The sequence below is a fragment of the Nonomuraea sp. SBT364 genome, assembly GCF_001083785.1.
Lineage (GTDB): Bacteria > Actinomycetota > Actinomycetes > Streptosporangiales > Streptosporangiaceae > Nonomuraea.
This window is the reverse complement of sequence record NZ_LAVL01000003.1, coordinates 1-112,461: the sequence shown is the minus strand read 5'-3', so window position 1 is coordinate 112,461 and position 112,461 is coordinate 1. Positions and strand designations below refer to the sequence as shown.

Sequence of the window (112,461 nt, the reverse complement as noted above, 5' to 3'; positions counted from 1 at the left end):
ATGGCCTCGGCTTCGAGTACGTCGAGCTGCGACGTCGTGTAGTCGCGCTGGAGCATGTGCGCTCTCCTCGGGGCGTTTTTAGCGGTGCAGGTCCCGAATCCCGGCGAGCAGGGTAGACGCCAAGTCCGGTAGGGAAACCAGAATATCCGGTAGGGAGGGGTCGCCTTGGTTGTAGGTCAGGGTTGAGCCGTCGACCCGGCTGGCGTGGGCCCCCGCGGCCAGGGCCACGGCGACCGGCGCGGCGGAATCCCACTCGTACTGGCCGCCGGCGTGCACGTATGCCTCGACCTCACCGGTGAGCACCGCGGAGATCTTGGCCCCGGCCGAACCGATCGGCACCAGATCGGCGCCGGCGAGGTAGGCGAGCTTCTGCACGAACTCCGGCGGCCGGGTGCGGCTCACCGCGATGCGGAAGCGGCCGCCGTCGTAGGCGGGCAGCTTGGGCGGCTCGGCGGTGTTCAGCGTGCGGCCCTGGGCGGGCAGCGCCACGGCGCCGGCGCTCAGCGTGCCGCGCTCCCACAGCGCGACGTGCACGGCCCAGTCGGCGCGCCCCTCCTCGGAGAACTCGCGGGTGCCGTCGAGCGGGTCGACGATCCACACCCGGTCGGCGGCCAGCCGGCGCGGGTCGAGCCGCTCCTCGCGGGTGGCCTCCTCCGACAGCACGCTGTCGCTGGGCCGCAGCCTGGCCAGCGCCTCCATCAGGAACACGTGGGCGGCCCGGTCACCGGCGGCCTTCAGCGCGGCCTGGTCGCCGAACCCCACGCGCTCGCGGACCTCCAGCAGATGCTCCCCCGCCTCGGTCGCCAGGTCGGCGGCGAGGGCGTGGTCGTCGCGAATCGTCATCAGTAAGCTCCTTGCCCGCGTGCGACGGCCGACCAAGTCTTCCACAGGATCTGCAGGTCCAGCATGAGGGACCAGTTCTCCACGTAACGCAGGTCGAGGCGGACCGATTCCTCCCACGACAGATCCGACCGGCCGCTCACCTGCCACAGCCCCGTCAGCCCGGGCCGCACGAGCAGCCGCCGGCGCACGTCGTCACCGTAACCGGCGACCTCCTCCGGCAGCGGCGGACGCGGCCCGACCAGCGACATGTGACCGCGCAGCACGTTGAGCAACTGGGGCAGCTCGTCCAGCGAGTGGCGGCGCAGAATCACGCCGAGCGGTGTCACCCGGGGATCGTTGCGGATCTTGAACAGCGGGCCGTCGCCCTCGCTGACCAGGGTGATCTTCTGATGTTCGGAGCCGCGCCGCATCGTGCGGAACTTCACGATCGTGAACGGCTTGCCGTCCCTGCCGATCCTGACCTGCCGGAACAGCGCCGGGCCCGGGCTGGTGGCGCGGACGGCGATCGCCAGCCCGGCCAGCAGCGGCGCGAGGAGCACGAGCAGGGCGGCGGCCATCAGCCGGTCGAAGACGTTCTTGACGAGCTGCCGGGCGCCGGTCAGCTCGGGATGCTCGACATGCAGCAGCGGCAGCCCGGCGGCCGGCCTGATCATGGTGCGCGGCCCGGCGACCTCCATGAGCGCAGGGGCCACCACGAGCTCGGTCTGGGTGGCCTCCAGCCGCCAGGCCAGCCGGCGCAGCGCCAGGCCGTCCATCTCGGGGCAGGCGAGCACGGCCACGGTGTCGGCGCCGGCCTGCTCGACGACCAGCGGCACGTCGCTGAAGTGGCCGGCGACGGGCACCTCGGCCACGCTGTCGGGCGCGGCGTCGTCGGGCAGGCAGGCGGCCACGACCTCCATGCCGTGGTAGCGCTCCTTGCGGAACAGGCGGACCAGCTCGTCGACGGAGGCGGCGTGGCCCACGGCCACCACCCGGCGCAGGCACGCCCCGCGCTCGCGCCGCCGGTGCAGGGAACGCCGCAGACCATGGCGCAGCGCCAGCGTGAGCAGCGTGACCAGCGGCAGCGCGAGCACCACGTAGCCGCGGGCCACGTCGGCCTTGGTCAGGTAGGAGCCGATGGCGAGCAGGGCGGTCAGCGCGGCCCCGCACCGCACGATCCGGCGGAACTCCTCCGAGCCCTCACCGATGAGCCGCGGCTCGTAGGCCCGGTTGAGCGCGACGGCGCACAGCCACACGACCGGCAGCGCGACGCTGACCATCAGGTAGGGCAGGGCGTGGGCGCTGAGCTGGCCGAACCGGAAGCAGAACGCGGCGGCGGAGCCGATGCCGGCGGCGAGCAGGTCGGCGCCCATCGCCCGGAGCTGGTAGGCGCGCACCCAGCCGGGCACGCGCGGCCCGGCCCGCCAGGCGGCGCTGGGCCCGGATCCGGCGACGGTCAGCAACCCGTCCTGCACGCAGCCTCCAGGTGACGTTCGTCAACGGAAAGTCACTAGAGCGTAGCCCTACGTGCAGCCAGGCAAAGCGTGAACGACGCTATGAGGGGATCAGCGTGGAGGGCCGGAAATGTTCAGATCGGCGCGGTGGAACTCGTTCTGCGTGACGTCGAGACCGCGTTCCATGAGCGACTCGACCACGTCGGCCGCCCGGTCGACCAGGAAGGGCAGGTCCTTGCGCTCGGCGGTGGCGAAGCCCTTCAGCACGAACGAGGCCGGGTCCATCCGGCCCGGCGGCCTGCCGATGCCGAACCGTACGCGAAGGTAGTCGCGGGTGCCGAGGACCTTGGTGATCGACTTGAGCCCGTTGTGGCCGTTGTCGCCGCCGCCCAGCTTGGCGCGCAGCGCCCCATACGGGACGTCGAGCTCGTCGTGGATCACGATGAGCCGGTCGGGGCCGATCTTGTAGAAGTCGGCGAGCGCCTTGGTCGGCCCGCCGGACAGGTTCATGTACGTCAGCGGCTTGGCGAGCACGGCGGCCCGCGTCTCCAGCACCTCGGCGCGGCTGCGGTGCGCCTTGAACCGCCCGCCGGCCCTGGCGGCCAGTTCGTCGAGCGTCATGAAGCCCGCGTTGTGCCTGTTGCCCGCGTATTCGGGACCGGGGTTGCCGAGCCCGACGATCAGCCAGCGGTCCATGTGCTTCCCCTCAAGCGGAAAAGGGGCAGCCGGCACGCCGGCTGCCCCGTGACCGGGATCGTTACTCGGCGGCGGAAGCCTCGGCGGGCTCGCCCTCGGCCTCCTCGCCCTCGGCCTCCTCGGCCGGGGCCTCGGCCTGCTTGGCGATGACCTGGACGACCAGGGTGTCCGGGTCGGCGATCAGCGTGGCGCCCTCGGGCAGGTCGAGCTGACCGGCGGTGATGGAGGCGCCGACCTCCAGGCCCTCGACGTCGACCTCGACACCGGTCGGGATGTGGGTGGCCTCGGCCTCGACGGCGATGCTCATGAGCTGCTGGTCGAACAGGCCGTCGGGGTTGACGTCGCCGACCGCGATGACCGGGAGCTCGACGGTGACCTTCTCGCCGCGCTTGACCAGGAGCAGGTCGACGTGCTCGACGAAGCCCTTGATCGGGTCGCGCTGGACGCCCTTGGGCAGCGCGAGCTCGTCCACGCCCTCACCCTGGAGGCGGATCAGCACGTTGGGCGTGCGGAGCGCGAGGAGCACCTCGTGGCCCGGCAGGGTCAGGTGCTTGGGGTCGATGCCGTGGCCGTAGAGAACGGCGGGCACCTTGTCGGCGCGGCGGATCTTGCGCGCTGCGCCCTTGCCGAACTCGGTGCGCTGCTCGGCGGCGATACGAACTTCAGACACGACATCTCCTAGGGATGCAGAGATCGATGGGGTTTTGCGCTCCCCCTCACCCGCCCTAGCGGAAGGCGTTACGAGCGCAACCCTCACAGCCTACCGGCTCAGGTGTCTCCCTCGAACAGGCTCGTGACGGAGCCGTCGGTGAACACCTCGGTGATGGCGCGGGCGATGAGCGGCGCGATGGACAGCACGGTGAGCTTGTCGAAGCGGTTGGCCTGCGCCAGCGGCAGCGTGTTGGTGACGATGACCTCGGAGATGCGCGAGTTCTTCAGCCGGTCGACGGCCGGGTCGGAGAACACCGCGTGCGTGGCGGCCGTGATCACGTTGGTGGCGCCCTGCTCGTAGAGGGCGTCGGCCGCCTTGCAGATGGTGCCGGCGGTGTCGATCATGTCGTCGATGAGGACGCAGGTCCGGCCGCGTACCTTGCCGACGACCTCGCTGACCTTCACCGAGTTGGCGACGTCGAGGTCGCGCCGCTTGTGGATGAAGGCCAGCGGGGTGCCGAGCGTGTCGGCCCAGCGCTCCGACAGCCGCACGCGGCCGGTGTCGGGCGAGACGATCGTGGTGTTGGCCAGGTCGAGCTTGTTCTTCAGGTAGCTCTCCAGCACCGGCATGGCGAACAGGTGGTCCACCGGGCCGTCGAAGAAGCCCTGGATCTGCGAGGTGTGCAGGTCGATCGACATGAGGCGGTCGGCGCCGGCGGTCTTGAAGATGTCGGCGATCAGCCGGGCGGTGATGGGCTCGCGGCCTCGGCCCTTCTTGTCCTGCCTGGCGTAGCCGAAGAACGGCATGACCACGGTGATGCGCTTGGCGGAGGCCCGCTTGAGCGCGTCGACCATGATGAGCTGTTCCATGATCCACTGGTTGATGGGCCCGGTGTGGCTCTGGATCACGAAGGCGTCGCAGCCCCGGACGGATTCGAGGTAGCGGGCGTAGATCTCGCCGTTGGCGAAGTCGATCAACTTGGTGGGGGTAAGGGAGACGCCGACGTGCTCGGCGACCTCCTCGGCCAGCTCCGGATAGGCCCGGCCGGAGAAGAGCATGAGGTTCTTCTCGCCCGGCTGTTTAATGCTGGTCACTGCTGCTCTCCTGCTGTCGCTGCTCGGCCAGCGCCCGCTCGGCCGCCGCTGCCGACTTCGTGCCCGCGCGCCTGCGCAAGACCCATTTCTCGATGTTGCGCTGACGCGCTCTCGCCACCCCGATCGCGCCGGGCGGCACATCGCCGTCGATGACGGAGCCGGCGGCCGTGTAGGCGCCGTCGCCGATCGTCACCGGGGCGATGAGCATGGTGTCGCAGCCGACGAACGCGCCGTCGCCCACGATGGTGCGGCTCTTGGTGACGCCGTCGTAGTTGACGAAGACCACGGCGGCGCCGATGTTGACGTCGTCGCCGATCGTGGCGTCGCCCGCGTAGGTCAGGTGGGGGACCTTGGAGCCCTCGCCGACCTGGGAGTTCTTCATCTCGACGAAGGTGCCGGCCTTGGACTTGCGGCCCAGGACGGTGCCGGGGCGCAGGTAGCAGTAGGGGCCGACGCTGGCCTCCGGGCCGATCTCGGCGCTGTCGGCGACGGCGTTGCGCACGACGGCGCCGGCGCCGACCCGGGTGTCGGTGAGCGTGGTGGCCGGGCCGACCTCGGCGCCGGCCTCGATGACCGTGCTGCCGTGGAGCTGGGTGCCGGGGTGGATGACGGCGTCGGGCTCGATGGTGACGCCCACGTCGATCCAGGTGCTGGCCGGGTCGACGATCGTGGCGCCGGCGCGCATGTGCCCCTCCAGCAGGCGCTGGTTGAGCACCTTGCGGGCGAGGGCCAGCTGGACCCGGTCGTTGACGCCCTCGACCTCGGCGTGGTCGCCCGCGACGTGCGCGCCGACCCGGTGGCCGTCGCCGCGCAGGATCGACAGCACGTCGGTGAGGTATTCCTCGCCCTGGGCGTTGTCGGTGGACACCCGCTTGACGGCGTCGGCCAGGAGCTCGCCGTCGAAGGCGTAGATGCCGGAGTTCATCTCCTTGATGGCGCGCTGCTCGGGGCTGGCGTCCTTCTCCTCGACGATCTCCAGCACGGCGCCGCCGGAGTCGCGGACGATGCGGCCGTAACCGGTGGGGTCGGGCACCTCGGCGGTGAGCACGGTGACGGCGTTGCCGTCGGCCTCGTGCCGCTGGAGCAGCTCGGCCATGGTCTCGGTGCGCAGCAGCGGCACGTCGCCGTAGGTGACCAGGACGGTGCCGGTGATGGCGCCGACCTCCTCCAGCACGGTGCGGACCGCGTGGCCGGTGCCGCGCTGCTCACGCTGGACGACGGCGCGGGCGTCCGGGCTGGTCTCGGCCAGGTGGGCGCCGACACGTTCGAGCGCGTGGCCGATGACGACGATGAGCCGCTCGGGACCGAGGTCGCGGGCGGCGGCGAGCATGTGGTCGACCAGGGCTCGGCCGCACAGCTCGTGCAGGACTTTCGGGGTCTGGCTCTTCATCCGGGTTCCCTCGCCGGCGGCGAGGACGACGACGGCTGCCGGGCGCGGCACACTCACGGACTGAGGCTCCCTGTGGCTGGACGGTTCAGGGCTGCGGCTACCGCACCGCTACCCTCCCGACACCGTGAGGATACCTGCCCGCCCTGGGCTCTCTCGCGAGGGGGGACACCCGAAAGGCTCCCGGAAGAGGACTCGAACCCCTACAAAGTGGACCAAAACCACTTGTCCTGCCGATTAGACGATCCGGGATTAATCGGACACCGTGGCGTCCGACGCACCCCCTACGATACCGATTCCGCGCCCATATTCGTCCCCGATCGGACTGCGAGCGCGATCCCTGGGCAGTGAAGCGGCATAACAGACCGTCCCAAAAGCCGCAAGCCATGGAACCCACGCATGTCGTTGGGCAGCCCGTTGCGAAACACACATCGCTCCTTAGGGCTTCCTTACTTACGATGGCGTAGGTTACGTTTGCGTAGCCAGGACAATCTCCGCAAACAGCTCGTGAGAGGCAGCCCATGACCGTTCTCGCCGAACGCTCCACCCCTGGACCGAAGCCCGACTTCGAACCCGAACCGCGCACCAAGGCGGAACTGCTGACGTTCGCGCTGGTCGTCGGTCTCCCGTTGATCGCGATCGCCGTCGCCGTGCCGGTCGCGTGGGGATGGGGGCTCATCGGCTGGAGCGACGTGGTGATCGCGGCCGTCTTCTACGTCGTCTCCGGCCTCGGCGTCACGGTCGGACTGCACCGCTACTTCACCCACGGCTCGTTCAAGGCCAAGCGCCCGCTCAAGATCGCCATGGGCATCGCGGGCAGTCTCTCGCTGGAGATGTCGGTGCTCGACTGGGTCGCCACCCACCGCAAGCACCACAAGTTCTCCGACAAGGAGGGCGACCCGCACTCGCCGTGGCGCTTCGGCCCCGGCTTCAAGGCCATGTCCAAGGGCCTGCTCTACGCGCACATGGGCTGGCTGTTCGACGCCGAGCGGGTCAACCGTGAGAAGTACGCCCCGGACCTCGTCAGGGACCCGGACGTGATGAAGCTGCACCGGTGGTTCGGCGCGCTCGCCCTCACCTCGATCCTGCTGCCGGGCGTCATCGGCGGGCTCGTCACCTGGTCCTGGCAGGGCGCGCTGACCGCGCTGTTCTGGGGCTCGCTGGTGCGCATCGGCCTGCTGCACCACGTCACCTGGTCGATCAACTCGATCTGCCACGTGTTCGGCGAGGAGGACTTCCAGGTGCGCGACAAGTCGCGCAACGTGTGGTGGCTGGCCATCCCGTCGTTCGGCGAGTCCTGGCACAACCTGCACCACTCCGACCCGACCTGCGCCAGGCACGGCGCGCTCAAGGGCCAGATCGACCTGAGCGCCGGCCTCATCCGGATCTTCGAACGGCTCGGCTGGGCGCACGACGTCCGCTGGCCCACTGCCGAGCGCCTGGCGGCGAAGAGAATCTCCTGACAGCACGCCATTATGGAGAGTGTGACCGAATCCCGATCTCGCAGGCGCATGACCGGAAGAGAACGAAGGGAGCAACTGATACTGATCAGTCGCACCCTGTTCGCGGAGAAGGGGTTCGACGGGACCTCCATCGAGGAGATCGCCGCCACGGCACAGGTCTCCAAGCCGGTGGTCTACGAGCACTTCGGCGGCAAGGAGGGCGTCTACGCGGTGGTCGTCGACCGCGAGATGCAGAAGCTCCTGGTCATGATCACCGAGGCGCTCTCGGCCACCCACTCGCTGGTCAAGCTGGAGCGTGCCGCGCTGGCCCTGCTCCAGTACATCGAGGAGAGCAGCGAGGGCTTCCGCATCCTGGTCCGCGACTCGCACGCCGCGTCGGGCACCGGCACGTTCGCCAGCCTGATCAGCGAGATCGCGAGCCAGGTGGAGGACGTGCTGGCCGACGAGTTCGTGGGCCGGGGCTACGACCCCAAGCTCGCCCCGATGTACGCCCAGATGCTGGTCGGCATGGTGGCGCTGACCGGCCAGTGGTGGCTGGACGTACGCAAGCCGGGCCGCGAGGAGGTCGCGGCGCACCTGGTCAACCTGGCCTGGAACGGCCTGACCGGGCTCAACCCGCAGCCCACGATCACCCTGGCCACCCGGACCCAGGCCGCCGTCGTGCCGCGCACCAGCGAGAAGGAGCTGCGTGAGCTGGAGAAGGCGCGTGAGCGCGAGCTCAAGGAGGCCGAGAAGGTCCGCCAGCGCGAGCTGCGCGAGGCGGAGAAGGCCAGGGCGCGTGAGCTGAAGGAGCGCGAGCGGCTGCTCAAGGAGGCCGAGAAGGAGCGCGAGCGGCTGCTGAAGGAGTCCGAGAAGGCTCGCGAGCGCGAGGACAAGCTGCGCCAGCGCGAGGCCAGGCTGGCCGAGCTGGCGGCCCGGCTGGGCCAGGGCGAGCAGAGCGAATAAGTCGTTGCGGGGAAGTTAACGTTCTGTTCAACCGGACCGGGCATATTCCACGTATGTCCGCTGAACTGCTGCATTCCGGTAACGATCTACCCCTGCCACAGGAGAGGTTCCTCAATCGCGAGGAGAGCTGGCTGCAGTTCAACGAACGGGTCCTGGAGCTGGCCGAGGACGCGTCGCTGCCCCTGCTGGAGCGGGTCCGCTTCCTGGCGATCTTCGCCAGCAACCTGGACGAGTTCTTCCGTGTCCGGGTGGCCGGCCTCAAGCGGCGCATGGCGACCGGCCTGCTGCTGCGCACCAAGAGCGGGCTGAAGCCGAGCGAGGAGCTGGCCCGGATCGCGACCATCGCCGACGATCTGGCCAGACGGCACGCGGCGAGCTTCCACCAGCACATCCGCCCGCAGCTCGCGACCGAGGGCATCGAGATCGTCCGCTGGGACGAGCTGGGCCGCGAGGAGCGCACCGAGCTGCGCAAACTCTTCCGTGAGCGGATCCGGCCGGTCCTGACGCCCCTGGCCGTCGACCCCGCCCACCCGTTTCCGTACATTTCAGGGTTGAGCCTGAATTTGGCCGTGGTGGTGCGCAACCCGGCCAGCGATCACACCGTGTTCGCCCGGGTCAAGGTGCCCTCGCAGCTGCCCCGGTTCGTGACGGCGTCGAAGGACCGGTTCGTACCGCTGGAAGACGTCATCGCGGCGCACCTGGGGCAGCTCTTCAAGGGCATGGAGATCGTCCAGCACCACGTCTTCCGGGTGACCAGGAACGAGGACCTCGAAGTCGACGAGGACGTCACCGAGAACCTCATGCAGGCCCTGGAGAAGGAGCTGCGGCGGCGCAGGTTCGGGCCGCCGGTGCGGCTGGAGGTCGAGGACACCATCACCCAGGAGGTGCTCGACCTGCTGGTGGAGGAGCTGGAGCTGGCCCCGCACGAGATCTACCGGATCGCCGGGCCGCTCGACCTGACCGGACTGCACGCGATCGCCGACCTGGACCGCGGCGAGCTCGGCTACCGGCCGTTCGTGCCGGCCGAGGCGATCAGCTCCGCCGACGACCTGTTCGCGGTGCTGCGCGAGCGCGACGTGCTGCTGCACCACCCGTACGACTCGTTCGCGACCAGCGTGCAGCGGTTCATCGAGGTGGCCTCCGCCGACCCGAGGGTGCTGGCGATCAAGCAGACGCTCTACCGTACCAGCGGCGACTCCCCCATCGTGGACGCGCTCATCGACGCGGCCGAGGCGGGCAAGCAGGTCGTGGTCGTGGTGGAGATCAAGGCCAGGTTCGACGAGCACGCGAACATCTCCTGGGCGCGCAAGCTGGAGCGGGCCGGCTGCCACGTGGTCTACGGCGTGGTCGGGCTCAAGACGCACTGCAAGCTCGCGCTCGTCGTCCGGCAGGAGGCGTCCGGCGAGCTGCGCCGCTACTGCCACATCGGCACCGGCAACTACAACCCCAAGACCGCCCGGCATTACGAGGACTTCGGCCTGCTCACCGCGGACCCGCTGGTCGGCGAGGACGTCACGGACCTGTTCATCCACCTGACCGGCTACTCCAACCACTCCGCCTACCGCAGGCTGCTGGTCGCGCCGCACTCGCTGCGCGGCGGGCTGCTGGCCAGGATCGAGCGGGAGATCGCCCACCAGCAGGCCGGCCGCCCGGCGCGGATCAGGATCAAGACGAACTCGCTGGTGGACGAGCCGATCATCGACGCCCTCTACCGCGCGTCGCGGGCCGGCGTGCCGGTGGACCTGTGGGTGCGCGGCGTGTGCACCCTGCGGCCCGGCATCCCGGGCCTGTCGGAGACGATCCGCGTCCGCTCGGTGCTGGGACGCTTCCTGGAGCACTCCCGGGTGTACGAGTTCGGCCTGGGCAGGCGGCCCGAGGTGTGGATCGGCAGCGCGGACCTGATGCGGCGCAACCTGGACCGCCGGGTGGAGGCCCTGGTCAAGGTCACCTCGCCGCAGCACAAGGCGTACCTGATCGAGCTGATGGACCAGGCCATGGCCGAGACCACGAGCACCTGGTGGCTCGGGTCCGACGGCGCCTGGGTCCGCCACCAGGGCGACGACCTGCAGAGCCGCCTGATCGCCACGCGCCGCTGGAGGACCATTGACGACTGACCCGCTCCGGGCGGCCGGAGCCGTCGTGTGGCGCGGTGACGAGCGCTCCCCCGAGGTGGCCGTCGTCCGCCGCCCGCGCTACGACGACTGGACCTTCCCCAAGGGCAAGCTCAAGTCCGGCGAGCACGTGATCGCCGCCGCGCTGCGCGAGGTGCGCGAGGAGACCGGGCTGACCGTGACGCTCGACCGCGCCCTGCCTCCGGTCCACTACCTGCACGGGGCCCGGCACAAGCGGGTCGACTACTGGGCCGGCCGGGTGGCGGCCGAGGCCCCGTTCACGCCCGGCGAGGAGGTGGACGAGCTGCGCTGGCTGCCGCTGGATCGGGCACGTGACCTGCTGACCTACGCACGGGACGCGGACCTGCTGCGCGCGCTCCGCGCCGCGCCGCTGGCCACGGTCCCGCTCGTCCTGGTGCGGCACGGCTCGGCGGGCTCCCGCCAGGCGTGGGAGGGCGACGACGCCCGGCGGCCGCTCGACCCCGACGGCCTGGCCCAGGCCGCGACGCTGGCCACCGTCCTGCCCGCCTACCGGCCGGCGATCCTGCTGAGCTCTCCCAGCCTGCGCTGTGTCCAGACGCTGGAACCGTACGGCATGGACATCGCCCGCGACGCGCTCCTCAGCGAGGAGAGCCAGGACCCGCGCAAGACCCCCGCGCTGGCCGGCGAGCTGACCGCGCCCGCCGTCGTGTGCAGTCACGGCAAGGTGCTGCCGCACCTGATCGCCTCGCTCAGCGGCGCGGACGTGCACCTGCGCAAGGGCGCGTTCGCCGTGCTGCACCGGCTGGGCGAGCGGGTGGTCAGCTTGGAGCGCTACGTGACGTGAGCTTCCCGGCGGCCTCCGTCGTCTCCGCCCACACCCGGGGGAACTCCGCGTGCGCCCGCTCGGCGGCCGCCCGTTCCAGGCCGGCGAGCAGCCCGTACGTGAACGTGTCCTCGCCGGCTTCCCTGGCCGCCCGCGCCTCCCGGGCGAGCGTCTCCTGCGCGACGACGCCGTCCTGGTGCGTGCCCAGCACCTCCTGTACGGCCTCCGCCAGCTTGGCGAGCTTGGCCATCGACTTGCCGAGCGGGCCCCGCAGCGCCTCGGCGGTGTAGCGGGCACGCTTGGCGGCCTTGCGCACGTCGTGCATGGCCAGCTCGCGCGCCTGCGGGTCCGCGATGGCCCGCGCGGTCTCGTACGCCCCGGTAACCCGGCCCCAACCGGTCTCGGCCACGTCCCTGAGCCGGTCCGCTGGCTCGGCGGCGGCCTTGGTCAGGCGGGGCGCGGCCACGAGCTCGTCGAGCGCGTTCAGCAGCAGGTAGTAGCGCTCGCCGCTGAGCTCTTCGCGGATGCGCCCGTACGCCTCCGCCTCGCGTTCGAGCAGGTCGTCGCCGAGGCGGACGCGGATGGGGCCGGTGACCAGCTCGGGGGGCAGCCGGTCCAGCGCGGCGGCGAACCTGGCCCTGGTCACCTCCAGGTCGCGAGCCTCGCCGAGCACCTCGCCGAGCCGGCGCAGCTCCTCCCGCAGCTCGGCCGTGCCCCGGACGACCGGTTTGAACGCCTTGAGCGCGCTGCGCAGTCTGCGCGCGGCGACGCGCATCCGGTGCACGGCGTCGTCCTCGGCCCGTCGCACGCGGGGGTCCTGGGAGAGCAGCGCCGCCACGTGGCCTGCCAGATAGCCGGCGACGGCGTGACCGGCGGTGCCCGGCTCCAGGTTCGCGCGCGGCACCGGCGGCGGGCTGAGGAGCTTGGCCAGCTTGCTGGAGGCCGCCGACGGCGTGGCGCCCGCCTTCGTCAGCCGTTTGCCGACCTTGGCCAGCAGTTTCGCGTCGCCCTCCAGCAGCTCGGCCTCGACCTCGCGCCAGCGGGTGACGGTGTCGCCGTCGCCGCCGAACACGGTGCCCTTGACCCGGTCGTCGGCGATCTCGACGAGCTTGGTCCCGCCGTCGTGCAGGACCGTGATGCTCCGGCGCGTGTCGAGCTCGGCGACGATCCGGAGCTCGGCGCCCCTCGTGTAGGCGCGGACCAGCTCCGCCAGCTCCTGGGGGACGGTCTTGGTGCTGCGGGTCAGCGGGTGGGTGATCTCCTGGCGCACCCCCTTGGCCTTGGGCAGCTTCAGGTGCCAGCCGGGGTCGGCGCCGCCCCGCCTGCGCCGGAGCGTGACGCCCCTGGACGCCAGCCGCAGATCGGACGTGTCGTAGTAGAGAGCGACGAGCTGGAAGGATTTCGGGCCGACGACCTCCGCCAGACCGGTCAGGTCCGGCACCTCGAAGCCGGGGGGAACGTCGAACTTGTCCTCGATCTCGATGCTCACGACACCTCGCAAAAATCCGATTTTCCGGACCATGATGTCACCCCGAAATGAACATCACCGGGCCTGGAGCAGCTCGATCCTGTTGCCCACCGGGTCCGGGACGTAGATGCGCCGATAGCCGGGGAACAGTTCGTCAGGCACCGCGCCGGGCAGCCTGGCCGCCAGCGCGTCCAGGTCTGACACCAGGAACGCCGGGTGCGCCTTGCGGGCCGGCCTGAAGTCCTCCTCGATGCCGAGATGCACCTCCACGCCCTCGCCGCGGAACCAGACGCCGCCGCGCTTGGCCAGTTCCGGCGGCTTGGGCACCTCCCGCAGGCCGAGCACCCCCTCGTAGAACGCCCTCAGCTCGGGCTCGCTGCCCGCCGGCGCGGCGAGCTGGACGTGGTGCAGCGCTGTGATCATTTCTGGGCCACCACGAAGATCCGGCGGAACGGGAAGGGCGTGCCGTACTCCCTCGCGGGGTAGGCGGCGGCCAGCAACTCGGCGAGCTCGGCGCTGAAGCGCCTGGCCTCGTCCGGGCGCAGCCTGTCGAGGATCGGGCGCAGCGCGGTGCCGGACACCCAGTCGAGCACCGGGGTCTCGCCCTGGAGGATGTGCACGTACGTCGTCTCCCAGGCGTCCACCCGGCAGCCGCTCAGCAGGTCGGCGTAGTCGACGGCGGTGCCGACCGGGTCGCCCCTGTCGTAGTCGCCGAGCCGGTCCGCCCATGTCTTCGAGGCGCACAGCTCACGGATGACCGCGTGGCTGGGGGCGTGGTAGTTGCCGGGGACCTGGAAGGCCAGCCAGCCGCCGGGGCTCAGCGCCTCGACCCAGCGTTCGACGAGGTCGCGGTGCTCCGGGACCCACTGCAGGACGGCGTTGGAGACCAGCACGTCCACGGGGCGGTCGGGATGCCAGGTGGTCACGTCGGCGACGGTGAAGCGGGGCGTGGCGTCGCCGAGGGCGCGAGCTCTGGCGATCATGTTCGGTGAGGAGTCGAAGCCGTCCACCTCCGCCTCCGGCCAGCGCCGGGCGAGCTCGATGGTCAGTTCGCCGGTGCCGCAGCCGGCGTCCACGACATAATCGGGGCTGTCGGCCCGTACTCTGGCGAGCAGCTCGAAGAACGGCCGCGACCGCTCGTCGGCGTACCTGTCGTACGTCGCCGGGTCCCACATATCTCTTGACATGAAGATAATTGGTATCGAGATATGTATCTCGATGTCAAGACAGTACACTCGTGTCATGACGCACGATGCGCAGGACGAGGTCGACCGTCTCGTCGCGGCGTGGCGAGCCGAGCGCCCCGACCTCGACGTCGAGCCGCTGCAGGTGCTCTCGCGGGTGTCCAGGCTGGCCAAACATCTCGACCGGGCGCGACGGGCCGCCTTCGGCGAACATGACCTGGAGTCCTGGGAGTTCGACGTGCTGACCGCCCTGCGGCGGGCCGGCAAGCCGTACGAGCTCAGCCCCGGCGCCCTGCTGCGCGCCACGCTCGTCACCTCCGGCACCATGACCAACCGCATCGACCGCCTCGCCCAGGCCGGCCTCGTCCGCCGCCGGCCCGACCCCGAGGACCGGCGCGGCGTCCTCGTCTCCCTCACGGACCCCGGCCTCGCCCGCGTCGACGCGGCCTTCTCCGACCTGCTGCGCCGCGAGCGCGACCTGCTGTGCTCCCTCGCCCCGGCCGACCAGCAAACCCTCGCCGCCCTCCTGCGCACCCTCCTCGCCCCGTTCGACTCCTGACCGCTCCCCGGTTCGTGGCCGGTGATGCGCCCGGCGCGCGAACGTCCTCGGCCTGCCCGGGCTGACCGCAGCTGGGTTACCGCTTCCGGCCCCCTCCGAGCGCGACCCCTGTGGCGGCCCGGCGCCCGTTCGCCGCCTCCGGGCCTTTCCCGCGACCGCGCGCTCCACCGCTCGACCGGTCAGGCGACGTTGACCACGGCATCCTCCCCCCGTTCCATCCCCAGACCCCACGACTCACCCCCAGAGGGAACCCTGCCGCGAAAGACGTCCGCACCCCGGCTGAACGCCGGCGCGGACACCTCCGCGAAGAACGCCCGCGCCCACACGGCTACGGGGACGCCCGCCCCCACGGAGGGACCGCCCACGAGTGCCCCGCCCACGAATGGTCCACCCGCGGGTGAACCGCCCACGGATGGTCCACCTGCGGGTGGATTGCCCACGCACCGCCCACGGATGGACCACCCACGGATGCACCGCCCGCGAGTGGACCGCCCGCTGATGGACCGCCCGCTGATGGACCGCCCGCTGATGGACCGCCCGCCGATGGACGGCCGTGAAGCCGCCACCACCAGCCCGTCACGGTTACCACCGTGCCCGCGACCAGCAGAGGAACCCTGCAGAGGCGGCGCCTCAAGGTGGACGCCCGCAGAGGCGACACCCCGAGGCGGCCGCCCGAGCCGAAGGCCCGAACCGGACGCCCGAACCGGACGCCCGAACCGGACGCCCGAGCTGAACGCCCGAGCCGGACGCCCGCAGGAGCGACCGCCGTGGGAGGGCCTGGGGTGGGCCGGCGCCCGGGGGTGTCCCGGGGCCCGGGGGACTGCGCTCGTGGTCGATACAGCTAGTCGCCGAGGCGGTCGGCGAGGTCGAGCCACTCGGCTTCGACGGTGTCCTTCTGGGTGTGGATGTCACGGAGCTGGGCGTCGAGGGAGCCGAGCTTGGCGTAGTCGCTGGCCGCCTCCGCCATGGCGGCGTGCAGCTTGGCCTCCTGGCCGCTGAGCTTGTCGAGCTGGCGTTCCAGGCGGTTGAGCTCCTTGCGCAGCTCGCGTTCCTCCTTGGCCGACAGGCCCGTGGCGGTGTCGGAGGAGGAGGACGCCGTTTGGGGCGCCGGCTGGGCGGTCTGGTTGGCGGACTGGACGGCCGGCTGGCCGGTGGTGCCTGCGACGCGGGCCGTCACGGCGGTCCCCGCGGCCCGGCGTTCGAGGTATTCGTCCACGCCGCCCGGCAGGAACGACAGCCGCCCGTCGCCCAGCAGCGCCACGCACCGGTCGGTGACCCGCTCCAGGAAGTAGCGGTCGTGGGTGACCAGGATCAGCGTGCCGGGCCAGGCGTCGAGCAGGTCTTCGAGCTCGTTCAGCGTCTCGATGTCGAGGTCGTTGGTTGGCTCGTCGAGCAGCAGCACGTTGGGGTCGTCCATGAGCAGGCGCAGCAGCTGCAGCCGCCTGCGCTCGCCGCCGGACAGGTCGCCGACCACCTTCCACTGCGCCTCGCCCTTGAAGCCGAGGCGTTCGAGCAGTTGGGAGGCCGTCCACTCCTTCTTGCCGACCTGGATGTACTTGCGCACGGACTCGACGGTTTCCAGCACCCGGCGCGTCGGGTCGAGCTCGGCGAGCTCCTGGGACAGGTGCGCGAGCCGTACGGTCTTGCCGCGCACGACCCGGCCCGCATCGGGCTTGATCGTGTCGGCGAGCAGGCGCAGCACCGACGACTTGCCGGAGCCGTTGACGCCGATCAGGCCGATCCGGTCGCCGGGGCCGAACTGCCAGGTGCAGTGATCGAGCACCTGCGGCCCGGCGTCGGGACCGCCGGCGTGCAGCGTGACGTCTTCCAGGTCGTAGACGGTCTTGCCGAGGCGCGCGGCGGCGAACCGCATGAGCTCGACGCTCTCACGAGGCGGCGGCTCGTTGGCGATCAGCGCCTGCGCCGCATCGATCCGGAACTTGGGCTTGGACGTGCGCGCGGGCGGGCCGCGGCGCAGCCAGGCGATCTCCTTGCGCATGAGGTTCTGGCGGCGTTCCTCGGCGGCCTGGGCGATGCGCGCCCGCTCGGCCTTGGCCAGCACGTACGCGGCGTATCCGCCCTCGTAGCGCTCGACCTTGCCGTCGACGACCTCCCACGTGCGGGTGGAGACCGCGTCGAGGAACCACCGGTCGTGCGTCACCACCACCAGCGCGCTCTTGCGGCCAGCCAGATGGGCGGCCAGCCAGGCGATGGCCTCGATGTCGAGGTGGTTGGTGGGCTCGTCCAGCATGATCAGGTCGTGCTCGCCGATCAGCAGCCGGGCCAGCGCCGTGCGCCTGCGCTCGCCGCCGGACAGGTCGCCGGCCTTGGCGTCGAGGTCGAGGTCGCCGATCAGGTTGCCGAGGATCTCGCGGACCCGCTGGTCGCCGGCCCACTCGTGCTCGGCCAGCTCGCCCAGCACGGTCTCACGCACGCTGTGTGAGGGGTCGAGCAGGTCCTGTTGCGACAGGAAGCCGACCCTCAGGCCCCGGGTGTGCGTCACGCGCCCGCTGTCGGGCCGGACGTCTCCGGCGATCACGCTGAGCAGCGTGGTCTTGCCGCCGCCGTTGCGGCCCACGACGCCGATGCGTTCGCCTGCCTCGACCCCGAGGGAGACCTCGCTGAGCAGCGGTTTGGGCCCGTAGGCGTGGGAGACTGACTCGAGATTGACCAGGTTCATCGTCCTCCAAGCGTATCGGCTCACCGGGAGCGCGAGACTCCGCCCGCCGGCCCCGTGCGTACGCCCGATCCGGCACCGGGTCGGCCAAGGCGACGGCCAAGGCGACAGGCAGGGCGCCGGGCAGGGCGACGACACCAGACGGACTCACCCGCCCGACCACTACCGATGTCCGGCCGGCGCAGCCGTCAGACGGCGCAGCCGTCAGATGAGTCTGGCGCCTGGGGCGGGGCCGGAGGTGGGGATGGCGGCGTGGATGCCCTTGGTCTGGGAGAGGGCCTGGGCCAGGCGGGTCGCGTGGGCGGCGTCGGCGGCCAGGAAGGCGCAGGTGGGCCCGGAGCCGGAGACCAGCGCGGCGAGGGCGCCCGCGGCATGGCCCGCGGCGAGGGTGGTGGCCAGGGAGGGCCGCAGGGTCAGGGCGGCGGGCTGGAGGTCGTTGGTGAGGTGCAGGGCGAGGCCGTGCGGGTCACCGGTGCGCAGCGCCTCCATGAGGTCGGGGTCGACCTCCGGCCAGGGGATCTCCGACGACTCGGCGGCGCGGAGCCGGTCGCACTCGGCGTAGACGGTGGGGGTCGACAGGCCGCCGTCGGCGATCGCGAAGGTCCAGTGGAAGGCGCCGCGGGTGGTGAGCGGGGCGAGGCGCTCGCCCCGGCCGGTGCCGACCGCGGTGCCGCCCATGAGGGCGAACGGCACGTCGCTGCCCAGGTCGGCGCCGATCTCCATGAGGTCTTCGCGTGGCAGGCCCAGGCCCCACAGCTCGTTGCAGGCCAGCAACGCCCCTGCCGCGTCGGCGCTGCCGCCGGCCATGCCGCCCGCCACCGGGATGGACTTGTGGATGACGAGGTCGACGCCGTAGGTGCGGCCGCCGTGCTTGGCGAGGGCGCGGGCCGCGCGGACGGCGAGGTTGTCCTCGTCCACCGGGACCCGGTCGGCCCACTCGCCGGTCACCGAGACGCTCACGGTCTCCGACTCGCTCGCCACCACCTCATCGAAGATCGAGACGGCGTGGAAGACGTTGACCAGGTCGTGGTAGCCGTCCTCGCGGAGCGGGCCGACGGAAAGCTGCACGTTGACCTTCGCGGGCACCCGTACGGTCACCGAACTCATGGATTCTGCTGCCACTTTCACTACCGTCGGGGCGAGGACACTCGATGTTAGCGGGGTCGGGGACGCCCCACGGCGCCGTCCGGGATTCGCCGGCGCGGGAGCGGCATACCCGGAGGTCAGACACCCGCGACGCAGGGAGGCATGATGGTGCCGTCCGCAGGTGAGTTGCGAGGAGTGTGCGCTATGAGTGGTGTGACCGTTGTCGAGGTGCCGCAATGGCGGGGGTCCGGGGCGCCGACGGCGGAGCGGCTGCGTGAGGGCGCGCGGCTGCTGGCCGAAATGGTCGCGGCCGACGCGCGGGTGCGGGTGGACGTGGTGGACGACGACCTGGTCGAGACGGCCGCCCGGGTGCGCGCGGCACTCCCGCCGGCGGGCGGCCCGGGTGAGGCGGGCCTGGTGGTGGTCGCCGGAGGTGACTGCGGGGTCGAGCTCGCCCCGGTCGAGGCGGCACGGCGCGCGCACGGCGATCGGCTCGTGGTGGTGTGGTTCGACGCGCATGGCGACCTGAACACCCCTGAGTCGTCGCCGTCGGGGGCGTTTCACGGGATGGTGCTGCGCGCCCTCGCCGGGGAGGGGCCGGCGGGCCTCGTGGCCGCGCAGCCGCTGGACCCGGGGCAGATCGTGCTCGCCGGGGTGCGCGAGCTGGACGCGGGAGAGACGGAGTGGGTCAGGGCGACGGGTGTGCGGCATGTGCGGGGAGCCGACGTGCGGGCGCTGATGGACGCCGTCGGCGAGGACAAGGTGGTGTACGTGCATGTCGACCTCGATGTGCTGGATCCGGCGGTATTCGGGAGTGTGGGATCGCCGGTGCCGGACGGGTTGCTGCCCGGGGAACTGCTGAGCATGGTGCGGGCGGTCGCGGAGCGGCATCCGGTGGCCGGGCTGGGGATCACCGAGTACGAGCCCGCGCGGGCGGAGGACCGGGATGTGCTGGCGCCCCTGGTCGGGGCGCTGGTCGAGGCTTGCGCGGGGCGGCCGGCGGATCGTCAGCCCGGGCGGACGGCTCCCCGGTAGGTGGCGCGGAAGTAGGGGTTGTCGAGGAAGCGGGTGGTCTTGACCACGTCGCCGGTCTTCGGGGCGTGGACCATGACGCCGCCCCGGACGTAGAGGCCGACGTGGGTGGGGTCGCCGGTGCCGCCGCCGAAGAAGAGGAGGTCACCCTCGCGCAGGGCCGTCAGCGGGACGCGGCGGCCCTGGCGGAACTGGCTGCCGGTGTAGTGGCCGAGGCGGACGCCCGCGCGGGCCCACGCGTACAGGGTCAGGCCGCTGCAGTCGAAGCCGACCGTCGACGCGCCCCTGCCGATGCCTCTGGTGGGGCCGGACGGGGAGCCGCCGCCCCAGGAGAAGGGGGTGCCGAGCCGGCCCAGGGCAGCGGCCGCGGCGATGGCGCCCTTGGTGGTGGGCGCGCCGGGTTTCAGGCGGATGACCGCGCAGGCGACGGCGGTCGGGCACGTATCGCCCGGCACGGACGCCGAGGCCGGCGCGGGCAGAACGGCCATCGCGGCCAACGCCGCCAGCGCCGCCAGAGCAGCCGGCCCCGCCAGCGCCGCCAGAGCAGCCGGCCCCGCACTGGCGACACCGGTCGGCGCGGTCGGTGCGGTCGGTGCGGTCGGTGCGGTTGGGACTGGGGTGGTGGCGGGGGTGCCGCCGGTCTTGGGCCGCGTCGGAACGCTCATGGTCAGCCTCCTGTCGTCGAACGAGGAGGCCCCAGGATCGTCCGGCGGCCCGGGGCGCCATCGAGCCGAACCCGGTTCTGTGGACAAGCCGCCGCGGAGGCGCGAAAGCTGTGGACAGCGTCCTAAGGGCGGTGCTCCGCGATGCGGGCGAACGCCTCGACGTCGAGCTGCTCGCCCCGCGCCGAGGGGTCGACGCCGGCCGCCCGCAGCGCCGTCTCCGCCAGCGGGGGGCTGCCCGCCCAGCCGGCCAGGGCCGCGCGGAGCGTCTTGCGGCGCTGCGCGAAGGCGGCGTCGATCACCGCGAACACCTCTTCCCGCGACGCCGTGGTGGCCGGCGGCTCGCGGCGCGCGAGTGAGACCAGCCCGGAATCCACGTTCGGCACCGGCCAGAACACCGTGCGCCCCACCGGCCCCGCCCTGCGCACGTCGGCGTACCAGGCCGCCTTGACCGACGGCACCCCGTACACCTTGGAGCCCGGTGCGGCGGCGAGCCGGTCGGCGACCTCCAGCTGCACCATGATGAGCCCCTTGCGCAGCGAGGGCAGCACCTCCAGCAGGTGCAGCACCACCGGGACGGCCACGTTGTAGGGCAGGTTGGCGACCAGGGCGGTGGGCGCGAAGCCGGCGAGATCGGCTTCGGTGATCTTCATCGCGTCGGCGCCCACGACGGTGAGCCTGTCCGAAAGGCCGCGTTCGGCGACGGTGAGCGGAAGCTGCCCGGCCAGGACCGGGTCGATCTCGACGGCCACCACGTGGCGGGCCTCGGGCAGCAGCGCGAGCGTGAGGGAGCCGAGGCCGGGGCCCACCTCGATGACCACGTCGTCGGCCGTGACCTCGGCCACGCGGACGATCCGCCGGACGGTCCCGGCGTCGATCACGAAGTTCTGGCCTAGCTTTTTGGTGGGCCGCAGATCTAGCTTGTTCGCCAAAATACGTATTTCTGCGGGGCCCAGCAGCCTCATCATCCATACAGTCTCCCGCATCGAAGAACCTGTGATGGCGAACGGGGGCCGGTGAGGGGAGGATGGGTGGAACAGGAAGGGACGTCCCTCATGGAGCCAACGGGCGCCGCCCCGCTTCGCCCCACGGACCTGCGGGAGATCGGGCCGTACCGGCTGCTCGGACGGCTGGGCGAGGGCGGCATGGGGACCGTTTTCCTGGCCCGGGCGCCCTCGGGGCGGTTCGTGGCGGTCAAGGTGGTGAAGGCGGAGTTCGCCAATCAGGAGGGGTTCGCGGCCCGCTTCCACGCCGAGGTCGACAACGCGCGCCGCGTCGCGTCGTTCTGCACGGCCCAGGTGCTGGACAACGGCAACACCGGCGACGGCAGGCCGTACATGGTGACCGAATACATCGCCGGAACTCCCCTCTCCGACCAGATCACCACGTACGGGGCCCTGGACCCCGGGCCGCTGCACGGCGTGGCGCTGGGCGTGGCGGCGGCGCTGGCCGCGATCCACGTCGCCGAGCTGGTGCATCGCGATCTCAAGCCGGCCAACGTCATCCTGTCCCTGTCGGGGCCGAGGGTGATCGACTTCGGCATCGCGCGGGCGCTCGACCGGGAGACCGGGTTCACGCTCTCCGGCGAGCTGCTGGGCAGTCCGGGCTGGTGGGCGCCGGAGCAGGTGCGCGGGCAGAGCGTCACCCCGGCGGCCGACATCTTCGCGTGGGGCTGCCTGGTGGCATACGCGGGCAACGGGCGGCATCCGTTCGGGCGGGGTGACCCGATCACGCTCGCCACCCGGGTCCTGCACCTGCAGCCCGACCTCGGTACGCTGCCCGCGCCGCTGGACGAGCTGGTGCGGCTGGCTACCGACATGGAGCCGGCCCGGCGGCCCACGGCGCAGGATCTGGTGCTCGCCCTGGTGGGAGGCGCCGCGCCCACGCCGGCCAATCCGCCCACGCTGGTGGCGACCGAGATGCTCACCGAGTGGCGGCCGCCGCAGAACGTGGTGGACGAGCCGGACATCACCGCAACTTTCGCGACACCGCCCCCCAGCGACACAACCGCCGTCCGCCCCGACCCGCCCACCGCCGCGCAACCGGCCGATCCGGGCCAGGCCCTGCGGCAGGAGGCCGCGCGTCAGGAGGAGATCGTCCGCCTGGAGGAGGCGGCCAGGGCCGCGGAGGTGGCACGGCTCAAGGACGTGCGGCCGGCGGGGCCCCCAGGTGGCGGAGTTGCGAAGGTGGGGGCCGTAGTGCCTGCGGGGCAGACGCTTCCGCCGAGCGACACGGCCACCGATCCCGGCTACCAGCGCCCTCGGGGCACCCGGTGGCTGATCGCCGCCGCGGCCGCCCTGCTGGCCATAGCCGTCACCGGCGGCGTGCTGATCGCGACGTCCGGCCGCGGCGGCGGCGCGCCGGCCACGAGCGCGTCGCCGGTCGCCGCCGGGCAGCCTGCCGGGGACGTGGGCCGCCGGTTCACGCTGGGTGCGGAGTTCGACGACCCGATGGTGATCGTGCCGAGCGCGCCGGAGTGCGGGCTCAAGGAGTACGACGGCAGGACGCAGACCCAGGGCCAGCTCTGCGTGCTGCGCTGGACCATGCTGAACCCGGGCGGCCGACTGCGGGAGATCGGCGACCCGGTGGTCACGCTCCGCGACGACCAGGGCGGCCGCCACGACCCGCTCGACGGCAAGCTGCCGGTCGCCGCCATCGCGCCGGGTGACCGGATCGACGGCGTTTTCGTGTTCGACCTGCCGCTCTACCGCAAGCCGGTGGCCCTGTCGGCGACGATGCTCAAGGACGGCGACCAGATCGAGGTCAGGCTGTGAAGATCCTGCTGGCCCTGTTGCTCGCGGTCGCCCCGCTGTCCGGTCAGACGACCGTGTCGGCCTGCGGCGGGGCCGCCGACTTCGACGGCGACGGGGTGGACGACGTGGCGGTGGGCGACCCGTTCGCGGCGGACCGGCGGGGAGCCGCCTACGTGCTCTCCGCCGGCAGGCTCGTGCCCGTGGAGGTGCCGGGACTGACCGAGGGCGACGGTTTCGGCTGGTCGGTGGCGCTCGCCAAGGTCGACGCCGACGCCTGTGCCGACCTGGTCGTGGGCGCCCCGTACACGGACGTGGCGGGCAACGTCGACGCGGGCGCGGCGTACGTGGTCTACGGCGGGCGCGCGGCCGCCCCGCAACGGCTGGTGGCACCGGGGCCGCAGCGTGGCGCGCGGCTGGGCTGGTCGCTGGCGGCCAGGGACGACCTGGTGGCGATCGGCGCGCCGTACGAGGACGACGGGCCGCTCGCCGACGCGGGCTCCGTCTACGTCCGCAAGGGCGCCGGAGGGCTGCGCCGGATCAGCCAGCAGTCGGTGGACGTGCGGGGCAACAGCGAGGTGGGCGACCAGTTCGGCTGGTCGCTGGCCATGGCGCCGGGCGACGGCCTGGTCGTCGGCGTGCCGTACGAGAACGACGACGGCGCGGGTCTGCAGGTGGACGAGGGCAAGGTCGACTCGGGCTCGGTCGTGGTCGTCGAGGACGTGCTGGCCGCGCGGCTCGGCACGGTCAAGCTCGACTCCCCCACCGACGCCACGAACGACCGCTTCGGCTACGCGGTGGCCTGGGTCGAGGGCGTGGGGCCGGCCGTGGGCGTGCCCGGGCCCGGGTACGTGCAGCTCTACGACGAGAAGCTGGCCCCCAAGGCCCGGGTGCGGCAGGGCGGCGACGAGGCGTTCGGGTTCGCGCTGGCCGCCTCCGATGACGGCAGGCTGGCCATCGGCGCGCCGTACGGCGGGGGCGTGCGCGTGGTCGACGCCGCCAGCGGCACCGACGACCGGCGGTTCGCGCCGGCCGGCGGGCTGTCCGGCTGGGCGCTGGCCTTCAGCGGCAACAAGCTGTACGCCGGCCAGCCGGACGCCGCCCCGTACGGTTCGGTCGCGGTCGCCGCACGCAACGCCGACGGCCTGCAGACGGTCCGGCCGCCGCGGGGCACCGACTTCGGCGTGTCACTGGCCGGCTGACGAGCCGAACAGGTGCGCCCCGCAGTTCGGCCACTGGCCTTCCCACTTGCCGGCGACCTTCTGGTAGAGGAGCTGCGCCCGGTACGTCTGCTCCTCGGCGGGCCAGGCGTGCGGCATGCCGGTGCCGCCCACGAGCTGCCACATCGGCAGGCTGAACTGGTAAAGCCCGTAGTACGGCCCGTGCAGGTTGACCGCCTTGGGGTTGCCGCGTGACTCGCAGTGGGCCAGCGCCGCCCAGTTCAGCCGCATGACCTCCAGCCCGACGGGCACGGTGCGCGGCGGCAGGACCGTGATGACCGTTCCTTCCGCCGGGAACGTGTGGGCGGGCGGCCGTACCTGGTAGCCGGGCTGCAGCGGGATGCCGCTCTGCTTGAGCACCTCGCGCACGGTCCGGGCGGTGGTGCGGGCCTGGCGGGTGCTGCCGCCGGCGAACACGTACACGGTGCGCTTGGTGTAGACGGTCAGCTCCATCCCCGACAGCGGCACGTGCCGGTGTCGGGGGGCCGACAGCCGGCCGGCCGGGATCTTCAGCTCGGCCAGCGCGCCGCGCACGGTGGTGGCGGTGACGACGCGTTGCGTGGTGCGGCCGTCGACGGTGAGCGTGATCGGCCGGGCGCGCCGGACCTCGATGCGCGCGCCGTCGATGACCTCCGCGTGGGCGGCGGGCCGTACGACGTCGCCCCGCCCGATCTTGACCCCGTGATCGCCGAGCAGTTCGAGGACCGAGGAGGCGAAGCTCCGCACGGCCCTCGGCTCGCCGTCGACCACCAGCACCACGTCCTTGGCCATGTTGCCGATCACCACGATGGCGCCGGCGGACAGCAGGCCCGCCAGGCAGACCACGGGCGTCCACGGCGAGCGCCAGGGGATCTTGGGACGCGGGGCACGCCGCTTTCCTCGCACGGGCGACCTCCGGTTGAGCTTGAGGCGCCCGACGGTAGTGACGGCGGAACCGCCGCCGCCGCGGCTCTACCGAAACATGGTCACCACTCGCCGAAGACCGTGACTCCGTTGGCGCTGATGGTCTCGCACAGCGCGTCCGGATGGACGCCCTTGACCTCCGCCAGGCAGCGCAGGGTGAGCGGGATGAGGTAGGGGGCGTTGGGCCTGCCCCGGTGCGGCACCGGCGGCAGGTAGGGGGCGTCGGTCTCGACCAGCATCAGCTCGGCGGGGGCCACCTGCGCGGCCTCCCGCAGGTAGCCGGCGTTCTTGTACGTGACCGGCCCGGAGAACGACATGAAATATCCGGCCTCGGCACACTTTTTGGCCATTTCGGCATCGCCGGAGAAGCTGTGGAACACCACCACCGGCGGCGGGCCCGCCTCGGCCAGCACCTTGAGCACGTCGTCGTGCGCGTCGCGGTCGTGGATCACCAGCGCCTTGCCCGTGCGCCTGGCGATCTCGACGTGCGCGCGGAAGCTGGCGTGCTGGTCCGCCTTCGAGGCCCAGTCACGGAAGTAGTCGAGGCCGGTCTCCCCCACCGCCCGCACCTCCGGCCGCCCGGCCAGCGCCTCGATCTCCGCCAGCACCTCGGGGGTGGCGTCGTGGGCCTCGTTGGGGTGCACCGCCACCCCGGCGTAGACGCCCTCGTGCGCGGCGGCCACCTCGGCGTTCCACCGCGACGACGGCAGGTCGTAGCCGATCGTCACCAGCCTCGTCACGCCCACGGCCCTGGCGTCGTCCAGGATGCTCCGCACGCTCGCCTCGGCCGCCTGCGCGGCCAGCGCCACCGGGTCGCCGGACGACGCCTGCCGGTCGCCCACCATGATGTCGAGATGGCAGTGACTGTCGAACACCTGGGCGGACAGCGGCTCCGGGGCGGCGGGAATCTTGCTCACGCCTCCTAAGGTAGCCGTCCGCACGCGGGAGCCGTCCGCAGGCGATTCAGTGGCCGTCCGCCAGCGCCCGGCGGATGGCGGCCAGGCCGTACTCGAAGGCCTCGTCGACGTCGCCCCCGAGCCGGAAGGCGCCGTTGAGTTCCATCCCGATGAAGCCGGTGGCCCAGGCCGTCACCAGGCGGGCCGCATCGAGCGCCCGCCGTTCGCCGACGAGTCTTCTCGACTCCTCCAGCAGCGGGGCGGCCGCACGGGCCAGGATCTCGGGCGGCACGTCGGCGGAGAGCATCAGCCGGAACCCCTCCGGCCACGCCTGGGCGAACCGCCGGTAGCCGCGCGCCACTCCCTCGACAGAACCGCCGGCCGACTCCAGCCGGGCGATCAGGTCGTCGATCGTGGCCTCGGCGACGGCGGTCAGCAGGGCCGCGCGGTTGCCGACGTGCTTGTACAGGGACGGGGCGCGCACCCCCACCCGCGCGGCGACGCTCTGCATCGTCAGCGCCTGCTGACCGCCCGCCTCCAGCAGCTCGCGCCCCGCGGCGACGATCTCGGCGAACGAGGTCTTCTCAGGGGTCGGCATCGTATGTCTCCACAACGATAGCTATTGACGTTAGCCATCATAGCTAATTATCTTAGCTATCGGCGATCCCGTACGGCCCTGAAAGAAGCAGCATGAAACTCGCTCCTCACCTGCACCGCCTCGGTAATGATCTCGTGGCGTGCTACCTCGTCGACACCCCCGACGGCATCACGCTCATCGACGCGGGGCTGCCCGGCCACTGGCGGGATCTGCAGGACGAACTCCGCTCCCTGGGCAAGTCCGCCGACGACATCCGCGGCCTCGTCCTGACCCACGGCGACTCCGACCACATCGGCTTCGCCGAACGCCTGCGCGCCGACCACGGCGTGCCGGTGTTCGTGCACGCCGGCGACGCCGTCCGCACCCGCACGGGAGAAAAGCCCAAGGTCGCTTTCGGACCCATGCGCCTCGGCCCGACACTCGGCTTCTTCGGCTACTCCATCCGCAAGAACGGCCTGCGCACCCGCTACGTCAGCGAGGTCACCGAGATCAGCGACGGTGACGTCCTGGACCTGCCCGGGAACCCCGTCATCGTGGGCATGCCTGGACACTCGCCGGGAAGCGTGGCGGTGCACGTCCCGATCGCCGACGCGGTCTTCGTCGGCGACGCCCTGACCACCCGGCACGTCCTCACCGGGCGTGAAGGCCCGCAGCCCGCGCCCTTCACCGACCACCCGGACGAAGCGCTCTCCTCCCTCGACCGGATCGCCGGGCTGTCGGCGTCCTGGGTCCTCCCGGGCCACGGCGCCCCCTGGCGCACCTCGCCGGCCCAGGTGGGCGAGGCGGTCAGGAAGGGCTGAGACGGCCCGCCACGGGCGGGACCCGGCTCACGCCTCCTAAGGTGGTCCCATGCGTTTCGGCATCCTCGGCAGCACCCGCGCCTGGCGCGCGGACGGCTCCGAGGTCCCGCTCGGCGGGCCCGCCCGGCGCGCGTTGCTGACCTGCCTGCTGCTCACCCCGGGCCAGGTCGTGAGGCGGGAACGGCTGATCGACATCCTGTACGGCGAGCGCCCGCCCGGGAATATCCGGCACGCCCTGCAGTCCCAGGTGTCCAGGCTGCGGGGCCACGGCGTCACCGTGGAGCTGTCGGCCTCCGGTTACCGGCTGGCGGCCGGCCCTGACGACGTCGACGCGCACCGCTTCCTCCGCCTGGCCGCCGAGGGCCGGCAGGCGCTCCTCACTGATCCCGGGCTCGCTGGGGGGCTGCTGCGGGAGGGGCTGTCCCTCTGGCGCGGGCCCGCCGTCGCCGACCTCGACCCCGCGTACGGCACCGCCCTGGAGGAGCGCCGGCTGGAGGCGCTTGAGGACCGGATCGAGGCCGACCTCCTGCGCGGCGCCGCGCAGGAGGTGATCCCGGAGCTGGGTGAGCTGATCGAGCGCCACCCGTTGCGCGAGCGGCTGCGCGGGCAGCTCATGCGCGCGCTGCACGCCGAGGGCAGGCAGGCCGAGGCGCTGGTGGCGTTCGAGCGCGCCCGCCGCCTGCTGGCCGAAGAGCTCGGCGCCGACCCGTCCCCCGGCCTGGCCCGCCTGCACCGATCCCTCCTGGACGGCGACCCTCCACCGCCCGTCTCCGCCCTGTCCGGTGGGCCGGTTGTCCGGCAAGCGCTTCCTGCGCCTTTGACCAGCTTCGTCGGGCGGGATCGCGATGTGGCGGCGGTGCGATCGCTGCTCGGGGAGACGCGGCTGGTGACGCTGCTCGGGCCGGGCGGCGCGGGCAAGACCCGGCTGGCGGTGGAGGTGGCCCGGTCGTACGAGGACGTGTGCCTGGCCTCGCTGGCCCCGCTCACCGACGGCGGCGCCATCGCCCGCACGGTGCTCACCGCGCTCGGCGTCCGGGAGAACGGCCTGCTCGGCCCGGTACGGCCCGGCGGCCCCGCCGACGAGAGCCGCCTGACCCAGGTGATCGGCGAACGGCCGGTGCTGCTCGTGCTCGACAACTGCGAGCACCTCGTGGACGCCGCAGCCGCGCTGGCCGAACGGCTGCTGGCCGCCTGCCCCGGGCTGCGGGTCCTGGCCACCACCCGGGAACCGCTCAACGTCACGGCCGAGCACCTGTGGCCGGTGCGGCCGCTGGCGCCCGGCGACGCCGTACGGCTGTTCACCGACCGGGCGTCGGCGGTCCGGCCGGGGTTCGCGCCCGGCGAGGCGGTGGCGCGGATCTGCGCCGCGCTCGACGGGCTGCCGCTGGCGCTCGAGCTGGCGGCGGCCCGCACCCGGACGCACGAGCCGGCGGAGCTGGCCGGGCGGCTCGCCCACGACGACCGCTTCCGCCTGCTGTCGCGGGGCAGCCGCACCGCCGACGCCCGCCACCAGACGCTGCGCGCCGTCGTCGCCTGGAGCTGGGACCTGCTCACCGCGGACGAGCAGGCGATGGCCGGCCGCCTGACGGTCTTCTCGGGCGGCGCGACGGCCGGGGCGGCGGCCCACGTCTGCGCGCTGCCCGAAGCCGAGGAACTGCTCGGCTCGCTGGCGGACAAGTCGTTCGTCGAGGTCACCGGTGGCCGATACCGGATGTTGGACACCATCCGCGCCTTCTGCGCCGAACGGCTCGCCGGCGAGGCTCCCGCCGTACGCCGGGCGCACGCGGATCACTTCCTGGCCCTGGCCGAGGAGGCCGACGCGCACCTGCGGCGCGACGGGCAGCTCGGCTGGCTGGAGCGGCTGGCGGCCGAGCACGACAACCTGCTGGCGGCGCTGGGGTGGGCCGTCGAGGCGGGCGAGGTGGCGACAGGGATGCGTCTGCTGGGGGCGATGTCGTCCTATCTGTGGATGCGCGGCATGCGGGGCGCCGGTGCCGGTCCCGCGCTCGCCCTGCTGGAGGCCGCCGGTGACGTCCCCGATCCCGGGCTGGGCGACGACTACGTGCTGTGCCTGCTGACGGCGGCGAGCGGCAGCCGCACGACGGTCGTCCGCGACTCCTGGGAGCGGGCGGCCGAGACGATGGTGGCCGGCCAGGAACGGGGACGGCGCCGGCCGTTGCTGGCGTTCCTGTGGCCGATGGTCGCCGCCGGGAGCAGGGATCCGCAGGTGACGATGGCGGTGATCCGGCAGGCCGCCGCCAGCCCGGATCCGTGGGAGCGGGCCGTCGCCGGGCTGGTGTGGGCGTACCCGCAGATGGCGGCGGCGGACTTCGGCGCGGCCGAGGAGGGGCTGGGCGCGGCGCTGGAGGTCTTCCGGGCCCTGGGCGACCGGTGGGGGGCGGCGCTGGTGCTCGACGCGCTCGCGTGGATGGCGAGCGTGCGCGGCGACGACGCCACCGCGCTGGCCCGCATCGAGGAGTCGGTGGCGCTGGCCGAACAGCTCGGGGCCGCCGAGGACCTCGCCGATCTGCTGTGCAACCGGGGCGACTACCGCATCCGCGACGATCCGGCCGGAGCCAGGGCCGACTACGAGCGGGCCGCCGAGGTGGCGCGGCGGGTGGGACTGCCGACCTATGTGGCGTCGGCGCTGCGCGGGCTCGGCGACGCCGCGTACGCGGAGGGGGATCTGGCGGGGGCGCGCGGGCTCTACGAGCAGGCGTTGCGGCTGGCCGATCCGCAGTGGCTCAAGAGCTCGGGCAGCAGGGCGCGGCTGCTGGTCGGCATGGGGAAACTCGCGCGGGCCGAGGGCGACCCGGAGGCGGCCAGGGCCGCGTACGTCGAGGCTGTGGAGGTGTCGCTCCTGGTGGGCGCGGTACCGGAGTGCGCCCGGCCGATCGAGGCGCTGGCCGCGCTGGAGACGGACACCTCGCCGCCGGCGGCGGAGCTGGCGGCGCGGCTGCTGGGGGTGGCGGCCGGCATCCGCGGCACCGAATCCGCGGACCCCGAGGTGGCGCGGGCCGCCGCGACCGCGCGCGCGGTGCTCGGCGAGCAGCGGTACGCGCGCGTCAAGGACGAGGGGGCGCGGCTGGGCATCGTGGAGGCGTGCGTCCTGGCCGGGGTCCCCGAGGAGGTCGTGGCCGCCTCACCGCTGCGCTCGATAGCCGGTGACGACACGGTGAGGGCACGGTGAGCGTCCGGTGAGCGCCCCCGGGCAGGCTCGGCCGCATGGACATCCTTGTCTCCGGCGCGAGCGTCGCCGGTCCCGCCCTCGCCTTCTGGCTCACCCGCCACGGCCACCGCGTCACGGTCGTCGAACGGGCGCCCGCCCTGCGTGAGGGCGGATACGCGGTCGACTTCCGGGGCGAGGCGCACCTGACGGTGCTGCGCCGGATGGGCCTGCTGGACGCGGTCGAGCGCGAGCGGACCCGGATGGGCGCCACCTGGAACGTCAACGAGGCCGGCAAGAAGCTGACCGCCATGCCCGAGGACCTATTCGCCGGTGACGTGGAGATCCTGCGGGGCGACCTGGCCAGGATCCTGTACGACGCGACCAGGGACGACGCCGAGTACGTGTTCGGCGACTCCATCACTTCGATCTCCGCCGACGCGGAGGTGACGTTCGAGGCCGGGGCGCCGCGCCGGTTCGACCTGGTGATCGGCGCGGACGGGCTGCACTCCAACGTGCGGGCGCTGACGTTCGGCCCGGAGCGGCAGTTCGTCCGGCACCTGGGCCTCTACTGCGCGGTGTTCACCCTGGACAACTACCTGGGCCTGGACCACAGCGGCCTGGCCTACAACGTGCCGGGCCGGACGGTCGGCGTCTACAGCGCCAGGGACAACACCGAGGCCAAGGCCATGTTCTGGTTCGCCTCGCCACCGCTGGACCACGACCGGCGGGACGTGGCCGCGCAACGGCGGCTGCTGGCCGAGGCGTACGCCGGCGTCGGCTGGGAGGCGCCCCGGCTGCTGGCGGTCATGGACCGGGCCCCGGACTTCTTCTTCGACTCCGCCGCCCAGGTCCGGCTGGAGAGCTGGTCGCGGGGCCGGGTGGCGCTGCTCGGGGACGCCGCCTGGTGCCCGTCGCCGCTGTCGGGCATGGGCACCGGCCTGGCCCTCGTGGGCGCGTACGTGCTGGCGGGCGAGATCGCGGCGGCCGGTGCGGACCATCGGACCGCGTTCGCCCGCTACGAGCAGGTCATGCGCGGCTACGCCACCGCATGCCAGAAGTCCGGTGAGGGCGTCAGCAAGTTCATGGTGCCGGACAGCAGGCTCATGGCATGGTTCGTCAACCAGAGCTACAAGCTGATGCCCTACATGCCGTGGAAGAAGGCGATCGCCAGGTCGGTGCGGAAGACGGCCGAGGCCGTCTCCCTGCCCGACTACGGCCTCACTCGCCCAGCCGGGCCAGCTCCTCGTCGACGACCTTCGGATCGAGCTTCTTGAACAGCGGCACGGGCGGCGCGAGCGGGGTGCCCGGCTTGATCGGCCGGTGCTCCCAGCGCGCCGCGCCGTCGTAGTCGCCGGTGATCACCGGGTAGGGGGTGCCGCCGTCCTCGTCGACCTCGCGGATCTCCGGCATGCCGGACCAGACGCCCTCGCCGCCCAGCATGGCGTGGACCTTGTTGGAGGAGCTCGGCAGGAACGGGGTCAGCATGGTCTTGGCGTCGTCGACCACCTGGAGGGCGACGTGCAGGATCGACTTCTGCCGCTCCGGGTCGTCCTTGAGCTTCCACGGTTCCTGCTCGGCGAGGTATTTGTTGGCGTCGCGGACCACGTCGAGCGCCTCGGTGATGGCGTTCTTGAACCGGGAGCGGCCCAGCTCGGCGGCCACCGGGGCGAACGCGCCGCGCGAGCGCTCCAGCAGCGCCCGGTCTGCGTCGGTCAGGTCGCCGGCCTCGGGCACCGCGCCGAAGTTCTTGGCCGCCATGGAGATGGACCGGTTGACCAGGTTGCCCCAGGCCGCGACCAGCTCGCCGTTGTTGCGGTTGACGAACTCCTGCCAGGTGAAGTCGGTGTCCTGGTTTTCCGGGCCGGCCACCGCGATGTAGTAGCGCAGCGCATCGGCGTCGTAGCGCGCCAGGAAGTCGCGCACGTAGATGACGACCTGCCGCGAGGAGGAGAACTTCCTGCCCTCCATCGTCAGGAACTCGCTGGAGACCACCTCGGAGGGCAGGTCGAGCGCGCCGAGGGCGCCGGGCGAGCCGTCGCGCGCGCCGATGCCGCTGTAGCCGAACAGCATCGCGGGCCAGATCTCGGCGTGGAAGACGATGTTGTCCTTGCCCATGAAGTAGTAGCCGCGGGCGTCGGGATTCTGCCACCACTGGCGCCAGGCGTCGGGGTCGCCGGAGCGCCTGGCCCACTCGATGGAGGCCGACAGGTAGCCGATGACCGCGTCGAACCACACGTACAGCCGCTTGTTGGGCTGGTCGCGCCAGCCGTCGAGCGGGATCGGCACGCCCCAGTCGAGGTCGCGGCTGATCGCCCGCGGCTGCAGGTCGCCGAGCAGGTTGAGGGCGAACTTGAGCACGTTGGGCCGCCACTCGCCCTGCTTGGCCTGCAGGTAGGAGCCGAGCACCTCGGCGAAGGCGGGCAGGTCGAGCATGAAGTGCTCGGTCTCGGCGAACACCGGGGTCTCGCCGTTGATGCGGCTGACCGGGTTGATCAGGTCGATCGGGTCGAGCTGGTTGCCGCAGTTGTCGCACTGGTCGCCGCGCGCGCCGTCGAAGCCGCAGATGGGGCAGGTGCCCTCGATGTAGCGGTCGGGCAGGGTGCGCCCGGTCGACGGGGAGATGGCGCCCATCGTGGTCTTGGGGAAGATGTAGCCGTTGTCGTAGAGGCCCTTGAAGATCGCCTGCGTGACGGCGTAGTGGTTCTTCGTCGTCGTGCGGGTGAACAGGTCGTAGGAAAGCCCCAGCCCGGTCAGGTCTTCGGCGATGACGCGGTTGTAGCGGTCGGCCAGCTCCCTGGCCGACACGCCTTCCTTGTCGGCCTGCACCTGGATCGGCGTGCCGTGCTCGTCGGTGCCGGAGACCATCAGCACCTTGTTGCCCGCCATCCGCTGGTAGCGGCTGAAGATGTCGGACGGCACGCCGAACCCGGAGACGTGCCCGATGTGGCGGGGGCCGTTAGCGTACGGCCACGCGACGGCGGTCAAAATGTGCTGGGACATGGGTCCAAGCCTACGGGCCGACGCCGCGCGCCTCGAACGAATCGCTATCGCGAGGTTGCTGAAGTTTCCTCACGGGTCACGGCCTCGGCGGCCTCCTCGGCGACCTTGGCGGCGACGTCGATCGACGACTCGCGGGTGCGGCGGATGCCGAGGATGCTGATGAACAGCGACGCGAAGATCGTCTGGAAGCTCATGATCAGCGCGGTCGCCGACGGCACGACCAGGCGCAGCGACTCGCGCGGGTCGAGCTCGCCGAAGTCGCGCACCTGCCAGTGGACCAGCGACGCCACCAGGCCGACCAGACCGGCCAGGGCCAGCAGCCCGCCGACGATCAGGCCCTTCTCCAGGCTGACGATGTCGATGAGCCTGCGCACCCGTGACGACTCCGGCAGGAAGCCCTCCTCGGCCGCGTAGACCTTGGTGAACAGCGCGAACAGCGCCGCCTGGAAGCCGATCACCACCGCGGCCGACGCGCCGACCAGCGTGTCGACGTCGAAGGCCAGCTCGCCGATCTCCACCGGCCCGAACGTCAGCGCCGTGCCCGCGACCAGCCCCAGCACCATGAGAAGGATGCCCGGGTAGAAGAACAGCCACTTGGGGCTGTAGAGCAGCAGGAAGCGCAGGTGGCGCCAGCCGTCGCGCCAGGAGCGCAGGTGCGGCGGGCGGGAGCGGCCGTCGGGCGCCAGCGTCGTGGGCACCTCGCGCACGTCGAGCCCGGACAGCGTCGAGCGCACCACCATCTCGCTGGCGAACTCCATGCCCCCGGTCTGCAACTGCAGCTTGAGGATGGAGTCGCGGCGGAAGCCGCGCAGCCCGCAGTGGAAGTCGCCGATCGCCGACGGGAAGAACAGCCGGCCGACGAACGACAGCACCGGGTTGCCCAGGTAGCGGTGCAGCGGCGGCATGGCTCCGGGCGAGATGCCGCCCTTGAACCGGTTGCCCATCACGAGATCGGCGCCGTCGCGCAACTGCTCGACGAACGGGAGCAACGAGGTGAAGTCGTAGGAGTCGTCGGCATCACCCATGATCACGTAGCGGCCGCGCGCGGCGCGGATGCCACCCATCAGGGCGTTGCCGTAGCCCTTCTCATCCACGTGGACGACACGCGCACCGGCGTCACGGGCGAGCTGCTGCGAGCCGTCCGTGCTGCCGTTGTCGGCGATCAGGACCTCGCCCTCGATGCCGTGCTCCTCCATGCACGCCAGTGCCTTGCGCACACAGACTTCCACGGTCTCCGCCTCGTTGAGGCAGGGCATGACCACCGTCAGTTCCACGTCTCAACCCTTCAGTCAATGCTCTTCCAGCACACCATCATGCCGTGTGCCCGTCGATGGTCGGGGCAAGTCACCGAAACGACTGGCATTCTTTACAGCATGGTGAGCGTCGCGGAGATTACCCCTGTGGACCACTCCGCCCCAGGCCGGACGGCTCGTGCGCGGGCTTTTCTGCGCCGTCATCGGGTGTTCGCCGCAGCGTTCGCCGCGGGTGCGGTGCTGCGGCTGATCACCATGCTCGGCTACGGCCCGGCGATGTGGTTCAACGACTCCTACGAGTACGTGTCGGTGGCGCTGCACCCCCGGCCGCACCCGATCAGGCCCGACGGTTACGGGTTCTGGATGCTGCTGCTCAAGCCGTTCCACAGCTTCACCCTGGTCACGCTGACCCAGCACCTGATGGGCCTGGCCACGGCGGCGCTGATCTACGCGCTGCTGCGGCGCAAGTTCAGGCTGCCCAAGTGGGGGGCGACGCTGGCGGCGGCGCCGGTGCTGTTCGACGCCTACCAGATCCAGCTCGAGCAGCTGATCATGTCCGACACCATGTTCACGCTGCTCGTGGTGGGCGTGATCACGCTCGTGCTGTGGAACCGGCAGATGTCGTGGAAGATCGGCGCGGTCGTCGGGCTGCTGCTGGCGCTGACCTGGCTGACCCGCTCGATCGGGCTGCCGATCCTCGCGCTCGTGGTGCTCTACCTGCTGGTCAAGCGCACCGGCTGGAAGCCCGTCGCGGCCGTGGTGACGGCCTGCGCGGTGCCGGTCGCCGCCTACATGGGCTGGTTCGCGGCCAGCTTCGGCAAGTTCGCGATGACCAACAGCGACGGGCTCATCCTCTACATGCGCACCGCGATCTTCGCCGACTGCGACAAGATGAACATCGACCCCTACAAGGAGGTCGAGCTCGTCCTGCTGTGCATCAACGACCCGGTGCACGAGCGCAAGGACTACGCGCAGTGGTACCTGTGGGGCCAGGGCAGCGGCGACGGCGAGGGCACCGGCGAGGTGCTGCACCGCTGGGGCACCGGCAAGAAGTTCACCGACATCACCAACGACGCGGCCAGCGCGTTCGCCATGCGAGCGATCATGTCGCAGCCCGGCGACTACCTGGGCGTGGTGGCGCGCGACTTCCTGCGCTCCTTCCACTGGGGCCGGCCGGTCTTCCCCGATGTCGCGACGTTCAACATGTACGAGTTCAAGCCCTACTACGAGCTCGACAGCACCGGCAATCCCAAGCGGCTGCCCAGCTGGCCGTCCTACCAGGGCTGGACCCACACCGACGCGTTCGCGTACGAGCAGGGGCCGCCCGAGACCAAGATCGTCTCGCCCTGGGCCGAAATCATGAGCGGCTACCAGAAGGTGTTCTACCTGCGCGGCATCATGCTCGGCGGGATCATGCTGATCGGCCTCTACGGGATCGTGGTGCGCTGGCGCAAGCTGGGCGGCGCGGTGATCCTGCCGTGGCTGGGCGCGTTCGGGCTGCTGCTGGCGCCCGCGGCGACGGCCGAGTTCGACTACCGCTACGTGCTCCCGGCCGTGCCGCTGGCGTGCATCGCGGCGGCGATCACGCTGCGGCGGGGCGTCACTTGGGCGCCTGCTTCACCCAGGATTCGGCGAGCATCCGGGACCACCACTCCGCCTGCGTGATGGTCTCGGCCGACAGCACCGGATGGAGCCAGCCGAAGTTGATCAGCACGATGAGCGCGAACGCCCCGACGGCCGCGGCCCCGGCGGCGCGCCGTGCCGGGGCGGCGTCCGCCTTGCCGAGCGCGAGCCCGGCGACGAGGGTGACCGCCAGCACCATGAACGGCACCAGGGGGATCATGTAGAACAGGTACATCGTCCGGTTCTGCGCCAGCGCGTAGTAGAACCAGGGCAGCCAGCCTGCCGCGTAGGTCAGCAGCACCGCCCCGGCCCGCCAGTCGCGGCTTGCGACGTACCAGGCGATGAGGCCGAGCAGCGCCAGCGCCGAGCCGTACCAGAGGGCGGGGGTGCCGACGCCGAGCACGGCCTGCGAGCAGACGTCGGAGCCGCACGCCGACGGCGGGATGCCGGTCGGATAGTGGAACGACACCGGCCTGAACAGCACGGGCCACGTCCACGGCTCGGACATGTAGGGGTGGTACAGGGTCAGGTCGGTATGGAAGCCGAGCACCTGCAACTGATACTTCAGCCACGACCGGGCCGAGTCGATGACGAAGAAGAGCGGCCCCGACGAGGTGGCCTGCTCCCAGTTGCGCCCCCACCCGTTGTCGGTGACGAACCAGGTCGTCCACGACAGCACGTACGTGACCGCGGGCACGGCGGCGAGAGCGGCCAGCCAGGCGGGCGCGTCCAGGGTGAGGCTCGCCCGGTACGGCTCCCGCGATCCGACGACGCGGCGGGCCCCCATGTCCCACATGAGGGACATGACGGCGAAGGCGATCAGGAAGAAGACGCCGGACCACTTCACCGCGCAGGCCGCGCCCAGGCACACCCCGGCGGCGATCCGCCACGGCCGCGCCCCCAGCCTCGGCCCGAGCCCCGACACGGGACCGCTCTCGTACCAGTCGACGAGTTTCTCCCTGGCCCTGTCGCGGTCGACGACGAGGCAGGCGAACGCGGCGAGCACCCAGAACATGAGGAAGATGTCGAGCAGTGCCGTGCGTGAGAGCACGAAGTGCAGTCCGTCGAGCGCCAGCAGCAGGCCCGCGAAGCAGCCCAGCAGCGTCGAGCGGGTCATCCGCCGCGCCACCCGGGCCAGGATCAGGATCGACAGCGTCCCCGCTACCGCGGCCATGAACCGCCAGCCGAACGGCGTCATGCCGAACAGCCACTCGCCCACCGCGATCATCCACTTGCCCAGCGGCGGGTGCGCCACGTAGAGGGCGCAGTCGTGGGCGTCGGCGCACGACTGGAAGATGTCCAGGTTGCCAGTGATCAGCCGTTTGTCGGCGATGGGGTTCTCGGCGGTGCCGAGCATCGTGCGCTCCGCGCCGTACTTGAGCAGCGCGTAGGCGTCCTTGATGTAGTACGTCTCGTCGAAGACGACCGCGTGCGGGTCGCCGAGCCGGATGAAGCGGAGGATCCCCCCGAAGACGGCCACGAGCACCGGCCCCAGCCAGCTCCACGGCATGCCTTCCTGCATCGGCGGAACCAGTCGCCGCCGCGAAACCCCCCAGTTCTTCACGATGCGCACACTATGGCGTCGCGGATCTTCTGTGAACCGCGTCATAAAGCTCGCGTTTGGGTACGCCGGCGCCCTTGGCCACGTCCGCGACGGCGGTCTTGGCGGGTTCGCCGGCGGCCACCCGGCGGTCCACCTCGGCCACGAGCGCGGCGATGTCCGGCGGCCCCTCGTCGGGCGTGAACCCGGCGACCACGACCGTGATCTCGCCCTTCACGCCGTCGGCCGCCCAGGCCGCCAGCTCGCCCAGGCCGCCGCGCCGTACCTCCTCATAGGTCTTCGTCAGCTCACGGCAGACCGCCGCCTGGCGGTCGGCGCCGAACGCCTCGGCCATCGCCGCCAGCGAGACGTCCAGCCGGTGCGGCGCCTCGAAGAACACCATCGTGCGCTCCTCCCGCGCCAGCGACGCCAGGCGGCGCGCCCGGTCGCCGGTCTTGCGCGGCGGGAAGCCCTCGAAGCAGAACCGGTCGCTGGGCAGCCCGGAGACGGCCAGCGCGGTCGTGACGGCGCTCGGCCCCGGCAGCGCGGTCACCGTGACGCCGGCGTCGATCGCCAGCCGGGTCAGCCGGTAGCCGGGGTCGGAGACGCCCGGCATGCCCGCGTCGGTGATGACCACCACGGTGCGGCCGTCCTTGAGCGTCTCGACGAGCTCCTGGGCGCGGCCCGCCTCGTTGGCGTCGTAGTAGGACACGACCCGGCCGCCGATCTCCGCGCCCAGCTCGCCCGCGAGCCTGCGCAACCGCCGGGTGTCCTCGGCGGCCACCACGTCGGCGCTCTCCAGCACCTCACGCAGCCGCGGCGAGACGTCGCCCGCCTGGCCTATCGGGGCTCCTGCCAGCACCAACCTGCCCTGTCGTGTCACCCGACCATTGTGGCAGGGCATCCGGATTGCCCCGTGTTTCTTGGGTAAGCACCGGCTTCCGCACCGTACGATGGCCGAATGGCGGTGACCGATTTCCCGTACCAGACCTCTGGCGGCGAGCCGAAGCCTGGCGAGAGCAGTCCCCCTGTCTCCTCCGTGCGCTCGCGGATGGTCCCCCCGATGCGGGGCCGCGTGCTGTGGGGCTGGATCGGGCCGCTGCTCGTCACCGTCTTCGGCGGCGTACTGCGCTTCATGGGGCTCGGGCACCCGAACGCGATCGTCTTCGACGAGACCTATTACGCCAAGGACGGCTATTCGCTGATCACCTGGCTGGTCGAGCGCGTCACGATCAAGGACGCCGACAAGGCGATCCTGGCCGGCAACACCGACATCTGGCAGAAGTGCACCGACGACCTCGGGCCGTGCGCCTCCTACGTGGTCCATCCGCCGCTGGGCAAGTGGATGATCGGCGCGGGTGAGTGGCTGTTCGGGCTGACGCCGTTCGGCTGGCGCTTCGCCGCCGCCGTCATCGGCACGCTGTCGATCCTGATCCTGGCCCGGGTGGCCCGGCGGATGACCCGATCGACGCTGCTGGGCTGCTTCGCGGGCCTGCTGCTGGCGCTCGACGGACTGCACTTCGTGCTCTCACGCACGGCACTGCTCGACATCTTCCTCATGTTCTGGGTGCTCGCCGCGTTCGCCTGCCTCGTCGTCGACCGCGACAGGGCCAGGGAGAAGCTCGTCGACTGGTACGAGAGCTCGCCGCTGTCGCCGCAGGGGCCGTGGCTCGGCCTGCGGCCGTGGCGGATCGCCGCAGGGGTGTGCCTCGGGGCGGCCATGGCGGTCAAGTGGTCGGGGCTGGCGTTCGCGGTGGCCTTCGCCGTCATGTCGCTGCTGTGGGACTTCGGGGCGCGCCGGGCGGTCGGCCTGCGCCACCCCTACCAGGGGGCGTTCAACAAGGACGTGCCCAACGGGCTCATCGGCTTCGCGGTCGTGCCGTTCGTCACGTACATGGCGACCTGGACCGGCTGGTTCGTCACCGCCACCGGCTACGGGCGCAAGTGGGACCAGGCCACCTCGTCGGGCAACCCGTTCTTCTTCGTGATCGACTCGGCCCGCTCCTGGGTGGAATATCAGTGGCAGGTCTTCAGCTTCCACAACGACCTGGCCACCTCCCATCCCTACATGTCGGAGCCCTGGTCGTGGCCGCTGCTGCTGCGGCCCGTCGCCTTCCACTACGAGGGCAAGCAGCAGGTGTGCGGGGCCGCCGACTGCTCCGAGGCGGTGCTCGGGGTGGGCACGCCGGTGATCTGGTTCGGCGCGCTGGCCGCGCTCGTGGCGCTCATCGCCTGGTACGTCGCCACCCGCGACTGGCGGGCCGGGGCCGTGCTGCTCGCCTACGCGATGGGCTGGCTGCCCTGGTTCTACTTCGCTTTCGCGGAAAACCGAACAATGTTCCTTTTCTACGCGATCCCGATGGTGCCGTTCATGGTGCTGGCGATCACCCTCTGTGCCGGATGGCTGATCGGGCCCATGGTCCGCACCGCCGACGGCCGCCTGCCGGTGCGGCGCACCACCGGCGCCGCCGTCGTCGGAGCCTTCGCCCTGCTGGCTGTGATCAACTTCTGGTGGCTTCATCCTGTACTGTCAGCCGAAGTCATTCCCTACGCCGAGTGGAAGGCCAGGATGCTCTTCGACAGCCGATGGATCTAACCTGGTCACAGTCCATTACATAGTGATTTCGTAGGGTAGTCGCTGTGCAAGACCCAATACGCACCGGATTCGGTCATCGTCAGGCCTGGGGTCCATACGGCAAACTTCGAGGCATGAGTGCACCAGACGTCACCGCGCTTCTCGCCGAGTTGGAGCGGTCCCAGCCGGACCTCGCCGACGACGCCAGGACCGCTGTCGAATGGCTGACCGGCGGCGAGCCGCTGGAGACGGTGACCCAGCTCGACGTGTGCGAATTCCTCTGGTACACGCTTCCACTCAAGGTGGGCGGCGACCACGAGCGGCTGGCCGGTTCGCTCGGCAAGCTGCTGGAGCTCGGCGGCCTCGAACGCTACGCCGCGCTGTGCGTCTCGCCGACCACCGCGCAGATCCTGCGCGCCTACTCCCGCGACGGTGAGGAAGCCGGCACCGCCGCCTACCAGGAGGCGCTGGAGGCCACCGGCGTGCTCCCGCCCGACGTGCCCGAGCTGCGCTGGAGCATGATCATGGGGCCGGAGGAGCTCGGCGCCCACGTCGCCTGCTCGGCCGCGCTCGAACTCGCCATCGTCGCCGGCGAGACCGTCGACCGCGTCGCCCTGACCCGCCGCTGGCTCACCGAGCCGCGCACCGACCTCGGCGGCGACAGCTGGCTCCACCGCGTCCACGGCGAACGACTCAACCGCTGGGTCCTCGGCCGCGGCCCCGCCCGGCGCGAGCTCGCCCAGCCCTTCGAGGTCCGCCTGTACGCGCCCGTGACCCCGCAGCCGCTGCCCGCCCTGCACAAGGTGCTGTCGCTGGCCGCCTCCGAGACCAACCTGCCGCTGCGCCTGGCCCCCTCCCCGGAGGCGCTGCGCCTGCGCGAGCTCGCCGAACGTGACCTCGGCGCGCTCAGCCGCGACGGCTCCCGCCTGGCCATCACCGACCGAGGCCGCGCCCTGCTCGCCTCACCCGACGACATGTGGGATGCGGTCACCCGGCTGCTGCTGGCCCGGGGCGAGCACGAGTTCGAGGTGTCGGCGCGGGAGGCGGCGCTGATGCTGCTCGCCGACGGCGTCCTGATGTCACCCGCCCAGCTCCGCGAACGGGTCGCCGAGGTCGTCGGCGGCGAGGGCTGGCACCCGGCGACGGGCCTGGACGACGTGTCCGCCCCGATCACCGCCCTCGTCGGCCAGCTCACGGCCCTCGACCTCGCCTTCGGCGACGACCTGGCCATCCGGCTGACCCGCACCGGCCAGTTCGCCGCCCTCGCCGCCCTGCGCGCGCACGCCCTGCGGCCCCGCAAGTACGTCAACTCCACCTGAACGCCGAAACGCCCGCCTTCCCTGGGGAAGGCGGGCGTCCCGACGTGTGCACCGGTGTGCAGGTCGCCTCTCGGCGAAAGGCACAACGCGGCTCCAGCCGAACGGTAGTCCGCGAAGGCAATAGGTGAGGCCCGGGGACACTGGACACACCGGCTACGTGGTGTATAACCACGCCACCCCCTGAGTCATTCCCGGAGCCCGGGGCCCGGGGCTCCGGGCAACTCGGGGGTCAGGGCGGCTCGGGGTCAGGTGGTGAGTTGGGCGTGCAGGCGGCGGGCCTCGCGCACCAGGCCCGTCACGCGCGTCCCGGCGGCCAGCCGGGCCACGGCCGGGGACGCGCCCCGGGCGCCTGCCCAGGCGGCCGCCTCCGCCGCGAACGTCACCAGTCGGGTGTGCGTGCCCGTGGCCCGCACCCCCGGGCCGGGCAGGCAGGCGTCGAGCAGCGCCGCCACGGCCTCCCACACCTGGAGGTGCGCCCCCTGCCGGGCGGCGCTCCGCAGCGCCGCCATCGCACCCGCCGGCGAATGGCCGTCGCCGTGCCGGAACAGCGCCGCGAGCTGCCTCCCCACCGCGCCGCCCGGCAGGTCTCCGGACGCCGCCAGCCACAGCAACGGCGCCACCGCCCCGCTTCTCGGTCCCCCGCACAGGTGGTGCGCCAGGATCAGCGCCACCGCGTCGCCCGCCGGACCGCCCGCCATGGCCAGCGCCCGAAGGTCGTCGAGCGACGGCATCACGGTGAGGTCCCCGACGAGCTGCGCGGCCACCACCTCCCGATGGCCGGGCATGACCGCCAGCAACACATCACACCCGCCGTGTCCCGTGCCGCCGATGGGTGCCTGGTCCCCGGCAGAGGGCTCCTGCGGGCGTAGGGCGAATGGAAGGCCCGTGATCACGGTCACCACCCGGGCGCCCGCGCCGCCAGGCTCCCAGCGCAGGGTGACCCGTGGTTCGGGCGGCCGGGCGCCGGGTGTGCCCGCGAGCCAACCGGCGGCGGCGCGTCCGGCCGGGCTCTTCAGGTGGGAGGCCCGTGCCACCACGTCCCCGGGCGTGTCCCTGGGAAGCCGCAGGAGAGCCTGCCGGAGGTCCAGGGGCAGCGCCTCCGCACCGTCGCGCTCGTACCCCTCCAGCCGGAACACCAGCTCGGCGGCCTCCAGCCGGCCGTCGGCGTGCGTGGGGGTGGCCAGGAGGTACGGCGGCAGGGCGTCACCGGCCAGCGCCCGATGAACCTCGGCGAACCGAGCCGCCATCATCCCCGACCCGGGCGAGAGCGCCGACGACTCCCGTACGCCGGGGCGGATGAGCAGGGTGCCCAGGGCCGTGGCCCGGTCGGCGAGGGTCGGCGGCACGTCGTCCCGGGGCCGCTGGGGGCAGGGGCCGGGCATGGTGAGCGCGGCCTTCAGCCCGGCGCGGTCGGTGGTCACGAGCCGTACGAACACGTCGAGCCACCGTTCGGCGCCCCGCCAGTCGAGCTCCGACAGCCTGGCCCTGCCGAGCCACCCCGGAGCGCGCACGCGTGGCGACAGGCGCTCGGGGACGGGCGGGGGCCTCAGCGGCAGCGGCACGAACGGCTCGGCGCGAATTCGGTCCTCGCCCCCACCGGGGGAAGCCCGGCCGGGGAAACGAGGCGACGGCACGGGCGCGCCGGAGAGCGCCGCGACGACCGGCTCGCCCTCCCTCGCCGGCATCAGGGCGGCGGCCTCCACCAGGGGCTCGGCCCCAGCAGGGGTGAAGCGGGCGGCGTACTCGACCACCAGGTGCACGGCCCGCAGCCGCGCCCGGCCCGCCCTGGCCCCGAGCGCGACGCCGAGCGCGGCGGCGAACCCGTCCAGCTCGGCACCGTCACGGGCGGCCAGGCGGTCGAGCCAGGCCAGCCCGGCCGTGATCAGGCGGCCTTCGGTGCGGAAGAGGAGTGCGACGATCGCTTCGCGCGCGTCGTCGGGCGGCAGCGGCCCCACCCGGCGGAGGTGCCGCAGCGCCAGGTCGGCCACCAGGGCCGGGCCGGACGGCAGCAGCGCCAGGTAGTCGCCGCGCCGCGCGGCCACCTCGTCGGGGACGGGCGCGAGCAGCTCGTGCAGCCCGGCGAAGGACCGCAGCTCGGCCGCGCTCCCTCCGCGCAGGAGGCGGCCCACGCAGCCGCCGAGCAGCGCCTCACGCGACACCCGGCCGTCCAGGGTGAGCGCGCACAGCGTCTCGGGAGCGCCGGGATGACCGGCCATCACGCTGCCCACCCCGTCGGCCTCGAACAGGCGCGGCAGCATGACGTCCAGGAGCGGATCGTCCCTCAGCGCGGCGGCGATCCGCTCCGGCGGGGTCTGCCATGGGACGTCCAGGACGGACGCCAGCCAGGTGCGGGTGAGCGGGCCGTGCGCGGGCGGCTCGGCCCCGGTGACGCGCAGCAGCTCCAGCGCGAGCCCGGCGTTCGGGTCGGGCTCGCGGAGCCGGCGCGACAGGCGCACGGCCAGGTCGGCGCGCCACTCCTGGGGCCTGGCCGAGACGGCCCGGAGGATCAGCGGCGCCTCCTTCCGGCTCCACGCCCGGAGATCGCCCCGGCACAGCCAGGAGACGACGGCGGCGGCGCCGCCGATCGCCCCGCAACCGGCGACCCGCATGGCCTCGATCCGCCCGGGCCGGACCTGCGGCAGGTGGAGGGGCAGCGCCCGCGCCACCTCGCGCCGCTCGTCACGCCCCAGCCCGGCCACGAGGGCCGCCACGCCCTCGACGTCCTCGGCGTCGATCGCCGCCCGGACCGCCGCCCACGCCGTCGTCATGACGGGAACGTTAGGGCGGCCCACCGACAAGTCACGGGCCGGCGAGGTCAGGGCTGCCCGGACGGGCCGGCGGCTGAACCGGGCGGCGGCTCGTGCCCGGTTCCTCCTGCTCGGTGGCGAGCTGTTCCAGGGAGGCGCCGTCCAGCAGCCGGTCCAGCTCGCCCATCAGGAAGCCGCACTCGCGCACCGGATGCTCGGCCGGGCAGTCGAGGACGTGCCGGAGCACCTCCTGCGCCATCCGGGCACGGGCGATGAGATCGTCGAGCGCGGTCAGCCGGCCGGCGATCTCCTCCCGCCATCGCGCACCCGGCGCGTCCAGCACCGTGCCCGCCGTGTCGAGCGGGATGCCGAGCCCCTGCGCCGACCTGAGGAAGACCAGCCTCCGCAACTCCTCGACGCCGTACATGCGCCGGCCCTGCCTGCGCGCCGCCGGCCGCACCAGCCCGCGCTCCTCGTAGTAACGCAGCGCTGAGGCGTTCGCGCCGAGCCGCCTGGCCGCCTCGCCGATCGGACGCCTACCCGTCGGGGTGGGTGGGCCGGATGGCCGGACGCTTCATGCTCTGGACGAACCGGCACCAGAAGGAGATCCTGCCGCTGGTCGCCGCCGGGCCCGGCGAGCGGGTGCTGGAGATCGGATACGGCGCAGGCGGGCTGGCCCGCCTGCTCTGCGCGACAGGCGCGCGAGTGAGCGGCGTCGACCCGTCGCCGGACATGCGCTTACTCGCCGCCCGCCGGGCCGCCGCCGCCGACCTGCGGCTGGGCACCGCCTCCGACACCGGATTCCCGGACGGGACGTTCGGCCGAGTGGTCTCGGTCAACAACGTGGCGATCTGGCCGGAACTGCCGCCCGCGCTGCGCGAGCTGCACCGCGTCACCCGGCCCGGCGGCCGCGTGCTGATCGCCTGGCACGGCGGCTCCGCGCCGTCCCGGCTGGCGCGCGGCCTGCGCATGCCCGAGCAGAGCCTGGCCCGGGTACGCTCTTCGCTCGGCGAACTGTTCGCCCGGGTCGACCGCGAGGAGCTGTCGAACCTCACGGTGCTCATCGGCCACCGGTAGCCGATCACCTGAATCGCGCTCTTCTGGCCGCTCCCCCAGGATCTACCCGGCGATGGCGCCCACCAGCCCGCCGTCCACCACGAGGTCCTGACCGGTGATGTACGACGCGTCGTCGGAGGCCAGGAAGGCCACGGCCGCCGCCACGTCCTCCGAACGCCCCAGGCGCCCGAGCACCACCTGGGCGGTGGCCGCCGCGGCGGCGGCGTCGTCTTCCATCGCGCCCCGGAACATCGGGGTGTCGATGTATCCCGGGCTGACCGAGTTGACGCGGATGCCGCGCCCGCCGAGGCCGGCCGCGAGGGTGCGGGCCAGGCTGTGCACGGCGGCCTTGGTCGCGGAGTAGACCGACGCGATGGCCATGCCGCGATAGAGCGTCCAGGAGGCGTTGATCACCACCGAGGCGCCCTCGCCCATCAGCGGCAACGCCTTCTGCACGGTGAAGAACACGCCCTTGAAGTTGACGTCCACGGACCTGTCGAAGTCGGCCTCGGTGAGTTCGGCGCTGCCGGCGAAGATGCCGACGCCCGCGTTGGCCACCAGCACGTCCAGCCGCCCGAACCGGTCGGCGATCCGCCTCATCAGCTCGTCACGGTCGTCGGCGCTGGCCACGTCGCCGCGCACTGCGAGCACCCGGTCGCCGCCGTCCAGTTCCTTGAGCGTGCGGGCCAGCCTGTCGTCGTCGCGGCCGGTGACGACCACGCTCGCCCCCTCGTCCAGGAGCCGCTTCGCCGTCGCCAGTCCCATGCCGCTCGTCGCACCCGTGACCAGCGCGACCTTGCCCTCGAATCGTGTCATGGCTCGATTGTCGGACCGCGTGCTCCACCCATCCAGACGCGGCTCAGCCTAGGTCTGGCACCACCAGTCAACCGGCCAGCCGCACCTTGCGGACGAGCAGGTGCAGCTTGTCCTCGGTGCCGGTGCCCGGCTGCGGGTTGTGCAGGAGCAGCCGGTGGTCGGGCCGCCCCGGCACCGGGACCCCGGTGAACTCGAACACGAGCTCCCCGAGCTCCGGATGCGTGATCACCTTGGTGCCCTGCGAAGTCTCGCCGACCTCGTGCCTGGCCCACAGCTCGGCGAACTCGGGACTCGCCTCGCACAGGTGGCCGACCAGCCGCCCGAACTCCGGATCGTCCGGGTGGCGTCCCATGTCCCATCGGAACTGCCGCACCACGCCCGGCGCCCCGGCCGCCCAGTCGCGGAACGCCGCCCGGTGCCGGGGGCTGGTGAAGAACGCGGTCAGGCAGTTGCGGTCCTCGTCCGCGTACCCGAACACGGCCCGCGCGGCGTCGTTGACGGCGGCGAAGTTCCAGTGCCGGTCGAGCACGTAGGCGGGCCGGGGCGACCACGCCTCCAGCACCCGCAGCAGTTCCTCCCGCAGCGGCCGCCCGTCCTCGCGCGCCTCGCGCGGCGGCGGGTTGAGCCCGGCGAGCAGGTAGAGGTGCTCGCGCTCCATCTCGCCCAGCCGCAGCGCCCGGCTGACGGCGTCGAGCACCTCCCCGGACACCTGGATGTCGCGCCCCTGCTCCAGCCACGTGTACCAGGACACGCCGACCCCGGCGAGCACGGCGACCTCCTCCCGCCGCAGCCCGGGCGTCCTGCGCCTGCCGCCGCCGGGCATGCCGACCTCCTCGGGAGTCAGCCGCGCCCGCCTCGACCTGAGGAAGTCGCGCAGCTCCTCCCGCCGCCGCTGGTCACCGACGGAGTGCATAGGGGACATTCCTCAACCCTAGCCGCGCATCGCCGCGACGAGCCGCATTCCGCCCCAGAGCAGTGCTGCCAGGAGTGCGACGAGCAGGTACTCGATCGCCGGGATGCGGACCACCTCGTCGAGGCTGCCCCAGCCGCGCACCGCGTACACCGCGACCACCGCGGCCGCGTAGCCGGCGGCCAGGGTCCAGCGGGTGCGGATGCCGAGGCCGAGGCCGTGCATCTGGGTGAGGATGAACACGCCGAGGAAGCCGAACAGGAACATCGGCCAGAGCCCGCCGGGCCCGGTGCTCATGACGGCGACCAGCGTGCCGTGCGCGGCGACCAGGAGCTCCAGGGTGAGCGTCCACCAGCGGTTCGTGTGCGCCCGGGTGAGGAAGAGGCTGCCCTGGAGCAGGAGCAGGAACATGTAGAAGAACCCGATCAGGTGCCCGCTGGTCGTCTCCATCGGGTGATACCAGAACGTGTAGACCGCGGCCCAGCTGAACAGGTAGCCGTGATAGCGCCGGGCGAAGTCCACCACCCCGGCGGAGATCGGCGCGGGCCGGCCGGCGAACAGGCCGCGGCGGCGGTTCTCCATGAGCAGGACCACGACCAGCAGCAGCACCACCGAGCCCTGCGAGCTGAAGATCGACACGTCCTGGGCCAGGCCGTCGTAGAACACCTGGGTCTGGACCTGGTGCAGCAGGATGAAGCCGAAGTTCACCGCCAGCGCGACCACGTTGACCCGGTGCAGCCCGGAGGTGTAGCGGCGGACCCTGGTCTGCGCGTAGTAGATCACGCCCCAGAGCGCGAGCTGGTGGCCCGCGTAGCCGAGCCAGGCCGACAGGCGGGTCCACACGGTGGGCTCGGGCAGCTTCCAGTAGTACCAGGACGCCCCCTGGTCGGGCAGGAGCTCGACCCCCTGGAGGCGTTGCCCGGCGACCCAGACCAGCCCCGTCAGCACGGCGCTGGCCACCACTCCCCAGAGCACGACCCTATTGCTCAGCATGCTGAACATTATGGACTACGCGACAATGGGCCCGTGGACGAGGCAGAGGCGATGCGCGACGACATCGGCGCCTGGCCGACGGGGCGCCTGCTGTCGGTGGCCGCCCGCGTCGTCGAGGGGCGCTTCCACGCCTTCCTGGAGACGCACGGCCTGACGCACGCCGGGCTGATCGCCCTGCACCACCTGGCGGCGGGCCCGCTCTCGCAGCGGGAGATCGCGGTCCTGTGCCGGGTGACCGACCAGACGATCAGCCGCACCGTCGACCACCTGCGCCAGGCCGGCCACGTCGAGCGCCACCCGGACGACCGTGACCGCCGCCGCATGCTGGTCCGGATCACCGAGGCGGGCGCCGAGGTGGTGGCCGCCGCCCGCCATGAGGAACGCGCCTCCGACCATCTCCTGGGCGCCCTGGACGACTACGACTGGTTCCGCGAGCAGTTGATCAAGCTGATCGCAGCCGGCTGACCGCCGGGAGCCGCCGCAGTTCGGCGGCCCACAGCGCGATCGCGATGTACAGCACCTGCTCGGGGATCCGCAGCCACAGGGGCGAGGCGCCCGGCACGTCGGCGACGGCGGCGTAGACGTTGGCCGGCAACACCAGCACGAAGAACAGGGCCAGGCACAGCCCGGCGGCCCGCCGGGTGGCGGCGATGACGAGGGCGGCCGCGCCCGCCAGCTCCAGCACGCCCGTCGCGTACACCATGAAGCCGGGGAACGGGACGAACGGCGGCATCATGGCGACCATGTCCCCGTGGTTGGGCATGAACGTGACGCCCGCCGGGACGAAGTGGGCACTGGCGGTCAGGACGAGCATGGCCGCCAGCGCGTGCGCCGAGCTGACCTTCCAGGTGGCGAAGCGCCGGACGCCGAGCGCCCCCAGCAGCCTGAACAGCAGGAGCGCCCCGAGAAGGACGCCGATGACGATGAACATGATCCCTCCTTGTGGATAGCGCCGCTATCCAGTCATAGCTAGATAGTAGCACTATCCAACATAGGATGCGCGCCATGACGACAGTGATCACGGCCAACGGCCGGCCCGCCTTCGTGGTGAACGTCGAGGTGTTCCTGCGACGTGACGGGCGATGGCTGCTCATCCGGCGGGGCGCGGCGGAGGAGCACGCCCCCGGGACGCTGGCGGGCGTCGGCGGGAAGGTGGAGACCGACGGCGCCGGTGAGCGGGTGCTGGAGGAGACGGCGCGCCGGGAGGTGAAGGAGGAGATCGGCGTCGACGTGGGAGAGCTCACCTACGGGTCGAGCTCGTTCTTCGTGACCGACGACGGCGACCCGGTGGTCAACGTGGTGTTCCGGGCGGAGCTGCCCGGCGGCGCGGAGCCCGTCGCCGTCTCGCCGGACGAGGTCGCCGGGTTCGTCTGGGTCACGCTCGACGAGGCCGAGGCGGACCCCGGCTGCCCGCCGTGGGTGCTGCGCGGGCTGCGGTCGGTGGCCTGAGCGGAGAGCAAGCGGAGGGCGCCGGTCCCGGCCGGCGCCCTCCGCGTCGGGGTCAGGAGATGCTGCGGCCCTCCACCGCGTCGAGCAGCAGCGGGGAGGCCCCGCCGTCGCCCCGGACGCCGAAGCCGTAGCGGTAGCCCGCCCGGACCTCCGGGTCCGACAGCTCCGGCAGGTGCTCCAGCGTGGCGACGGTGACGAGCTCCCAGCCCGAGCCGGTGTCGGCGTACATGGCGGCCCGGTCACCCACCAGCGACAGCGCGAACCGGCCGCCGTCGGGGACGGTCACGCCCTGCTTGACGCCGAAGACCGCCAGCCCGCCCGGCACCTGCGGCCCGCGGACCTCGAAGCCGGCGAACTTGTGGGTGTTCACGTAGAACGCCACCACGTCCGTCTTGCCGTCCTTGACGAGCCCCGTGTAGACGGTGTCCATGTCGGTGGAGTCGCCCTGGAACTTCCTGATGGTGATCGCGGTGCTGAACGCCGGGTTGCGCGGCGACACACCCGACGACAGCAGGCCGAACCAGCCCGCCGAGGCGTGGCCGGCCGACAGGGCGCCGTCCGCGTAGCCCACCTGCGGCAGCTCCTTGTTCTCCGGCTCCACGCGGTGCACCTGGTAGTCGCCCGCGATGTCGAAGCTGTCGGCCAGCTCCTGGTTGGCGAAGGCGTCCGGGGCCGGCGGCACGTACGCGGCCTCCGGCGGCAGCCGGAACGTCACCCGCTGCTCCTGCCGCAGGTAGGTCGCGCACACGACCGGATACTCCTCGTTCGCCGGTCCGTACGCGCTCACCTTCGTGTCGAACGTGCGGCTCGCGCCGGTGCGCAGGCCGGTCACGCCGAGCGCCGCCGGGTCGACGGTGACGCCGTCGCAGGACGTGAGCCTGACCTTGCCGGCCATCGGCAGCACGTCACGGTTGGTCACGGTGAAGGTGACCGTGGAGCCGATCCGGCCGCGCTCGGCGGTGGCCGCGGTCACCTCGACGTTGCGCCGCTCCAGGCCGGGCAGCGCGGCGGCGGCCAGGCTGAGGGTGTCGATCTCGTACGAGCCGGCCCAGTCGGAGCCCACCGAGCCGCGTACCCACACCTTGACGCGGGAGATCCCGGTCCGGGCGGGCCAGCGGGACAGGTCGAGCGTGAGCCGGTTCCAGCCGAGAGCGGGGTCGATCGCGCCCACACCCTCCGCCACGGCGCCGTCGCGCCCGTACACGCGGATCTTGGCGGAGAAGGCGTTGCCCGGCTTGAAACGGTCGTCGGCGTTCTCCGGCACCCGGATCGACACCGAGAGCTGCGACTTGCGCGAGGCGTCCAGCGGCTCGGCGAACAGCACGTCCGTGCCCTTGTACGACTTGGCGTACTGGGACCAGCCGGGCAGGTCGCGGTCGAAGCGGACGCGCAGCGCGTGCCCGCCGTCGGCGGCCACCCGTTCCACGGCCGCGCTGTTGTCCGAGGGACGCCAGCCGCCGGTGTCGGTCTCGAAGCCGGAGATCACCCGCTCGGCCACCGGCTTGGCGTCGAGCTGCACGCCGACCGTGGCCGGCGGCTCGCGTACGGCCAGCCGGGCCGGGTCGAAGCCGGGGATGACGTCCTTCCAGTCGGAGATCCCGATGATCTCCTTGGCGAACTCGGTCACCTCCAGTGACCGCGCGGTGTCGATGCCGGCGAACACCTCGTGCACCGGCTTGCGCTCGCCCGCGTTGGACGCCGCGGCGTGCTCCTCGTCCCAGGTCCACAGGCCGAGCCGGAGCCCGCCCTCCTGCTTGTGGTCGACGTGCCGGTGCAGGATGAAGGAGTCGATGCCGTCGGCGAAGGCGACCTTGTAGTAGGCGTACGCGTAGGCCGCGGCCTGCAGCCTCAGCTCCTTGTCGGAGTAGTCCTGCGAGTTCAGGCCCTGCTCCGAGAGGATCACCCGCCGCCGCTCGCCGCCGTACGTCAGATGCTCCTGGGCGAGGTAGCGCGGCAGCAGCTCGATGTTCTTGAACGTGATCCGCATCGTGTCGAAGCTGTCCGTGGCGGTCCTGTCCTGCCAGAACGCCGGGTTGAACAGGTTCTCCGGATAGGGGTGGTGGGCGATGTTCCAGTCGAAGTCGCCCTGCCGCTTGGTGAGCGCGTTGAGCCCGTCGACCACGTCGCGGCCCTTGTAGGTGTACTTCGGGTCCTGGTTGGCCGCGCCGGTCCAGAAGTGCGTGAGCGAGGTGTAGACGCGCGCGGCGGCGTCGGCCTTGCGCACGGCCTGCCAGGTCAGCCGCATCGCCTTGGTGTACTCGGCCAGGAACACGTCACGGTCCTGCGGGCCCATGTTGTACCAGAACTGCTGGGCGTCGACCTCGTTGCCGACGATCCAGCCCCACGCCCGGCCGTACTGGCCGTCGGCCCGGCTGTAGCGCTGGGCGAAGAACTCCATCGCGGCGGTGAAGTGCGCCTCGCCCTCGGCCGTCTTGGTGTTGAACGCGTAGACGGTGCCCTTGCCGAGCTCGGCCTCGGGGTGGATGAGCGTGCGGGCCGCCGAGTTCGGCGCGGTGCTGTTGTAGACCAGCACGATCAGGTTGACCAGCACCCCGTTGTCCGACAGCGGCTTGACCTGAGAGTCCACCCCGGCGACGGCGCCCCGGTCGAAGTAGTAGGTCCTGCCCTGCGAGACGAACTCGATGGTGTTGCCGGGCGCGCCGGGCCCGGCCATCATGACCGAGTCGAGGGCCAGGTTGATGCCGGCGTGCTGGACGCCGATCTCCTCGGCGTCGTCGGTCATCTGCACCTGCAGACCCTTTTTGCCCGACATTTCGGGATAAGGGGTTCGGCTGGTGGACGCGAAGGTCAGCTTGTCGGCGTAGTGCACCTCGCCCAGCGGCCCCTCCGCCCCCACGGCGAGGAACTTGTCGTGGAGCCGATCCTGGTCGCCGTCCATCCGCGGCACCTCGACGCGGAACTCGCCCGCCTCGACGGTCGCGACCGGCTGCTCGCCGGCGTGGTCGTCCTGCCAGGTGTCCAGTGCGTACAGCTGGGCCGGCCCGGAGGCGGTGCCCGTGACGGTGACCGTGCTCTCGCCGACCTCCACGCCGGTCACCCCGGCCGGGGCCGCAGCGGCGTGCGCGGGCACACTCACGAACATCGCCGGTACGGCCAGCACCAGAGCGATCAATAACCGCATGTCAACTTCCTCCTACTTGGCCCAGTCCTCGTCGCCCCAGGCGTTCTTCTTGATGCCGGCCTCGACGCCGCGGTCCCACCACTTCGCCAGGTCGTCCAGTTCCTCCTCCAGCGACCGCTCGCCCAGCAGGTAGCCGTCGAACACGTCGCGGAACGAGGTCCCCTCGGGGCCGCCGGGCAGCCCGGTCACCCGGAACGTCTTGCCCCACTCGCCCTCCAGGAGCCCGGCGGTCTCGGCCGACGGCTCGACGCCCTCGATCGCGGGCAGCCCGCCGGTCGCGTCCAGCCAGGGCTTGATCGCCGGGGAGCTCATGTACTGCAGGAACTTGACCGCCGCCGCGTACTTCTCGTCCTTGACGGTCGACGGGATCATGTAGCTGGTGCCGCCGATCGACGCGCCGTAACGGGCCGGGGCGTCCGTCGACAGCGGCGTCGTGGCCTTGGTGATCGTCGGGAACGGCATCGTGGCCAGCGGGAACTTCGCGTCGGCCTTCAGCGCCTCCACCGCGAAGTCGGTGCCCCACGACATGGCCGCCTTGCCGGCGACGAAGTCGCGGTAGCCGACGGTCGCGCCGCCGTCGGCCACGCCCGTCCAGTTCGGCGTGCCGCAGTCGAAGAACTCCTTGTAGAGCTTGAGCGCCTCGGCGACCTCGGGCGTCTTCGTGCTGAGCGTGCCCTCCTTGATGGCCTTGCTGAGCGACTTCTCGGTGACCACCGGCGACGCGGTGGCCTTGCCGGGCTTGCCCGCGGCGTCGAAGAAGTTCCACTCCTCGTGGTACTTGTCGACGAGCTGGGTGCTGATCGACTCCCAGGTCCAGCCCGCGGCCATGCCGCCCTTGTCGAGCGCGACCGGGTCGAAGCCGGCGTCCTTCAGCTTCTTGCAGGCGCTCCTGAAGTCCTCCCAGGTGGCCGGCGGCCGGTCGACGCCCGCCTTGGCGAAGGCGTCCTTGTTGTAGAACAGGCCGATCGCGACCAGGTTGAACGGGATGTACTCCAGCTTCCCGCTCTCCTTGCTGAGCGCCTTGGCGACGCCGGGGCCGTAGTACTCCTTCTTGAACACGTCGATCCAGCGCTGGTTGCCCGGCACGTACGGGTTGGGCTTCTGGAGCTCGGCGTCGAGCGCGTGCACCTCGTGCGCCTTGTGCGGCGGCTGGTTGAAGACCAGCTCGGGCGCGGTGCCGGCGGCGAGCTGGGTGGTGATCGTCTGGGAGAAGCCGTCGAGCGGCAGCACCTGGGTCTTGACCTCGATGCCGGGCTCGCGCTTCTCGAAGGAGTCGACGATCGCCTCCCACGCGGGGCCGAAGGTGCTGCCGCTGGAGTTCCACTGGTTGGGGCCGGCCAGGGTGATCGTGACCTTGCCGTCGGTCCCGGTCCCGCCCTTGTCTCCGGTGCCCAGCAGGCCGCAGCCTGTCACCGCGAGCAGCATGGCGGAGGCCGCCAGCCCGCTCTTGGGGGGTGTTCTCATGGGAGCTGGTTCCTTTCTTGGTTGATACGTTTCAATCAGCGGCACGGCCGGCCTCACTTGCCCGAGACGATGCCGCCCTGGATGCCCGCCAGGAACCACTTGGACAGGAACGTGAACAGCACCAGCAATGGAAGGCTGGCCAGCACGTAGCCGGCGAACAGCGGCCCCCACTGCTGCACGTTCTGGTTGGCGAAGAACGCCAGACCGGCCGGGATCGTCCGGTAGGCATCGGTCTGCACCGTGAGCAGCGGCCAGAAGTAGTCGTTCCACACACCCAGCACGGTCATCAGCGCCACCGTGCCGATCACCGGCCGGGCCAGCGGCAGCATGAACGCCAGGAACAGGCGGATGCCGCCGGCCCCGTCCACCCGCGCCGCCTCGAAGATCTCCTCCGGGATCTGCGCCATGTAGGTGCGCATGATGACGATCCCGAAGACCGTGTTCGCGGTGATGTGCGGGACGATCAGCACCAGCCGGCTGTCCAGGATCCCCAGGTCCCGCATCAGCACGAACAGCGGGATCAGGCTGGTGATCGAGGGCACCATGAGCAGCGCCGCGATCAGTCCGAACAGCGCGTTGCGCCCCGGGAAGCGGTAGCGGGCGAACACGAAGGCGGCGGCCGGGGCCAGCACCAGCGTGCCGGCGATGGCCAGCCCCGCCACCACGAACGAGGTGAACAGGTACGGGCTGACCTGCTCCCAGGCCACCGCGTAGTTGTCCAGGTGGACCGGCCAGGCGGGCGACCAGTAGCTGGCGAAGAACTGGTCGTTGTCCTTGACCGAGGCCGCCAGCATGAACAGGTACGGGAACAGCCCCGCGAACGCCAGCACCGACAGCGCCGCGCCCGCCACCAGGTTGGTCCTGCGCGCGCGGCTCATGCGCCGGCCTTCCTGCCGAGCAGCAGCGCGACCAGGCTCACGCCGAGCGTCAGCGCGAACAGCACGGTGCCGAGCGTCGCCGCGTAACCCCAGCTCGTGTCCAGGAAGGCCGCGTCGAGCATGCGCAGCACCGGCACCTGGGTGGCGTTGTCGGGCCCGCCCTTGGTCATGATGTGCGCCTGCATGCCGTACTGGAGCACCGAGATCACCGCCAGCACGAACAGCAGTTTGACGTCACGGAACATCATCGGCAGGTCGATGCTCCAGAAGCGGCGCAGCCGCCCGGCGCCGTCGACCTCGGCGGCCTGGTAGATCTCCACCGGCACGTTCTGCAGCGCCGACAGGAAGACCAGGAACGGCAGGCTCGCCACCCAGGGGAAGCCGATCGTCATCAGCGCGACGAGCGCGGTGTCGGGGTCGCCGATCCAGTTGCCCGCCAGCCCGTCCAGCCCCACCGCGCGCAGCAGGCTGTTGATGACGCCGTCGCGCGGGTCGTACATGAACTGCCACAGCAGCACGTTGACCACGGCCGGGAAGGCCAGCGGGAGGATGAGCAGGGTGCGGAAGACGAACCGCAGCCGCTCGCTCGACAGCGACATGACCAGCTCGGCGGCCAGCAGCGGGAACACCCACATGAGCGTGACGGCCCAGACGAAGATGACGCCGATGTTGCGGAAGGAGGCCCACCACAGGTCGTCGCCGAGCATCGTGAGGTAGTTCTCGAGGCCGACGAAGGGCGACTCGAAGCCCGGCCGCCACTCGAAGAGCGAGTGCACCATGCCGTTCAGCGCGGGGTAGTACGCGAACGCCGCGAGCAGGGCGAACGTGGGGAGGAGAACGAGATAGACGCCCCATGGGATCCGGCGGCGCGCCTTTGTGCTGGTCACGATGGAACTGCCTCTCACCTTGCCGTGTCCTGCGTTGATTTGAACGTTTCAGACACGTTTCGAGTCTCGCGATCCCCTCTATATGTGTCAATAGCCTGGGATAACGGTTTGTTCACCGTGGCCGCCAAAATCCCGACATTTCGGGATGTACGGACGACCACGGTGAAACGTTAAAACGCCCGGAACGCGTACGCGCCCGAGCCGACCCGGTAGACCGCGCCGCCCCCCTCGCCGAGCCGGTCGAACGCCACGCCCTCGGACTCGGCCGCCGGCGCGCCGCCCTCGGTCACCCGCTCGGGGGGCGCGGGCACGTGCACCTCGGCGCGGGCGTTGGGCGGCACGACGACGTCCAGGGCGAAGCCGTCGCCCTCCTGCCGCCAGGCGATCTCCACCCGGCCGTGCCGGGTGCGGTGCGCGGTCCGCGCCCAGGTGATCCCGCCGCCGGGACGCGGCCGCACGACGATGTCGGCGTAGCCGGGCGACCCGGGAGCCAGCCCGCCGACCGTCCGGTACATCCAGTCGCCGACGGCCCCGTAGGCGTAGTGGTTGAAGGAGTTCATCCCCGGGTCCTGCAACCCCCGGTGGTGACTCCAGGAGTCCCAGCGCTCCCACATGGTCGTGGCGTCGCCGTGCACCACCGGGTAGAGCCACGACGGGAACGTGTCCTGCGTCAGCAGCCGGTAGGCCACGTCCAGCCGCCCGGTCGAGGTCAGCGCGTCCAGCAGGTACGGCGTGCCGAGGAAGCCCGTCGACAGGTGGCCGCCGCGCGCCTCGATGTCACCGGCCAGCCGGGCGGCGGCCCTGGGCAGCTCGTGCTCCTCCAGCAGCCCGGCCGTGATGGCCAGCACGTAGGCGGTCTGCGTCCCGCTCGCCACCACGCCGGGTCCCTCGACGAAGGCCGTGCGGAACGCCCGCCGGACGCGCCCGTACAGCTCCAGGCAGCTTCGCTCGTCGTCGTGGCGGCCGAGCGCGGCGGCGAGCCCGGCGAGCTGCCGGGCGGACAGCGCGAAGATCGCGGTGCCGACGAGCCGCTTGGGCGTCTCGGCGCCGATCGACAGCCAGTCGCCGAACCCCTCCTCAGGGAAGATCCCGGCGTCGGAGCGTTGGTCCAGGTACGCCAGCCAGCGCAGCATCGGCTCGAAGCAGGCCGCGACCACCCCGGCGTCGCCGCGCAGCCGGTGCAGCGCCCACGGCAGCATCACCAGCGCGTCGCCCCAGCCCGGCGAGCCCGCCTCCTTGGCGTTGGGCGACAGCCCCCGGCCGGACAGCACGTCGGGCACCACGTGCGTGACCGCGCCGTCGTCGCCCTGCGCGTCGACCACGTCGGCCAGCCAGCTCCGCAGGAAGCCGGCGGCGTCGTAGTTGAACAGCGCGGTGGGCGCGAACGCCCAGATGTCGCCGGTCCAGCCCAGCCGCTCGTCGCGCTGCGGGCAGTCGGTGGGGATGGCCAGGAAGTTGCCCCGCTGCCCCCACACGATGTTGCGCTGCAGCTTGCCGAGCCGCTCGTCGGAGCAGGCGAACTCGCCCGCCGGCTCCATCGCGGCGTAGGCCACCCTGGCCGTGATCTCCTCAGGGGCCGCGCTCAGCCCCGACACCTCGACGTAGCGGAACCCGTGGAAGGTGAACCTCGGCTCGAACGTCTCCGCCCCGTCGCCGCGCGGCAGGAACTCGTCCGTCGCCCGCGCCGAGCGCAGGTTGGCCAGGTGCAGCCCGCCCTCGTGGTCGAGCACCTCGGCGTGCCGCAGCACCACCGGCCGATCGCGCCCGGCGCGGCCGGTCAGGCGGACCCAGCCGACCAGGTTCTGGCCGAAGTCGGCGATCCACACGCCCGGCCGCCGCTCCCACACCGCCACCGGCTCCAGCTCCTCGTGCACCCGGATCGGCGGCGCGACGGCGGCCGTCAACCGGCCCGCCGGCGGGCTCACGGGCACCGCGGGCGCCCACCCGGAGTCGTCGAACCCGGCCGCCGTCCAGCCGGGCGGCTCGGCGGCCAGGTCCTGCCGCTCGCCGTTCTGCAGGTCGGCGTAGCGGATCGCGCCCGACCCGGCCCGCCACTCGGAGTCGGTGCGCAACCGCGTCACACCGCCGTCTTCGTGCACGATCTCCAGCTCGGCGCGGAAGGCCGGCCGCCTGCCGTACTGGAAGGAGCCGAACCAGCTGATGTTGCCCGCGTACCAGCCGTCGGCCAGGATCGCGCCGAGCGCGTTGCGCCCCTCCGACACCAGCGCCGTGACGTCGTAGGTCTGGTACGTGACGCGGTGACGGTAGTCGGTCCAGCCGGGAGCCAGGTGGTCGGCGCCGACCCGGGTGCCGTTCAGGTGCATCTCGTAGACGCCGAGCGCGGTGGCGTACAGCCTGGCCCGGCGCACCGGCGACGGCACGCCGAACTCGCGGCGCAGGTAGGGGCTGGGCCGGTCGCCGATGGGCTCGCGGCCGTGCGGCGGGTCGCCGTGCAGGCCCACCGCCTCGGCCAGCGGCCACCCCGAGTCGTCGTACCCCGGCTGCTCGAACCCGTCGCCGGGCTCGTCGCTGGCGCGCCACCGGCCGCCGGAGGTGACGGTCACCGGGCTCTCCCCGGCCACCGGCACGAGCTGCGGCAGCACCGGCCGCCCCTCGACCACGACCTCCAGCCGCACGCACAGCCCGGACCCGCCGGCCCTGATCGCGAGCACGTTCTCGCCCGAGGCCACCAGGTCGCCGGCGTCGGCCACGAACGCCCCGTCGCGCGTCTCCCCCCGCACCGGCACGCCGTTGAGGTACGCCTCGACCGCCGAGCCGCCGCCGATCACCAGCCACGCCGACAGCGGCCTGGCCCCGCCCTGGACGGTGAACCTGGTCCGGAACGCCCCGGTCGCCGACGGGGACGGCCCGAGCGGACCGGCCACCCAGACGCGCGGCACGTTCTCCAGCGACGGCAGCCGCTCCGACCCGGGCACCACGGGCGTGCCGATCCAGCCCGCCGTCCATCCGCCCGCGTCGCCCAGCCCGGTCTCGAACCAGTGCGCCGCGCTCCAGCCCGACCACGTGCCGCTCTCGTCGGCCACCTTGACCCGCCAGCGGTAGCGGGTCCGCGGCCGCAGCTCCTCGCCGCCGTACGGGATGTCGTACGTCGCGGCCGAGGTCACGGGGCCGCTGTCCCAGACCAGCTCGGCCCCCTCGTCCGCCGGGTCGCACTCCCGCGCCACGATCAGCCGGTACGCGCTCTGCGCCCGCCCGCGGCCGGCCCCGGTGATCCGCCAGGAGAAGCCCGGCGCGCTCACGTCCAGGCCCAGGGGCTCGCTCAGCCCTTCCACCCGTGGATCGGTCACGGCGAGTCGCATTGCACTCCCAAGCTAGTTGAAACATTTCAATACCAGCGCACCGTAAACAGCCCGAGGTCCCCACGTCAATGCCCTGCCGCCAACCCCCGTCGACTGGCCGGGTCGGCTGAAACATTTCAACAGGTAGACTGGCGATCCCTGCCAGGTGACCAGAAGGGCTGTCCGCCGGTGACCGACATCCACAAGCCGGCCGAGCGCCGCCGGCTCAGCATGGTCGACGTCGCTGCCCACGCCGGCGTGTCGGTGGGCACGGTCTCCAACGTGCTCAACCGGCCCGAACTGGTCGCCGAGCCGACGCTGCGCCGGGTGCGGGCCTCCATCAAGGCGCTCGGCTTCGTGCCCAGCGCGCCCGCCCGGCAGCTGCGCGGCGGGTCCGGCCGCTCGGTGGGCGTCATGGTGCGCGACATCGGCAACCCGTTCTTCTCCGAGGTGCTGCCCGGCATCGAGACCCGGCTCTCGCAGGAGCAGCTGCTGCTGGTGCTCTGCAGCTCCAGCGACTCGATCGAGAAAGAGGCCCACTACCTGCAGATCCTGGAGCAGCACCGGGTGCCCGGCATCCTCATCACGCCCGCCGGGCAGGACATCTCCCACCTGGTGGAGCTGCGCCGGCGCGGCATCGGCATGGTGCTGCTCGACCGGCCGGGCGCCGACTCCCAGCTCTGCGCGGTCGCGGTCGACAACGTCAGGGGCGGCGAGCTGGCCGGCGCCCACCTGCTGGCGCTGGGCCACCGGCGCATCGCCTTCCTCAACGGGCCGTCGATCGTGCGCCAGTGCGCCGACCGCAGGGAGGGTCTGGTCAAGGCCGTGCGCGCCGCCGGGCTCGACCCCGGCGAGGTGATCACCGAGATCACGCTGCCCGCGCTCACCCCGCGCGAGGGCGAGGCCGCGCTGGAGCTGCTGCCGCTGGGCAAGGGCGGCCCGACGGCGCTGTTCTGCGTCAACGACACGGTGGCGCTGGGCGCCCTGCGCGGGCTGGAGCGGCGCGGCATCACCGTGCCGCACGACATGGCGGTCATGGGCTACGACGACGTGGAGTTCGCGGCGCTGCTGTCGCCGTCGCTGACCTCGGTGCGCCAGCCGAAGCACCAGCTCGGCCAGGCGGCGGCGGAGCTGCTGCTGACCGACGCCCGGGGCGACTCCGGCCACTGGCACCAGGAGATCGTCTTCCAGCCGGAGCTCATGGTCAGGGCCTCGACGGGCGCTTAGCCACGTTTCAAAGCGGATCACCGCAGCAGAACGGGTCTTGCTCGACAGCCTTCTGGACGTCATTGTTGAGACGTTTAAATCCAGGAGGTTCCATGCGTTGGATCGTCGCCTTCCTCTTACTCGTCGCCGCCGCCGCCGTACCCGCCCAAGCCACGGCGGCGCTGCCGTACCCCACCCGGTCCGACTACCGCATCAAGGGCCTGCAACCGGACTTCTGGCCCGACAAGAACGAGATCTCCGGCAACAACGCCGGCGGCGTCGCCATGAACCTCGTCTGGGCCGAGTGGGAGCCCGCCGTGAGAACGCCGCCGTGCGCGGCGGGCGCGCAGGAGTTCGCCGGCCGCTGCTACACCGTCAGCGCCGCCGTCGACGCCGCCATCAGGGACTGGACCGCCCGCGGCCTCGTCGTCACCGCCGTCGTCTACGGCACCCCGGCCTGGGCCCGGCAGGGCCGCACGTGCTCGCCGGCCGCGCCCGGGTTCGAGATGTTCTGCGTGCCGAACGACCCCGCCGAGTACGGGCGCTTCGCCGGCATGCTGGCCCAGCGCTACGACGGGCAGCGCGGCAACGGCCGCATCGCCGACTTCGTCGTCATGAACGAGGTCAACAGCAACGTCTGGTTCGACATCGGCTGCGGCCAGGGCACGCCGTGCGACACCACCGCCTGGCTCGACGCCGTCGCCGCCAACTACAACGCCGCCTACGACGCGGTCATGGCCCAGCAGCCCACCGCCAAGGTGCTCACCTCGCTCGACCACTACTTCGGCACCGCCTACGACCAGCCCGCCACGCATGAGGCCAAGCTGTCGGGCATGACCGTGCTCAAGGGCCTGGCCGCCCGGGCCGGCGATCGGGCCTGGCGGGTCGCCTACCACCCGTATCCGCCCGACCTGCTGGCGCCGCAGTTCTCCGCCGACGACTTCCCCCGGGTCACGTACGGCAACATCGGCGTGCTCGTCGGCTGGCTGCGGCAGCAGTTCCCGGACACGCCGTCGGCCTGGCAGGTGCAGCTCACCGAGAGCGGCGTCAACTCCCTGTCGCCCTCGTCGGAGGCGGCCCAGGCCGCCCAGCTCTGCAATACCTTCCGCAACGTCCTCGGCACGCCGGGCATCGAGAGCTACATCTGGCACCGCATGACCGACCACCCGGACGAGACCGCCGCCGGCCTGGGCGTGGGCCTGCGCCGGACCGACGGCTCCGCCAAGCCCGCCTGGTCCACCTGGGCGCTGGCCAACCGCGACGACCTGTCGCCTGCCCGGCTGTCGTGCGGCTTCGAGCTGCTCCCCCACACCCAGCTGCGCCGCGGCTACAACGCGAGCAGGGGGCACGTGGCCAGCTCGCGGCTGCTGCCGCCGGGCTTCGGCCAGGAACGCGTCTGGAAGCTGCTGCGCAACCAGGCGTCCGGCACCGTGCCCCTCTACGAGTGCAAGGTCGGCGGTCACACCCTGCTCACGCGTGACCCCGGCTGCGAGGGCCAGTTCCCGATGGGGCCGGTCGGGCACATCCACACCAGCCAGGTCCCCGGCTCGGTGCCGCTCTACCGCTGCCGCGCCGGCAACGGCGACCATCTCGTCACCGACCACGCCGACTGCGAGGGCTACGCCTACGAGCAGCGCCTGGGCTACGCGCTGACCTGACCGGCGCCGTCCGGGATCAGCAACCGCCCGCTGCGCTCGTCGCCCCAGATCGAGGCCGGATCCACGTACGGCCTGAGCAGGGCGACGAGCTCGGCGTCGCCGCGCCCGTTGAGCTCCTCCTCGGCGATCTTCCGCGCCGTGCCCGCGAGGAAGTCGGCGACCTGCACGCGCGGGTCCGTACGCGCCTCGACCAGCCGGAACCCGGCGGGCGGCACGGGGAACACCTCGCTGATCCGCTCCTCCGTCAGGCCGTTGTGGCGGTCGTGCGCGATCGCCGCGCCGCCCCAGTAGGTCACCACTCTGACCAGGGCCGGGATGAGCGGGTCCAGCAGCGGGACGGCGGCCGGGTCGCGTGCCAGATAGGCCTCCGCGCGCGGCCTGGCCCGCGCCAGCCGCTCCATCACCTCCGCGAGCGGGCCCGGCGGGCGCATCCGCTCGACCCCGCCGAAGAACTCCCCGACGTCGGCCTTGCCGCGCATCACGTCGTTGAACGCCTCCAGGAACGCCGTCCACCCGTCGGGACCGAGCGCCCGCGCCCCCTCCCGGTGGAGCGCCGCGGCCCGCTCGTCCCGGCCGGTCCCGGCGTACGTGATCTCCCCGCGCAGCAGGTCGGTCAGCCGGCACACGGCGAAGTACGCCTTGTCCACGAGATAGACGTGCGCCTGGCCGGGGATCACCTCGCCGAGCAGCCACACCAGGACCCGCCGGTGCTTGCCGCGCAGCAGGTGGTTGGCCTTGTACTCGACCGCGGGGGACCGGATCCGGTCGCGGGTCTCGCGGAGGCACTCCGCCGCCGCCTCGACGCTCATCCCCACCCCGGCATGCGCGAACACCTCGGTGTTGCCGCCGATGAGCTTCTCGCCCTCCGACCCGGACTCGTCGCAGGCGATCTCTCTCAGCGCGGCTCCCCCGGCTCCCCCGGCTCCACGGCCAGGCCGTTGCGGCACCGCCATGCCGGCAACCTAACAGCAGCCCCGCCCCGCACCACAACCGGTTAAGCGGGCCTCCCCGTCCGGCTTCCCCGGCCTGGCCCGTAGGGTTCGCCGCATGAACCTGGAACGCCTCACGGGCCCGGAGACGCGCGCCCGCGCCGCCGAGCTCGCCGAAATCTACGGCGTCGCCTTCAGCGGCCCGCCCTGGCACGAGGACGGCAGCGGCATCGCCGCCTTCGCCGGACGCCTGTCCACCGACATCGACCGCCCCGGCTTCACCGCCGTCCTGGCCACGCAGGACGGCAGACCCGCCGCCTTCGGTACGGCCTGGCGTACCGAGAGCCCGTTCCCCACGGGCCGCGCCTACGACCGGGTCCGCGCCGAACTGGGCGACCAGGTGGACACGCGCCTGGTCGGCGCACTGGAGGTGGACGAGCTGGCGGTCAGCCCGCACGCCCGCCGCCAGGGCCTGGCCGCCCGCGTCCTCGGCCTGCTGTGCGACGGCGCCGCCGACGCCTGGCTCCTGACCTCCCCGCAGGCGCACGACGCGATCCGCCTCTACGAACGCCTCGGCTGGCAGCGTCTCACCGGCCCGTCGGCGAACGTCGCGGTCTTCACCCACCACGCCTGACCACCGCCACCCGCCCGGCAGGGTGGAAGAACAGCGCCGTCGCCACCGGCCCCGCCGCCGAGACGACGGCGCCAGGAACGAGCAGTCCCAGCCTCCGGCTCGCCGTCCGGCCGAGCCCGGCGAACCGCTCGCCGCCGCTCAGGGTCCGGCGCAGGGCGGGGTAGTGACCGAAACTGCTAGTATGGTCACTACCTCAGTCTTGGGAGGCCAGTTGCCCCGCCCGACGATCCCCGACCGTGCCACCGTGATCCTCGACCATGCCCGCGCCGTGATCCTGGACAAGGGTTACCGGCGCGCCACGATCGCCGACATCGCCCAGCGCGCCGGCATCGGCAAGGGCGCCGTCTACCTCGACTTCCCCTCGAAGGAGGCGGTGCTCGACGCCCTGCTCGCGCGCTCGGTGCGGGAGATGGCCGCCGCCGTCCGGGGGCGCATCGACCGGCACGGCGCGCCGGTCACGCTCTCGGAGCTCTACGGCATCAGCATGGAAGCGCTGCTGGCCGACGAGCTGATGCTGGCCTTCTACCTCGCCGACGACTCCGTCCTGGGCGACTACGTACGGGACAAGGGCCCCGGCCGGTACGGGCCACGCCTTGACTGGCTGACCGGCTACGCGACCGACCTGCGCGAGGCCGGGCTGCTGCGCCGCGACGTCGACCCGCGGGCCGCGTCGCTGGTGATGTCGGTGTTCGCCGTCGGCCTGATCAACGCCGGCCCGGTCCTGGGCGGCCTGCCCCCGGACAGCCTGGCGCAGGCCGTACGCCAGATGAGCGCGCTGATCAGCGCCGGATGGGAGCTCGACCCCGCCGGTGCCGACGCGGCGGCGGTGCGGCGGGCTCACGACACCCTGCTGGACCGGCTGGACGAGCAGACGGAGGCTCCGTGAACACCCTGCTGCACCTCGACGGCGGCCCGCTGAGCGTGCACCGGCACGGCGACCCGGCGGCCCCGCCCGTGGTCCTGCTGCACGGCGGCATGCTCGACACCGCCCCGCTCATCTGGCGGCACCTGATGCCCGCCCTGGCCGACCGGTGGCAGGTGATCGCCCCCGACCTGCCGGGGCACGGCGGCTCGCGCCCCTGGAGCGGGACGCTGGACCAGCCACGGCTGGAAGGCGTGCTGGACGACCTGCTCGACCGGCTCGGCGTCGGCCGGGCCGCCTTCGTCGGCCTGTCGCTGGGCGGCGGTCTCGCGACCGGCTACGCGCTGACCCGTCCCCGACGGGTGAGCGCGCTCGTCGCGATCAACCCGGGCGGGCTCGACGACACGCGTCCCTGGCACTTCCTGACCTGGCTGCTCCTGCGCTACAAGCCGCCGCTGCGCTGGGCCATGAGGTGGCTGGCGTCCTCCGCCTACCTGCGACGCTCGATGGCCGGCACCTTGACCGACGGAGAGCGTACGCGCGACTTCGCGGAGGTGATGGCGCTGACCGAGGCCGAGGCGCGCGCTCGCGCCGCGCACGGCGAGGCCGTCCTGGACGACTGGCAGATCACCGCGTACGGTCCGCGCCGGATGCGCCTGAACCACAGCTCGCGCCTGCACGGGCTCAGCGTGCCGTCGCTGTGGGTGCACGGCGACCGGGACACCGCCGTCACCGAGGCCGTCGTCCGCCGCGCCGCCTCGCTCGCGCCGGGCGGCCGGTTCGCGAGCGTGCCCGGCGCGGGGCACCTGGCTCCGCTGGACCGGCCCGACGTGGTCAGCAATCTGGTCCTGGAGTTCCTGGACACCACTCGACAGTGACCGAAGGCTCCACGACGACGGCCGGCTTGGAATAGACCGCGGACTCCAGCACCTGGATGCCGCCCACCAGCGCGACCAGCATGATCGCGGCGATGCCCCAGCGGGTCAGGCGGCGCCGGACGGCCGGCTCCAGCGGCTCCCGGGGCTCGAACAGCGCGGTGAACCCCGGGCTGTCCTGGACCGACGGCCTGGCCGTGTAACGCCGGAGATCCTCCTCCGTCGGGGTGCCGAGGATCGGGGCAGGGGGCCACTGCGCGGGCGGGCCGGCGGGCGGACCGGCGGGCGGACCACTGGGCGGCTCCGCGCGCGGAGGGCCGGCCGTCACCTCGTCCTGCCGGACCGTTCGGCGGGACCGGACGACCAGCGCGATCACCGCCGCCGACACGGCAACCGAAAGCGTGATCCATAACCCGCGAGAAGTGATCAATCGCCGCACGTCCGGCAGAGTATCCGGAATCGATCGACCCAGGGATCAAATAGAGCTGATCGCAGAGGCTTCGCCGTCCGCGTCCTGGCTGAACGCGATCACCAGGTAGCGGCCGTTGGCGTAGCTGACGACGGGCCGCCCGAGCGTCTCACCGACCCGGCGGGCGACCGACTGGAACAGTTCCACCAGCTCGGGCGTGTCGGCGCTCACCCTGAACCGCCCCTGCGTGACGAGGTGCTCGGCGACCAGGGGGACGAAGTTCGCCGCACCCCGGGCTCTTTCGTCCGCGCTGAGCGGGGTGCGGCGGAACGCGGGCTGCGTCATCACGGGTCTCCTCACGATCGACCGCCTCCCAGGATGCCACCCCCTCGACCCGCGCGGCCGTCCGAGCCGGAGGCCCTCCCCCGCGCCACAAACACAAGAGTTGTTGCACAAGAGCTGTTGTGCATCTATCGTGAGACGCATGGATGACTCCATCACCGACTCCCGGGTGCTCGCCGCGATGGCGCACCCGGCCCGCAGGCGACTGCTCGACCTGCTCAAACTGCACGGCCCCGCCACCGCGAGCATGCTCGCCCAGCACACCGGCGAGGCGGTCGGCAACGTCAGCCATCACCTGCGCGCCCTGGCCACCGCCGGGCTGATCACCGAGGCGCCCGAGCTGGCCAAGGACCGGCGCGAGCGCTGGTGGCGGCGGACCACGCGCACCCTGCGCTGGTCCTCCGCCGACTTCGCGCAGGACGCCGCCGGGGACGCGGTCGCCCGCGCCCTGGAGTCGCTCAACCTCGAACGGCAGACCGGGCACGTACGCCGCTGGGCCGACCAGCCCCAGTCCGAGCAGGAACGCTGGCCACGGGGCCCGTTCTCCACCGAGACGTGGCTGCGCGTGACCGACGAGGAGCTGGCCCGGTTCGCCGCCGAGATCATCGAGGTGATGGACAGATGGTCCACCCGCGAGATCCCCGACGACGGCCGGGAGCGCGCCACCGTCTTCACCTTCGCCCGCGGCGTCCCGGGCCGGCCATGACCACGACCGACGTCCGCCCGCCCCGCTTCGGCCTGCTGCGCGAGCACGACTTCCGGATGTTGTGGATCGGCGAGAGCGCCAGCAGCCTGGGCAGCTCCGTCACCAGCGTCGCGCTGCCGCTGGTCGCGGTGACACTGCTGGACGCTTCCGCGTTCGCCGTCAGTGTGCTGGCGGCGGCGGCCTGGCTGCCGTGGCTGCTCATCGGCCTGCCCGCGGGCGCGTGGGTGGACCGGCTCCCCCGGCGCAGGGTGATGCTGACCGCCGACTGGGTGTCGATGGCCGCCTTCCTCAGCGTGCCCGCCGCCGCCCTCCTGGGCGTCCTGACCGTCGCGCAGCTCGTCGTCGTCGCCCTCGCGGCGGGCACGGCCAAGGTGTTCTTCGCCACCGCCTACCGGGCCTACCTGCCGTCCCTGGTCCGCGGCCCCGACCTGCTGGAGGCCAATGTCAAGCTGCAGGGCAGCGAGCAGGTGGCCAACCTGGCCGGTCCGGGCATCGCCGGGCTGCTCGCCCAGCTCTTCTCCGCCGTGGGCGCGCTGCTCGTGGACGCCGCCAGCTTCGCCGTGTCCGCCCTGTGCCTGATGCGCGTCAAGCACACCGAGACGATCGAGCCCCGCCCCCGGCGCCGGTTACGCGCCGAGATCCGCGACGGCCTGCGCACGGTGACCGGCGACCCGCTGCTGCGCGGCAACATGCTCTACGGCTGCAGCGCGAACCTGGCGCTGACCGGCTACCAGTCCCTGCTCGTCCTGTTCCTGGTCGGCGACCTGGGGCTGGCCCCCGGCACGACCGGCCTGCTCATCGCCGCCACCAGCGTGGGCGGCGTCATCGGCGCCTTCGCCGCCCGCCCCCTGGCGGCACGGCTGGGCACCGCGCGGGCGGTCCTGCTGGGCAGGACCTGCCTGGCGCCGGCGGGCCTGCTGATCGCCTGCGCCGACCAGGGCCTCGGGCTGGCGCTGTACGTGACGGGCAGCATCGTCATCGTCGGCGGCGTCGTCGTCGCCAACGTCATCTTCTCCGGCTTCGTGCAGTCGTACGTGCCCTCCGCGCTGATGGGCCGGGTGACCACCTGTGTGCAGGTGGTCAACTTCGGCGCCATCCCGCTCGGCGCCCTGCTGGCCGGGGCGCTGGCCACCGCGTTCACCGTACGGACGGCGCTGTGGGTGATGCTCGGCCTGTTCGCGCTGAGCGGGCTGATCCTGCTGGCCACCCCGATCCGCCGCCTCCGCGACCTCCCCACCCACCGCATGACCGATCGATCACTCGCGCCGGCCACCGTGCCCTAGTCGAGCGGCTGCGGCCATTCGGCGAACGGCAGCAACTCCCGGAGCGGCACGGCCCGCTGCCGGTCGAGCACCACCTCGGTGTCCAGGTTGTCCGGATCGATCTCGCGGATGAACTGCCGGCAACGACCACACGGCGGCAGCACGTGCAGGGCGCCCTCGTCGTTCCGCCACACCGCGACGATCTTGGCGATGCGGTACTCGCGTCCCGTGACCATGGCGGCGATGGCCGCGTGTTCGGCGCAGAACCCCATGCCGCACGGGGTGTCGATGCACACGCCCGAGTAGCGGTTGCCCGTGTCGGTGACCAGCGTGGACGCCACGTCGCCGAAGAGACGGCCATTCACCTTGTGCGGATTGAGCACCGCTTGAGCGGCGTCGATCAGTTCGTCATTGGATACGAAGCTCATGGCTGGGAAGCTACGGGCGACACCCGGCGCCTGACCACCGGTTTTCCGGCACGACACGGGGCGGAAGCACGGTTCCGGCCAGACGGAATCGTCCTTTCGGCCGGTTCGGCGGAGGGTGCCGGCGGCCTACTCTGAGGCGCGTGAACGGCCGGAATCGACGGGACGAGCATGCGCGGACGGCGGCCGGGGCCGGGCTCGGAGCCGGGTTCGCCGGCCTGCTGGCCTTCTGGGCCCATCAGGTCGCCGGCAGCTGGGGCGACGGCTACTGGGTGTTCGGCTGCGTGGCCGGGGCGATCGTGTGCGGGCTCGCCCTGGCGCGCCGCCGGGACCGGAAGTGGGCCGCGGTCTCCGGGTTCGCCGTCGCGGTGACCGCCGTCCTGGCCTCCCGGTTCGCCGGCCTGCCCGCCGAGCCGGGCCCGGCCATGGCGCTGGCCCTGTCGGTGCTGGTCGGGTCGGCGGTCAGGACACTCCCGGTCCGCCAGGCGGCCGCCGTCGCGGCGGGCGGGCTGGCGGTGGCCTCCTGCAGCCTGCTCACCGCCCACCAGCCCGCCTCCCTCCCGCCCGTGCTGGTGCTGAACCTCGGCGCATGGCTCGCCGGGGTCGCGTACGGGCTCGGCTGCCGGCGGCTGGCCGCCCGCCGCCACGCGCTGGCCGAGGACGTACGCCGCCACGAGCGCCTCCAGCTCGCCCGCGAGCTGCACGACGTCGTCGCCCACCACGTCACCGGGATCGTGCTCCAGGCCCAGGCCGCCCAGGTCCTCGCCCGTAAGCGGCCGGACCGGCTGGGCGGCTCCCTGTCCGGCATCGAGACCGCGGGCTCCGACGCGCTCGCGGCCACCCGCCGCCTCGTCGGCCTGCTGCGCGAGGCCGCCCCGCCCACGCCGCCGCGCGAAAGCCTCGCCGCCCTGGTCGGCCGCTTCGACGGACCCGCCGTACGCCTGCGCCTGCCCGACGACGAGCCGTCCTGGCCGCCGGAGGTGAGCAGCACCGTCTACCGCGTGGTCCAGGAATCGCTGACGAACGTCTCCCGCCACGCCCCGCACGCCCGCCACGTCGACGTCACCGTCGCCCGCGAGGGCGACACGCTCACCGTGGAAATCTCGAACGACGCCGCACCGGTGCCGGCCCGACGCCCCCGCCGCGGCGGCTACGGCCTGCTCGGCATGCGCGAACGCCTCGACGCCCTGGGCGGCACGCTGCACGCCGGCCCACGCCCGGAGCCGGGCGGCTGGTCCGTCCGCGCCACCCTGCCCCTGCCCCTGCACGCACTCGCGGAGCGCCCATGACCGTCAGCGTCCTGCTGGCCGACGACCAGGCGATGGTACGCGCCAGCCTGCGCGTCATCCTGGAGGACCAGCCGGGCATCGAGGTCGTCGCCGAGGCCGCCGACGGCGACGAGGCCGTCACCCTGGCCCGGCGGCTGCGCCCGGACGTGTGCCTGGTCGACGTCCAGATGCCCGGCCGCAACGGCATCGAGGTCACCCGCGCGCTGGCCGGTCCCGGCGTGCCCGCTCCCCTGCGGGTGGTCGTGGTCACCACGTTCGACCTGGACGAGTACGTGCACGGCGCGCTCCGCGGCGGCGCCGTCGGCTTCGTACTCAAGGACGCCGGGCCGGACCTGCTGGTGGAGGCCGTGCGGGCGGCGCACGCCGGGGACGCGCTCATCTCCCCGTCGATCACCCTGCGACTGCTGCGCCACCTGGCGCCCGCCGCCACCCGCCGCCCCGGGCAGCCGCTGTCGGAACGGGAGACCGAGATCGTCCGCGCGGTCGCCAGAGGCCGCACCAACCAGGAGATCGCCGCGGCCCTCTCCATCTCCCTCAGCACGGTCAAGGGCCACGTATCGACCATCCTGACCAAGCTCGGCGTCCGCAACCGCGTCGAGATCGCCGCCTGGGCCTGGGAGAACGGCCTCATGGCCTGACCCCCCGCAGCACCGGCAGCCCCATTGGGCCACCGCACCTGGGCGTGCGCCGGGGACTCCGCGGGCAGCTCCACGGCCAGCTCCCAGGCGCCGTTGTGCGAGCTCCTGTTCACCCAGGCCGGAATCCGCCCCGCATGGGCCCACCCTCGGGGGTTCAGCACCCGCAGCGCGACGAACCCCGCACGCCAGGCCCGATCGTCGGCCGACCCCTGCCAGCGCGCCGCCACTTCACGGGCCCGATGCTCGAACACCACGCCCGAGTCCTGCTGGAACCACCCCGCAGGAGGACACCAGCCCCGCCAGGGCCGAGCACACGATCATCCGCCGCACAAGTCCGGCCACAAGCTCGCATTCGACCAGCCGGCTCACCCGATGGCAAGGGCTTCGCGCTCCCTGCGATAATCGAGGCCGGAAAGGCGTCACATCGATGTGAAGGTCAAGCGGAGGGAGCCGGATGCGGATCGGCGACCTGGCCCAGGAGACCGGGGTGAACCGGCGGCTGCTGCGCTACTACGAGGAGCAGGGGCTCCTCAGGCCGGTCCGCCTGGACAACGGCTATCGCGAGTACGGCGAGGCGGACGTCGCGACGGTGCGCCACATTCGCGCCCTGCTGGCCGCCGGGCTCTCCACCGCGATCATCGCCCGGGTGCTGCACTGCGTGCACGGGAAGGACGACCTGATCGTGCCGCCCCGCTGCCCCACCTTCATCGCCGACCTGCGCCGCGAACGCGCCCAGATCACCACGACGATCGCGCAGCTCCAGAGTTCGCAGGGAATCCTGGACGCGATCCTCGACGCGGCGCTGCGCCAGGAACCCGAGCCCGCTCCCTGAAACTCGGGGCGGGCGGCCAGGCCCGGCCCGCCCGCCCGCCGTTCAACCGCCGGGGCCGCGCACGCTGGACAGGAACGCCTTGGTCCGCTCGTGCGCCGGGTTGGCCAGGAGTTCGGCGGGATGGCCCCGCTCGACGACCACGCCGTCGGCGAAGAACGTCAGCCGGTCGCCGACCTCGCGGGCGAAGGCGATCTCGTGGGTCACCACGACCATGGTCATCCCGTCGGCGGCCAGGCCCCGCATGACCTCCAGCACCTCGTCGACCAGCTCGGGGTCCAGCGCCGAGGTGGGCTCGTCGAACAGCATGAGGGCCGGGTTCATCGCCAGCGCCCTGGCGATGGCGACCCGCTGCTGCTGGCCGCCGGAGAGCTGGTGGGGCCGCTTGTGCGCGTGGTCGGCCAGGCCGACCCGGTCCAGGAGCTCCATCGCCAGCGCGTTCGCCTTGTCCTTGGACGTGCCCAGGACGTGGACGGGCCCGCAGGCGACGTTGTCCATGGCGCTGTGGTGGGCGAACAGGTTGAAACGCTGGAACACCATGCCGATGTTCTTACGGAAGGCCGCGTACTCCTTGGGTGACCAGGGGTGATACCTGCCGTCGCGGAGCGAGTGGCCCACCTCCTCACCCAGCACCCGCAGACTGCCGCCGAGCACCGGCTCCAGCCCGTTGACGCACCGCAGGAACGTGGACTTGCCCGACCCCGAGGGGCCGATGACGCAGCTCACCTCGCCGGCGGCGACCTCGAAGTCCACGCCGTTGAGCACCTGGACGTCCCCGTAGCTCATCCGCACGCCGGTGGCGCGCACGACCGGGCTCACGCGGGGACCTTCGGCAGGACCTTGGCGGCCACCCCGCCCCGGCGGACCAGGCGGACGGCGTCGGACCCGAAGCGGCGCTCCAGCCTGCCCTGCAGGAAGGTGGCCACCGTGGTCAGGAGCAGGTACCAGAAGCTCGCCACGATCAGCAGCTCCATGATCATGTTGTTGGACTTGTAGATCTGGCTCGCGTTGGTCATCAGGTCGTGCCCCGCGACGACGTAGACGAGCGAGGTGGTCTTGAGCATGGAGATGAACTCGTTGCCCGTCGGCGGGATGATGATGCGCAGCGCCTGCGGCAGCACGATCACCCGCATGCGCCTGGCCGGTGTCATGCCCAGCGCGTAGGCCGCCTCGGTCTGGCCCTGGTCGACGGCCTGGATGCCGGCGCGTACGGTCTCGGCGAAGTAGGCGGCCAGGTTCAGCCCGAGGCCCAGCATGGCGGCGGTGAAGCCGGTCATCACCTGGTTGGTGTCCCACATCAGGCCGATCGAGGTGAACGGGATCTTGATCACCAGGGCCGGGAACAGGAACGCCAGGTTGTACCAGAAGATGAGCTGGACCAGCACGGGCGTGCCGCGGAAGAACCAGATGTAGAGCGTCGCCAGCCGGGTCAGCACCGGGTTGTGCGCCAGCCGCATCACCGCGATCAGCACGCCGAGCACCAGTCCGAGGATCGTGGCCAGCACCGAGAGCTCGATGGTGACCCAGACGCCCGCCAGGATCCGCTCGTTGAACAGGTAGGTGGCGACCGCGCCCCAGTCGAGGCGCGGGTTGACGACGAGCAGGAAGAGCAGCCAGCCGAAGATCGCGAGCGCGGCCACGGCGGAGAGCGTGCGGCCCCAGTGGCGGGTGCGGGCGACGGGGATCATCGTCCCCGAAGGGCCGGCGATCGGTTCGGTGCGCACCCTACTTCCCGCCGTTGACCACGGCCGACTGGACCGCGAGCTTGTCCAGGTTCCAGGCCGCGAGGAGCTTGCCGTACTCACCGCTCTTGATCAGGGAGTCGAGCGCGCCCTTGACCGATTCGATGAGGGCGGTGTTGTCGGGCTTCATCCCGATCCCCCATGGGCTCTCGGTGCCTTCGAGGGCGATGGCCTCGACCTCGACCTTGGGGTCGGCGGCCTTGTAGGCGGCCACGACGTAGTCGGTGATGGTGGCCTGGGCGCGGCCGTTGATGACCTGGAGCATCGCCTCGGTGTCGCCGGGGAACTTCAGGATGTTCAGCGCCTGCTTGCCGCCGGACTCGCAGTCGGCGTCGTACTTCTCGGCGAGCTCCAGCGACGAGCCGTTGTCCACGACGGACACGGTCTTGCCGCACAGGTCGGCCGGGCCCGCGACCCCGGCCGGGTTGCCCTTCTTGACCAGCATGCCGGAGCCTGCCTGCACGTAGTCGACGAAGGTGATCTTCGCCTGGCGCTCGGGGTTGTCGGTCATGGAGGAGATCACGAAGTCGTAGCGGCCGGTGAGCACGCCGGGGATCTGGGAGTTGAACTCCTCGTCGGTGAGCGTGTACTTCACACCGAGCTTCCTGGCGATGGCCCTGGCCAGTGCGGGGTCGAAGCCGATGGCCGTCTTGCCGTCGCTCGCCCACAGCTCCATGGGCGGGTAGCCGATCGAGGAGACGACCTTCAGGCCGCCGGACTTCACGCTCGCGGGCACCTTGGCCGCGAGGTCCTTGTCCGGGGTGATGGCGTTGATGACGCCGGCCGCCTTCTCCTCGGCGGGGGCCTCGTCGAGGACGACCTCCGCCGCGGGCTCGGCGGCGGACCCGGCGGCGTCGAGTGACTGGGCTCCGCAGGCGGCGGTGGCGGCCAGCAGGGCGCCGGCGATGAGGAGGGTGGGGGTACGGGTGTTCACGGGGGTGCTCCTTCAGGGGCGCTGCCAGCGGACTTCGCCGCCGACAACGGTGGTCATGACCTTGGTGCGCAGCACCGCGGCTGGCGACTCCAGGTAGGGGTCGGTGTCCACCGCGATGAAGTCGGCGAGCATGCCGGGGACGAGGACGCCCTTGCGGTCCTGCTCCCCTGCCGCGTAGGCCGCGCCGAGGGTGTGCGCGGTGATCGCTTCGGCCATGCTCAGCCGCTGTTCCGGCTGCCATCCGCCGACGGGGGTGCCGTCCTGGCGGGTACGGGTCACCGCGGCGTACAGCGCGGCGAACGGGTCGGGGTGCTCGACAGGGGCGTCCGAGCCGAAGGCCAGCGCGACGCCGGCGTTCAGCATCCCCCGCCAGGCGTACGAGGCCAGGTCGTGCCCGGCGAGCAGCGAGTCGACCAGGTCGATGTCGCTGGTGCAGTGGACGGGCTGCATGGAGGCGACGACGCCGAGCCTGGCCATCCTGGTCAGGTCGGCCTGGCGCAGGTGCTGGGCGTGCTCGATGCGGTGGCGCGGCCCGCCGGTGCCGCCGATGGCCTCGTAGGCGTCCAGCACCAGGTGGTTGGCCCGGTCGCCGATGGCGTGCGTGGCGATGGCGATGCCCGCGTCAGCCGCCGTCCTGAACAGCTTGACCAGGTCGTCGTACGGGGTGACCGCGATGCCGAGGTTGCCCGTGTCGCCGGCGAACGCCTCGCTCATGTGGCAGGTGTGCGAGCCGAGCGCGCCGTCGCTGAAGATCTTCACCGGCCCGGTGCGGATCCAGTCGTCGCCCTGCCCGGTGCGGCGGCCCTCGGCGATGGCCGCCTCCAGGTGGACGGCCGGGATCGCCTTGTGCACGCGGATCTTGAGCTCGCCCGCGTCGCGCAGCCGCAGGTAGGCGTCGCGGCAGTCCTCACCGTCGATGTCGTGCACGCTGGTGAGGCCGAGGGAGAGAAGCTCGTCCTGGGCCAGGCGGAGTTTGTCGCTCAGGTCGCCCGAGACCATCAGGGCGCGCAGCGGGTAGGAGGCCGACTCGCGCAGGATGCCGGTGGGCTCGCCGTCGGCATCCCTGACGATCTCGCCGCCGACCGGGTCGGGGGTCGAGGCGTCGATGCCGGCCAGCCGGAGCGCCGCGGAGTTGGCCCACACGGTGTGGCCGTCGATGTTCGGCAGCGCGATCGGCAGGCCGCCGCTGACGGAGTCGAGCGCGTACCGGTCAGGCTGAGCCGGGGGGTTCCAGGTGTTGCTGTTCCATCGGCCGCCGAACAGCCAGCCGCCTGGGCGCAGCCTGGCCACGTGCTCGCCGATCATGGTCAGCGCCTCGGCCAGCGAACGCACGTCACGCAGGTCGATCGCGCCGAGGCTGTGGGCGTACTGGGCGGTGTGGATGTGCGCGTCGTAGAGGCCCGGCAGGACCGCGGCGCCCGCCAGGTCGACGAGTTCGGCGCCGTGGCCCGCGGCCTCGCGGACCTCGGCCTCGGAGCCGACGGCCACCAGGTGCTCGCCGTCCACGGCCATGGCCTGGGCCGGCGGACGGCCTTCCGCTCCGGTGTGGATGGCGGCGTTGCGGTACACACGGATGCTCAAAGTGACTCTCAAGGGGTGCTGGAGTGACGGTGAGCATCACTGTAGGAGTAGCTAAAAGAACGTGGAAGCGTTATAAACACGACATTCAGCAACCCTGAGAGCAAGGAACGCTAATGCTGAAGCCGGAACACCTGCGTACTCTGCGTGAGGTCATCCAGCTGGGCTCCTTCGCCGCCGCGGCCAATAGGCTCGGATACACCTCCTCGGCGGTCTCCCAGCAGATGGCCTCGCTGGAGAAGAAGATCGGCGTGCGGCTGTTCGAGCGCTCGGCGCACAGCGTGCTGCCGACCAGCGCGGCGGAGGTGCTGGCCAGGCATGCCGAGACCGTCCTGGTCGACATCGAGCGCATGATCGCCTCGGTGCAGGCCGTGCACCGGGGCAGCGAGCGCCAGATCAGGCTGGGGGTGTTCCCCAGCTTCGCCGACCGGCTGGCCGAGGTGCTGCGGCGGATGGAGCCGGCCGAGCTCGCCGGGGTGCGGATCTCGGTCGCCGAGCCCTCCCAGCTCATCCCCCACCTGGGCGCCGGCGGCGAGATGGACGCCGCGATCGTCTACCAGGTGGGCAACTCGGGACTGTCCTGGCCGTCGGCGCTCAGCAGACGGTGGATCGCCGAGGACCGCTACCAGCTGGTGCTGCCCGCGAGCTGGCCGGACCTGTCGCCGTACCGGGCCGAGCAGCTCGTCGACCTGCCGTGGATCATGCATCACCCGGCCAGCAGCGACGCCTCGTTCTTCGATGGCGTGTTCGCCCGCTGGGACCTGCACCCCCGGGTGGCCTGCCATTCCGACGACTTCAAGATCACGATGACGCTGATCGAGGCCGGGGTAGGGGCCGCCTTCGTCGCCGAGCTGGCCCTGGCCGGGCACGGCCCCGGCGTGGTGGTCGCCGACGTGCCCTGGCTGAACACCAGCCGCAGCATCTTCGCCCTGGTCAGGCCGGACCGCGAGACCGCCAGACTGCGGACGCTCCTGGACGCCCTGGAGGTCTGACCGCTATCAATGCCGCACCAGGCACCTTCGACAGGAGATCCATGGAACGCGCGGCGGCGATCGCCAGTTCGGCCGAGGCCATCAGGCGGCACGGCGACCACAACATCCTCATCGAGGCCGGCCCGACCCCGGTCATCGACCGCCTCGCCACGCTCGCCGAACGGCCGCGCGGCGGACCGCTCGACGGCTGGACGTTCGTGGCCAAGGACATGATCGACGTCGCCGGACTACCCACGACCAGGGGCTCGGCCCTGTACGGCACCCAGGAGGCGCTGACCACCGCGCCCTGCGTCGAGACGCTGGAGGGAGCCGGCGCGCTGCTGGTGGGCAAGGCCAACCAGCACGAGTTCGCCTGGGGCATCACCAGCGAGAACCCGCACTGGGGCGACGTGCGCAACCCGCGTCACGCCCACCTCGCCCCCGGCGGCTCCAGCGGCGGCACCGCGGCGGCGCTGGCCGCGGGCATCGCCAGGTTCGGCCTCGGCACCGACACCGGCGGCTCGGTGCGCATCCCGGCGTCCTGCTGCGGCGTGGTCGGGCTGCGCCCGAGCGCGGGCGCCGTGCCCTGCGCGGGCGTCGCGCCGCTGGCGCCGATGTTCGACGTGGTCGGCCCGATGGCCACCTCGGTCGCCGATCTCACCCGGGTGTGGGAGGTGCTCTCCGGCGCTCCCGTGGACCCCACCGGCTCGCCGGCCGGCTGGACGATCGGCGTCGCCGAAGGCTGCGCGTCGGCGGCCTCCTTCGCCGCCCTGGGCGCCGGCCTGCACGAGATCGCCCTGCCGTACGACATCCTCGGGCCCTACTGGACGATCGTCGGCGCCCAGGCCCGGCGCACGCACGAGGCGACCTACCCGAGGAACGCCGACGGCTACAGCGAGGGCGTACGCCGCAAGCTCCACGACGCCGGACGGATCGGCCACGCCGCGTACGCGGCGGCCGTCGCGGAACTGGCCGCCGCCCGGGCGCGGTTCGCGGACCTGACGGCCGGGCTCGACCTGCTGATCATGCCCACCCTCGGCGGTTCCGCACCCAGGGTGGGCTGCGACGAGGCCGCCGTCCGCGGCGAGGTCGGCAGGATCACCTCGGTGGTGTCCGCGCTGGGCCTGCCCGCGCTGGCGATCGGCGACCTGCAACTGGTCGCGGACGACGAGGCGGCGGTGCTGCGCGCGGGCCTGGCCTGGGAGGCTCTCGGCGAGCCGGTCCCGCGGCCGCGCTGAGCCCGTCAGCCGCGCGGCGTCAGGCTCCACGGATCGACGGGCACGACACCGGTGCAGCGCCCGGCGGGGTCGAGCAGCCTGCCGTACAGCTTGGTCTGGCGCAGGACGATCTGCCGGTCGGCGACGGTGACGTGCGGGAACCGCCTCTCCAGCCGCATCACCAGCGGGTGCAGGTCGGTGACCGTGTGCAGGCCGACGGTGAGCAGCATGTTGCTGCTGCCCGCCAGGGCCGCGCAGGTGCGGGTCTCCGGCCAGCCGAGCAGCGCCGTGCCCGTCTCCTCCAGCAGGCGGTCGGGCATCCGCAGCCACAGCACGGCCGAGGAGTGCCAGCCGGCGTGCGAGCGGGCCAGGTCGCAGCGGAAGTCGATGTCCCCGGTCGCGACGAGCCTGGAGAGCCTGCGCTGCACGGTCCGCTCGGAGGTGCCGACGACCGCCGCGAGCTCGGCGTACCCGGCTCTGCCGTCGGCCAGCAGGGCGTGGAAGAGCTGCCTGTCGATCCCGTCCATCCGCCGGGTGGACTCCGGCGGACCGCTCCGCCTGGCCAGCCCGGCGGCCGCCCCCTGCGGCAGCACCCGCAGCCGCCAGCGGCACGACGCCTCGAAGACGCGCGTCGCGAGGTGGGTACGCACCTTCGCGACGCCCGGCACCCTCGGCAGGTCGGTGAGCAGGTAGTCGGCCAGCGCCGGCATCGAGGCGGCCACGGCGATCACGAACAGGTCGTGCCCCGCGGCGACGTGCTGCACGGTGATCAGGTGCCCGGCCCCGGCCAGCGTCGCCGCGACCTCGACGGCGGCGCCCGCCGCGCAGTCGATCTCCAGGAACGCCATGCTCATCTCGTGCATCTGCCGCCTGCCGAGGGCGACGGTGGTCCACGCCTCGCCCGAGCCGGTCAGCCGCTGCCAGCGCCGCGCCGCCGTGGCCGGGTCGGAGCCGGTGGCCAGCCCGAGGTCCACCCAGCTCGCCCGCGGGTTGATCTGGAGGGCGTCGATGAGCTCCAGCTCGGCCTCCGACAGCAGTCTGCCGGAATCCGGCATCGGGCCTCCTTTGATGACTGATTGCGGCATTTTGCGGGATAAGTCACCTTATCCGGCGATCCTGTTGCCCGCGGCTGTCCATCGGCCGCGAAGGAGAGGACGCATCCCGTGACCCGGTTCCATGACCGGCAAGGCCGTCCGCCGCGCCTGGTCGGCGTCCTGGGCGGCATGGGCCCCGCCGCCACCGCCGACTTCTACGGCAAGCTCGTCGAGGAGACCCCCGCCACCGGCGACCAGAGCCACGTGCCGGTCGTCATCTGGGCCGACCCGCGCGTCCCCGACCGGTCGCTCAACCTGCTCGGCCTCGGCGAGGACCCGACCCCGCAGCTCCAGCACGGCATCCGGGCGCTCAAGCGCGCCGGGTGCGAGGTGCTGGCGGTCCCGTGCAACACCGCGCACGCCTTCGTCCCGCGCCTGGCCGACGAGGCCGGCCTCGAACTGGTGAGCATCGTGGAGGTCACCGCGGACGCGCTCGCCTCGGCGGGCGTCACCGCCGCCGGGCTGCTGGCCACCTCCGGCACCCTGCACTCCGGGCTGTACGCCGACGCGCTCGGCGAACGGGGCATCGCGGCGGTCGAACCGTCAGCCGGCGAGCAGCGGCAGGTGTCGGCGGCGATCGCGGCGGTCAAGTCCGGGGCCGTCACCGCCGGGCAGCGCGCCGCCCTGGCCGAGGTCGCGCGGTCACTCGCCGGGCGCGGCGCCGAGCGGGTGGTGGCGGCCTGCACCGAGATCGTCCTGGCGCTGGACAGCCACCGGGTGCCCGTACCCGTGCTCGACCCGGCCCGCCTCCTGGCCCGCAGGGTCGCCGCCGTCTCCCTGGCCTCCTGACCTCACCCCTTGACCGTGAAGGAATAGAGGGCGGGTACGGAACTCGGGTTGCCCGCCCGGTCGACGGAGAACACGATCAGCGTCCTGCGGCCCGCCGAGTCGGGCGTGATCGTCCCGCTCGCCGTCCCGTCGGCCCGCGCGGGCACGGTGGTCCAGACGCTCTGGTCGATCGAGTAACGGAAGCCCGTGACGTCCGGGTCACCGCCCGACGAGAACGTGAACTCCCCGGCGACACCGGGTCCGCCGCCCTCCTGCGGCGACGGCGGGTAGACGGCCGAGAAGACCACGGGCGTGGCGGGCGGGGTGCGGTCGACGCCGTACTCGCACCACGGGCTCCACTCGCCGCCGTCCCACGGGTCCTCGCCCCGGACCCGCCAGCGGTAGACACCCCCGTCGACCACCCTGGCGTCGCTGAACTCCCGCACGTCCTGCCCTCCACCACCGTAGGGACCGCTCACCGTCTCGGCCAGCCTCTCGCCGGCCAGGGTCTCCCACTGCCAGCGGATCGAGACGGGACCACCGGCCGGGTCGCGCACGGTGGCGTACACGATGGCGGACGAATCCGGCAGGTACGGCCTCTCGTCCCCCGTGACACACGGCACCTGGGCCTTCCTGCGGGATCCGACCGACAGCTCGGACGGGATGCCGGGCGGCAGGTTGTGGAGCAGCGTCAGCTCGGGGGACGGCTCGAAGACATAATGGCCGTGCGTGTCCCGCTCGTCGCGGGAACGCAGGCCGATGGTGATCTCCCGCCGCCCGGCCGTCAGGGCCTCCAGGACGGCGCCGGTGACATCGAACGTGATCGGCCCGGCCGGAGAGCAGTGCGGCAGGGAGGGGGTCCCGCCGAGCTCGCGGATCCAGCGCGCCTTGTCGTTCCAGGTGGTCTCGGCGGTGAGGCGCCCGGTCTCCCACACCTCGAACCCGCGTTCGTAGTCCAGGCACGACGACCGGGACCGCAGAGTGAGCCGGGCGCCCAGCACCCGGTTGTCCCGCAGGTCCGGCATCTCGTACCGGAAGTAGACGCGGGTCCGGTCGCCGGTGACCGGGTCGCGGCCCACCGTCGGATGGGCGCCGCCGCCCTCGTTCGGCGTGTCCGGATGATCGCGGGAGATCTGCGTCCAGGCGGCGGGCTCCAGCCGGTCCGACGCCGGCGAGCCGGGCACGTCCGGCAGCTGCGCGGGCGGCGGCGTCGTGTAGGAGACCTGCACCTGGACGCCGGTGGACAGCAGAAAACGGCCGAGCGGGTCCGCCTCGTCGACGCTGCGCACCCCGAACGACACCCGCGTGTCGCCACGCCCGAGCGCCTCGCGCAGCGACGCCGTCACGTCGAAGTGGAACGAGTCATAACCGTCATATCCGGGCGGCGGGCAGGACCACGCCCCCCCATAACCGCCGAGCCGCGTGACCCACTCAGGCTCGCGATCCCACGTCGTCCTCGCATTGATCTTCGAGGTCTGCCAGAACTCGAAGCCTGCCTCCCTCCCCTCGCAGGCCCCGTCCCGGTTCAGCCGCAGGGTCGCCTTCGTGATGTCCGCCCCGGTGTCACGGAAGCGGCGCAGGTCCAGGCGGACGAACGAGCGGTTCACCTCGCCCGTGCGCTCGTCCAGACCGACCGGCAGGTGCCAGCCGCCGTTCCAGTTCGAGACGGTGGGTTGCCGCAGGGAGGTGGACGTCCAGGCGTCGTTGGTCATCGTGGTCGCACCGGCGACCGGTGCGGCTTCGGCGCCGGCCGCGCCCGGGTGCAGCGTTCCGGCCGCCACGGCCAGCATGATCAATCCCCGGCGTAAGCGCATGTTCGTTCCCCGTCGGTGCCCCCGTGGATGTGTCACGTCGGAATATAGGGAGGCCGATCACCCGTACACGAGCCCGATTCCTGCCACAATTCGCAGTATTCGGGCCGACGCCGCTCTGTTCCGAACCTGGAAACGGGATGGGCCGCGGCGACGCAGGCTAGTGCCCCCACCGCGAGCCCGACGTTGCACACCCCGTCGTACTCCCCTCCCGGCAGCTGGAAGACGCTCGCCGATCCCCGGAGCGCGACGCAGCCGAGCGCCGCCCGCCGAGGACGTCGAACGACGAGGTGACGTGGAGCAGCGCCGACGGCGTCTCCCCGCGCACTGGCCGACCCGCCTGCACCTGCTGCGGGCATCGGTCGGCCAGACCTGCGACGCCGCCGGCCACCCGGAGCCGACCGGCGACCTGCGGGCCGACCTGATCGCGGGGCTGGTCGATCTCGCCGATCGGGTCCTCACGGCCTCCGGAAAGCACGCCCGCTTCACGCGTGAGGGCGATCGATGAGGTCGCCGAGCGGGACCGGAGCCCACGTCCGCTGAACCGATCAGCAGGGTTCCAGGTGTTCGGGGTCGCCGGGCCGCGCAGGACGCCGTCGTTCCTACGCCTCCTCCACGGGAGGCATGGCAGGTCCGCCCGGGTGCCAGCTCTGCAGGAACGACAGTTGCTGCCCCATGTCGACGAGTTCGATGTCCGCCCCGATGGAGTCCATGCGGTGGTAGGCGAACGGGCGGCCGTAGGGGCAGCCGGAGAAGGTTTCGGGGAACCCGGCGGTGGCGAGCCTCTCCGCTCCGGCGGCCAGGTGAGTCGTCCAGAACCCGAGGTGATGGAAGCGAGGCAGGCTGGTGTCGCCCCACGGCCCGCCGGGCGCGGCCTGGATGAGTTCGATGAAGGCCGGGCCGTCGACGGAGAAGACGATGCGGTAGTCCCAATCCCCGATGCGTCCGTCGCGGGGTTCGCGCCAGCGGAGCGCGGCGGCGCTGGAGAGATCGCGCATCGCCGCTTCCAGATCAGGTACGGCGAAGCAGACGTGGTAGTAAGGGGCCATCGCGCTCTGCATGCTCCCGGTCGACGGTGACGAAGACATCCACGGCCGCCGCCACGCCGACCGATGATACTCGTGCCTGGCGGGACAGTCGGCGTCTCCCTTTGACGGGGGATCCCTGTGGCTCCTCAGGGGGAAACGGGGACCCGGCTCATCCGGAACAGTCATGATCCTTATGAGGATCCAGACGCCTGTTCATCCACGATGGAGCGCTGTCAGGAGGATCACCGTCGTCCTGCTCCGGCAGCACCGTGAGGCCCCTGGGGCCGGCAGTTCATGATCACCAAGTAGGCGGACGGGCCGGACGTCGAAGGCTCTTCTCCAGTCCCTGTTCGGCGGCGATGCGGGCGATGTCGGCCGGGGTGCCGGCCATGATGGTGCGGGCGTGCTCGGTCACCAGCTCGGCGGGCCAGTCCCACCAGGCGGCCCGCAGCAGTCGTTCGACGTCGGCGTCGGCGAAGCGGCGGCGGATGGCCCGCGCCGGGTTCCCGCCGACGATCGTGTACGGCGGGACGTCGGCGGTGACGACGGCGCCGGTCGCGATGACGGCGCCGTCGCCGATGCTCACCCCGGGCATGACGGTGGCCCGGTAGCCGAACCACACGTCATTGCCGACCACGGTGTCGCCCCGGCTGGGCATGCCGGTGACGATGTCGAGGGTGCGTTCGGCCCACTCGCCGCCGAACATGGTGAACGGGAAGGTGGACACCCCCATCGCCGGATGGTCGGCGCCGGCCATCAGGAAGCGGGTGCCGGAGGCGATCGCGCAGTACTTGCCGATGATCAGCCGCTCCGGCCCGTAGGCGTACAGGACATTACGCTGCTCGAAGCCGGTCGCGCCGTCGGGATCGTCGTAGTAGGTGTATTCACCCACCGTGATCGTCGGCGAGGTGACCAGCGGTTTGAGGAAGACCACTCGTTCGTGGGCGGGCAGTGGGTGCACGGTCATCGGGTCGGGCGTCAAAAAGGTTCCTTCCTGGGAGAAGCCGGGCGGCGGGGTCAGCCGTGTTCGGGGGTGACCCACTCGACGAACTGGACGATCACCCCGTTGGGGTCGGTGATCTGGAACAGTGCCTCGCCCCAGGGCTCCTGGCGCAGCGGCATGGTGATCCGCACCCCGGCGTCGCGCAGCCGCTTCTCCTGCTCGGCCACGCCGCCGGCGAGGGTGAAGGCGAGGATCAGGCCGCCGGCGCGCTGGTCGCGCTGCTCGGGCGGCAGCACCTCGATGCCGCGGGCGAGCAGCACGAGGTCGAACGCGTCGTCGCGTGACAGGGACGCGAACCCGTCGGCGGCCTGCTGGACGGTGTAGCCAAGGTGCGTGGTGAAGAACGCCTGGGAGGCGGCGACGTCGTCGACGGTCAGCGAGACAGTGGAAGCGGTGAACTGCACGGGATCTCCTCCGGTGTGGTGGGTGGGGGTCAGTAGCTGCGGCGCCGGGCGACGATCCGCACGCTCCGGACCTGCTTCGACGCACGGATGCCGTGGTCGGACGGCGGACGACGCAGCTCGGCGCCGTGCAGCGGGGCCGGCCCGGGCTGCTGCGACCCGGGCACATCGGCGAACTTGAGCAAAGGGGCGGCCGCGTCGCGGGGCTGCTTGCGCACAGGGTTCTCCTTCGGGGATCTGCGTTCCTTTGTCGTAAACTTACGACGGAGGTAAAGTTAGCCCAACCGAGCGAAGGGTGTCAACATAAAAATGCGACGAGGGTAAGATTGCGTCATGGCTACCCAGACTCCCGCCCCGGCCGCCGGGTTGCGCGAGACCAAGAAGCACGAGACCCGGCAGCTCATCTCCGACCACGCGACCCGGCTGTTCATCGCCGGGGGCTTCGAGCAGACGACCATCGCCGAGATCGCCGCCGCCGCCCGCGTCGCCAAGAAGACCGTCACCAACTACTTCCCACGCAAGGAAGACCTGGCCCTGGACCACCAGGAGGAATTCGCCGCCTCCCTGGCCCGCGCCGTCACCGCACGGCGCCCAGGGGAATCGGTGCTGGCCGCGCTGCGCCGCGCGTTCGCCGACGCCGTGGCCGCCCAGGACCCGGTCGCCGGATTCTCCGGCCAGGAGTTCGCCCGCATGATCGCCGACAGCCCCACCCTGACCGCCTGCCTGCGCGGCCTGCACGACCAGCGCGAACACCACCTCGCCCAGGTGCTCGCCGACGTCACCGCCGCCGAACCCGGCGACATCACCGTGCAGACCGCCGCCGCCCTGCTGGGAACCGTGCACCGCGTGCTGTTTCACCGCATCCAGACCCTCACCCTCGCCGGACACCCCAACGACCAGATCGCCCACACCGTCGCCGCCGAAGCCGCCCGGGCCTTCGACCTGCTGGAGCCCGGCCTGGCCGACTACGCCTGACCTACGGCGATCACCGCCCTCGTGCGGAGATCGCCACAGATCACGCGGCGTTCGAAGCCCTCTACCGGCGGCACGTCCATGCGGTCACTGTTCTCGCGCAGGGCGTGCGGCGACGTGATACTGGTGGATGAGCCAGCGGCCGGCCGCCCGTTCGGCCACGACGGACAGGCAGATCAGATTGACGTCGCCGGAAGGCGCGGTGAAGGCCACCTCCGCGAATCCGTGCACGATCTCCTGGCTCAACCGGCCGCCGGACAACACCTTGACCTGTGCCGTCGTGCCGCGGGCGACCTTGGCGTAATACTCGAAGATCTCCCGCGGACCGTGTCCGAGCCGCGGAGCTACGCCCTGGAAAAGCGCGTCCTGGCTGAACAGGGCGACGATCTCGGCCGGGCGGTGTGCGTTGAAGGCTTGCTGCCAGTCGTGGAGCAGCCCGGCGAGAACGTCTGCGGCCCCGGCGCCGGTCACCGCGAGCCGCCGGCGTGCAGAGCCTCCCGCTCCCACTGGTGCCGTGGCTGCGTGTGCAGCCGCCAGTAGTGCTCGGCGATGTCGTCGGGGTCGAAGCCGGTGCCCGGGGCGACCGGGCCGGCGACGGTGACGCTCGCCACGTGCACCCCGGCGGGCCCGTACTCCTGGTCGAGCAGCGCGACCAGGGTGCGGACACCCGCCTTGCCCAGCGAGAGGCTCACATACTGCCGCTTCGGCTCAGGCATGCCGCCGGTCACGAGGAACGTTCCAGTGCCGCGTGCCGCCATCGCGGGCGCGACACGAGCCGCAGCGTTGAGCGCGCCCACCACGTTCACCGCCCAGGCGTCCATATGGCCCTGCACCGACAGCTGCCCCGGCGCGTCCGCCTGAATGATCGCGGCGTTGTACACGACGACGTCCGGCACGCCGTGCTCGCTGACAGCCCTGTCCAGCGCCGCGTCGAGCGCCGCCCGGTCGGTGCTGTCAGCCCGCACCGTGACAACCGGGACGCCGCTGGGAGCAACCGCCTCCGCCGCGGCGAGCAACGTCCGATCGCTCCGGGCGATCAGCGCAATCGGCAACCCCTCCTTGGCGAACCGCCGAGCCACCGCCTGCCCGATCCCCGGACCCGCACCGATGATCACCGCACCCGACATCGACCTACTCCTTGCTTCCTGGATCAGCGACACCCGGGACGGTAAGGCATCACATCGATGTGAAGGTCAAGCGAGGAATCGGCGACCTCCGCTCCACACCGCCGTCAGATCAGCAGGAGAGTCTTCCCCAGGGCACTTCGCGACTCGATCGCGGCGTGCGCGTCCGCAGCGCGCTCCAGCGGGAACGTCTGCCCGATGATCGGCCGGATCCGGCCCGCCGCCGCCTCCGACATCACCTGCTCGGCCCAGCCCCGCATCTTCGGCCCGAAGCCGAAGAGCTGCTCGATCCCGATCACCTCGACGCCGCGCCGGTGCGCCAGGGCGGGATCGATCTCCGTCATCTGGCCGCTGGAGGCGCCATGGACGGAGAAGCGCCCACCGGCCGCCGTCACCTCGAACGCGGCCCGGCCGATCGTCCCGCCGACCCCGTCGAACACGACATCAGGACCCGCGCCACCGGTCACCTGGCGGACCCGCGCCGCCCAATCCGGATCCGAATAATCGACCGCGGCATCCGCACCCAGCTCTCGCACCAGGTCCAGCTTCCGGGCACCGCGCGCGGCACCGACGACCCGGGCGCCCGCCGCCCGAGCGAGCTGCACCAGCAGCGTGCCGACACCGCCACCCGCCGCCTCGACGAGCACCCACTCGCCGGGAAGGATCCGGGCTCCCTCGACCAGTCCCAGCGCGGTGCTCCCGTCGGTATGGAGAGCCGTCGCCTCCGGCAGTCCCAGCCCGTCCGGCACCGGGATCAGATCCTCCACCGCGGCCACCGCACGCTCGGCGAAGCCGCCGGTCTCCCCCACGTCGGCGATGACCCGCCGTCCCGACCAGCTCGGATCCACGTCCTCGCCGACCGGGCCCACGTGCCCGGCCACCGTCCCGCCCGGCACGTACGGCAGCGCGGGCCTGTCGTGCCATTGGTCGACACCACGCCGGATCTGCGTCTCGACGAACGTGATGCCCGCGACGGACACCTCGACCACCACCTGTCCCGGTGCGGCGACCGGTTCCGGCACCTCGCCGGGGACCAGTACTTCGGGACCTCCGAAACGCGTCGCCTGTATCGCTCGCACGTCAATTGCTCCTATGCGCTCAGCTTGTCCGTCACCAGCGCGCAACAGTCTGCAATCTCAACCGGAGTCGAGGTCAACTGAGCAGGGCGAAGCGCTGACTACTCGGACGGCGCGCAGAGCCGGGTGCGATCGTCCGCAGGGCGCTGAGCGCGCGACCCAGGTGCGCGTGTCGCTGTCCAGCCCGTACTCGCCGGGGTCGTCCGTACCCGGCAGCAGGTCGAGCACGGCCATGACGTGGCCGCAGCCCGCCGCCTTCCTGGCCGGCCGCGCGAAGCGAACGCCTCGCCGGGGCCCACCCGCTCGTCCGGGACGCCGGTGCACGGCGCGGACGGCGGCGAAGTGCCGGGCTCCCGGCCTTCGAGCACGGCCACCCAGCGCGTCCTCGTCGCAGATCGGCACGCCGCACACCGCCGCCGGGCCCGCCTTGGCCGCCGGCTTCGCCCCGGCGAAGACCAGGTCCGTCTTCAGGGACCGTGGCGGAGATGACCGGCGGCGCCCTGGTAGGACGTCCGGCGCTCGCGAGGAAACGCCGGGGAAACACGTCTTCCGGTTGGGTGAGCTCACCACCTCCCAACTCATCTCGGCGGCGTGCCCCGCCACGTACGACGTGAGGACCCCGACATGATCCCTCCAGCCGACTCCCCCCTCCCCGACCGCCGCACGTTCCTGCGGCGGACGGGCCTGGCCATGGTCGCCGGCGCGAGCCTCCCCCTGCTGCCTTCCGCCGCGAGCCCGGCGTTCGCCTCCGCGGCCGACCCTGACCAGCTGTTCAAGGACGGCAGGTTCGCCTCGGCCGAGCGCGGTTATCGCCGTCTCCTGCGCGAGGATCCGCGCAACGCGCACGCCTACGCCCAGGTCGGATACCTCGCCCTGCTGCGCAACCGGTTCCGTGACGCCGAGAGGTATCTGTCGAAGGCCGTCGCCCTGGACTCCCGCGACATCACCTCCAAGCAACGCCTCGCGGAGACCTTCGTCCGGCAGGACCAGTACGCCCGCGCGGTCCCCCTGCTCAAGAGCACGGACCGCCCCCGCGACAAGGCCTTCGTCGAGCAGTACTCGCGGATCAGCGGCACACCCTGGCAGATAGACGGCGCGCAGAGCACCCGGGTGCCGTTCTTCACCATGGACCCGGTGCCCTCGGTCGAAGCCTCGGTGAACGGCGGGCCGCCCGCCAAGTTCTGGCTCGACACGTACGCGACCCTCGACCTGTCGCAGGAGGCGGCGGAAGCGGCGGGGGTGCGCGCGGTGGCCGAGTGGTCCGGAGGAGTGGCCGACTCCCATCCCATCACCAGCTACCTGGGCATTCTGGAATCGTTCAGGATCGGGAACATCGAGATCCGCAACCTGCCGGTGCAGTGGAGCGACGTGCAGCGGCCGCCGCTGCCCGACGGCTCACAGGCGGCCGGCGCCTTCGGCACCACGATCTTCTACCACTTCCTCACCACGATGGACTACGCGGGCAAGGCCCTGATCCTGCGGCGCAAGACGGCGAAAGCGCCGCGTCCGAACGCCGGTACCGACCGGCTCCCGCTGTGGCTGGCCGGGGATCACTTCCCCTGCACGGTCGGCAGCCTGGGTGACGACGGCCCGCGCATGGTCACCGTCGACACCGGCGGCATAGGCAGCGCCATCGACACGACGGTGGAGATCGCCGAACGGGTGGACGGATTCGAGGTGGACTACGCGCACCCGAACGAGCGGTTCGGCGTCAAGAGCTACCCGATCATGGCGGAGCGGATCAGCCTGGGCCGGGCGGTCAGGCGCAAGGTGCGCGGCATCGCCCTCGAAAAGGTCATTCCCGGTTTCCCGGGCCCCGGCCAGTCGGAGTCGTTCGGTTTCGACCTGATCGCGAACTTCAGCCACGAGTTCTTCAAGCCCTTCGCCATCACCTTCGACTACACCGACATGCACCTGTACATCACGCGCGGATGAGCCGTGGCCGCCCGGCGGCACAGCTTCGTCTCTCCCCCGTAGAGCGAGCGGGCTCCCGGGCTGTCACCCTCGAAGCGCTGGCGCTCGAAGCCGGCGGACCTCCGGCTCGCCGTCCGGGGGACCCGGCCGATACCCGCCGAGATCCCCTTGCTGGTGGTCGGAGCCTTCGGTCACGAGGCCGGCTGTGGTCGGTGGCGTCGCTCATCTCGGCGAGGACGGCTACGGCGCAAGACTGTCGCCGGCCGCCACCCCCGGCCCACGCCGAGTCCGGCCAGCACGTCAGGCGCGAGATCGGTGCGGTCACCGTCCAGCCCCTGCTCGCCCGGGACACCTACGGCACCAGTGAGTGGTCAAGGCTGAGCACCCGCATCCATCAGCCGATCGCGCATCGGACACCGGGCTGAACGAACCGAAGATGACGCCGACCAACTGCCTCAGCCCCCCACCGCCCTCGGCTTCGCCACGCCCAACGGCCAGATCCCAGCCCTTCCCGAACACCCGCTCCACGGCCCCCAAACCAGGACGAGCCCGATATACCCCTGACCAGCCACGTAGCGGGTGGTTCGGAGATAGCTTCCCGTGCCGGCCGTGATCGTTTCCCAGCTCCCGCGCATCCGGTCAGGTCCAATATTGCCCGGGCGAGTAGCCCTCAGCCTGAGCCAGTGCTCGGTATACACCACTTCCAATAGCCGAAGTCAGCCGCTGCCGTTTCGAAGACATATCCGGTGCGGACCGAATACGGTGACCCATTGACGATCGCCCCGCCCGCAAGGCTCCCGGAGACTTTTCATGCGTACCGCAGCGGCAATCCTCTCCTTCGTGCTCGCCATCACCATCCTGCCCGCCCAGCCGGCCACCGCTGCGGTGTCCGCCTCGCCGCTGCCGGGCGGCAGGACCAACTTCGTCGTCTCACAGGGTCATCTGAAGGCCGCCTCCCAGCAGAACTGGGTACGCCTGGGCAACTATCGCTTCGCCGCGAACGGCACGGTGAAGGCCGCCCTGTATCTGTGGTGGCAGCGGCATCCGAAGGCCAGACAGCGCACCGGCACCGTCCCCGATCCGAGCTGCACCACCAAGAAGGGCGGTGCTGCATCACGGCCCCGCGCCTGCGAGGTGCTCACCGCCGGGGGGTTCACCGGCACCCCCGGGGAGAGCCGTACCGGGACGTACACCGTGGCGGGCGGCGTGCTCACCATCCGGTGGAAGATCGCCCAGACCTGGACGGAGCAGTGGTACGTACGCTCCTCACCTGACGGCAAACTGGCCCGCCTGGACCTCAAGCGGAGCACACTGGCAACGCACGGGTATGGCTATGGCAGCAACGCCGCGATCAACACCCGGCGCGCGATGAGTTCGGTCAAAAGGTTCCCCGGCTCGCTCAGGCAGGACCTGACGAGCTGGGCGGGCGGCAAGCTTGTCACCTCCGGCAACCAGCCGTTCGGCCACTCCGCCTTCCGCGCCTGCGCCGCCACCACCTCGTGCCTGACCTACCTGCAGCCGTCCTCGCGTGGCGCGTGCCAGAAGTCGGGCGGCTGCCCCAGGTACGGCGGCGGAACACGCCCCAACATCAGCTCCATCCAGTACTACCTCACGACGATCTCCAAGTCCGACCGCCGCGACACGCTGTGGCACTGGTGCACCTGTCTCGCGATGGAGCGCGGTGAGTTCTGCTACACCGGCAACTCCCACGTCAAACCGCTCATGCAGATCATCGACGACACGGGGGCCTTTCGCGGCTGGGTCGGCGCGGAAGCTTCCTTCTCGACCGGCGGCTCCCGAGCGGCGGACATGCTGGCAGTGCTGCGCATCTCCGACTTCCGCTGAGAGCGGTGGAGTCAGCGTCGGCGCCGAGTCAGGCGCGTGGCGGATGAGCAGGACGCGATGGCATCAACGGCCGCCTCAAGGGCCACCGCATCGACCTCGGCGACCCCAAGAATCGCCTCGCCCACGGCCGCGTCACCTAGCCCCTGCTCGCGGCGCTCATGGTCGCGTCACCAACGAGCTCATCCTGCTCCCCTGGCGGCAAGCCCACGACCACCGCGAGCCTCCGCCCGAAGACACGGCAGTCAGGAGGGCCACCAGGGCAGGACACAGTTGCCTGGTGTGCCTTGGGTGGCCAGGTCGTACAGGGTCAGGGCGACCGGCCCGGCGGCCGAGACGGCGACGGTGAGTGCCAATAGGAGGAGTTCCAGCCACATGCGGCCGGCCAGGCGTGGCAGTCGGGCGAGTAGCTGGAAAGGTAACGAGATGAGCGCCGACACCACCGAGACGACCGGGAAGAGAACGAGGCGGCTCACCGCCCAAATGGATCCGGCGAAGTTCTCTCCCGAGCTCAGGTCACCGGCGCAGTAGAGGTGCGCATGAGCTACCAGGTGAAGCTCGAGGAAGGTTCCGACGGTCGCGAAGGCCAGGGCGATGATCACGGGGAATCCGCAGCCGAAGGCCCAGCGAATGTCACTGGCTTCCGTTGAGCGCCTTCTTCGATTGATCACGGCGCCATCAAAGCAGGCCGGTATGTGTCTGATGCGCAGCTAATGTGGAGATCCAGTGCAAGGTCTGCTGGGGCGTGAACCGGAACATGGCTCTGGCTTCTTTGCGGAAGTTGTGGCTGGAAAGCAAGGAAGCTCTTGCGATGTGTCTGCACTCGCGTGGCTTTAGTGCCTACAGTGTGGAGTTTCAATTATTCGGTGTGTGAGTAAGCCGGAGTGCGGCCGGGCGCTGGGGTCATCGAGCCCGAGGGGGCGATGGTGCCATCACGGTCCGAACAGATGAGTCTCAGCATGGCTGAGCGGGCTCCGTAGAACATGTCGGCGGGAGGCTGGAGCAACTCGGCGCCGGCTCGGACGGCCTGGGCGGTGAGCGCGTCCACGTCCTCGACATAGATGTGCAGGCCCACTGTCGAGCCACCCGCGGCACCAGGAACTTTAAAGGGCCCATCCGCGTCCCCGACCATGATGATCGAACCTTTGATGCGGACCTCGGCATGCGCAATCCGGCCTTCCGGGTCGGCAATGCGGAACAGCTCCTCACCGCCGAATGGCTCAGCGTAGAACCGGATCGCCTCTGCGGCGCCGTCCACCATGAGGTGCGGAACAGCGGCGTATCGGTAGCGCCCGGGAACAGATGCCACCACAGTGATCCTTTCGAGGGGTGCTTGCTGCTGAAGACCGTAGAAGCTCGACCATGATTGAGATCAACCCGAGGATTCTGCAGTTGACCTCAACTCTGCTTGAGCTCCTAGCGTGAGCTGCAATTCCGATCCGAACGCCCAGGAGGATCACCATGCGGATCAGCACCACCTTGCCCATGACGCAGGCCGGCATGCTTGACATCGCGATGGCGCGGCGCCTTGAGGACCTCGGCTATGACTCGATCAGCATGGCCGATTTCATCGTCGGAGATGGGACGCCGAGCTTTGACGCCACGCTCGTTCTGGCGGCCGCGGCAACCGCGACCGACAAGATCGGACTGGAGTTCGGCGTACTCAGCCTCCCGCTGCGCCCTACCGCTTGGGTCGCTACGCAGATGCAAACCCTTCAGCACCTGTCGGGCAACCGAGTTGTCCTTGGCGTCGGGATCGGGGGTTTCCCGGGCTCGCCGTTCTGGCGTGCGGTCGGGGCGCCGCTTCAGGGCAGGGGGCGCTGGACCGATGAAGCGTTGCGAGCATTGCCTGGCCTTATTCGTGGTGAGGCAACCAAGCTGGGCGAGGAGGAGATCACACTCGGTCCCGCCGCGACGGTCCCGCCCATCCTCATCGGCGGGAACTCCGAGGCGGCGATGCGCCGCGCCGTCCTTTATGGTGACGGCTGGGTACCCTCCTTGATCAGCCCTGCGGCTCTGAGCAAGAAGGCGGTACAGCTACGCGAGATCGCCCACGAGCTCGGACGCCCGGTTCCGTCGATCTCCGTAGGAGGTCATGCGATTCTTGTCGACAACCCGGCCGCCATCGAATCTTTCACTCGCATGCTGGTGGACGTGCATCGCATGGCGCCGGAGGAAGCCGAGGACGTCCCTGTCACCGGCGGCCCGGAGCAGGTGGCGGAACGCCTCCACGCCTATTCGGAGGCCGGAGCCGACATGGTCGGGCTCAGCCTTGACGGCGGAGACTGGACTCGGCAGGCAGAAACACTCGCAGAGGCCAGAGCTCGGCTGAGCCGTAGCCGGACGAAGAAGGCGGATCAAGGGGGAACGTCTGCGCCCAGACGATCCTGATCCGGAGGATAGTCGCGCCGATACTGGCCGAGCATTCCCAGCCTGAGCAGCTGCTTCCCGACGGAACGCCTGATGCCCCGACGCACGCCTCGTCGGCGGGAGCCGCACCGGCGCCACCCCGGTCTTCGCCCGCCCACCCCGCGCCAGCCGCTCCACCGGCGAACTGTTCGCCTCCACCGAGATCACCGCGGGCTGGCACCACTCGGCCGGCAACGACCCACCCGAGTACGGCTACAGCGCCACCCTCACCGTCGCCGCCCGCACCCGCTCGACTCCCGGGCCTTTTCCGCAGCTGGCGCTCGGCCTGGTCCTCGACACCCCACACAAACGCATCGGCACCGACGCCATCACCACTCTGCGCCCACTGGCCGGGCTCGGCCTGCCCGCCACCTTCGCCGTCGTCGACCGCGCCTACACCGATCAGGCCGCCGACCATTTCGCCCGGCCCACACGCGAACTCGGCTACAAACTCGCACTCGATTACAAAGTGGATCAGCGGGGAGTGCGGGGCAGTGCCCACGGCACCCTGCTCATCGACGGCAGCCTGGCCTGCCCGCTGATGCCCGACCGGCTCGCACAGGCCATCGCCGGCCTGGACGACGCCGCCATCCGTGCCCCGTCGGGAGATCTCACCGCGCTGATCGCCGCGCGAGAGCCGTATTTGCCGCGTCTCAAGCAGAGCGCGAATCCAGGCGGAGCCCTCCGCTTCCAGTACCCAGCAGCAGGCACCTCCCCGTCGGTCACCTGCCCTCGCTTCGACCGCCTCCACAAGCTCGGGCCTATCCGCGCCACTGCGGTCGACCTGACCGACGTCCGGCAGAGAGCCACCCACGTCGCAGCCAAACCCCGCGTGCTGACCCCGGCACCCGACCACAAAACCCGCGACCTGCCGAAGATCTGCCACCAGCAGACCATCACCCTGCACCTCGCCGACCTCGGCCACCTCGACAAGTTTCGCCAGGCCCTGGCCTACCTCAGCCCATCGTGGCGGGGGACGTACTCCACCGTCAGGGCGATGACCGAAGGGCTGAACGGCCGTCTCAAGGGCCACGACCTCGACCTGAGTGACCCGAAGAGCCGGCTCGCCCACGGCCGCGTTGCCCAGACCATCCTGGTCGCGCTGCTCGTCACCGTCGCCAACGACCACTTCCTCGACGCCTGGCGTCACACCCACCAGCCCCCAGACGAGCCCGACGCATCCGCCGCGACCTTCGAGATCCCAGCGGAGCATCTCGATCGCTCGCCACTCACGGGCCGGAGCCGGCCACCGCCCATCCCATAACGGGCAATTCGGATCGCCTTGTCGCAGCACCCAGCCCAGAGCCGGCATCGCCATGCCCCGCGACGCAACCAGTCCTCCACCAGCGACCAGACATCACCCGGACCTTCCCGGCCGCCCGCTCCGCGCCCCCAAACCAGGACGAACCTGATTCGGAACCCCCTGAAACGACAAGATCCCGCCCGATCTCAACGATCAGACGGGATCCCGTCAACTTCAGTCCGGCCGTTTCAAGAACGGCCCCTGGTGGAGATGAGGGGATTCGAACCCCTGCCCCCTTCGATGCGAACCCCGGTGGGACATGCCGCTTCCGATCACCGGATGCTATCCGGTGTCGTCGAGCGCGGCAGGAATGACGTCCGTTGATCTCGGCTACGCTCCCGTGTCAGCGGGTCCGCTGACTTTTCGCTGACTTCGTTCAGCATCTCACCACCCAAATCGACCGGGGCCCCGAGACAGTTGTTCTTAGCGACTCGCCTCCCTTGGCCAATCCGGATCTGTCGGCGTCGTACGTCATCATTGGCCACACCCGCTTCCAGTACGCGCCCTTCAAGGAGTGCCGTGGCCATCAACGACGGGCCCGGATTACCCGACGACGGCCGAGACCATCAGACCGATCCTGCCCCTGTCCGCACCCGGCCTGAGATCGACGCAGCCCCGGACCCGGAGCAGTACTTCCTGCTGCACGACGCAGCCGAGAACGACTCGCCCGAGGCGGTCACGGAACTGGCCCAGCGCATCGCCGATGTCGACTTCCTTGACAATGACGACGAGGAGTATCCCGGCCGTACCGCGCTCTGGACAGCTGTCTTCGCCAATCGTCCCGACAACGCGCGCGTCCTGGTAGCCGCCGGAGCGGACCCGTGGCGGCCCATGATGAACGGCTGGTCCCCCGGACGGCTCAGCCTGGCCGGCCCCACCCCAGCTCTGTTCAGCATCCCGCCCGGTGTAAGCGGTCTGTCTCCAAGCGAGACCGTCGCCGTGACGGAAGCCAGACGTCTCATCGGCGCGCTGAGGGATCTCGACTATTTCGGGCTGGGCATGGCCTGCGTGGCCGGCATCACAGCAGCCGAGGCGGCACGGCGACTGGAGGCCGTCCCGGCCGATGACGGGGACGTCGCGGCGATCAACGAGGATCTCGGGGGGCACCTCGACGACAGCCAGACCGTCGTCGGCGTCACGGACGTACCCGGCGGATGCATCGTCAGCCAACCATGGGGATACCTCCCCAACACGCCAGGAGTCGCCAAGCGCTTGTCAGCAGGCACCGTCTGCTACGGAATGTACGACAACCCCAAGGGCGGCCATCACGGCACGGTCTTCCGGGACGGCGTCCTGGAGGAAGGGGACACCCATCCCGGTGGCGGCGGCGTGTACCAGGACGACCCCGCCGAGGAGATCCTCGCCACCTACCTCTACCACCACCACGCCGTGGCCTACTGCTGCGCCCGCATGGGCTTGCGCCTGACCGACGCCAAGGCGATCACTGGTCCACCCGACATATGGCTGAGGCTCCCCGAACGGGACTGGCGGAACTGATCAAAAGTTGTAGCGGATCAGGCTCCGTGATCTGGAACCGGGCCTTTGACTTGGGTGCAGAGAACCCCTGACCCCTTCGATGCGAAGCCACTTAACCATGATTTCCTCAGGGCGAATAGGCCCAGTGACCTGCACGGGGAGTCTTGCAGCGTCCGCGCACGTCCGGGCACGCTCGCTGTGATCGTCACCCAGCAGGAGGCCTGATCACGGTAGATAAGGATGCCCTCTGATCCGACGGGCCCCGTCCGACGCGCGCACTCGGCCAGCCCTCGTATCCGATGGCAAGGACCGAAGTTAGCGATCGTTACGGCCTCGATCCGGAAGACCGCCACCGGACGCCTGATCCGCTGGGTTGACAACCGGACAGCACTACCCCGACCGACCGGTCCCGCACGCCCGGCCGCCAGCCCTCCACGCGCTCCCAGCGGCTCAACACCACCAGCGCCCCTCGCCACGAACGCCACACGAGCCAGAACCGGCCCGCCCAACGGTCCGAAGACCTCGGAAAACGCGAAATCCCGTCCGATCGAGATGATCGGACGGGATCCCGTCAACCTCAGTCCGGCCGTTTCGAGAACGGCCCCTGGTGGGGCGTTCACGAGTATGCATGACCTGCGGTAGAGGCGGGGCCTGGAAGATCGCTTCCCGGAAAGCCAGTGATCGTTTCCCGGGCCGGGCCTGACTAATGGGACGGAATCAGTGCGGCTTGTGTCTTGGCCGGGTCGTCCGCTCCACGGCCGTGCCAGCCGGAAACACTCCCCGCGCCGGTGAGTTCTGACCGGACCTCACGGCGCGGGGTGTGGATCAACTGCCGGGCGGTGGTGTGGCGTCGCCGATGTCGTTGGCCGAGGGATCCGCCACGACCTTGCACGCCTCGATGGGCCCGGTCGTCAGTCGCCCGCTGAACTGCCAGGCGACCCCGGGACGCTCTACCGTGGGCGCGACCGGATTCTCCATGACCTCGATCATCGCGATCTGGCCCGGCTTGATGTGGCCGGGGTAGATGGTGATGCCATCTCGCAGACGAATCGCCTGGTAAGAGATCGACTTTTGCAGTCTTTCCCGAAGCCTGGCCTGCGCGGCGGCATCACTGCTCGACAGTTCTTCCTTGGTCGCGCCGATGTCGTCGCCCTTGAGGAAGGGTGCCCGGGTGTTTCCGCAGCGCTTGCCGAGAGGCAGGTAGGTGATGTCAGCCGGCACACCCCAATCTGCCAGTTCCTTCTCGAGGTGCTCGGGGTCCCGGAAGTCGTAGATCTTGAGGTTGATCGATCCGTCCTGGTTCTTCGTCAGGGCGTACGCCGGCTCGGCGGAGCCGATCAAGGAAGGAACGGCCACGCCCGCCGCTACGACCGCCGCCACAGCTGTGCCCATCGCGAGCCGCCGCCCGCTCAGGAGCGGCCGTTCCGGCCGAGTGTGCTGACCGAACGGAAGCAACCTCCTCCAGCGCCGATCGAGCGGTGCCGCGGTCGCCTCCTGAGCGAGCCGGAGTCGTTGCCGGGCCAGGGAGTGGGGCGGCTCATGCTCCAGTTCCTTGATGAGCGTCTTCAATTCATCCATGATCGTGCTCCTCCAACGGGTTGACTCCACCCAGGGTGTGGCGGACCTTGCGCCGGGCCCGATTGAGTCGTGACTTGACCGTGCCGACCGGAATGTCGAGCGCGCGGGCCGCTTCTTCGTACGTCATGTCGCTCCAGGCGACCAGGAGCAGGACGTCTCGGTCGCCCCGCGACAGCAGCGCGAGCGCGTTCAGCAGGATCGTCCGCGACCCTTGAGCGGTCAGATCACGAGTGATCGCCTCTTCTGGTCCCTCAACGGGCTGGGCCGGGCTCTGCCGTTCCAGCGCACGGTAGCGGCTGACCTCGGTCCGGCGGTGGCCGGTGATGAGCTTGGTTGCGATGCCCAGCAGCCAGGGCCGGGCATCGCGGTAGGAGATGTCGTACGCGTGGCGCCTGCGAAAGGCGATCAGGAACGTCTCTCCGACGAGGTCCTCGGTTAGTTCTGGGCCGAGCCGGAAGGAGATGTACCTGTAAAGCATTGCGGCGTAGCGGTCGAACAGGGCGGCGAACTTCTCCGGATCATCGAGGGAACTTGTGATGATCTCGGAGTCCACCACCAGTGGTGACGTGTCGGTCACCATAGATGATCTATTTTCAGCACTGGACCCCCTCGAGATGTCATCTGTGTCTTGTCACAAAAGCCTTAAGTGTTCACGGGCATCTGCCGCTGGTTGATCGTCGGTGCCGTTGCTGAGGTCCCGAAGGGATCTTGCGGTCTTTGGGGTCAGCAACGCCACGCCTGGCGGCACACAGGGGCAGCGCACAGTGAGTGGTTGTCGAGCCATCCGGCGGGTCTGTAGTCGCAGGGAGAGCTGTGCTCGGTGGTGGAAGGACCGATTGCAGAGGTGTCTCTTCACGTGAGTCGCAAAGCCATCTACAGTTACGGTCTGCAGGCGCTGCGTTACTATGCGCAGTCGCACATTCTCCGCGGATTACGCACGTCGCCAGGTACGCGGAGGTCGGGCATGACGTTGGGCGAAGCATCGCTACTGGAGCAGCTGGCTGCGGATGAGGAGTCCATCCGCGCACAACTCCAATCGTTGCGCGAGCAGGTGGCGGCCCTGGAAGAGCGACTGAGCGACCTGGCCACCGCCCGAAGGGTGGTCGCGCCCATGCTGGCCGGGCATCCCCGGTCCGCAAGGACGATCTCGGCCACCTCGACAAGTTCCGCCAGGACCTGGCCTACCTGAGTCCCGCCTGGATCGGAACCTACAAGTCCGTCCGCGCCAACACCGAAGGCATCAACGGCAGACTCAAGGGACACGACCTCGACCTCGGCGACCCCAAGAACCGGCTCGCCCACGGACGCGTCGCCCAGACCATCCTGGTCGCGCTGCTCGTCACCGTCGCCAACGACCACTTCCTCGACCAGTGGCGCCACATCCACGAGCCCCAGGACGCGCCTGTCACACTCGCCGGCACGCCGCTGACTCCAGCCCGGCCCTTCGAGGGCACACCACCCGCAGGCCAAAGCAGGCCGCCACCCGCCCCATAAGCCGCAGAACCCGCCACCTTGTCGCAGCGCCCCGCTTTACCGTCGGCTTCGCCACGCCCAACGGCCGGATCTCGCTCCTCCACCAGCGGCCTGACACCACCCGGGCCTTCCCAGAAGCTGACTCCGCAGTCCCCGAACCAGGACGAACCTGATTCGGAACCCCCTGAAACGACAAGATCCCGCCCGATCTCAACGATCAGACGGGATCCCGTCAACCTCAGTCCGGCCGTTTCAAGAACGGCCCTGGGTGGAGATGAGGGGATTCGAACCCCTGACCCCTTCGATGCGAACGAAGTGCGCTACCGGACTGCGCTACATCCCCAAGGACTCGACCAGATTAGCAAACTCCAGAGGGTCCTCGCGCCACACTTATCAGTCGCCCACCGCGCGCCGGGGTGGTTCGGCGTACTGGTCGAACAGGACGTCGGCCTGACGGGCCTCGAACTCGATGATTTCCGCCTCCGCCTGCTGGGCGGCGAGCTCGGCGGCGCGGCGGTCGCGGATCCGGCGGTTGCGCTCGCGGGCGCGGGCGGCGCGCTGGCGGCGCTCGCGGTCGACCTGTACGGCCATCCGCAGGAACGCCAGGTAACCGAGCATGATCACACCGGAGGGCGCCACCGCCCACCAGGGGATGAGCTGGAGGGCGGCCGTCACCAGGGAGGCCACCACCAGCAGCAAGGTGAAGAACAGCAACCGTCTGCGCCGCGCTACGATGATCGCGCGGCGGCGGGCGCGGAACTGGCGGGGGTCGACATAGTCGGCCGGGGCCTCGTCCTCCTCCTGCGGAGGGCGGGTGAGGTCGGGGAGCTGATGCTCGCCCGTGTAGTGTTCCTCGAGTTCGACCAGCTCGGCGAGGTTGTTCTTGTCCCGGCGCAGCCACATGGGGACCAGGACGCACAGCCACATGATGACGATGGCAAGGTAGAGGAAGGCACCGCTCACGGCCACCTCCGGGCAGCATGAAGACGCCTGCGGGTCATCGGCGTCCTCAATGTGCTCACGTCACGCACCGTAAGACCGCGTGTCACTGATTGACGAGCATTCGGTGCGGTGTGTCGCGAGATCGTCAAACCTCTTCAATCGGAGACCCGCCGTGAGCGGCTGACTCACGTGCGCGACGCCACTGCACCAGCAGGCCGCCGGGGATGTCCTCGACGGTCAACGCGTAGCAGATGTGGTCGCGCCAGGCTCCGTCGATGTGGAGTTGGCGACGCCGAATGCCTTCTTCCCTGAAGCCCAGCTTCTCAACCACCCTACGGCTTGCCTGGTTCTCCGGGCGGATGTTCGCTTCGAGCCGATGCAAACCGGTGGTGAAGAAGCAATGGTCGACGGCCAGGGCGAGGGCGGTCGGGGTGATGCCGCGGCCGGCGAGGGCGCCGTCGATCCAGTAGCCGACCTGGGCAGATCGGGCGGAACCCCACACGATGGCACCGATGGTGAGCTGACCGGCGAAGCGGCCGCCGTACGTGACGACCCAGGGGAGGGCGAGACCCTGCCGGGCTTCGCGACGCAGGGTGCCGACCATGGAGACGTACGGGCTGAGCCCGGTCTTGAACAGCGGAGTCTCGGGGTTGCTGGGCTCCCAGGGGCGCAGCCAGTCGGCGTTGCGCACCCGGGTGTCGCGCCACACGCGCACGTCCGCCAGCCGGAGCGGCCGGAGGCCGACCGTGCCTTCGCTCAGCGTCGCAGGCCAGCCGCGTAGTCGATCCACATCTCCATCATCCCCCTAACCGGCGCGATGTCGCCACGGGTCAGGAAGCAGGGTGATCGCCGCCGCGGATCTGGTCGACGGCGTGCCGGAGGAGGGGCGCGAGGACGGCGACGCCGTCGCGTACGCCTCCGGTGGAGCCGGGGAGGTTGACGATCAGCGTGTTGCCGGCCTGGCCGGCGAGGCCGCGGGACAGGACGGCGGTGGGGACCTGGTCGCGGTTCGCCTGGCGGATGGTCTCCGCGATGCCGGGAATCTCCCGGGAGATCACCCGGGCCGTCATCTCGGGCGTCAGGTCCGTCGGCGTCAGGCCGGTCCCGCCGGTGGTCACGATCACGTCGTGGCCCGCGGCGACGCCCTCGCGCAGGGCCGTCTCGACGGCCTCTCCGTCGGGCACCACGACGGGGCCCTCGACGGTGCATCCGGCGTCCTTGAGCAACGCAGCCAGGACAGGTCCTGATTTATCGGCGTAAACGCCGGTGAACGCGCGGTTCGAGACCGTCACCACCAGTGCCCGGATCATCCCCGCCTCCAGATCCCGGTCTTCCCGCCGGTCTTCTCCTCCACCCGCACGTCACTGATCACGGCGGCCGGATCGACGGCCTTCACCATGTCCACCAGCGCCAGCCCCGCCACGGTGACGGCGGTCAGCGCCTCCATCTCGACGCCGGTGCGGTCGGCCGTCCTCACCCGGCAGGTGATCGCCACCCCCCAGTCCTCCACGTCGAGATCGACCTTCACCCCGTGCAACGCGATCGGATGGCACAGCGGCACCAGGTCGGGGGTCCGCTTGGCGCCCATGATGCCGGCGATCCGCGCCACGCCGAGCGCGTCGCCCTTGGGCACCTCGCCGGACCGCAGCAGCTCGACGACCTCGCCGGACACCAGCACCCGCCCGGTCGCCGTGGCGGTCCGGACGCTGACGTCCTTGGCGGAGACGTCGACCATCCGCGCCGCACCGGTCTCGTCCAGATGCGTGAACTCACTCAAAGCCGGATCACCCGCACTTCCTCTCCGGCGGCCACCGCGGTGACCTCCTCGGGCACCACGATCAGCGTGTCGGCCGAGGCCAGCGCCGCGAGCTGGTGGGAGCCCTGCCCGTGCACCGGCTCCACGGTGCCGCCGGCCAGCCGCCCGCGCAGGAACGACCGCTTGCCCGCCGGCGAGCGCACGTCGGCCGTGAGCCGGGCGGCGACCGTCGCCGGCAGCCCGGCCTCCAGCCCACGCATCCGCCGCAGCGCCGGCCGTACGAAAAGCATGAAGGACACGAACGACGAGACCGGGTTGCCCGGCAAGGCGAACACCGGCACCTGGTCGTCGCCCACCACGCCGAAGCCCTGCGGCATGCCGGGCTGCATGGCGACCTTCTCGAAACGTACGGTGCCCAGCGGCCCCAGGGCCTGCTTGACCGGCTCGTACGCGCCCATGGAGACCCCGCCGCTGGTGATCACCGCGTCGGCGCGGACGAGCTGGGCGTCGAGCTGCTCCAGGAAGGCGGCCGGGTCGTCGCCCACGGTCGGGGCGCGGAAGCCGTCGCCGCCCGCCTCCCGTACGGCCGCGGTGAGCGTGAAGCTGTTGGAATCCCAGATCTGCCCGTGCCCGAGCGGCAGCCCCGGCTCGACCAGCTCGGCCCCGGTGGCCAGCACGACGACGCGAGGCCGGGGACGTACGAGAACCCGGCGGCGGCCGACGCCCGCGATGATGCCGAGCTGGGCGGGACCGATGACGGCGCCCGGCCGCAGCACGGTGTCGCCGGCCCGCACGTCCTCGCCGGCCAGGCGGATGGCGTTGCCCACCTCGGCGGCGCGGTCGACCCGGACGGAGACCTTGCCGCCGTCGGTCCACTCGACGGGCACGACCGCGTCGGCTCCGGCGGGCATGGGCCCGCCGGTCATGATCCGCGCGGCGTGCCCGGGGCCGATGGCGAGCATCTCGCCGGCCCCGGCGGCCACGTCGTCGATCACCGGGAGCGTGACGGGCACGTCCGCGACGTCGACGGCGCGTACGGCGTAGCCGTCCATGGCGGAGTTGTTGAACGGCGGCAGCGGCACCGGCGAGATGATCTCCTCGGCCAGCGTCGTGCCCAGCGCGCTCTCCAGCTCCACCTCCAGCGGCGCGAGCGGCCGCACGGTGGCCAGGATGTCAGCTAGGTGCTGATCAACCGATTTCATCGAGGAACTCCCGCAACCACGGCAGGAACTCGGGAGCCAGATCGGGGCGGTCCGCGGCGAACTTCACCACGGTGCGCAGATAGTCGAGCTTGTCACCGGTGTCGTAGCGGCGTCCCCGGAACAGCACGCCGTGCACCGGCCCGCCCTCCGCGGAACCGCGCCCGGCCAGCGTGCGCAGCGCGTCCGTGAGCTGGATCTCGTTGCCGCGCCCCGGCGGCGTGTTCTCCAGCACCTCGAACACGGCGGGGTCGATGACATAACGCCCGATGATCGCCCAATTGGACGGCGCCTCGTCGACCGGCGGCTTCTCCACCAGGTCGGTCACGCGGACGACGTCGTCCTCGGCGGTCGCCTCGATCGTCGCCACGCCATACAGGGAGACCTGCTCCTTGGGCACCTCCATCAGCGCGATGACGCTGCCGCCGAACGTGTCGCGCACCTCGATCATGCGCTGGAGCAGCGGGTCGCGCCGGTCGATCAGGTCGTCGCCGAGCAGGCACGCGAACGGATGGTTGCCGACGTGCTGCTTGGCGCAGAGCACCGCGTGCCCGAGCCCCTTCGGCTCGCCCTGCCGTACGTAGTGCAGGGTCGCGAGGGAGGCGGGCTCCCGGACCTGGGACAACCGGTGCTCGTCACCCTTGGCTTCGAGCACCTCCTCCAGCTCGAACGCACGGTCGAAGTGGTCCTCGATCGACCGCTTGTTCTTGCCCGTGACCATCAGCACGTCGAGGAGCCCGGCGGAGGCCGCCTCCTCGACGACATACTGGATGGCGGGCTTGTCGACGATGGGCAACATCTCCTTGGGTGTCGCCTTGGTCGCCGGAAGGAACCGGGTGCCCAGACCCGCGGCGGGCACGACGGCTTTCGTCACAGGGTCGAAGTCAGCCATGAGTAGACCCTAGTGGAGGACCCTGTGGACAAGCTCAACCTGCGCCGTGAGCTGATTTCGGCGCGCGCCTCCCTCACTCCCGCGCAATTGCGCGCGAACTCCATCAAGATCCGCGAAACCCTCCTTGACCAGCCATGGGTCCAGATGGCCGGGCTCGTCGCCTGCTACTGGTCGATCGGCACCGAGCCGGAGACGCACGGACTGGTGTTCGCCCTGTGGAAGCACGGCGCGACCGTGATGCTGCCGGTCCTGCGCGACGACGACGACCTGGACTGGGCGGTGTACGACGGTCCCGACACGCTGGCGCCGGGCCGGTTCGGGCTGATGGAGCCGGTCGACACGCGGCGCGGCACCGGCGCGATCCGCACGGCGGCGCTGGTGATCGTCCCGGCGCTGGCCGTCGACAGGCGCTCCGGGGTACGGCTCGGGCGCGGCGGAGGATCTTACGACCGGGCCCTGAGCAGGGTCGGGCCGAACGTGCCCACGGTCGCACTGCTCCACGAGGGCGAACTGCGCGAGGACGTGCCGGCCGAGCCGCACGACCGCCGGGTCCGCTTTGCGATCACACCAGTGGGACTGACTAGTCTTAAGTGACTACACGCACATAGAGGGGACTGGATGACGCTTGATGTCTGGCTCCTCCTCGGCGCGGCCATCGTCATCGCCGCTGTCGTGTCCGTACGGGTCGCGCACCGCAGCGGCCTGCCCAGCCTCCTGCTGTTCCTCGGGTTCGGCCTGGTGCTGGGCGACGCGGGGTTCGGCATCCCGTTCAGCGACCCGGAGATCGCCCAGCGCATCGGCCTGATCGCGCTCGCGGTGATCCTGGCCGAGGGCGGCCTCACCACCAACTGGAGTCACGTACGCCGCTCGGTGCCGATCGCGCTGATCCTGGCCACGATCGGCGTCGCGGTCAGCATCGTCGTCGTCGCGGCGGCCGTGCAGGCGCTGCTCGGCGTGGGCCTGACCACCGCGCTGATCCTCGGCGCGGTGCTGGCCCCCACCGACGCGGCCGCCGTCTTCTCGGTGCTGCGCAGGCTGCCGCTGCCCTCGAAGCTCGCCGGCACGCTGGAGGCCGAGTCCGGCTTCAACGACGCCCCCACCGTGATCGCCGTGGTGCTGCTGAGCAGCGCCGCCCAGCCGACCCCCAGCATGGGCTCGTTCCTGCTGGAGACCACGCTGGAGCTGGTCATCGGCGGCGGCGTCGGCCTCGCCGTCGGCCCCGCCGGCGCCTACGCGCTGCGCCGCATCGCCCTGCCGGTGTCCGGCCTCTACCCGATCGCCGTCCTGGCGCTCTCCCTCGCCTCCTACGGCGGCGCCGTGATGCTGCACGGCTCCGGCTTCCTCGCGGTGTACGTGACCGCGCTCATCCTCGGCAACTCGCGGCTCCCGCACCGGGCGGCGACCAGGGGGTTCGCGGAGGCGGCCGCCTGGCTGGCGCAGATCGGGCTGTTCGTCATGCTGGGCCTGCTGGCCAGCCCGAAGGAGATGCCGTCGGCCATCGTGCCCGGCCTGATCGCCGGCACCGTGCTGGCGCTGGTGGCCAGGCCGCTGTCGGTGATGGTCAGCGCGGCGGTCGCCCGGGTGGGCCGGCTGGCCACGATCAGCTGGCGCGAGCAGGCGTTCCTGTCCTGGGCGGGGCTGCGCGGCGCGATCCCCATCGTGCTGGCGACGATCCCGTGGGCGGCCGGCGTCCCGGGTTCCAAGGAAATCTTCAACCAGGTGTTCGTGATCGTCATCGTGTTCACGCTGCTGCAGGGGCCGACGCTGCCGTTCGTGGCCCGGCTGCTCAAGGTGACCGCGCCCGGCGAGGCGCACGACCTGGAGGTGGAGTCCGCGCCGCTCGAGGAGCTCAACGCCGACCTGCTCCAGGTCAGGGTCCCGACCGGCTCCAAGCTGCACGGCGTGGAGATCTTCGAGCTGCGGCTCCCGGCCGGGGCACAGGTGACGCTCATCGTCCGCGAGGGCAGATCGTTCGTGCCGGCGGCCAACACCCGCATCCGCGTCGACGACCAGATCCTGCTCGTCACCACCGCCTCCTGCCGCGACCAGGCCGAACGCCGCATGCGCGCGGTCAGCCGGCGCGGCAAGCTGGCCGGATGGTACGGGGAGCGGGGAGTGGAATAGTCGTTTGACCGGATCGGTTACCATTAGCAGTCGCATCGCTCGAGTGCCAAACCCCTGAAGGAGGAGCGCGTGCCGACCTACCAGTACGCCTGCAACGACTGCGGTGAGCAGCTCGAAGTCGTTCAGAAGTTCACCGACGATGCGCTGAGCGTGTGCCCGTCGTGTGAGGGCAACCTGCGCAAGGTGTTCTCCGCCGTGGGCATCGTGTTCAAGGGATCGGGCTTCTACAAGACCGACAACCGCTCGTCGTCGACCTCCGCTCCGGCCTCCTCCTCGAAGCCCGCGGAGTCGAAGCCGGCCGAGTCGTCGTCGAAGCCCGCCGACTCCTCGCCCGCTCCGGCCGCCGCCTCCAACTAGCGGGGCCTGTCGCCCACGGCGCCGAGCAGCTCCGGGGCGATCCGGTCCAGGAGCTCCTCCAGCTGCGGGTTGGGCCCCCAGTCGGCCACCAGCCTGCCCAGGGCCTCGCGCGAGCTGCGCAGCAGCCGCAGCGCCGCCACCTGCCCGCGCTCGGTGAGCCGCAGCCAGTCGTCGTCCGCCGACCGCTCCACGTAGCCGTCGGCGACGAGCTGGTCCACATACGGTCTGCCGCGCGCCCTGCTGACCTGGGCGCGCTGCGCCAGATCCTGCGCCCGGACCCATTCTTCGCCGCCCAGCCTGGCGATGATCCACACGCCTTCCGGCGGCATGCCCTCCAGCCCGGCCAGGTCGCCCATCCGCGCGTAGTAGCCCTTGCGCAGGTCGGCGTCCGCCAGCCGTACCAGGCCCCGCTCCACCTCGGCCAGCGACGACCGCTCGGCCGACGTGGCGCCGAGCCCCTCGCCGATGTCGGACGCCCGGGTGGTCTGCCGGAGCCGGTGCTCCGGGATGAACCAGGTCAGCACGAACGCCACCAGCATGATCGGCGCCGCCACCCGGAACACGGCGGCGATCGCGTCGGCGTAGACGTGCAGGAAGTCGGCGCCGAGCTCCGGCGGCAACCGCTGGATCACCGTCGGGTCGCGCTGGACCTGCTCGGGGTCGAAACCCGGCGGCAGCGTCGTCGTGCGGAGCACCTGGGCCACGCCGGCGCTCAGCGTGGCCGCGAAGACCGAGCCCAGCACCGCCACCCCGAACGAGCCGCCGATCGACCGGAAGAACGTTGCGCCGGAGGTGGCCACGCCGAGATCCTTGAAGTCGACGGCGTTCTGCACGACGATCACCAGGACCTGCATGGTCATGCCCAGCCCGATGCCGAGGATCAGCAGGTAGAGGGCCATGGTGGCGGTGCCGCTGTGCTCGTTGAGCGTGGACAGCAGGAACATGCCGACGGTGGCCGTGGCGGTGCCGGCGATCGGGAAGTATCGGTATTTGCCGGTCTTGGAGATGACGAATCCGCTCACGATGGAGAGCGTCAGCGTTCCCGCCATCATCGGCAGCAGGAACACCCCCGACAGCGTCGGCGTCACCCCGTGCACGATCTGCAGGTAGAGCGGCAGGTACGTGAGCGCCCCGAACATCCCGAAGCCCACCACGAACCCGACCACCGACGACATCGCGAACGCCTTGTTGCGGAACAGCCCGAGCGGGAGCACCGGCTCCCTGGCCCGCCGCTCCGCACGGATCCACCCGGCCAGCAGCGCGACGGCCGCGACCGCCAGCCCGATGATGACCGGGTCGCTCCACGCGTAGGTGTTGCCGCCCCACGTCGTGATCAGCACCAGGCACGTGGTCGCCCCGCCGAGCATCACCACGCCCGCGTAGTCGATCGTGTGCCGGGTCCGGCTCGCGTCGCCGGGCAGCGCCGCCACGATCACGAACAGCGCCACCGCCCCCAGCGGCAGGTTGACGTAGAACACCCAGTGCCACGACAGATGGTCGACGAACAGCCCGCCGAGCAGCGGCCCCACGATGCTCGACACCGCGAACACCGCCCCGAAGAACCCCTGGTACTTCCCCCGGTCGCGGGCCGACACCACGTCGCCGACGATGGCCTGGGCGAGCACCATCAGCCCGCCGCCGCCGAGCCCCTGGATCGCCCGGAACGCGATGAGCTGCCCCATGCTCTGACTCAGCCCGCACAACGCCGACCCCGCCAGGAAGACGACGATCGCGGCCAGGAACAACGCCTTCCGCCCGTACTGATCGCCCAGCTTCCCCCACAGCGGCGTGGACACGGTGGAGGCCAGCATGTAGCCCGTCACCACCCACGCCAGGTGCTCCAGCCCGCCGAGGTCGCTCACGATCGTCGGCAGCGCCGTGGACACGATGGTCTGGTCGAGCGCTGCCAGCAGCATGCCCAGCATGAGCGCGATGATGATGAGCCCCAGGCCTCGTTGCCGCATGCCTGCGATCATACTCATCGTGATGATTCGAACACGTTCCGGAGCCAGTTATCCACAGAACGGGATTCGAGGTCGCGGCACCCCCTCGACGCCCCGCTAATCTCGGCGCCATGCTCACTCGTGCAGACATCGGCGTCATCGGCGGTTCCGGCTTCTACTCCCTGCTCGACGACGCGGAGGAGGTCGAGGTCTCGACGCCTTACGGCCCGCCCAGCGACACGGTCACCGTGGGCCGCATCGGCTCGCGTGCGGTGGCGTTCATCCCCCGGCACGGCCGCGACCACCGCTTCCCGCCGCACCGCATCCCCTACCGGGCCAATCTGTGGGCGCTGCGCTCCCTGGGCGTGCGCCAGGTGCTCGCCCCCAGCGCCGTCGGCTCCCTGCGGGCCGAGCTGGGCCCCGGCGCGATCGTGGTGCCCGACCAGTTGGTCGACCGCACATCCGGCCGCGTCCAGACCTATTACGACATGGGCGGCGCGGTGCACGTCTCCTTCTCCGACCCCTACTGCCCCACCGGCCGGGCGGTCGCCGTCGAGGCGGCCCGGTCCGGCGAGTGGGAGACGCTCGACGGCGGCACCCTGGTGGTCATCGAAGGACCGCGCTTCTCCACCCGGGCCGAGTCGCAGTGGTTCCAGCGCAACGGCTGGGCCATCGTCGGCATGACCGGCTTCCCCGAGGCCGTCCTGGCCCGCGAGCTGGCCCTGTGCTACACGTCCCTGTCCCTGGTCACCGACCACGACGCCGGCGTCGAGGCCGGCCAGGGCGTCACGCACGACGAGGTCCTGGAGTTCTTCGCCCGAAACGTCACCCGCATGCGCACCCTGGTCGCCGACGCCGTCCAGTCCCTGCCGCACGAGCGCACCTGCTCCTGCGGCGCGGCCCTCGACGGCATCAAGCTCCCCTTCGAGCTACCGTGATCCGCCTGTGGCTCCGGCGCTGCGAACGCCGCCGCCGTCTCATCGCGGCCGCCCTGGCCGCGGTGGGCGTCCTGGCCGCACTCCTCGCCCTGCGCCCCGCCCCGGGCCCCATGGTGCTGGTCGCCGCCCGCGACCTCTCCCCCGGTGTGCTCCGCCCCGGCGACCTGCGTCCGGCCGCACTCTCCCACCCGCCCGACGGCGCCCTGCGCTCCGGCGCGGTGGGCCGCGTCCTGGCCGGCGCGATGCGCCGCGGCGAGCCCCTGACCGACGTCCGCCTGCTCCACTCCCTCCGCCTGCCTCCGGGCACCGTCGCCACTCCCGTACGCATCTCCGACCCCGACGTCGCGCGCCTGATCTCCCCCGGCTCCACGATCGGCGTGCTGGCCTCCCACGACGGCGCCCCCGCCTCCCTCGTGGCCGACGACGTCACCGTACTCACCATCCCCGACGCCCCCGACGACCACGGCGCCCTGGTGGTCCTGGCCACCACCCCGGCGCAGGCGGCCGAGCTCGCCGGCGCCCAGGCGGGCGGCCATCTGTCGATCACCATCTCAGAGTGATCGACCCATTACTCTCAGTTGGCATGAGTGGATTCAAGAAGTTCCTGATGCGCGGGAACGTCATCGACCTCGCCGTCGCCGTGGTCATCGGCGCGGCCTTCAACGCCGTCGTCCAGTCGTTCGTGGCCGACCTGCTCACGCCGCTGATCTCGGCGTTCGGCGGCCTGCCCGACTTCTCGTCGCTGAAGGTCACGATCGGCCGGTCCAACTTCATGTACGGCGACTTCATCAACGCCGTGATCTCGTTCCTGCTGGTGGCCGGGGTGATCTACTTCCTGATCGTCAAGCCGTACACCCACTTCAAGGACCGCGCCGAGGCCCGCGAGGAGGTCACCCACCGCGGCTGCCCCGAATGCCTGTCGGAGGTCCCCAAGGCAGCCACCCGCTGCGCCCACTGCACCACCGAGCTCACCCCGGCGCCTTAAGGCAGGGTGTCCATCTTCGGGTCGTACTCCCAGTGCCACGGCTCGAACGGGCTGCTGTAGGCCCAGTCGGGGTGGAACCACCCATACCGCTTGCCGTTCTTCTCCAGCCAGTTGAACTCCGCCGACCGGAACCGCTCCACCCCTCCGCAGAGGTCTACAGCCAGCCCGAGCCCGTGATTGCTCCGCCCCGGCACCGCCGCGAACCCCGGCCGCCGGTAGTAGATCGACTGCTGCTCGGCCAGGTTCCGGTAGGCGTCGGTCACGCACATCTGCTTGCCGAACTGCCTCTTGTACGCCTCGTTCAGGCTGACGAACGCGATCGTCGCGTCAGCCCGCAAGCTGAACCCCTTCTGCTGCAACGGACAGAGCATGCTCCTGGGGATCAGCCCGTTCGGATACTCCCCCGCCGTCGCCGCCCGCAGCGGATTGCACCCCAGCGCCGCCCGCCCGACCTTGTCGATCTTGATGCCCATCTTCACCAGGGCCGCGGTGAGCGACTTGACGACCTTGTCGGAGCGCTTCCTGAGCAGATCCACCTCAGCGGCCATCTGAGCCTCGGCCAGCAGGTTGCCGGCGCGGAGCTCCTGCGCCTCCGCGGCCAGCTTCTCGGACTGCTCGGTGAGGACGCTGGTCCGGTCGACCGCCTGCTGCCGCACCATGACGATGTGGTTGATGCTGGCCATGGCCCGCAGAGTGTCGGCGTCGGCGTCACCGGCCAGGAACGGCATGATCGCGTCACTCGCCAGGGGCTGGATGTAGAGCAGCTCGGCCATCTGCGACACCGGCTGCCGGATCTGGGCCAGATGCCGCTCGGCCTTCGCGAGCGTCTGCAGCTTGGTCTCCAGCTCCTTCTCGGCCGCCTCGAACTCGGTACGCCGCTTGATCAACGCCTTGTTGGCGTCCTCCAGCTCCTGCGCCGCCTTCTCGGCTTCCTTGCGCAGCTCGGTGAGGTCGGCCGGGTCGGCGAGGTTGGAGGAGCCGGTGAGGTTGCCAGTGAGGTTGCCCGTGAGGTTCGTGGGGTCGGCGAGGTTGGCGGGGCCGGTCTTCTGAACCTGTCGCGCTTCAGCAGGCGCGCCCAGGAGGGAAGTCATCGCCACGACGACCGCGATCAGACCTGCTGACCGAGGGGCTGGCACGTTCGACTCCTCCGTTTGCAAACTCGTTACCCGCGTCCGGCACGCACGTTACTACAGCCCTCCGAGTGCCCGGACCGAACTCCGAAGAGCCGATATGACACGAACGACGCTTTTGTACGACTCGCTGCATGGGGATACGGGCGGCGAGCGGGCCCGGTTCGTCACTCGGTGAGCCGCTCCGAGCTGTCAGTGCGTGAGGCGCTCCAAGCTGTGTGGTTGGAAGGTGCTCCGAGCCTGTGAAGTTGGGAGGTGCTCCGAGCCTGTGAGGTTGGGAGGTGCTCCGAGCTGTGAGGGCGGAAGGTGCTCCGAGCTGTCGGTGCGTGCTGTCGGCGTGCGGGCCGCTCCAGGCTGTCGGTGTGTGCTGGCTGTTAGTCGTGCCGTCAGTTGTCTGTCACTGTGCGAGCTGCTCCCGCTGTCGGCGCGTGAGGTGCTCTGAGGCCCTCCGGGGTGCCGTCAGTAGCTTGAGGCCAATCCGGCCGCAAGGCTCAGGGCCGGCTGCCGCTCATGCTCCCTGCACAACTCCCAGAGCCACGTGTCCACCCACTCCCCGGGGCAATCGGACTGCTGCCGCTCCTCCGGCGGGGACGCCGGAGGCTGCTCCGTGGGCTCCGGCGTCGTCTCCTCCTGGAGTGGCGCATCCACCTCGGGTACTGCGACCGTTTGCACCGCCGGCTGGTCCGGGGTATCCATGACCTCCGGGGTGGGCGCGGGCATCGCCGCCACGTACTGGCGCGCCGGGTGCGGGGGTGGAGGGACCAGGATCGGGGCGAACGCCTTGAACTCCTGCTTGTGGCCTCGGTCCTCCTTGTGCCGATACTGGGACAACTCACCCGCCAGCAGCCCGCCGGCGAAGATCGCGGGCGCGAGCAACGCCGCGAACAGCACCACGGGGCGCCTGCGCGCCTGTCTACGTCGCCTACTGTCCACGGGGCGACCGTAGCCGCGGGGCATGCCGTGCATGGTGACCGGTTGTCATGTGTTTACCGCGGGGGTGGGCAGCCATGGGGGTGGCGGGGCCCGTCATGGG

106 protein-coding genes and 2 tRNA genes (1 of these 108 only partly in view) are annotated in these 112,461 nt (G+C 71.3%); 43 read left to right on the top strand and 65 right to left on the bottom strand.

Annotation, left to right across the window (positions count from 1 at the left end):
* The 8 genes from cysD to ADY59_RS02840 all read right to left on the bottom strand — a co-directional run.
* A protein-coding gene (cysD, locus tag ADY59_RS02875; RefSeq protein WP_049557180.1) for a sulfate adenylyltransferase subunit CysD crosses the window boundary here: on the bottom strand, positions 1–56 show its beginning. 859 nt of this gene lie to the left of the window's left edge; the window shows 56 of its 915 coding nt (coding positions 1–56); the start codon lies at positions 54–56; its stop codon lies off the left edge, out of view.
* Positions 57–78: 22 nt separating this feature from the next.
* Complete coding sequence (locus ADY59_RS02870; protein ID WP_197093401.1) at positions 79–843, bottom strand: 3'(2'),5'-bisphosphate nucleotidase CysQ; 765 nt, start codon at positions 841–843, stop codon at positions 79–81.
* Positions 843–2,195 (bottom strand): sugar transferase, encoded by a 1,353-nt coding sequence (locus tag ADY59_RS02865; RefSeq protein WP_156325261.1) that lies wholly within the window; start codon positions 2,193–2,195, stop codon positions 843–845. The genes ADY59_RS02870 and ADY59_RS02865 overlap by 1 nt, the downstream gene beginning before the upstream one ends.
* Positions 2,196–2,387: 192 nt before the next feature.
* Positions 2,388–2,972 carry an aminoacyl-tRNA hydrolase gene (gene pth / locus ADY59_RS02860; protein WP_049557178.1) on the bottom strand — a complete coding sequence of 195 codons (585 nt, stop codon included), beginning with the start codon at positions 2,970–2,972 and terminating at the stop codon, positions 2,388–2,390.
* A 61-nt stretch (positions 2,973–3,033) separates the two neighbouring features.
* Positions 3,034–3,642 (bottom strand): 50S ribosomal protein L25/general stress protein Ctc, encoded by a 609-nt coding sequence (locus ADY59_RS02855; RefSeq protein WP_049557177.1) that lies wholly within the window; start codon positions 3,640–3,642, stop codon positions 3,034–3,036.
* 98 nt (positions 3,643–3,740) lie between these two features.
* Complete coding sequence (locus ADY59_RS02850; protein ID WP_049557175.1) at positions 3,741–4,682, bottom strand: ribose-phosphate diphosphokinase; 942 nt, start codon at positions 4,680–4,682, stop codon at positions 3,741–3,743.
* Between the two features lie 22 nt (positions 4,683–4,704).
* A complete protein-coding gene (gene glmU, locus ADY59_RS02845) occupies positions 4,705–6,165 on the bottom strand; it encodes a bifunctional UDP-N-acetylglucosamine diphosphorylase/glucosamine-1-phosphate N-acetyltransferase GlmU (protein ID WP_049557174.1) in 1,461 nt (486 codons plus the stop codon).
* 120 nt (positions 6,166–6,285) lie between these two features.
* A tRNA-Gln gene (locus ADY59_RS02840) sits at positions 6,286–6,357 on the bottom strand.
* A 269-nt stretch (positions 6,358–6,626) separates the two neighbouring features.
* On the opposite strand from ADY59_RS02840, the gene ADY59_RS02835 reads away from it, so the two are divergent.
* The 4 genes from ADY59_RS02835 to ADY59_RS02820 are packed head-to-tail and all read left to right on the top strand — an operon-like array spanning position 6,627 to position 11,450.
* Positions 6,627–7,568 carry an acyl-CoA desaturase gene (locus tag ADY59_RS02835; protein ID WP_049557172.1) on the top strand — a complete coding sequence of 314 codons (942 nt, stop codon included), beginning with the start codon at positions 6,627–6,629 and terminating at the stop codon, positions 7,566–7,568.
* A gap of 48 nt (positions 7,569–7,616) precedes the next feature.
* Positions 7,617–8,513 carry a TetR/AcrR family transcriptional regulator gene (locus tag ADY59_RS02830; RefSeq protein WP_197093400.1) on the top strand — a complete coding sequence of 299 codons (897 nt, stop codon included), beginning with the start codon at positions 7,617–7,619 and terminating at the stop codon, positions 8,511–8,513.
* A 53-nt stretch (positions 8,514–8,566) separates the two neighbouring features.
* A complete protein-coding gene (locus ADY59_RS02825) occupies positions 8,567–10,627 on the top strand; it encodes an RNA degradosome polyphosphate kinase (RefSeq protein WP_049557168.1) in 2,061 nt (686 codons plus the stop codon).
* Positions 10,617–11,450, top strand: coding sequence for an NUDIX hydrolase (locus tag ADY59_RS02820; protein WP_049557166.1), 834 nt, complete (start codon positions 10,617–10,619; stop codon positions 11,448–11,450). Before ADY59_RS02825 ends, ADY59_RS02820 begins: the two co-directional genes overlap by 11 nt.
* Here ADY59_RS02820 and ADY59_RS02815 read toward each other — a convergent pair.
* From ADY59_RS02815 to ADY59_RS02805, 3 genes are read right to left on the bottom strand one after another with little or no spacing between them, the layout of a single operon-like run.
* Positions 11,425–12,918, bottom strand: a complete 1,494-nt coding sequence (locus ADY59_RS02815; protein WP_049557165.1) for a CYTH and CHAD domain-containing protein — start codon at positions 12,916–12,918, stop codon at positions 11,425–11,427. The two genes, ADY59_RS02820 and ADY59_RS02815, sit on opposite strands and share 26 nt — an antisense overlap.
* 54 nt (positions 12,919–12,972) lie before the next feature.
* The gene (locus tag ADY59_RS02810; protein WP_049557164.1) at positions 12,973–13,320 is read right to left on the bottom strand and encodes a glyoxalase; all 348 of its coding nucleotides are present in this window, start codon (positions 13,318–13,320) and stop codon (positions 12,973–12,975) included.
* Positions 13,317–14,084, bottom strand: coding sequence for a trans-aconitate 2-methyltransferase (locus ADY59_RS02805; protein WP_231618506.1), 768 nt, complete (start codon positions 14,082–14,084; stop codon positions 13,317–13,319). The genes ADY59_RS02810 and ADY59_RS02805 overlap by 4 nt, the downstream gene beginning before the upstream one ends.
* A 55-nt stretch (positions 14,085–14,139) precedes the next feature.
* Here ADY59_RS02805 and ADY59_RS02800 point away from each other — a divergent pair, with 55 nt between their 5' ends.
* Complete coding sequence (locus ADY59_RS02800) at positions 14,140–14,640, top strand: MarR family winged helix-turn-helix transcriptional regulator (protein WP_049557162.1); 501 nt, start codon at positions 14,140–14,142, stop codon at positions 14,638–14,640.
* Between the two features lie 841 nt (positions 14,641–15,481).
* On the opposite strand, the gene ADY59_RS02790 is transcribed toward ADY59_RS02800, so the two are convergent.
* Together ADY59_RS02790 and ADY59_RS02785 are read right to left on the bottom strand one after the other, a co-directional pair.
* Positions 15,482–17,320 carry an ABC-F family ATP-binding cassette domain-containing protein gene (locus tag ADY59_RS02790; protein WP_049557159.1) on the bottom strand — a complete coding sequence of 613 codons (1,839 nt, stop codon included), beginning with the start codon at positions 17,318–17,320 and terminating at the stop codon, positions 15,482–15,484.
* A gap of 201 nt (positions 17,321–17,521) precedes the next feature.
* Positions 17,522–18,424, bottom strand: a complete 903-nt coding sequence (locus ADY59_RS02785) for a 4-(cytidine 5'-diphospho)-2-C-methyl-D-erythritol kinase (protein ID WP_049557158.1) — start codon at positions 18,422–18,424, stop codon at positions 17,522–17,524.
* A 183-nt stretch (positions 18,425–18,607) separates the two neighbouring features.
* On the opposite strand from ADY59_RS02785, the gene ADY59_RS02780 reads away from it, so the two are divergent.
* Positions 18,608–19,438 (top strand): arginase family protein, encoded by an 831-nt coding sequence (locus ADY59_RS02780; RefSeq protein WP_063780536.1) that lies wholly within the window; start codon positions 18,608–18,610, stop codon positions 19,436–19,438.
* Here ADY59_RS02780 and ADY59_RS02775 read toward each other — a convergent pair.
* Positions 19,411–20,100 carry an NlpC/P60 family protein gene (locus ADY59_RS02775; RefSeq protein WP_082309799.1) on the bottom strand — a complete coding sequence of 230 codons (690 nt, stop codon included), beginning with the start codon at positions 20,098–20,100 and terminating at the stop codon, positions 19,411–19,413. The two genes, ADY59_RS02780 and ADY59_RS02775, sit on opposite strands and share 28 nt — an antisense overlap.
* A gap of 122 nt (positions 20,101–20,222) precedes the next feature.
* Positions 20,223–21,062 carry a 16S rRNA (adenine(1518)-N(6)/adenine(1519)-N(6))-dimethyltransferase RsmA gene (gene rsmA, locus ADY59_RS02770; protein WP_156325260.1) on the bottom strand — a complete coding sequence of 280 codons (840 nt, stop codon included), beginning with the start codon at positions 21,060–21,062 and terminating at the stop codon, positions 20,223–20,225.
* 90 nt (positions 21,063–21,152) lie between these two features.
* Here rsmA and ADY59_RS51010 point away from each other — a divergent pair, with 90 nt between their 5' ends.
* Both ADY59_RS51010 and ADY59_RS02760 read left to right on the top strand, forming a co-directional pair.
* The gene (locus ADY59_RS51010; RefSeq protein WP_053174397.1) at positions 21,153–22,871 is read left to right on the top strand and encodes a serine/threonine-protein kinase; all 1,719 of its coding nucleotides are present in this window, start codon (positions 21,153–21,155) and stop codon (positions 22,869–22,871) included.
* The gene (locus tag ADY59_RS02760; protein ID WP_049557154.1) at positions 22,868–24,049 is read left to right on the top strand and encodes an FG-GAP repeat protein; all 1,182 of its coding nucleotides are present in this window, start codon (positions 22,868–22,870) and stop codon (positions 24,047–24,049) included. The genes ADY59_RS51010 and ADY59_RS02760 overlap by 4 nt, the downstream gene beginning before the upstream one ends.
* Here ADY59_RS02760 and ADY59_RS02755 read toward each other — a convergent pair.
* From ADY59_RS02755 to ADY59_RS02745, 3 genes are all read right to left on the bottom strand, one after another.
* Positions 24,035–24,952 carry a resuscitation-promoting factor gene (locus tag ADY59_RS02755; protein ID WP_156325254.1) on the bottom strand — a complete coding sequence of 306 codons (918 nt, stop codon included), beginning with the start codon at positions 24,950–24,952 and terminating at the stop codon, positions 24,035–24,037. The two genes, ADY59_RS02760 and ADY59_RS02755, sit on opposite strands and share 15 nt — an antisense overlap.
* Before the next feature lie 80 nt (positions 24,953–25,032).
* Positions 25,033–25,887 (bottom strand): TatD family hydrolase, encoded by an 855-nt coding sequence (locus ADY59_RS02750; protein WP_049557150.1) that lies wholly within the window; start codon positions 25,885–25,887, stop codon positions 25,033–25,035.
* A 46-nt stretch (positions 25,888–25,933) separates the two neighbouring features.
* A complete protein-coding gene (locus ADY59_RS02745; protein WP_049557148.1) occupies positions 25,934–26,464 on the bottom strand; it encodes a TetR/AcrR family transcriptional regulator in 531 nt (176 codons plus the stop codon).
* 92 nt (positions 26,465–26,556) lie between these two features.
* Here ADY59_RS02745 and ADY59_RS02740 point away from each other — a divergent pair, with 92 nt between their 5' ends.
* From ADY59_RS02740 to ADY59_RS02730, 3 genes are read left to right on the top strand one after another with little or no spacing between them, the layout of a single operon-like run.
* The gene (locus tag ADY59_RS02740; protein ID WP_049557146.1) at positions 26,557–27,264 is read left to right on the top strand and encodes an MBL fold metallo-hydrolase; all 708 of its coding nucleotides are present in this window, start codon (positions 26,557–26,559) and stop codon (positions 27,262–27,264) included.
* 49 nt (positions 27,265–27,313) lie between these two features.
* Positions 27,314–30,454 (top strand): BTAD domain-containing putative transcriptional regulator, encoded by a 3,141-nt coding sequence (locus ADY59_RS02735; RefSeq protein ID WP_049557145.1) that lies wholly within the window; start codon positions 27,314–27,316, stop codon positions 30,452–30,454.
* A 35-nt stretch (positions 30,455–30,489) separates the two neighbouring features.
* A complete protein-coding gene (locus ADY59_RS02730) occupies positions 30,490–31,707 on the top strand; it encodes an FAD-dependent monooxygenase (protein WP_049557143.1) in 1,218 nt (405 codons plus the stop codon).
* On the opposite strand, the gene metG is transcribed toward ADY59_RS02730, so the two are convergent.
* Positions 31,652–33,433: a methionine--tRNA ligase gene (metG, locus tag ADY59_RS02725; protein ID WP_049557141.1), complete on the bottom strand. Its 1,782-nt coding sequence runs from the start codon at positions 33,431–33,433 to the stop codon at positions 31,652–31,654. The genes ADY59_RS02730 and metG overlap by 56 nt on opposite strands.
* A 44-nt stretch (positions 33,434–33,477) precedes the next feature.
* Complete coding sequence (locus ADY59_RS02720; RefSeq protein WP_063780535.1) at positions 33,478–34,707, bottom strand: glycosyltransferase; 1,230 nt, start codon at positions 34,705–34,707, stop codon at positions 33,478–33,480.
* A gap of 186 nt (positions 34,708–34,893) precedes the next feature.
* Between ADY59_RS02720 and ADY59_RS02715 the strand changes: the two genes are divergently transcribed.
* The gene (locus tag ADY59_RS02715; protein WP_231618505.1) at positions 34,894–36,351 is read left to right on the top strand and encodes a hypothetical protein; all 1,458 of its coding nucleotides are present in this window, start codon (positions 34,894–34,896) and stop codon (positions 36,349–36,351) included.
* Here ADY59_RS02715 and ADY59_RS02710 read toward each other — a convergent pair.
* Entirely contained in the window at positions 36,287–37,831 is a 1,545-nt protein-coding gene (locus ADY59_RS02710; RefSeq protein ID WP_049557311.1) for a dolichyl-phosphate-mannose--protein mannosyltransferase, read from the bottom strand. The two genes, ADY59_RS02715 and ADY59_RS02710, sit on opposite strands and share 65 nt — an antisense overlap.
* Positions 37,832–37,883: 52 nt before the next feature.
* Positions 37,884–38,732, bottom strand: coding sequence for a 16S rRNA (cytidine(1402)-2'-O)-methyltransferase (rsmI, locus tag ADY59_RS02705; RefSeq protein ID WP_231618504.1), 849 nt, complete (start codon positions 38,730–38,732; stop codon positions 37,884–37,886).
* A gap of 180 nt (positions 38,733–38,912) precedes the next feature.
* Here rsmI and ADY59_RS02700 point away from each other — a divergent pair, with 180 nt between their 5' ends.
* Both ADY59_RS02700 and ADY59_RS02695 read left to right on the top strand, forming a co-directional pair.
* Positions 38,913–40,445, top strand: a complete 1,533-nt coding sequence (locus ADY59_RS02700; RefSeq protein WP_231618503.1) for a dolichyl-phosphate-mannose--protein mannosyltransferase — start codon at positions 38,913–38,915, stop codon at positions 40,443–40,445.
* A 113-nt stretch (positions 40,446–40,558) separates the two neighbouring features.
* On the top strand, positions 40,559–41,743 hold the full coding sequence (locus ADY59_RS02695; RefSeq protein WP_049557133.1) for a hypothetical protein: 1,185 nt from the start codon (positions 40,559–40,561) through the stop codon (positions 41,741–41,743).
* A 245-nt stretch (positions 41,744–41,988) separates the two neighbouring features.
* On the opposite strand, the gene ADY59_RS02690 is transcribed toward ADY59_RS02695, so the two are convergent.
* Together ADY59_RS02690 and ADY59_RS02685 are read right to left on the bottom strand one after the other, a co-directional pair.
* Positions 41,989–44,511 (bottom strand): hypothetical protein, encoded by a 2,523-nt coding sequence (locus tag ADY59_RS02690; protein WP_049557131.1) that lies wholly within the window; start codon positions 44,509–44,511, stop codon positions 41,989–41,991.
* 31 nt (positions 44,512–44,542) lie between these two features.
* Complete coding sequence (locus tag ADY59_RS02685; RefSeq protein WP_049557129.1) at positions 44,543–45,019, bottom strand: MerR family transcriptional regulator; 477 nt, start codon at positions 45,017–45,019, stop codon at positions 44,543–44,545.
* A 32-nt stretch (positions 45,020–45,051) separates the two neighbouring features.
* Here ADY59_RS02685 and ADY59_RS02680 point away from each other — a divergent pair, with 32 nt between their 5' ends.
* Complete coding sequence (locus ADY59_RS02680) at positions 45,052–45,567, top strand: class I SAM-dependent methyltransferase (RefSeq protein WP_053174395.1); 516 nt, start codon at positions 45,052–45,054, stop codon at positions 45,565–45,567.
* A gap of 42 nt (positions 45,568–45,609) precedes the next feature.
* Here the strand turns inward: ADY59_RS02680 and ADY59_RS02675 are convergent, their stop codons facing one another.
* The 3 genes from ADY59_RS02675 to ADY59_RS02665 all read right to left on the bottom strand — a co-directional run bounded on the left by ADY59_RS02675 (position 45,610) and on the right by ADY59_RS02665 (position 48,265).
* Positions 45,610–46,362, bottom strand: a complete 753-nt coding sequence (locus ADY59_RS02675; protein ID WP_049557127.1) for an SDR family NAD(P)-dependent oxidoreductase — start codon at positions 46,360–46,362, stop codon at positions 45,610–45,612.
* A 67-nt stretch (positions 46,363–46,429) separates the two neighbouring features.
* On the bottom strand, positions 46,430–47,275 hold the full coding sequence (locus ADY59_RS02670) for a helix-turn-helix transcriptional regulator (protein WP_331459459.1): 846 nt from the start codon (positions 47,273–47,275) through the stop codon (positions 46,430–46,432).
* Positions 47,276–47,293: 18 nt separating this feature from the next.
* Positions 47,294–48,265 (bottom strand): hypothetical protein, encoded by a 972-nt coding sequence (locus ADY59_RS02665; RefSeq protein ID WP_231618502.1) that lies wholly within the window; start codon positions 48,263–48,265, stop codon positions 47,294–47,296.
* Between the two features lie 33 nt (positions 48,266–48,298).
* On the opposite strand from ADY59_RS02665, the gene ADY59_RS02660 reads away from it, so the two are divergent.
* Positions 48,299–48,730 (top strand): MarR family winged helix-turn-helix transcriptional regulator, encoded by a 432-nt coding sequence (locus ADY59_RS02660; RefSeq protein WP_231618501.1) that lies wholly within the window; start codon positions 48,299–48,301, stop codon positions 48,728–48,730.
* On the opposite strand, the gene ADY59_RS02655 is transcribed toward ADY59_RS02660, so the two are convergent.
* Entirely contained in the window at positions 48,708–49,196 is a 489-nt protein-coding gene (locus ADY59_RS02655; protein ID WP_049557123.1) for a DoxX family protein, read from the bottom strand. The two genes, ADY59_RS02660 and ADY59_RS02655, sit on opposite strands and share 23 nt — an antisense overlap.
* 74 nt (positions 49,197–49,270) lie before the next feature.
* Here ADY59_RS02655 and ADY59_RS02650 point away from each other — a divergent pair, with 74 nt between their 5' ends.
* Positions 49,271–49,714 carry an NUDIX hydrolase gene (locus ADY59_RS02650; RefSeq protein WP_049557121.1) on the top strand — a complete coding sequence of 148 codons (444 nt, stop codon included), beginning with the start codon at positions 49,271–49,273 and terminating at the stop codon, positions 49,712–49,714.
* Between the two features lie 52 nt (positions 49,715–49,766).
* On the opposite strand, the gene ADY59_RS02645 is transcribed toward ADY59_RS02650, so the two are convergent.
* The 5 genes from ADY59_RS02645 to ADY59_RS02625 all read right to left on the bottom strand — a co-directional run bounded on the left by ADY59_RS02645 (position 49,767) and on the right by ADY59_RS02625 (position 59,405).
* A complete protein-coding gene (locus ADY59_RS02645; protein ID WP_049557119.1) occupies positions 49,767–52,856 on the bottom strand; it encodes a DUF5722 domain-containing protein in 3,090 nt (1,029 codons plus the stop codon).
* A gap of 12 nt (positions 52,857–52,868) precedes the next feature.
* Positions 52,869–54,320 carry an ABC transporter substrate-binding protein gene (locus ADY59_RS02640; RefSeq protein ID WP_082309795.1) on the bottom strand — a complete coding sequence of 484 codons (1,452 nt, stop codon included), beginning with the start codon at positions 54,318–54,320 and terminating at the stop codon, positions 52,869–52,871.
* 53 nt (positions 54,321–54,373) lie between these two features.
* Positions 54,374–55,198, bottom strand: a complete 825-nt coding sequence (locus ADY59_RS02635) for a carbohydrate ABC transporter permease (protein ID WP_082309794.1) — start codon at positions 55,196–55,198, stop codon at positions 54,374–54,376.
* Positions 55,195–56,085, bottom strand: a complete 891-nt coding sequence (locus ADY59_RS02630; RefSeq protein WP_049557115.1) for a carbohydrate ABC transporter permease — start codon at positions 56,083–56,085, stop codon at positions 55,195–55,197. Before ADY59_RS02630 ends, ADY59_RS02635 begins: the two co-directional genes overlap by 4 nt.
* Positions 56,086–56,255: 170 nt before the next feature.
* Positions 56,256–59,405, bottom strand: coding sequence for a glycoside hydrolase family 78 protein (locus tag ADY59_RS02625; protein WP_049557113.1), 3,150 nt, complete (start codon positions 59,403–59,405; stop codon positions 56,256–56,258).
* 168 nt (positions 59,406–59,573) lie between these two features.
* On the opposite strand from ADY59_RS02625, the gene ADY59_RS02620 reads away from it, so the two are divergent.
* Both ADY59_RS02620 and ADY59_RS02615 read left to right on the top strand, forming a co-directional pair.
* Positions 59,574–60,611: a LacI family DNA-binding transcriptional regulator gene (locus tag ADY59_RS02620; RefSeq protein WP_231618500.1), complete on the top strand. Its 1,038-nt coding sequence runs from the start codon at positions 59,574–59,576 to the stop codon at positions 60,609–60,611.
* A gap of 92 nt (positions 60,612–60,703) precedes the next feature.
* Positions 60,704–62,248: a DUF5722 domain-containing protein gene (locus ADY59_RS02615; protein ID WP_049557111.1), complete on the top strand. Its 1,545-nt coding sequence runs from the start codon at positions 60,704–60,706 to the stop codon at positions 62,246–62,248.
* Here the strand turns inward: ADY59_RS02615 and ADY59_RS02610 are convergent.
* Positions 62,233–63,201 carry a hypothetical protein gene (locus tag ADY59_RS02610; protein WP_049557109.1) on the bottom strand — a complete coding sequence of 323 codons (969 nt, stop codon included), beginning with the start codon at positions 63,199–63,201 and terminating at the stop codon, positions 62,233–62,235. The two genes, ADY59_RS02615 and ADY59_RS02610, sit on opposite strands and share 16 nt — an antisense overlap.
* 94 nt (positions 63,202–63,295) lie before the next feature.
* On the opposite strand from ADY59_RS02610, the gene ADY59_RS02605 reads away from it, so the two are divergent.
* The 3 genes from ADY59_RS02605 (at position 63,296) to ADY59_RS02595 (ending at position 65,551) form a co-directional block, all read left to right on the top strand.
* Positions 63,296–63,811: a GNAT family N-acetyltransferase gene (locus tag ADY59_RS02605; protein ID WP_049557106.1), complete on the top strand. Its 516-nt coding sequence runs from the start codon at positions 63,296–63,298 to the stop codon at positions 63,809–63,811.
* Positions 63,812–64,055: 244 nt separating this feature from the next.
* Positions 64,056–64,697, top strand: coding sequence for a TetR/AcrR family transcriptional regulator (locus ADY59_RS02600; RefSeq protein WP_197093399.1), 642 nt, complete (start codon positions 64,056–64,058; stop codon positions 64,695–64,697).
* On the top strand, positions 64,694–65,551 hold the full coding sequence (locus ADY59_RS02595) for an alpha/beta fold hydrolase (RefSeq protein ID WP_049557102.1): 858 nt from the start codon (positions 64,694–64,696) through the stop codon (positions 65,549–65,551). Before ADY59_RS02600 ends, ADY59_RS02595 begins: the two co-directional genes overlap by 4 nt.
* On the opposite strand, the gene ADY59_RS49545 is transcribed toward ADY59_RS02595, so the two are convergent.
* Complete coding sequence (locus ADY59_RS49545; RefSeq protein WP_156325252.1) at positions 65,508–65,936, bottom strand: hypothetical protein; 429 nt, start codon at positions 65,934–65,936, stop codon at positions 65,508–65,510. The genes ADY59_RS02595 and ADY59_RS49545 overlap by 44 nt on opposite strands.
* Before the next feature lie 87 nt (positions 65,937–66,023).
* Positions 66,024–66,302, bottom strand: a complete 279-nt coding sequence (locus tag ADY59_RS02590) for a hypothetical protein (protein WP_049557100.1) — start codon at positions 66,300–66,302, stop codon at positions 66,024–66,026.
* Positions 66,303–66,441: 139 nt separating this feature from the next.
* On the opposite strand from ADY59_RS02590, the gene ADY59_RS02585 reads away from it, so the two are divergent.
* Positions 66,442–67,005, top strand: coding sequence for a transcriptional regulator (locus ADY59_RS02585; protein WP_049557098.1), 564 nt, complete (start codon positions 66,442–66,444; stop codon positions 67,003–67,005).
* Positions 67,002–68,288 (top strand): MFS transporter, encoded by a 1,287-nt coding sequence (locus ADY59_RS02580; RefSeq protein WP_049557096.1) that lies wholly within the window; start codon positions 67,002–67,004, stop codon positions 68,286–68,288. The genes ADY59_RS02585 and ADY59_RS02580 overlap by 4 nt, the downstream gene beginning before the upstream one ends.
* On the opposite strand, the gene ADY59_RS02575 is transcribed toward ADY59_RS02580, so the two are convergent.
* Positions 68,285–68,695, bottom strand: coding sequence for a cytidine deaminase family protein (locus ADY59_RS02575; protein ID WP_049557094.1), 411 nt, complete (start codon positions 68,693–68,695; stop codon positions 68,285–68,287). The genes ADY59_RS02580 and ADY59_RS02575 overlap by 4 nt on opposite strands.
* 140 nt (positions 68,696–68,835) lie before the next feature.
* On the opposite strand from ADY59_RS02575, the gene ADY59_RS02570 reads away from it, so the two are divergent.
* The 3 genes from ADY59_RS02570 (at position 68,836) to ADY59_RS02560 (ending at position 71,451) form a co-directional block, all read left to right on the top strand.
* Positions 68,836–69,981 (top strand): sensor histidine kinase, encoded by a 1,146-nt coding sequence (locus ADY59_RS02570; protein WP_049557092.1) that lies wholly within the window; start codon positions 68,836–68,838, stop codon positions 69,979–69,981.
* Positions 69,978–70,619: a response regulator gene (locus tag ADY59_RS02565; protein WP_049557090.1), complete on the top strand. Its 642-nt coding sequence runs from the start codon at positions 69,978–69,980 to the stop codon at positions 70,617–70,619. The genes ADY59_RS02570 and ADY59_RS02565 overlap by 4 nt, the downstream gene beginning before the upstream one ends.
* Positions 70,620–71,073: 454 nt before the next feature.
* Positions 71,074–71,451 carry a MerR family transcriptional regulator gene (locus ADY59_RS02560; protein ID WP_049557088.1) on the top strand — a complete coding sequence of 126 codons (378 nt, stop codon included), beginning with the start codon at positions 71,074–71,076 and terminating at the stop codon, positions 71,449–71,451.
* Between the two features lie 42 nt (positions 71,452–71,493).
* On the opposite strand, the gene ADY59_RS02555 is transcribed toward ADY59_RS02560, so the two are convergent.
* Genes ADY59_RS02555 through ADY59_RS02540 form a run of 4 tightly spaced genes read right to left on the bottom strand, consistent with a single transcriptional unit; the run spans position 71,494 to position 75,705 of the window.
* Positions 71,494–72,234, bottom strand: a complete 741-nt coding sequence (locus tag ADY59_RS02555) for an amino acid ABC transporter ATP-binding protein (protein ID WP_049557300.1) — start codon at positions 72,232–72,234, stop codon at positions 71,494–71,496.
* Between the two features lie 29 nt (positions 72,235–72,263).
* Positions 72,264–73,172: an amino acid ABC transporter permease gene (locus ADY59_RS02550; RefSeq protein ID WP_231618499.1), complete on the bottom strand. Its 909-nt coding sequence runs from the start codon at positions 73,170–73,172 to the stop codon at positions 72,264–72,266.
* Between the two features lies 1 nt (position 73,173).
* Positions 73,174–74,124 (bottom strand): ABC transporter substrate-binding protein, encoded by a 951-nt coding sequence (locus ADY59_RS02545; RefSeq protein WP_049557087.1) that lies wholly within the window; start codon positions 74,122–74,124, stop codon positions 73,174–73,176.
* 12 nt (positions 74,125–74,136) lie between these two features.
* Complete coding sequence (locus tag ADY59_RS02540; RefSeq protein ID WP_049557085.1) at positions 74,137–75,705, bottom strand: amidohydrolase; 1,569 nt, start codon at positions 75,703–75,705, stop codon at positions 74,137–74,139.
* Between the two features lie 113 nt (positions 75,706–75,818).
* Here ADY59_RS02540 and ADY59_RS02535 point away from each other — a divergent pair, with 113 nt between their 5' ends.
* Positions 75,819–76,694, top strand: coding sequence for a LysR family transcriptional regulator (locus ADY59_RS02535; RefSeq protein ID WP_049557083.1), 876 nt, complete (start codon positions 75,819–75,821; stop codon positions 76,692–76,694).
* A 41-nt stretch (positions 76,695–76,735) separates the two neighbouring features.
* On the top strand, positions 76,736–77,911 hold the full coding sequence (locus ADY59_RS02530; RefSeq protein WP_049557082.1) for an amidase: 1,176 nt from the start codon (positions 76,736–76,738) through the stop codon (positions 77,909–77,911).
* A gap of 5 nt (positions 77,912–77,916) precedes the next feature.
* On the opposite strand, the gene ADY59_RS02525 is transcribed toward ADY59_RS02530, so the two are convergent.
* Complete coding sequence (locus ADY59_RS02525; protein ID WP_049557080.1) at positions 77,917–78,945, bottom strand: Lrp/AsnC family transcriptional regulator; 1,029 nt, start codon at positions 78,943–78,945, stop codon at positions 77,917–77,919.
* A gap of 108 nt (positions 78,946–79,053) precedes the next feature.
* On the opposite strand from ADY59_RS02525, the gene ADY59_RS02520 reads away from it, so the two are divergent.
* A complete protein-coding gene (locus tag ADY59_RS02520) occupies positions 79,054–79,773 on the top strand; it encodes an aspartate/glutamate racemase family protein (RefSeq protein WP_197093398.1) in 720 nt (239 codons plus the stop codon).
* A 2-nt stretch (positions 79,774–79,775) separates the two neighbouring features.
* On the opposite strand, the gene ADY59_RS02515 is transcribed toward ADY59_RS02520, so the two are convergent.
* Positions 79,776–81,566 carry a hypothetical protein gene (locus ADY59_RS02515; RefSeq protein WP_156325251.1) on the bottom strand — a complete coding sequence of 597 codons (1,791 nt, stop codon included), beginning with the start codon at positions 81,564–81,566 and terminating at the stop codon, positions 79,776–79,778.
* Positions 81,567–81,858: 292 nt separating this feature from the next.
* Between ADY59_RS02515 and ADY59_RS02510 the strand changes: the two genes are divergently transcribed.
* Positions 81,859–82,071: a hypothetical protein gene (locus ADY59_RS02510; RefSeq protein WP_049557075.1), complete on the top strand. Its 213-nt coding sequence runs from the start codon at positions 81,859–81,861 to the stop codon at positions 82,069–82,071.
* Positions 82,072–82,165: 94 nt separating this feature from the next.
* Here ADY59_RS02510 and ADY59_RS02505 read toward each other — a convergent pair whose 3' ends face one another.
* From ADY59_RS02505 to ADY59_RS02490, 4 genes are all read right to left on the bottom strand, one after another.
* Positions 82,166–82,612, bottom strand: coding sequence for a VOC family protein (locus ADY59_RS02505; RefSeq protein ID WP_049557295.1), 447 nt, complete (start codon positions 82,610–82,612; stop codon positions 82,166–82,168).
* A 277-nt stretch (positions 82,613–82,889) separates the two neighbouring features.
* Entirely contained in the window at positions 82,890–83,558 is a 669-nt protein-coding gene (locus ADY59_RS02500; RefSeq protein ID WP_063780532.1) for a CatB-related O-acetyltransferase, read from the bottom strand.
* Positions 83,559–83,608: 50 nt separating this feature from the next.
* Complete coding sequence (locus ADY59_RS02495) at positions 83,609–83,998, bottom strand: VOC family protein (protein WP_049557071.1); 390 nt, start codon at positions 83,996–83,998, stop codon at positions 83,609–83,611.
* Positions 83,999–84,027: 29 nt separating this feature from the next.
* Positions 84,028–84,213, bottom strand: a complete 186-nt coding sequence (locus ADY59_RS02490; RefSeq protein ID WP_049557070.1) for a hypothetical protein — start codon at positions 84,211–84,213, stop codon at positions 84,028–84,030.
* 115 nt (positions 84,214–84,328) lie between these two features.
* On the opposite strand from ADY59_RS02490, the gene ADY59_RS02485 reads away from it, so the two are divergent.
* On the top strand, positions 84,329–84,970 hold the full coding sequence (locus ADY59_RS02485) for a TetR/AcrR family transcriptional regulator (protein ID WP_049557068.1): 642 nt from the start codon (positions 84,329–84,331) through the stop codon (positions 84,968–84,970).
* Positions 84,971–85,054: 84 nt separating this feature from the next.
* On the opposite strand, the gene ADY59_RS02480 is transcribed toward ADY59_RS02485, so the two are convergent.
* The 4 genes from ADY59_RS02480 to ADY59_RS49540 all read right to left on the bottom strand — a co-directional run bounded on the left by ADY59_RS02480 (position 85,055) and on the right by ADY59_RS49540 (position 87,569).
* Complete coding sequence (locus ADY59_RS02480; protein ID WP_049557066.1) at positions 85,055–85,438, bottom strand: YybH family protein; 384 nt, start codon at positions 85,436–85,438, stop codon at positions 85,055–85,057.
* On the bottom strand, positions 85,435–86,094 hold the full coding sequence (locus ADY59_RS02475; protein WP_049557065.1) for an SDR family NAD(P)-dependent oxidoreductase: 660 nt from the start codon (positions 86,092–86,094) through the stop codon (positions 85,435–85,437). The genes ADY59_RS02480 and ADY59_RS02475 overlap by 4 nt, the downstream gene beginning before the upstream one ends.
* Positions 86,095–86,198: 104 nt before the next feature.
* Entirely contained in the window at positions 86,199–87,170 is a 972-nt protein-coding gene (locus ADY59_RS02470; protein ID WP_049557064.1) for a zinc-binding dehydrogenase, read from the bottom strand.
* 57 nt (positions 87,171–87,227) lie between these two features.
* On the bottom strand, positions 87,228–87,569 hold the full coding sequence (locus ADY59_RS49540) for a hypothetical protein (protein WP_156325250.1): 342 nt from the start codon (positions 87,567–87,569) through the stop codon (positions 87,228–87,230).
* A 222-nt stretch (positions 87,570–87,791) separates the two neighbouring features.
* Between ADY59_RS49540 and ADY59_RS02465 the strand changes: the two genes are divergently transcribed.
* Both ADY59_RS02465 and ADY59_RS49535 read left to right on the top strand, forming a co-directional pair.
* Entirely contained in the window at positions 87,792–89,102 is a 1,311-nt protein-coding gene (locus ADY59_RS02465) for an aspartyl protease family protein (RefSeq protein WP_049557062.1), read from the top strand.
* Between the two features lie 789 nt (positions 89,103–89,891).
* A complete protein-coding gene (locus ADY59_RS49535) occupies positions 89,892–90,926 on the top strand; it encodes a hypothetical protein (RefSeq protein WP_049557058.1) in 1,035 nt (344 codons plus the stop codon).
* Between the two features lie 242 nt (positions 90,927–91,168).
* On the opposite strand, the gene ADY59_RS02450 is transcribed toward ADY59_RS49535, so the two are convergent.
* Positions 91,169–91,525, bottom strand: coding sequence for a hypothetical protein (locus ADY59_RS02450; protein WP_049557057.1), 357 nt, complete (start codon positions 91,523–91,525; stop codon positions 91,169–91,171).
* 257 nt (positions 91,526–91,782) lie between these two features.
* On the bottom strand, positions 91,783–92,232 hold the full coding sequence (locus ADY59_RS02445; protein ID WP_082309788.1) for a VOC family protein: 450 nt from the start codon (positions 92,230–92,232) through the stop codon (positions 91,783–91,785).
* Between the two features lie 152 nt (positions 92,233–92,384).
* Here ADY59_RS02445 and ADY59_RS02440 point away from each other — a divergent pair, with 152 nt between their 5' ends.
* The 3 genes from ADY59_RS02440 to ADY59_RS02430 all read left to right on the top strand — a co-directional run bounded on the left by ADY59_RS02440 (position 92,385) and on the right by ADY59_RS02430 (position 96,132).
* A complete protein-coding gene (locus ADY59_RS02440) occupies positions 92,385–93,314 on the top strand; it encodes an LLM class flavin-dependent oxidoreductase (RefSeq protein WP_049557055.1) in 930 nt (309 codons plus the stop codon).
* Positions 93,315–93,801: 487 nt separating this feature from the next.
* The gene (locus tag ADY59_RS02435) at positions 93,802–94,596 is read left to right on the top strand and encodes a hypothetical protein (protein WP_156325249.1); all 795 of its coding nucleotides are present in this window, start codon (positions 93,802–93,804) and stop codon (positions 94,594–94,596) included.
* Between the two features lie 558 nt (positions 94,597–95,154).
* Positions 95,155–96,132 carry an ankyrin repeat domain-containing protein gene (locus ADY59_RS02430; RefSeq protein WP_049557052.1) on the top strand — a complete coding sequence of 326 codons (978 nt, stop codon included), beginning with the start codon at positions 95,155–95,157 and terminating at the stop codon, positions 96,130–96,132.
* A gap of 804 nt (positions 96,133–96,936) precedes the next feature.
* On the opposite strand, the gene ADY59_RS02425 is transcribed toward ADY59_RS02430, so the two are convergent.
* The 9 genes from ADY59_RS02425 to galU form a co-directional block, all read right to left on the bottom strand.
* Positions 96,937–97,689, bottom strand: a complete 753-nt coding sequence (locus ADY59_RS02425; RefSeq protein ID WP_049557050.1) for a hypothetical protein — start codon at positions 97,687–97,689, stop codon at positions 96,937–96,939.
* Positions 97,682–98,269 (bottom strand): RNA polymerase sigma factor, encoded by a 588-nt coding sequence (locus ADY59_RS02420; protein ID WP_049557048.1) that lies wholly within the window; start codon positions 98,267–98,269, stop codon positions 97,682–97,684. The genes ADY59_RS02425 and ADY59_RS02420 overlap by 8 nt, the downstream gene beginning before the upstream one ends.
* 1,162 nt (positions 98,270–99,431) lie before the next feature.
* A tRNA-Ala gene (locus ADY59_RS02405) sits at positions 99,432–99,505 on the bottom strand.
* A gap of 50 nt (positions 99,506–99,555) precedes the next feature.
* A complete protein-coding gene (gene sepX, locus ADY59_RS02400; protein WP_063780539.1) occupies positions 99,556–100,125 on the bottom strand; it encodes a divisome protein SepX/GlpR in 570 nt (189 codons plus the stop codon).
* Between the two features lie 124 nt (positions 100,126–100,249).
* Entirely contained in the window at positions 100,250–100,894 is a 645-nt protein-coding gene (locus tag ADY59_RS02395; RefSeq protein ID WP_049557040.1) for a GNAT family N-acetyltransferase, read from the bottom strand.
* 40 nt (positions 100,895–100,934) lie between these two features.
* Complete coding sequence (locus tag ADY59_RS02390; RefSeq protein ID WP_049557038.1) at positions 100,935–101,414, bottom strand: MogA/MoaB family molybdenum cofactor biosynthesis protein; 480 nt, start codon at positions 101,412–101,414, stop codon at positions 100,935–100,937.
* Positions 101,411–101,881, bottom strand: a complete 471-nt coding sequence (gene moaC, locus ADY59_RS02385) for a cyclic pyranopterin monophosphate synthase MoaC (protein WP_049557035.1) — start codon at positions 101,879–101,881, stop codon at positions 101,411–101,413. The genes ADY59_RS02390 and moaC overlap by 4 nt, the downstream gene beginning before the upstream one ends.
* A complete protein-coding gene (glp, locus tag ADY59_RS02380) occupies positions 101,878–103,062 on the bottom strand; it encodes a molybdotransferase-like divisome protein Glp (RefSeq protein WP_049557033.1) in 1,185 nt (394 codons plus the stop codon). Before glp ends, moaC begins: the two co-directional genes overlap by 4 nt.
* Positions 103,049–103,951 (bottom strand): UTP--glucose-1-phosphate uridylyltransferase GalU, encoded by a 903-nt coding sequence (gene galU / locus ADY59_RS02375; RefSeq protein ID WP_049557031.1) that lies wholly within the window; start codon positions 103,949–103,951, stop codon positions 103,049–103,051. Before galU ends, glp begins: the two co-directional genes overlap by 14 nt.
* A 24-nt stretch (positions 103,952–103,975) precedes the next feature.
* Here galU and ADY59_RS02370 point away from each other — a divergent pair, with 24 nt between their 5' ends.
* The 3 genes from ADY59_RS02370 to ADY59_RS02360 all read left to right on the top strand — a co-directional run bounded on the left by ADY59_RS02370 (position 103,976) and on the right by ADY59_RS02360 (position 106,432).
* Positions 103,976–104,545 (top strand): 5-formyltetrahydrofolate cyclo-ligase, encoded by a 570-nt coding sequence (locus tag ADY59_RS02370; protein ID WP_082309808.1) that lies wholly within the window; start codon positions 103,976–103,978, stop codon positions 104,543–104,545.
* 24 nt (positions 104,546–104,569) lie between these two features.
* Positions 104,570–106,075 (top strand): potassium/proton antiporter, encoded by a 1,506-nt coding sequence (locus ADY59_RS02365; protein ID WP_049557029.1) that lies wholly within the window; start codon positions 104,570–104,572, stop codon positions 106,073–106,075.
* 69 nt (positions 106,076–106,144) lie between these two features.
* Positions 106,145–106,432, top strand: a complete 288-nt coding sequence (locus ADY59_RS02360) for an FmdB family zinc ribbon protein (RefSeq protein WP_049557028.1) — start codon at positions 106,145–106,147, stop codon at positions 106,430–106,432.
* Here the strand turns inward: ADY59_RS02360 and ADY59_RS02355 are convergent.
* Positions 106,429–108,396, bottom strand: a complete 1,968-nt coding sequence (locus tag ADY59_RS02355; RefSeq protein WP_049557027.1) for an MFS transporter — start codon at positions 108,394–108,396, stop codon at positions 106,429–106,431. The genes ADY59_RS02360 and ADY59_RS02355 overlap by 4 nt on opposite strands.
* A gap of 110 nt (positions 108,397–108,506) precedes the next feature.
* On the opposite strand from ADY59_RS02355, the gene ADY59_RS02350 reads away from it, so the two are divergent.
* From ADY59_RS02350 to mscL, 3 genes are read left to right on the top strand one after another with little or no spacing between them, the layout of a single operon-like run.
* On the top strand, positions 108,507–109,313 hold the full coding sequence (locus ADY59_RS02350; protein ID WP_049557026.1) for an S-methyl-5'-thioadenosine phosphorylase: 807 nt from the start codon (positions 108,507–108,509) through the stop codon (positions 109,311–109,313).
* Positions 109,310–109,873, top strand: a complete 564-nt coding sequence (locus tag ADY59_RS02345) for a hypothetical protein (RefSeq protein ID WP_063780531.1) — start codon at positions 109,310–109,312, stop codon at positions 109,871–109,873. Before ADY59_RS02350 ends, ADY59_RS02345 begins: the two co-directional genes overlap by 4 nt.
* Before the next feature lie 23 nt (positions 109,874–109,896).
* Positions 109,897–110,298: a large conductance mechanosensitive channel protein MscL gene (gene mscL, locus ADY59_RS02340; RefSeq protein ID WP_049557025.1), complete on the top strand. Its 402-nt coding sequence runs from the start codon at positions 109,897–109,899 to the stop codon at positions 110,296–110,298.
* On the opposite strand, the gene ADY59_RS02335 is transcribed toward mscL, so the two are convergent.
* Positions 110,295–111,434, bottom strand: coding sequence for a M15 family metallopeptidase (locus tag ADY59_RS02335; RefSeq protein WP_231618498.1), 1,140 nt, complete (start codon positions 111,432–111,434; stop codon positions 110,295–110,297). The two genes, mscL and ADY59_RS02335, sit on opposite strands and share 4 nt — an antisense overlap.
* 453 nt (positions 111,435–111,887) lie before the next feature.
* Positions 111,888–112,322, bottom strand: a complete 435-nt coding sequence (locus ADY59_RS02330; RefSeq protein WP_049557023.1) for a hypothetical protein — start codon at positions 112,320–112,322, stop codon at positions 111,888–111,890.
* Positions 112,323–112,461 lie beyond the last annotated feature (139 nt).

What these genes read in the sequence shown, in the direction of transcription:
- ADY59_RS02870 (WP_197093401.1), bottom strand. Translation starts at nt 843, where the DNA reads ATGACGATTCGCGACGACCACGCCCTCGCCGCCGACCTGGCGACCGAG.
- ADY59_RS02865 (WP_156325261.1), bottom strand. Translation starts at nt 2,195, where the DNA reads ATGGGCGCCGACCTGCTCGCCGCCGGCATCGGCTCCGCCGCCGCGTTC.
- pth (WP_049557178.1), bottom strand. Translation starts at nt 2,972, where the DNA reads ATGGACCGCTGGCTGATCGTCGGGCTCGGCAACCCCGGTCCCGAATAC.
- ADY59_RS02850 (WP_049557175.1), bottom strand. Translation starts at nt 4,682, where the DNA reads ATGCTCTTCTCCGGCCGGGCCTATCCGGAGCTGGCCGAGGAGGTCGCC.
- ADY59_RS02835 (WP_049557172.1), top strand. Translation starts at nt 6,627, where the DNA reads ATGACCGTTCTCGCCGAACGCTCCACCCCTGGACCGAAGCCCGACTTC.
- ADY59_RS02830 (WP_197093400.1), top strand. Translation starts at nt 7,617, where the DNA reads ATGACCGGAAGAGAACGAAGGGAGCAACTGATACTGATCAGTCGCACC.
- ADY59_RS02825 (WP_049557168.1), top strand. Translation starts at nt 8,567, where the DNA reads ATGTCCGCTGAACTGCTGCATTCCGGTAACGATCTACCCCTGCCACAG.
- ADY59_RS02810 (WP_049557164.1), bottom strand. Translation starts at nt 13,320, where the DNA reads ATGATCACAGCGCTGCACCACGTCCAGCTCGCCGCGCCGGCGGGCAGC.
- ADY59_RS02805 (WP_231618506.1), bottom strand. Translation starts at nt 14,084, where the DNA reads ATGTCAAGAGATATGTGGGACCCGGCGACGTACGACAGGTACGCCGAC.
- ADY59_RS02800 (WP_049557162.1), top strand. Translation starts at nt 14,140, where the DNA reads ATGACGCACGATGCGCAGGACGAGGTCGACCGTCTCGTCGCGGCGTGG.
- ADY59_RS02790 (WP_049557159.1), bottom strand. Translation starts at nt 17,320, where the DNA reads ATGAACCTGGTCAATCTCGAGTCAGTCTCCCACGCCTACGGGCCCAAA.
- ADY59_RS02785 (WP_049557158.1), bottom strand. Translation starts at nt 18,424, where the DNA reads ATGAGTTCGGTGACCGTACGGGTGCCCGCGAAGGTCAACGTGCAGCTT.
- ADY59_RS02780 (WP_063780536.1), top strand. Translation starts at nt 18,608, where the DNA reads ATGAGTGGTGTGACCGTTGTCGAGGTGCCGCAATGGCGGGGGTCCGGG.
- ADY59_RS02775 (WP_082309799.1), bottom strand. Translation starts at nt 20,100, where the DNA reads ATGAGCGTTCCGACGCGGCCCAAGACCGGCGGCACCCCCGCCACCACC.
- rsmA (WP_156325260.1), bottom strand. Translation starts at nt 21,062, where the DNA reads ATGAGGCTGCTGGGCCCCGCAGAAATACGTATTTTGGCGAACAAGCTA.
- ADY59_RS51010 (WP_053174397.1), top strand. Translation starts at nt 21,153, where the DNA reads ATGGAGCCAACGGGCGCCGCCCCGCTTCGCCCCACGGACCTGCGGGAG.
- ADY59_RS02745 (WP_049557148.1), bottom strand. Translation starts at nt 26,464, where the DNA reads ATGCCGACCCCTGAGAAGACCTCGTTCGCCGAGATCGTCGCCGCGGGG.
- ADY59_RS02740 (WP_049557146.1), top strand. Translation starts at nt 26,557, where the DNA reads ATGAAACTCGCTCCTCACCTGCACCGCCTCGGTAATGATCTCGTGGCG.
- ADY59_RS02735 (WP_049557145.1), top strand. Translation starts at nt 27,314, where the DNA reads ATGCGTTTCGGCATCCTCGGCAGCACCCGCGCCTGGCGCGCGGACGGC.
- ADY59_RS02730 (WP_049557143.1), top strand. Translation starts at nt 30,490, where the DNA reads ATGGACATCCTTGTCTCCGGCGCGAGCGTCGCCGGTCCCGCCCTCGCC.
- metG (WP_049557141.1), bottom strand. Translation starts at nt 33,433, where the DNA reads ATGTCCCAGCACATTTTGACCGCCGTCGCGTGGCCGTACGCTAACGGC.
- ADY59_RS02710 (WP_049557311.1), bottom strand. Translation starts at nt 37,831, where the DNA reads ATGCAGGAAGGCATGCCGTGGAGCTGGCTGGGGCCGGTGCTCGTGGCC.
- ADY59_RS02700 (WP_231618503.1), top strand. Translation starts at nt 38,913, where the DNA reads ATGCGGGGCCGCGTGCTGTGGGGCTGGATCGGGCCGCTGCTCGTCACC.
- ADY59_RS02695 (WP_049557133.1), top strand. Translation starts at nt 40,559, where the DNA reads ATGAGTGCACCAGACGTCACCGCGCTTCTCGCCGAGTTGGAGCGGTCC.
- ADY59_RS02690 (WP_049557131.1), bottom strand. Translation starts at nt 44,511, where the DNA reads ATGACGACGGCGTGGGCGGCGGTCCGGGCGGCGATCGACGCCGAGGAC.
- ADY59_RS02680 (WP_053174395.1), top strand. Translation starts at nt 45,052, where the DNA reads ATGGCCGGACGCTTCATGCTCTGGACGAACCGGCACCAGAAGGAGATC.
- ADY59_RS02675 (WP_049557127.1), bottom strand. Translation starts at nt 46,362, where the DNA reads ATGACACGATTCGAGGGCAAGGTCGCGCTGGTCACGGGTGCGACGAGC.
- ADY59_RS02670 (WP_331459459.1), bottom strand. Translation starts at nt 47,275, where the DNA reads ATGCACTCCGTCGGTGACCAGCGGCGGCGGGAGGAGCTGCGCGACTTC.
- ADY59_RS02665 (WP_231618502.1), bottom strand. Translation starts at nt 48,265, where the DNA reads ATGCTGAGCAATAGGGTCGTGCTCTGGGGAGTGGTGGCCAGCGCCGTG.
- ADY59_RS02655 (WP_049557123.1), bottom strand. Translation starts at nt 49,196, where the DNA reads ATGTTCATCGTCATCGGCGTCCTTCTCGGGGCGCTCCTGCTGTTCAGG.
- ADY59_RS02650 (WP_049557121.1), top strand. Translation starts at nt 49,271, where the DNA reads ATGACGACAGTGATCACGGCCAACGGCCGGCCCGCCTTCGTGGTGAAC.
- ADY59_RS02645 (WP_049557119.1), bottom strand. Translation starts at nt 52,856, where the DNA reads ATGCGGTTATTGATCGCTCTGGTGCTGGCCGTACCGGCGATGTTCGTG.
- ADY59_RS02640 (WP_082309795.1), bottom strand. Translation starts at nt 54,320, where the DNA reads ATGAGAACACCCCCCAAGAGCGGGCTGGCGGCCTCCGCCATGCTGCTC.
- ADY59_RS02635 (WP_082309794.1), bottom strand. Translation starts at nt 55,198, where the DNA reads ATGAGCCGCGCGCGCAGGACCAACCTGGTGGCGGGCGCGGCGCTGTCG.
- ADY59_RS02625 (WP_049557113.1), bottom strand. Translation starts at nt 59,405, where the DNA reads ATGCGACTCGCCGTGACCGATCCACGGGTGGAAGGGCTGAGCGAGCCC.
- ADY59_RS02615 (WP_049557111.1), top strand. Translation starts at nt 60,704, where the DNA reads ATGCGTTGGATCGTCGCCTTCCTCTTACTCGTCGCCGCCGCCGCCGTA.
- ADY59_RS02610 (WP_049557109.1), bottom strand. Translation starts at nt 63,201, where the DNA reads ATGGCGGTGCCGCAACGGCCTGGCCGTGGAGCCGGGGGAGCCGGGGGA.
- ADY59_RS02605 (WP_049557106.1), top strand. Translation starts at nt 63,296, where the DNA reads ATGAACCTGGAACGCCTCACGGGCCCGGAGACGCGCGCCCGCGCCGCC.
- ADY59_RS02590 (WP_049557100.1), bottom strand. Translation starts at nt 66,302, where the DNA reads ATGACGCAGCCCGCGTTCCGCCGCACCCCGCTCAGCGCGGACGAAAGA.
- ADY59_RS02585 (WP_049557098.1), top strand. Translation starts at nt 66,442, where the DNA reads ATGGATGACTCCATCACCGACTCCCGGGTGCTCGCCGCGATGGCGCAC.
- ADY59_RS02580 (WP_049557096.1), top strand. Translation starts at nt 67,002, where the DNA reads ATGACCACGACCGACGTCCGCCCGCCCCGCTTCGGCCTGCTGCGCGAG.
- ADY59_RS02575 (WP_049557094.1), bottom strand. Translation starts at nt 68,695, where the DNA reads ATGAGCTTCGTATCCAATGACGAACTGATCGACGCCGCTCAAGCGGTG.
- ADY59_RS02565 (WP_049557090.1), top strand. Translation starts at nt 69,978, where the DNA reads ATGACCGTCAGCGTCCTGCTGGCCGACGACCAGGCGATGGTACGCGCC.
- ADY59_RS02560 (WP_049557088.1), top strand. Translation starts at nt 71,074, where the DNA reads ATGCGGATCGGCGACCTGGCCCAGGAGACCGGGGTGAACCGGCGGCTG.
- ADY59_RS02555 (WP_049557300.1), bottom strand. Translation starts at nt 72,234, where the DNA reads ATGAGCTACGGGGACGTCCAGGTGCTCAACGGCGTGGACTTCGAGGTC.
- ADY59_RS02535 (WP_049557083.1), top strand. Translation starts at nt 75,819, where the DNA reads ATGCTGAAGCCGGAACACCTGCGTACTCTGCGTGAGGTCATCCAGCTG.
- ADY59_RS02530 (WP_049557082.1), top strand. Translation starts at nt 76,736, where the DNA reads ATGGAACGCGCGGCGGCGATCGCCAGTTCGGCCGAGGCCATCAGGCGG.
- ADY59_RS02525 (WP_049557080.1), bottom strand. Translation starts at nt 78,945, where the DNA reads ATGCCGGATTCCGGCAGACTGCTGTCGGAGGCCGAGCTGGAGCTCATC.
- ADY59_RS02515 (WP_156325251.1), bottom strand. Translation starts at nt 81,566, where the DNA reads ATGCGCTTACGCCGGGGATTGATCATGCTGGCCGTGGCGGCCGGAACG.
- ADY59_RS02505 (WP_049557295.1), bottom strand. Translation starts at nt 82,612, where the DNA reads ATGGCCCCTTACTACCACGTCTGCTTCGCCGTACCTGATCTGGAAGCG.
- ADY59_RS02500 (WP_063780532.1), bottom strand. Translation starts at nt 83,558, where the DNA reads ATGACCGTGCACCCACTGCCCGCCCACGAACGAGTGGTCTTCCTCAAA.
- ADY59_RS02485 (WP_049557068.1), top strand. Translation starts at nt 84,329, where the DNA reads ATGGCTACCCAGACTCCCGCCCCGGCCGCCGGGTTGCGCGAGACCAAG.
- ADY59_RS02475 (WP_049557065.1), bottom strand. Translation starts at nt 86,094, where the DNA reads ATGTCGGGTGCGGTGATCATCGGTGCGGGTCCGGGGATCGGGCAGGCG.
- ADY59_RS02465 (WP_049557062.1), top strand. Translation starts at nt 87,792, where the DNA reads ATGATCCCTCCAGCCGACTCCCCCCTCCCCGACCGCCGCACGTTCCTG.
- ADY59_RS49535 (WP_049557058.1), top strand. Translation starts at nt 89,892, where the DNA reads ATGCGTACCGCAGCGGCAATCCTCTCCTTCGTGCTCGCCATCACCATC.
- ADY59_RS02440 (WP_049557055.1), top strand. Translation starts at nt 92,385, where the DNA reads ATGCGGATCAGCACCACCTTGCCCATGACGCAGGCCGGCATGCTTGAC.
- ADY59_RS02425 (WP_049557050.1), bottom strand. Translation starts at nt 97,689, where the DNA reads ATGGATGAATTGAAGACGCTCATCAAGGAACTGGAGCATGAGCCGCCC.
- ADY59_RS02420 (WP_049557048.1), bottom strand. Translation starts at nt 98,269, where the DNA reads ATGGTGACCGACACGTCACCACTGGTGGTGGACTCCGAGATCATCACA.
- ADY59_RS02390 (WP_049557038.1), bottom strand. Translation starts at nt 101,414, where the DNA reads ATGATCCGGGCACTGGTGGTGACGGTCTCGAACCGCGCGTTCACCGGC.
- glp (WP_049557033.1), bottom strand. Translation starts at nt 103,062, where the DNA reads ATGAAATCGGTTGATCAGCACCTAGCTGACATCCTGGCCACCGTGCGG.
- galU (WP_049557031.1), bottom strand. Translation starts at nt 103,951, where the DNA reads ATGGCTGACTTCGACCCTGTGACGAAAGCCGTCGTGCCCGCCGCGGGT.
- ADY59_RS02365 (WP_049557029.1), top strand. Translation starts at nt 104,570, where the DNA reads ATGACGCTTGATGTCTGGCTCCTCCTCGGCGCGGCCATCGTCATCGCC.
- ADY59_RS02355 (WP_049557027.1), bottom strand. Translation starts at nt 108,396, where the DNA reads ATGCGGCAACGAGGCCTGGGGCTCATCATCATCGCGCTCATGCTGGGC.
- ADY59_RS02350 (WP_049557026.1), top strand. Translation starts at nt 108,507, where the DNA reads ATGCTCACTCGTGCAGACATCGGCGTCATCGGCGGTTCCGGCTTCTAC.
- mscL (WP_049557025.1), top strand. Translation starts at nt 109,897, where the DNA reads ATGAGTGGATTCAAGAAGTTCCTGATGCGCGGGAACGTCATCGACCTC.